At 72.9% G+C, this 113,127-nt stretch carries 103 protein-coding genes and 1 tRNA gene (2 of these 104 running past the window's edge); 49 read left to right on the top strand and 55 right to left on the bottom strand.

From position 1 onward, the window contains the following. The 4 genes from E4622_RS11065 to purD form a co-directional block, all read right to left on the bottom strand. Positions 1–1,119 carry the 5' portion of an HNH endonuclease signature motif containing protein gene (locus E4622_RS11065; RefSeq protein WP_134740238.1) on the bottom strand. Its footprint begins 108 nt before the window's first position, so the window shows 1,119 of its 1,227 coding nt (coding positions 1–1,119); it begins with the start codon at positions 1,117–1,119; its stop codon lies off the left edge, out of view. A gap of 382 nt (positions 1,120–1,501) precedes the next feature. Continuing rightward, positions 1,502–1,789, bottom strand: a complete 288-nt coding sequence (locus E4622_RS11070; protein WP_134740239.1) for a DUF1330 domain-containing protein — start codon at positions 1,787–1,789, stop codon at positions 1,502–1,504. Between the two features lie 2 nt (positions 1,790–1,791). Beyond that, positions 1,792–3,210, bottom strand: a complete 1,419-nt coding sequence (gene purB, locus E4622_RS11075) for an adenylosuccinate lyase (RefSeq protein ID WP_134740240.1) — start codon at positions 3,208–3,210, stop codon at positions 1,792–1,794. A gap of 1 nt (position 3,211) precedes the next feature. Further along, the gene (purD, locus tag E4622_RS11080; protein WP_134740241.1) at positions 3,212–4,447 is read right to left on the bottom strand and encodes a phosphoribosylamine--glycine ligase; all 1,236 of its coding nucleotides are present in this window, start codon (positions 4,445–4,447) and stop codon (positions 3,212–3,214) included. A gap of 69 nt (positions 4,448–4,516) precedes the next feature. Here purD and E4622_RS11085 point away from each other — a divergent pair, with 69 nt between their 5' ends. Both E4622_RS11085 and E4622_RS11090 read left to right on the top strand, forming a co-directional pair. Then, positions 4,517–6,712, top strand: coding sequence for a protein kinase (locus E4622_RS11085; protein WP_134740242.1), 2,196 nt, complete (start codon positions 4,517–4,519; stop codon positions 6,710–6,712). Beyond that, on the top strand, positions 6,709–8,718 hold the full coding sequence (locus E4622_RS11090) for a protein kinase (protein WP_134740243.1): 2,010 nt from the start codon (positions 6,709–6,711) through the stop codon (positions 8,716–8,718). Before E4622_RS11085 ends, E4622_RS11090 begins: the two co-directional genes overlap by 4 nt. A 7-nt stretch (positions 8,719–8,725) precedes the next feature. On the opposite strand, the gene E4622_RS11095 is transcribed toward E4622_RS11090, so the two are convergent. Continuing rightward, the gene (locus E4622_RS11095; protein WP_134740244.1) at positions 8,726–10,009 is read right to left on the bottom strand and encodes an adenylosuccinate synthase; all 1,284 of its coding nucleotides are present in this window, start codon (positions 10,007–10,009) and stop codon (positions 8,726–8,728) included. A 119-nt stretch (positions 10,010–10,128) separates the two neighbouring features. Here E4622_RS11095 and E4622_RS11100 point away from each other — a divergent pair, with 119 nt between their 5' ends. Together E4622_RS11100 and lysS are read left to right on the top strand one after the other, a co-directional pair. Continuing rightward, complete coding sequence (locus E4622_RS11100; RefSeq protein WP_245155983.1) at positions 10,129–11,046, top strand: YegS/Rv2252/BmrU family lipid kinase; 918 nt, start codon at positions 10,129–10,131, stop codon at positions 11,044–11,046. Between the two features lie 28 nt (positions 11,047–11,074). Next, the gene (gene lysS / locus E4622_RS11105) at positions 11,075–12,721 is read left to right on the top strand and encodes a lysine--tRNA ligase (RefSeq protein ID WP_134740245.1); all 1,647 of its coding nucleotides are present in this window, start codon (positions 11,075–11,077) and stop codon (positions 12,719–12,721) included. Positions 12,722–12,735: 14 nt separating this feature from the next. On the opposite strand, the gene E4622_RS11110 is transcribed toward lysS, so the two are convergent. Then, positions 12,736–13,146: a DUF3151 domain-containing protein gene (locus E4622_RS11110; RefSeq protein WP_134740246.1), complete on the bottom strand. Its 411-nt coding sequence runs from the start codon at positions 13,144–13,146 to the stop codon at positions 12,736–12,738. A 36-nt stretch (positions 13,147–13,182) separates the two neighbouring features. Between E4622_RS11110 and E4622_RS11115 the strand changes: the two genes are divergently transcribed. Further along, positions 13,183–14,694, top strand: coding sequence for a DHA2 family efflux MFS transporter permease subunit (locus E4622_RS11115; protein ID WP_245155984.1), 1,512 nt, complete (start codon positions 13,183–13,185; stop codon positions 14,692–14,694). On the opposite strand, the gene fbaA is transcribed toward E4622_RS11115, so the two are convergent. Further along, the gene (gene fbaA, locus E4622_RS11120) at positions 14,691–15,722 is read right to left on the bottom strand and encodes a class II fructose-bisphosphate aldolase (RefSeq protein ID WP_134740248.1); all 1,032 of its coding nucleotides are present in this window, start codon (positions 15,720–15,722) and stop codon (positions 14,691–14,693) included. The genes E4622_RS11115 and fbaA overlap by 4 nt on opposite strands. A gap of 57 nt (positions 15,723–15,779) precedes the next feature. On the opposite strand from fbaA, the gene E4622_RS11125 reads away from it, so the two are divergent. Continuing rightward, positions 15,780–16,256, top strand: coding sequence for a DUF2867 domain-containing protein (locus E4622_RS11125; RefSeq protein WP_134740249.1), 477 nt, complete (start codon positions 15,780–15,782; stop codon positions 16,254–16,256). Positions 16,257–16,302: 46 nt separating this feature from the next. Further along, on the top strand, positions 16,303–17,058 hold the full coding sequence (locus E4622_RS11130; RefSeq protein WP_134740250.1) for a septum formation family protein: 756 nt from the start codon (positions 16,303–16,305) through the stop codon (positions 17,056–17,058). 4 nt (positions 17,059–17,062) lie between these two features. On the opposite strand, the gene E4622_RS11135 is transcribed toward E4622_RS11130, so the two are convergent. Further along, entirely contained in the window at positions 17,063–17,701 is a 639-nt protein-coding gene (locus E4622_RS11135; protein ID WP_134740784.1) for a TrmH family RNA methyltransferase, read from the bottom strand. A gap of 94 nt (positions 17,702–17,795) precedes the next feature. On the opposite strand from E4622_RS11135, the gene E4622_RS11140 reads away from it, so the two are divergent. Beyond that, complete coding sequence (locus E4622_RS11140) at positions 17,796–18,515, top strand: VTT domain-containing protein (protein ID WP_245155985.1); 720 nt, start codon at positions 17,796–17,798, stop codon at positions 18,513–18,515. Here E4622_RS11140 and pyrE read toward each other — a convergent pair. Then, on the bottom strand, positions 18,512–19,048 hold the full coding sequence (gene pyrE, locus E4622_RS11145; RefSeq protein ID WP_134740251.1) for an orotate phosphoribosyltransferase: 537 nt from the start codon (positions 19,046–19,048) through the stop codon (positions 18,512–18,514). The genes E4622_RS11140 and pyrE overlap by 4 nt on opposite strands. A 38-nt stretch (positions 19,049–19,086) precedes the next feature. Between pyrE and E4622_RS11150 the strand changes: the two genes are divergently transcribed. Further along, positions 19,087–20,244, top strand: coding sequence for a pyridoxal phosphate-dependent aminotransferase (locus E4622_RS11150; protein WP_134740252.1), 1,158 nt, complete (start codon positions 19,087–19,089; stop codon positions 20,242–20,244). On the opposite strand, the gene E4622_RS11155 is transcribed toward E4622_RS11150, so the two are convergent. The 3 genes from E4622_RS11155 to clpB are packed head-to-tail and all read right to left on the bottom strand — an operon-like array spanning position 20,219 to position 24,450. Further along, positions 20,219–20,773, bottom strand: coding sequence for a hypothetical protein (locus tag E4622_RS11155; protein WP_134740253.1), 555 nt, complete (start codon positions 20,771–20,773; stop codon positions 20,219–20,221). The genes E4622_RS11150 and E4622_RS11155 overlap by 26 nt on opposite strands. Before the next feature lie 28 nt (positions 20,774–20,801). Continuing rightward, entirely contained in the window at positions 20,802–21,830 is a 1,029-nt protein-coding gene (locus tag E4622_RS11160; RefSeq protein ID WP_134740254.1) for a hypothetical protein, read from the bottom strand. A 25-nt stretch (positions 21,831–21,855) separates the two neighbouring features. Next, positions 21,856–24,450 (bottom strand): ATP-dependent chaperone ClpB, encoded by a 2,595-nt coding sequence (clpB, locus tag E4622_RS11165; RefSeq protein WP_134740255.1) that lies wholly within the window; start codon positions 24,448–24,450, stop codon positions 21,856–21,858. 116 nt (positions 24,451–24,566) lie between these two features. Here clpB and E4622_RS11170 point away from each other — a divergent pair, with 116 nt between their 5' ends. Both E4622_RS11170 and E4622_RS11175 read left to right on the top strand, forming a co-directional pair. Beyond that, positions 24,567–26,030: a hypothetical protein gene (locus tag E4622_RS11170; protein ID WP_134740256.1), complete on the top strand. Its 1,464-nt coding sequence runs from the start codon at positions 24,567–24,569 to the stop codon at positions 26,028–26,030. 16 nt (positions 26,031–26,046) lie between these two features. Beyond that, complete coding sequence (locus tag E4622_RS11175; RefSeq protein WP_134740257.1) at positions 26,047–26,463, top strand: BLUF domain-containing protein; 417 nt, start codon at positions 26,047–26,049, stop codon at positions 26,461–26,463. Between the two features lie 2 nt (positions 26,464–26,465). Here the strand turns inward: E4622_RS11175 and E4622_RS11180 are convergent, their stop codons facing one another. The 4 genes from E4622_RS11180 to dnaK are packed head-to-tail and all read right to left on the bottom strand — an operon-like array spanning position 26,466 to position 30,576. Continuing rightward, the gene (locus tag E4622_RS11180) at positions 26,466–26,900 is read right to left on the bottom strand and encodes a helix-turn-helix transcriptional regulator (protein WP_134740258.1); all 435 of its coding nucleotides are present in this window, start codon (positions 26,898–26,900) and stop codon (positions 26,466–26,468) included. Beyond that, entirely contained in the window at positions 26,900–28,087 is a 1,188-nt protein-coding gene (dnaJ, locus tag E4622_RS11185) for a molecular chaperone DnaJ (protein ID WP_134740259.1), read from the bottom strand. The genes E4622_RS11180 and dnaJ overlap by 1 nt, the downstream gene beginning before the upstream one ends. Before the next feature lie 15 nt (positions 28,088–28,102). After that, positions 28,103–28,705 carry a nucleotide exchange factor GrpE gene (grpE, locus tag E4622_RS11190; RefSeq protein WP_245155986.1) on the bottom strand — a complete coding sequence of 201 codons (603 nt, stop codon included), beginning with the start codon at positions 28,703–28,705 and terminating at the stop codon, positions 28,103–28,105. Then, on the bottom strand, positions 28,702–30,576 hold the full coding sequence (dnaK, locus tag E4622_RS11195) for a molecular chaperone DnaK (protein WP_134740260.1): 1,875 nt from the start codon (positions 30,574–30,576) through the stop codon (positions 28,702–28,704). The genes grpE and dnaK overlap by 4 nt, the downstream gene beginning before the upstream one ends. A gap of 163 nt (positions 30,577–30,739) precedes the next feature. Between dnaK and E4622_RS11200 the strand changes: the two genes are divergently transcribed. Beyond that, a complete protein-coding gene (locus E4622_RS11200) occupies positions 30,740–31,351 on the top strand; it encodes a GrpB family protein (protein ID WP_134740261.1) in 612 nt (203 codons plus the stop codon). Between the two features lie 65 nt (positions 31,352–31,416). After that, entirely contained in the window at positions 31,417–32,163 is a 747-nt protein-coding gene (locus E4622_RS11205) for an aminoglycoside phosphotransferase family protein (RefSeq protein WP_167736050.1), read from the top strand. A gap of 9 nt (positions 32,164–32,172) precedes the next feature. On the opposite strand, the gene E4622_RS11210 is transcribed toward E4622_RS11205, so the two are convergent. From E4622_RS11210 to E4622_RS11220, 3 genes are all read right to left on the bottom strand, one after another. Further along, positions 32,173–32,721: a DinB family protein gene (locus tag E4622_RS11210; RefSeq protein ID WP_134740263.1), complete on the bottom strand. Its 549-nt coding sequence runs from the start codon at positions 32,719–32,721 to the stop codon at positions 32,173–32,175. A gap of 29 nt (positions 32,722–32,750) precedes the next feature. Then, the gene (locus E4622_RS11215) at positions 32,751–34,124 is read right to left on the bottom strand and encodes an HNH endonuclease signature motif containing protein (RefSeq protein ID WP_134740264.1); all 1,374 of its coding nucleotides are present in this window, start codon (positions 34,122–34,124) and stop codon (positions 32,751–32,753) included. Positions 34,125–34,210: 86 nt separating this feature from the next. Continuing rightward, entirely contained in the window at positions 34,211–34,657 is a 447-nt protein-coding gene (locus E4622_RS11220) for an NUDIX domain-containing protein (protein ID WP_134740265.1), read from the bottom strand. Positions 34,658–34,704: 47 nt separating this feature from the next. On the opposite strand from E4622_RS11220, the gene E4622_RS11225 reads away from it, so the two are divergent. Then, on the top strand, positions 34,705–35,550 hold the full coding sequence (locus E4622_RS11225) for an aldo/keto reductase (RefSeq protein WP_134740266.1): 846 nt from the start codon (positions 34,705–34,707) through the stop codon (positions 35,548–35,550). Between the two features lie 10 nt (positions 35,551–35,560). Here E4622_RS11225 and E4622_RS11230 read toward each other — a convergent pair whose 3' ends face one another. Continuing rightward, positions 35,561–36,130: a hypothetical protein gene (locus E4622_RS11230; protein ID WP_134740267.1), complete on the bottom strand. Its 570-nt coding sequence runs from the start codon at positions 36,128–36,130 to the stop codon at positions 35,561–35,563. A gap of 13 nt (positions 36,131–36,143) precedes the next feature. Continuing rightward, complete coding sequence (locus tag E4622_RS11235; protein WP_134740268.1) at positions 36,144–36,653, bottom strand: MarR family transcriptional regulator; 510 nt, start codon at positions 36,651–36,653, stop codon at positions 36,144–36,146. 39 nt (positions 36,654–36,692) lie between these two features. On the opposite strand from E4622_RS11235, the gene E4622_RS11240 reads away from it, so the two are divergent. Next, the gene (locus tag E4622_RS11240) at positions 36,693–37,556 is read left to right on the top strand and encodes an EamA family transporter (protein WP_209021874.1); all 864 of its coding nucleotides are present in this window, start codon (positions 36,693–36,695) and stop codon (positions 37,554–37,556) included. Here E4622_RS11240 and E4622_RS11245 read toward each other — a convergent pair. Both E4622_RS11245 and E4622_RS11250 read right to left on the bottom strand, forming a co-directional pair. Next, positions 37,549–38,121, bottom strand: a complete 573-nt coding sequence (locus E4622_RS11245; protein ID WP_134740270.1) for a hypothetical protein — start codon at positions 38,119–38,121, stop codon at positions 37,549–37,551. The two genes, E4622_RS11240 and E4622_RS11245, sit on opposite strands and share 8 nt — an antisense overlap. Before the next feature lie 85 nt (positions 38,122–38,206). Further along, complete coding sequence (locus E4622_RS11250; protein WP_134740271.1) at positions 38,207–38,632, bottom strand: nuclear transport factor 2 family protein; 426 nt, start codon at positions 38,630–38,632, stop codon at positions 38,207–38,209. 46 nt (positions 38,633–38,678) lie between these two features. Between E4622_RS11250 and E4622_RS11255 the strand changes: the two genes are divergently transcribed. From E4622_RS11255 to E4622_RS11280, 6 genes are all read left to right on the top strand, one after another. Continuing rightward, complete coding sequence (locus E4622_RS11255) at positions 38,679–39,557, top strand: TIGR03619 family F420-dependent LLM class oxidoreductase (RefSeq protein ID WP_134740272.1); 879 nt, start codon at positions 38,679–38,681, stop codon at positions 39,555–39,557. Then, positions 39,554–40,717: a hypothetical protein gene (locus tag E4622_RS11260; RefSeq protein WP_134740273.1), complete on the top strand. Its 1,164-nt coding sequence runs from the start codon at positions 39,554–39,556 to the stop codon at positions 40,715–40,717. Before E4622_RS11255 ends, E4622_RS11260 begins: the two co-directional genes overlap by 4 nt. Next, complete coding sequence (locus tag E4622_RS11265; RefSeq protein ID WP_209021875.1) at positions 40,714–41,553, top strand: SDR family oxidoreductase; 840 nt, start codon at positions 40,714–40,716, stop codon at positions 41,551–41,553. The genes E4622_RS11260 and E4622_RS11265 overlap by 4 nt, the downstream gene beginning before the upstream one ends. A 1-nt stretch (position 41,554) precedes the next feature. Beyond that, entirely contained in the window at positions 41,555–42,712 is a 1,158-nt protein-coding gene (locus E4622_RS11270) for a sulfotransferase (RefSeq protein WP_134740274.1), read from the top strand. Next, the gene (locus E4622_RS11275; protein ID WP_134740275.1) at positions 42,709–43,788 is read left to right on the top strand and encodes a dihydrodipicolinate reductase; all 1,080 of its coding nucleotides are present in this window, start codon (positions 42,709–42,711) and stop codon (positions 43,786–43,788) included. Before E4622_RS11270 ends, E4622_RS11275 begins: the two co-directional genes overlap by 4 nt. 70 nt (positions 43,789–43,858) lie before the next feature. After that, the gene (locus E4622_RS11280) at positions 43,859–44,305 is read left to right on the top strand and encodes a hypothetical protein (RefSeq protein ID WP_134740276.1); all 447 of its coding nucleotides are present in this window, start codon (positions 43,859–43,861) and stop codon (positions 44,303–44,305) included. Here E4622_RS11280 and E4622_RS11285 read toward each other — a convergent pair. Continuing rightward, positions 44,245–45,228 carry an AraC family transcriptional regulator gene (locus E4622_RS11285; RefSeq protein WP_134740277.1) on the bottom strand — a complete coding sequence of 328 codons (984 nt, stop codon included), beginning with the start codon at positions 45,226–45,228 and terminating at the stop codon, positions 44,245–44,247. The genes E4622_RS11280 and E4622_RS11285 overlap by 61 nt on opposite strands. A gap of 80 nt (positions 45,229–45,308) precedes the next feature. On the opposite strand from E4622_RS11285, the gene E4622_RS11290 reads away from it, so the two are divergent. After that, positions 45,309–45,764, top strand: a complete 456-nt coding sequence (locus E4622_RS11290) for an anthrone oxygenase family protein (RefSeq protein ID WP_209021876.1) — start codon at positions 45,309–45,311, stop codon at positions 45,762–45,764. Here the strand turns inward: E4622_RS11290 and E4622_RS11295 are convergent. After that, a complete protein-coding gene (locus tag E4622_RS11295) occupies positions 45,761–46,234 on the bottom strand; it encodes an Rrf2 family transcriptional regulator (protein WP_134740278.1) in 474 nt (157 codons plus the stop codon). The two genes, E4622_RS11290 and E4622_RS11295, sit on opposite strands and share 4 nt — an antisense overlap. 99 nt (positions 46,235–46,333) lie before the next feature. Between E4622_RS11295 and E4622_RS11300 the strand changes: the two genes are divergently transcribed. After that, entirely contained in the window at positions 46,334–47,062 is a 729-nt protein-coding gene (locus E4622_RS11300) for an NAD(P)H-binding protein (protein ID WP_134740279.1), read from the top strand. On the opposite strand, the gene E4622_RS11305 is transcribed toward E4622_RS11300, so the two are convergent. Next, positions 47,043–49,499: a metallophosphoesterase gene (locus tag E4622_RS11305; RefSeq protein ID WP_209021877.1), complete on the bottom strand. Its 2,457-nt coding sequence runs from the start codon at positions 49,497–49,499 to the stop codon at positions 47,043–47,045. The genes E4622_RS11300 and E4622_RS11305 overlap by 20 nt on opposite strands. 174 nt (positions 49,500–49,673) lie before the next feature. Between E4622_RS11305 and E4622_RS11310 the strand changes: the two genes are divergently transcribed. Continuing rightward, positions 49,674–50,417: a response regulator transcription factor gene (locus E4622_RS11310; RefSeq protein ID WP_134740280.1), complete on the top strand. Its 744-nt coding sequence runs from the start codon at positions 49,674–49,676 to the stop codon at positions 50,415–50,417. Here E4622_RS11310 and E4622_RS11315 read toward each other — a convergent pair. Then, positions 50,330–51,196, bottom strand: a complete 867-nt coding sequence (locus E4622_RS11315; RefSeq protein ID WP_134740281.1) for a hypothetical protein — start codon at positions 51,194–51,196, stop codon at positions 50,330–50,332. The two genes, E4622_RS11310 and E4622_RS11315, sit on opposite strands and share 88 nt — an antisense overlap. Before the next feature lie 59 nt (positions 51,197–51,255). Between E4622_RS11315 and E4622_RS11320 the strand changes: the two genes are divergently transcribed. Continuing rightward, complete coding sequence (locus E4622_RS11320) at positions 51,256–52,635, top strand: M1 family metallopeptidase (protein ID WP_134740282.1); 1,380 nt, start codon at positions 51,256–51,258, stop codon at positions 52,633–52,635. Here E4622_RS11320 and E4622_RS11325 read toward each other — a convergent pair. The 6 genes from E4622_RS11325 to E4622_RS11345 all read right to left on the bottom strand — a co-directional run bounded on the left by E4622_RS11325 (position 52,629) and on the right by E4622_RS11345 (position 60,299). Beyond that, positions 52,629–55,568 (bottom strand): AAA family ATPase, encoded by a 2,940-nt coding sequence (locus E4622_RS11325; protein WP_167736051.1) that lies wholly within the window; start codon positions 55,566–55,568, stop codon positions 52,629–52,631. The two genes, E4622_RS11320 and E4622_RS11325, sit on opposite strands and share 7 nt — an antisense overlap. A 35-nt stretch (positions 55,569–55,603) precedes the next feature. Continuing rightward, on the bottom strand, positions 55,604–55,744 hold the full coding sequence (locus E4622_RS22770) for a hypothetical protein (protein WP_167736052.1): 141 nt from the start codon (positions 55,742–55,744) through the stop codon (positions 55,604–55,606). 82 nt (positions 55,745–55,826) lie between these two features. Continuing rightward, positions 55,827–56,564 carry a CDP-alcohol phosphatidyltransferase family protein gene (locus E4622_RS11330; protein ID WP_134740284.1) on the bottom strand — a complete coding sequence of 246 codons (738 nt, stop codon included), beginning with the start codon at positions 56,562–56,564 and terminating at the stop codon, positions 55,827–55,829. An 11-nt stretch (positions 56,565–56,575) separates the two neighbouring features. Beyond that, the gene (gene hutI / locus E4622_RS11335; protein ID WP_134740285.1) at positions 56,576–57,733 is read right to left on the bottom strand and encodes an imidazolonepropionase; all 1,158 of its coding nucleotides are present in this window, start codon (positions 57,731–57,733) and stop codon (positions 56,576–56,578) included. Next, positions 57,730–59,100 (bottom strand): formimidoylglutamate deiminase, encoded by a 1,371-nt coding sequence (locus E4622_RS11340; RefSeq protein ID WP_134740286.1) that lies wholly within the window; start codon positions 59,098–59,100, stop codon positions 57,730–57,732. Before E4622_RS11340 ends, hutI begins: the two co-directional genes overlap by 4 nt. Continuing rightward, complete coding sequence (locus E4622_RS11345) at positions 59,097–60,299, bottom strand: allantoate amidohydrolase (RefSeq protein WP_134740287.1); 1,203 nt, start codon at positions 60,297–60,299, stop codon at positions 59,097–59,099. Before E4622_RS11345 ends, E4622_RS11340 begins: the two co-directional genes overlap by 4 nt. A 22-nt stretch (positions 60,300–60,321) precedes the next feature. Between E4622_RS11345 and E4622_RS11350 the strand changes: the two genes are divergently transcribed. The 3 genes from E4622_RS11350 (at position 60,322) to E4622_RS11360 (ending at position 63,855) form a co-directional block, all read left to right on the top strand. Then, positions 60,322–60,930: a nitroreductase family protein gene (locus E4622_RS11350; RefSeq protein ID WP_134740288.1), complete on the top strand. Its 609-nt coding sequence runs from the start codon at positions 60,322–60,324 to the stop codon at positions 60,928–60,930. Positions 60,931–61,036: 106 nt separating this feature from the next. Next, on the top strand, positions 61,037–62,377 hold the full coding sequence (locus E4622_RS11355) for a M20 family peptidase (protein WP_134740289.1): 1,341 nt from the start codon (positions 61,037–61,039) through the stop codon (positions 62,375–62,377). After that, positions 62,374–63,855, top strand: a complete 1,482-nt coding sequence (locus E4622_RS11360; RefSeq protein WP_134740290.1) for an MFS transporter — start codon at positions 62,374–62,376, stop codon at positions 63,853–63,855. The genes E4622_RS11355 and E4622_RS11360 overlap by 4 nt, the downstream gene beginning before the upstream one ends. On the opposite strand, the gene E4622_RS11365 is transcribed toward E4622_RS11360, so the two are convergent. Further along, positions 63,812–64,558 (bottom strand): dienelactone hydrolase family protein, encoded by a 747-nt coding sequence (locus tag E4622_RS11365; protein WP_134740291.1) that lies wholly within the window; start codon positions 64,556–64,558, stop codon positions 63,812–63,814. The genes E4622_RS11360 and E4622_RS11365 overlap by 44 nt on opposite strands. 53 nt (positions 64,559–64,611) lie before the next feature. On the opposite strand from E4622_RS11365, the gene E4622_RS11370 reads away from it, so the two are divergent. The 6 genes from E4622_RS11370 to E4622_RS11395 all read left to right on the top strand — a co-directional run bounded on the left by E4622_RS11370 (position 64,612) and on the right by E4622_RS11395 (position 69,156). Further along, the gene (locus tag E4622_RS11370) at positions 64,612–65,151 is read left to right on the top strand and encodes a DUF1992 domain-containing protein (protein ID WP_134740292.1); all 540 of its coding nucleotides are present in this window, start codon (positions 64,612–64,614) and stop codon (positions 65,149–65,151) included. Between the two features lie 141 nt (positions 65,152–65,292). Further along, positions 65,293–66,396, top strand: a complete 1,104-nt coding sequence (locus tag E4622_RS11375) for a CoA ester lyase (RefSeq protein ID WP_209021880.1) — start codon at positions 65,293–65,295, stop codon at positions 66,394–66,396. Between the two features lies 1 nt (position 66,397). Further along, a complete protein-coding gene (locus E4622_RS11380; RefSeq protein WP_134740293.1) occupies positions 66,398–67,276 on the top strand; it encodes a CoA ester lyase in 879 nt (292 codons plus the stop codon). Between the two features lie 83 nt (positions 67,277–67,359). Further along, positions 67,360–67,554, top strand: coding sequence for a hypothetical protein (locus E4622_RS11385; protein WP_134740294.1), 195 nt, complete (start codon positions 67,360–67,362; stop codon positions 67,552–67,554). 130 nt (positions 67,555–67,684) lie between these two features. Then, positions 67,685–68,038, top strand: a complete 354-nt coding sequence (locus E4622_RS11390) for a PadR family transcriptional regulator (protein WP_209021881.1) — start codon at positions 67,685–67,687, stop codon at positions 68,036–68,038. Beyond that, a complete protein-coding gene (locus E4622_RS11395) occupies positions 68,035–69,156 on the top strand; it encodes a hypothetical protein (protein ID WP_134740296.1) in 1,122 nt (373 codons plus the stop codon). Before E4622_RS11390 ends, E4622_RS11395 begins: the two co-directional genes overlap by 4 nt. Position 69,157: 1 nt before the next feature. On the opposite strand, the gene E4622_RS11400 is transcribed toward E4622_RS11395, so the two are convergent. The 6 genes from E4622_RS11400 to E4622_RS11425 all read right to left on the bottom strand — a co-directional run bounded on the left by E4622_RS11400 (position 69,158) and on the right by E4622_RS11425 (position 75,025). Further along, a complete protein-coding gene (locus E4622_RS11400) occupies positions 69,158–70,171 on the bottom strand; it encodes a M48 family metallopeptidase (RefSeq protein WP_134740297.1) in 1,014 nt (337 codons plus the stop codon). 34 nt (positions 70,172–70,205) lie between these two features. Next, the gene (locus tag E4622_RS11405; protein WP_245155987.1) at positions 70,206–71,447 is read right to left on the bottom strand and encodes an allantoate amidohydrolase; all 1,242 of its coding nucleotides are present in this window, start codon (positions 71,445–71,447) and stop codon (positions 70,206–70,208) included. Positions 71,448–71,550: 103 nt separating this feature from the next. After that, the gene (locus tag E4622_RS11410; protein WP_134740298.1) at positions 71,551–72,486 is read right to left on the bottom strand and encodes an ABC transporter substrate-binding protein; all 936 of its coding nucleotides are present in this window, start codon (positions 72,484–72,486) and stop codon (positions 71,551–71,553) included. Between the two features lie 73 nt (positions 72,487–72,559). Then, on the bottom strand, positions 72,560–73,312 hold the full coding sequence (locus E4622_RS11415; RefSeq protein ID WP_134740299.1) for an ABC transporter permease: 753 nt from the start codon (positions 73,310–73,312) through the stop codon (positions 72,560–72,562). Further along, entirely contained in the window at positions 73,309–73,977 is a 669-nt protein-coding gene (locus E4622_RS11420; RefSeq protein WP_134740300.1) for an ABC transporter permease subunit, read from the bottom strand. Before E4622_RS11420 ends, E4622_RS11415 begins: the two co-directional genes overlap by 4 nt. 1 nt (position 73,978) lies before the next feature. Further along, complete coding sequence (locus tag E4622_RS11425; protein WP_134740301.1) at positions 73,979–75,025, bottom strand: ATP-binding cassette domain-containing protein; 1,047 nt, start codon at positions 75,023–75,025, stop codon at positions 73,979–73,981. Between the two features lie 102 nt (positions 75,026–75,127). Here E4622_RS11425 and E4622_RS11430 point away from each other — a divergent pair, with 102 nt between their 5' ends. Then, a complete protein-coding gene (locus tag E4622_RS11430) occupies positions 75,128–76,600 on the top strand; it encodes an aromatic amino acid lyase (RefSeq protein WP_134740302.1) in 1,473 nt (490 codons plus the stop codon). A gap of 6 nt (positions 76,601–76,606) precedes the next feature. Here the strand turns inward: E4622_RS11430 and E4622_RS11435 are convergent, their stop codons facing one another. Then, positions 76,607–77,152 (bottom strand): cysteine dioxygenase family protein, encoded by a 546-nt coding sequence (locus E4622_RS11435; RefSeq protein WP_134740303.1) that lies wholly within the window; start codon positions 77,150–77,152, stop codon positions 76,607–76,609. Further along, the gene (locus E4622_RS11440) at positions 77,149–78,111 is read right to left on the bottom strand and encodes an amidohydrolase family protein (RefSeq protein WP_245155988.1); all 963 of its coding nucleotides are present in this window, start codon (positions 78,109–78,111) and stop codon (positions 77,149–77,151) included. Before E4622_RS11440 ends, E4622_RS11435 begins: the two co-directional genes overlap by 4 nt. Before the next feature lie 81 nt (positions 78,112–78,192). Here E4622_RS11440 and E4622_RS11445 point away from each other — a divergent pair, with 81 nt between their 5' ends. Next, positions 78,193–79,206 (top strand): LacI family DNA-binding transcriptional regulator, encoded by a 1,014-nt coding sequence (locus E4622_RS11445; RefSeq protein ID WP_134740304.1) that lies wholly within the window; start codon positions 78,193–78,195, stop codon positions 79,204–79,206. Here E4622_RS11445 and E4622_RS11450 read toward each other — a convergent pair. Both E4622_RS11450 and E4622_RS11455 read right to left on the bottom strand, forming a co-directional pair. Then, positions 79,169–80,656, bottom strand: a complete 1,488-nt coding sequence (locus E4622_RS11450) for an aromatic amino acid lyase (RefSeq protein WP_245155989.1) — start codon at positions 80,654–80,656, stop codon at positions 79,169–79,171. The genes E4622_RS11445 and E4622_RS11450 overlap by 38 nt on opposite strands. Beyond that, positions 80,653–81,696, bottom strand: a complete 1,044-nt coding sequence (locus E4622_RS11455) for an ornithine cyclodeaminase family protein (RefSeq protein ID WP_209021882.1) — start codon at positions 81,694–81,696, stop codon at positions 80,653–80,655. The genes E4622_RS11450 and E4622_RS11455 overlap by 4 nt, the downstream gene beginning before the upstream one ends. Positions 81,697–81,779: 83 nt before the next feature. Here E4622_RS11455 and E4622_RS11460 point away from each other — a divergent pair, with 83 nt between their 5' ends. Beyond that, the gene (locus tag E4622_RS11460; RefSeq protein ID WP_209021883.1) at positions 81,780–82,673 is read left to right on the top strand and encodes a MurR/RpiR family transcriptional regulator; all 894 of its coding nucleotides are present in this window, start codon (positions 81,780–81,782) and stop codon (positions 82,671–82,673) included. Here the strand turns inward: E4622_RS11460 and hutU are convergent. Together hutU and hutH are read right to left on the bottom strand one after the other, a co-directional pair. Then, complete coding sequence (hutU, locus tag E4622_RS11465) at positions 82,664–84,349, bottom strand: urocanate hydratase (RefSeq protein ID WP_134740306.1); 1,686 nt, start codon at positions 84,347–84,349, stop codon at positions 82,664–82,666. The genes E4622_RS11460 and hutU overlap by 10 nt on opposite strands. Further along, positions 84,346–85,905, bottom strand: coding sequence for a histidine ammonia-lyase (gene hutH, locus E4622_RS11470; protein ID WP_134740307.1), 1,560 nt, complete (start codon positions 85,903–85,905; stop codon positions 84,346–84,348). The genes hutU and hutH overlap by 4 nt, the downstream gene beginning before the upstream one ends. 185 nt (positions 85,906–86,090) lie before the next feature. Here hutH and E4622_RS11475 point away from each other — a divergent pair, with 185 nt between their 5' ends. From E4622_RS11475 to E4622_RS11490, 5 genes are all read left to right on the top strand, one after another. Further along, on the top strand, positions 86,091–87,353 hold the full coding sequence (locus tag E4622_RS11475; RefSeq protein WP_134740308.1) for a choice-of-anchor P family protein: 1,263 nt from the start codon (positions 86,091–86,093) through the stop codon (positions 87,351–87,353). Between the two features lie 91 nt (positions 87,354–87,444). Continuing rightward, positions 87,445–88,251, top strand: a complete 807-nt coding sequence (locus E4622_RS11480; protein WP_134740309.1) for an IclR family transcriptional regulator — start codon at positions 87,445–87,447, stop codon at positions 88,249–88,251. A gap of 29 nt (positions 88,252–88,280) precedes the next feature. Beyond that, positions 88,281–90,824 (top strand): hypothetical protein, encoded by a 2,544-nt coding sequence (locus E4622_RS11485; protein ID WP_134740310.1) that lies wholly within the window; start codon positions 88,281–88,283, stop codon positions 90,822–90,824. A 118-nt stretch (positions 90,825–90,942) separates the two neighbouring features. Further along, a complete protein-coding gene (locus E4622_RS22775) occupies positions 90,943–93,000 on the top strand; it encodes a hypothetical protein (protein ID WP_167736053.1) in 2,058 nt (685 codons plus the stop codon). Between the two features lie 137 nt (positions 93,001–93,137). Further along, a complete protein-coding gene (locus tag E4622_RS11490; protein WP_134740311.1) occupies positions 93,138–96,683 on the top strand; it encodes a (Fe-S)-binding protein in 3,546 nt (1,181 codons plus the stop codon). A 163-nt stretch (positions 96,684–96,846) separates the two neighbouring features. Here E4622_RS11490 and E4622_RS11495 read toward each other — a convergent pair whose 3' ends face one another. Together E4622_RS11495 and E4622_RS11500 are read right to left on the bottom strand one after the other, a co-directional pair. Continuing rightward, positions 96,847–97,116 carry a hypothetical protein gene (locus tag E4622_RS11495; RefSeq protein WP_134740312.1) on the bottom strand — a complete coding sequence of 90 codons (270 nt, stop codon included), beginning with the start codon at positions 97,114–97,116 and terminating at the stop codon, positions 96,847–96,849. Positions 97,117–97,126: 10 nt separating this feature from the next. Further along, positions 97,127–98,848 (bottom strand): sodium:solute symporter family protein, encoded by a 1,722-nt coding sequence (locus tag E4622_RS11500; protein WP_209021932.1) that lies wholly within the window; start codon positions 98,846–98,848, stop codon positions 97,127–97,129. Between the two features lie 214 nt (positions 98,849–99,062). Here E4622_RS11500 and E4622_RS11505 point away from each other — a divergent pair, with 214 nt between their 5' ends. The 4 genes from E4622_RS11505 (at position 99,063) to E4622_RS11515 (ending at position 101,710) form a co-directional block, all read left to right on the top strand. After that, positions 99,063–99,605 carry a pilus assembly protein HicB gene (locus E4622_RS11505; protein WP_134740314.1) on the top strand — a complete coding sequence of 181 codons (543 nt, stop codon included), beginning with the start codon at positions 99,063–99,065 and terminating at the stop codon, positions 99,603–99,605. 73 nt (positions 99,606–99,678) lie between these two features. Further along, positions 99,679–100,503, top strand: a complete 825-nt coding sequence (locus E4622_RS11510; protein ID WP_134740315.1) for a DUF4097 family beta strand repeat-containing protein — start codon at positions 99,679–99,681, stop codon at positions 100,501–100,503. A gap of 82 nt (positions 100,504–100,585) precedes the next feature. Continuing rightward, on the top strand, positions 100,586–100,744 hold the full coding sequence (locus E4622_RS22780) for a hypothetical protein (protein ID WP_167736054.1): 159 nt from the start codon (positions 100,586–100,588) through the stop codon (positions 100,742–100,744). Positions 100,745–100,801: 57 nt separating this feature from the next. After that, positions 100,802–101,710 (top strand): DMT family transporter, encoded by a 909-nt coding sequence (locus E4622_RS11515; RefSeq protein ID WP_134740316.1) that lies wholly within the window; start codon positions 100,802–100,804, stop codon positions 101,708–101,710. Between the two features lie 10 nt (positions 101,711–101,720). Here E4622_RS11515 and E4622_RS11520 read toward each other — a convergent pair whose 3' ends face one another. Both E4622_RS11520 and dcd read right to left on the bottom strand, forming a co-directional pair. Further along, positions 101,721–102,671 (bottom strand): siderophore-interacting protein, encoded by a 951-nt coding sequence (locus E4622_RS11520; RefSeq protein ID WP_134740317.1) that lies wholly within the window; start codon positions 102,669–102,671, stop codon positions 101,721–101,723. A 62-nt stretch (positions 102,672–102,733) separates the two neighbouring features. Further along, positions 102,734–103,309 carry a dCTP deaminase gene (gene dcd / locus E4622_RS11525; RefSeq protein WP_134740318.1) on the bottom strand — a complete coding sequence of 192 codons (576 nt, stop codon included), beginning with the start codon at positions 103,307–103,309 and terminating at the stop codon, positions 102,734–102,736. Between the two features lie 44 nt (positions 103,310–103,353). Here dcd and E4622_RS11530 point away from each other — a divergent pair, with 44 nt between their 5' ends. The 3 genes from E4622_RS11530 (at position 103,354) to E4622_RS11540 (ending at position 107,065) form a co-directional block, all read left to right on the top strand. Beyond that, positions 103,354–106,122: a response regulator gene (locus E4622_RS11530; protein WP_134740319.1), complete on the top strand. Its 2,769-nt coding sequence runs from the start codon at positions 103,354–103,356 to the stop codon at positions 106,120–106,122. A gap of 29 nt (positions 106,123–106,151) precedes the next feature. After that, entirely contained in the window at positions 106,152–106,958 is an 807-nt protein-coding gene (locus E4622_RS11535) for an SGNH/GDSL hydrolase family protein (protein ID WP_134740320.1), read from the top strand. A gap of 31 nt (positions 106,959–106,989) precedes the next feature. Then, positions 106,990–107,065 (top strand) — tRNA-Gly (locus tag E4622_RS11540). Positions 107,066–107,170: 105 nt separating this feature from the next. On the opposite strand, the gene E4622_RS11545 is transcribed toward E4622_RS11540, so the two are convergent. The 5 genes in view from E4622_RS11545 to E4622_RS11565 are tightly spaced (at most 9 nt apart) and all read right to left on the bottom strand, a layout consistent with a single transcriptional unit that may run on beyond the window. Further along, positions 107,171–108,088, bottom strand: a complete 918-nt coding sequence (locus tag E4622_RS11545) for a hydroxymethylglutaryl-CoA lyase (RefSeq protein ID WP_134740321.1) — start codon at positions 108,086–108,088, stop codon at positions 107,171–107,173. After that, a complete protein-coding gene (locus tag E4622_RS11550) occupies positions 108,085–108,708 on the bottom strand; it encodes an isochorismatase family protein (protein WP_209021884.1) in 624 nt (207 codons plus the stop codon). The genes E4622_RS11545 and E4622_RS11550 overlap by 4 nt, the downstream gene beginning before the upstream one ends. A gap of 5 nt (positions 108,709–108,713) precedes the next feature. Then, the gene (locus tag E4622_RS11555; protein WP_134740322.1) at positions 108,714–110,585 is read right to left on the bottom strand and encodes a hydantoinase B/oxoprolinase family protein; all 1,872 of its coding nucleotides are present in this window, start codon (positions 110,583–110,585) and stop codon (positions 108,714–108,716) included. A gap of 1 nt (position 110,586) precedes the next feature. After that, entirely contained in the window at positions 110,587–112,683 is a 2,097-nt protein-coding gene (locus E4622_RS11560; RefSeq protein WP_134740323.1) for a hydantoinase/oxoprolinase family protein, read from the bottom strand. 9 nt (positions 112,684–112,692) lie between these two features. Continuing rightward, positions 112,693–113,127, bottom strand: partial view of a CoA transferase gene (locus E4622_RS11565; protein ID WP_134740324.1) — the 3' end only. Its footprint extends 765 nt past the window's final position; only the last 435 of its 1,200 coding nucleotides appear in the window; its start codon lies beyond the right edge, outside the window — the gene reads right to left on this strand; it ends in the stop codon at positions 112,693–112,695.

Below are 113,127 nucleotides of genomic sequence, written 5' to 3' on the forward strand. Positions count from 1 at the left end.
GACCGAGGTGCTGCCGCCCTGGGACCAGGGGTCGAGGTGGTGGGCGTGACACCACGCCGAGGGCCGATCACAGCCCAGGGCGATGCAGCCGCCGTCCCTGACGGCCATCGCGATCCTCTGGGCCTTCGTGTGGAACCGCATCCTGCGGCCCACGTCGAGGACCTGGGACTTCCCACCCAGGACGACGGGGATCACACCGGCCTCGCACGCCATCCGCCGGGCGAGTCCGGGGCTGATCGGGGTGCCGGTGTCGAGCTGCGCCGCCTTGAGGCCGCCCATGAGGGTCTCGAGGGTCATCGTGACCACGACGGTGGCGTCCATCCCACCCGCCTGCGGCAGCTTCTTCGCGGGGAAGCGGTCGATGTACTCGACGAACGCCAGCCCCATCCCGTGCGGGGTCGATCCCTCGCCGCCGGCCTTGGGTGCGGCCAACGCGTTGAGGGGCTTGCGGAGCTTGTCTGCCTGATGGGTCGGGATCGAGAACCGGCCATGGGTGGTGCCGTGGCCGTCGTCGTGCATCGTGAACCGCGCCTTCGCCTCGCCCTTGCGCTCCTGCGCCTCGAGCTGACGTGCCGTCTCCGCCTCCCCGACCTCGGGGGCCACGACCTCCAGCACGTGCACGCCCAGCACCCGCAGCCGCTTGGCATCGAAGTGAGCCGCCTCGTCGAGCAGGTGGTCCCGGGCCTGGTCTTTCACCGTCGTGCCGACGTCGTCGGGCAGCGCGTCGACGGCTTCGACGATGACCTTCGCCTGGTCGGCCAGGATGTCGCCGCGGGTGAGCGCTTCCTCGACGGGCGCGTGGGCTCCGAGGGCCTTGCCGAGCTTGGTGAGGGCGGCGGCGTCGCGTTGGGTCATGTGCGTGGTGTGGGCCAACCAGGCCGCCGAGGAGGTCGCGCCCTGGGCGGCTCCGACCTCGGTGCGGTCGGCGTGGGCGGCGGTCTTGAGGGTGAGTGCTGCCAGGCGGGCGTTGAGGCGGGTCTCCTCGACCAGCGCCTGCGCGGCCTCCTCCTTCGTCATCGACCACATCGCCTGGTCGGCGACCGCGTCGAGCTCGGCCTGCGCGCGCAGCACGGCGGCGAGCACGGGGTGGCTCGGCGGGTGGGTGGCGGGGCTGCTCATGGGTCCACTCAAGCAGCGACCACCGACAGTCGTAGGCCGGAAAGCCCGGTTATCCACAGGGTGTGGAGGGTAAGTGGCTTTCTTTCTCGGATTTTACTTTAGGCCCTGGGGGCGGGGTGGTTTCGAGGCTCGCTGCGCTTGCACCTCAACCACCGGGAGCCGGCAGCGGCGCGCCACCACCGCCTGCCTCGTCTCCGTAGCTGCCCACCACCGCGACCACCGCGGCGCTGCACGGGACCACCGATTCACGCGAGGAGGCGACCAAGGTGCGTGGGTCTCGACGTTCGCTCGTCGCTGGCGCTCCTCGCTGCTCGACCACCGGTGACGTTCGCTCGTCGCTGGCGCTCCTCACTGCTCGACCACCGGTGGGGTGGCGAGCCGGTCAGACGCCGGGGACGATCCTGAGGTCGCGGACGGCTCCGCCGTCGAGGGCGGCGAGGGCGGCCTGGTAGGCCGGGCTGTCGTGGGCGGCGCGGGCGGCGTCGACTGACTCGAAGGAGATGAGCACCGAGCGGGTGGCCTCGCCGGCCTCGTAGGTCTCCTCGGGCAGGCCGCGGGCCAGGAAGGTGCCGCCGGCACCCTCGATGGCCGGGCCGGCGAGCTGGGCGTAGGCGGCGAGCTTGGCCTCGTCGGTGATCTCGCGGTAGAGGCTGATCCAGTAGGCGGTCATGGCTACAGGATCGCGCCCGGGGTGTAGGCGGCGCCCACGGGGTAGCGCTCGGCGACCTCGGCCACGCGGCGTACGACGGACTGGGTCTGCCGCACGGCCGCCCCGGTGAAGGTGATCGGGTCGGCCACCAGCGAGGAGAGCTGCTCGGCGGTGAGCCCCAGCCGCGGGTCGGCGGCGAGCCGGGCGAAGACGTCGTTGTCCGCCTGGCCGCGGCGCATGTCGAGCGCCACGCCGACCGCCGCCTCCTTGATCGCCTCGTGCGCGGCTTCGCGGCCGACGCCGTTGCGCACGGCCGCCATCAGCACCTTGGTCGTCGCGAGGAACGGCAGATAGCGGTCGAGCTCGCGCTGGATGACCGCGGGGAACGCGCCGAACTCGTCGAGCACGGTGAGGAAGGTCTGGAACAGCCCGTCGGCGGCGAAGAACGCGTCCGGCAGCGCCACCCGTCGTACGACGGAGCAGGAGACGTCGCCCTCGTTCCACTGGTCCCCGGCGAGCTCGCCCACCATCGAGAGGTAGCCGCGCGTGACGACCGCGAGGCCGTTGACGCGCTCGCACGAGCGGGTGTTCATCTTGTGGGGCATCGCCGACGAGCCGACCTGGCCCTCCTTGAACCCCTCGGTGACCAGCTCGTTGCCGGCCATGAGCCGGATCGTGGTCGCAAGGTTGGAGGGGCCGGCGACCAGCTGCACGACCGCGGACAGCACGTCGAAGTCGAGCGAGCGGGGGTAGACCTGGCCGACCGAGGTCAGCATCCGGTCGAAGCCGAGGTGAGCGGCGACGCGCTGCTCCAGCTCGTCCAGGCGGGACTCGTCGCCGTCGAGCAGGTCGAGCATGTCCTGGGCGGTGCCCATCGGGCCCTTGATCCCGCGCAGCGGGTAGCGCCGCAGCAGGTCCTCGATGCGCTCGACCCCGATCAGCAGCTCGTCGGCCACAGTGGCGAAGCGCTTGCCCAGGGTGGTCGCCTGCGCCGCGACGTTGTGCGAGCGCCCGGCCATGACGGTCGTCTCGTGCTCCGCGGCCAGCCGCGCCAGGCGCACGAGCGCGGCGACGGCCCGGTCGCGCAGGAGCTCCAGGGACTGCTTGAGCTGGAGCTGCTCGACGTTCTCGGTCAGGTCGCGCGAGGTCATGCCCTTGTGGATGTGCTCGTGACCGGCGAGCGCGGAGAACTCCTCGATGCGCGCCTTCACGTCGTGGCGGGTGATGCGCTCGCGGGCGGCGATGGACCCCAGGTCGACCTGGTCGACGACCTCCTCGTAGGCCTCGACCACGCCGTCGGGGACGTCGATGCCGAGGTCGCGCTGCGCGCGCAGCACGGCGATCCAGAGCCGGCGCTCGAGCACGATCTTGTGCTCCGGCGACCAGATCGCGGCGAGGTCGGCGCCCGCGTAGCGGGTGGCCAGGACGTTGGGGACGGTCATGTCAGATCCCTGAGGCGATGTCGGTGCGGTGCTGGGCACCCGGGAAGTCGATGTCGGCGACCCCGGCGTACGCCGCGTCGCGGGCGGCGGCGGCCGAGTCGCCCGTGGCGATGACGGCCAGCACCCGGCCGCCGGCCGTCACCAGGTCGTCGCCGCGCAGGGCGGTGCCGGCGTGGATGACGTGGACGCCCTCGTGGGCCTCGGCGGCGTCGACACCGGTGATCACGTCGCCGGACGAGGACGACTCGGGGTAGCCCCGGCTGGCCATCACGACCGCCACGGCGCTGCCGGGCTTCCACGTCGGCGCCGGTACGTCGGCCAGGGTGCCGGTGGCGGCGCCGAGCAGGAGCGGGGACAGGGGGGCGTCGAGCAGCGCCAGCAGCGGCTGGGTCTCGGGGTCGCCGAAGCGGGCGTTGAACTCCACCACGCGCACCCCGCGCGAGGTCAGCGCCAGGCCGGCGTAGAGCAGCCCGGCGAACGGCGTGCCGCGCTTCGCCATCTCGTCGACGGTGGGCTTCAGGACGGTGGCGAGCACCTCGGCCACGAGGTCGGCCGGCACCCACGGGAGCGGCGTGTAGGCGCCCATGCCACCGGTGTTGGGGCCGGCGTCGCCGTCACCGATGCGCTTGAAGTCCTGCGCCGGGAGCAGCGGGTAGACCGTGGTGCCGTCGGTGATCGCGAACAGCGAGACCTCGGGACCGTCGAGGAACTCCTCGATCACCACCCGCTCGCACGACGTCGCGTGGGCGAGCGCCTCGTCGTGGTCGAGGGTGACGACCACGCCCTTGCCGGCGGCCAGCCCGTCGTCCTTCACGACGTACGGCGGTCCCAGCTCGGTGAGCGCGCGCTCGGCCTCGTCCTCGTCGGTGCACACGAAGGAGCGCGCCGTCGGCACGTGGGCGGCGGTCATGACCTCCTTGGCGAAGGCCTTGGAGCCCTCGAGCTGCGCGGCCGCGCCGGTCGGGCCGAACACCGCGATGCCGCGGGCCGTGACCGCGTCCGCGACCCCGGCGACCAGCGGCGCCTCGGGACCGACGACCACCAGGTCGACGCCGAGGCGCTCGGCCAGGTCGGCGACCTGCGCGCCGTCCATCGGGTCGACGTCGTGCAGCGTCGCGAGGGCGACCATGCCGGGGTTGCCCGGCGCGGCATGGACCTCGTCGACGCCGGGGTCGAGGGCGAGCGCGCGGACCAACGCGTGCTCGCGGCCGCCGGTACCGATCACGAGAGTCTTCACGGGCACTCAGCCTAGTGCCGACGGGACCAGGCATGATTGCCGCTGCCCCCCCTCGGGAAAGAAGCCTGCATGCCCCAGTTCCCCCGCGTCGGCGACGTCTTCGGTCGCTACCGCATCGACGCGCAGATCGGGCAGGGCGGCATGGGCGTCGTCTTCGCCGCGACCGACACCGCGTTCGACCGGCGCGTGGCGCTCAAGGTGGTCTCGGCGGCCCTCGGCGGGTCCGCAGAGTTCCTGGCGCGCTTCGAGCGCGAGGCCTCGCTGCTCGCGCGGCTCAACTCCCCCCACGTGATCGCGATCTTCGACTACGGCGAGCAGGACGGCTGCCCCTACCTCGCCACCCAGTACGTCGGCGGCGGCGACCTCGGCGCCCTGCTCGCCGCCCGCGGGCCGATGCCGCCCCAGCTGGCCTCCGCGGTGTGCGCCCAGGTGGCCGACGCGCTCGGCGACGCCCACCGCGCCGGGGTGGTCCACCGCGACGTGAAGCCCACCAACGTGCTGCTGCGCGACGCCGACACCTCCGACCTGCACGCGTACCTCTGCGACTTCGGCATCGCCCGGACCGACAGCGAGGGCCTCACCGCGCCCGGCTCGGTGTCCGGCACGTGGAGCTACCTCGCCCCCGAGTGCGGCGCCGGCGCTCCCGGCACGGTCTCCTCCGACCTCTACGCCCTGGGCTGCCTGTTCTGGGCCACCCTGACCGGCCAGCCGCCGTTCCGGGGCAGCGACGTGGAGATCGCCATCGCCCACCAGAGCGCGCCCCCGCCGCAGCTGGCCGGCGACGACGCCTTCACCCGTCACGCCAACGCGATCCTCGCCAACACCCTGGCCAAGGACCCGCGCGCCCGCTACGACACGGCCGACGCCCTGCGCGCCGACCTGCTCGCGGCGGCGAGCATCCCGTCGGCCGGCATCCGGCCCCTGTCCTCGCCCTCGATCGCGTCCTCGCCGTCAGCCCCGACCGCACTGCCCTCGGGCGGCCGGGTCTCGCTGGGCTCCCTGCCCCGCGCGACGTCCGCGGGCGGCGGACCCCGCCGGCGTCGTACGGCGCTCGTGGTCGCGCTCTCCTCCCTCGCGGTGATCGCCGTCGCCGGCGGGATCGTCGGCGTCGCCACGCTGGGCGACGACCCCGGGCCCGGTCCCGGCGGTGGGTCCAGCAGCGGGTCGACCACCACCTCGGAGCCGACCGGCAGCGACCCGACGCCCACCGAGCCCTCGCAGCCCGAGGTCGTCGGGCCGGTCACGGGCGACCAGGACGGCGACGGCCTCGGCGACGTGACGGCGCGATGGCGGCCGGACGGCAAGGAGTTCGACCGGGTCGCCGTGTGGACCTCCGACGGGACCGCCATGACCCTCGAGGACAAGGGCAAGGAGAAGACCTCCCGCAAGGTCAGCCGTCAGGAGGCGCTCGCCGACTACGACGGCGACGACCGTCTCGAGCAGGTCCTGGTCGACGTCCCCAACCCCCGCGGCGACCTCACCGTCCGGGGGACGCTGTCGGAGGGGGCGACGGTGAAGCAGACCCTCCCGCGACCACGGGGAGCGGACTACGTCACCGCCATGGTCGGCGACGCCGACGCGGACGGTCTCGACGACCTCCTGCTCCTCTCGTGGGGCCAGGGGAAGCCGATGAGCCTCTGGGTCGCGCGCTCCGACGGGACGACGTTCGCCAGGCCGGCGTTCGGCGTCGAGGTGCCCTACGGCTACGAGGACTCCTCGGCCGAGGTGGGCGACGTCGACGGCGACGGCCGCGCCGACCTGGCCGTCCTGACCACCCCGGAGGTGCCGGCCGGAGACCCCAGCAAGTCCACGGTCCGCACCTACCTGGGCCAGGCCGACGGCACCTTCGCCGCCCGCGGCCGGCCCCGGACGTTCCCCAGCGAGATCGGCCCCGACCTGCACGCCCTCGACATCGACGGCGACGAGGACACCGAGCTCCTGGTGAGCTTCAACCGGGACTCCTTCCTCGAGCTGGTCGTCCTGGACCACCGCGCCGGTGGCTTCGGCCCGCCCCGGCCGGCGGGCCTGTTCCCCCAGCCGCCGGCCTCCTACTTCGACAGCGAGGTGGCCGTGGGCGACTACGACGGCGACGGTCGCGACGACGTGGCCGCCGTCGGTCTCGCGCCGACCGGCAAGAAGACGGTCGTCCAGGTCGCGCTCTCCACCGGCAAGCGGTTCGGCGGCGCGACCAGCTGGGGCACGTGGGACGGCGTCACGCTGACCGACACCTACGGCCTGAGCGTGCTCGGCGGCACCTTCCCGTGAGCACCGGACGTCCGCCCACGATCGGGGAGACCGTCGGGCACTACCGCGTCGACAGCGTGCTCGGCGTGGGCGGCATGGGGATGGTCTTCTCCGCCACCGACACCCGCCTGCAGCGCCAGGTGGCGCTCAAGGTGATGCTCGGGCACGTCGGCACGTCCCCGGACTTCCAGCGGCGCTTCCAGCGCGAGGCGTCCGTGCTGGCCCGGCTCGACTCGCCGCACGTGGTGGCGATCTACGACCACGGCGAACAGGACGGCTGGCCGTTCATCGTCACGCAGTACGCCGCCGGGGGCGACCTCGGCGCGATGATCCGCAACAGCGGGCCGCTGCCGCCGCCGCTGGCCTTCCGGGTGTGCGCGCAGGTCGCCGACGCCCTCTCCGCGGCCCACGCGGTCGGCGTCGTGCACCGCGACGTCAAGCCGGCCAACGTGCTGCTGCGCGACGAGCGCACCGACCGCGTGCACGTCTACCTGTGCGACTTCGGCGTCGCCACGACCGAGGGGGCCGGGCTCACCCAGCCGGGCGCCGTCGCCGGCACGTGGAACTACCTGGCCCCCGAGCGCGCCGCCGGTCACCCGGGCACCCCGGCCAGCGACATCTACTCCGTGGGCTGCCTGCTCCACGAGTGCCTGACCGGCCGGCCGCCGTACACCGGCGCCGACGTGTCCGTCGCGATGGCCCACCTCCAGCAGCCGGTCCCGCAGCTGCCCGGCGACGACGACCTCACGACCCGGGTCAACCAGGTCCTGGCCGGCGCGCTGGCCAAGGACCCGGCCGAGCGCTACCAGTCCGCCCGCGCGCTGCGCGACGCCCTGCGCGAGCTCGGTGGCGGGCTGACCCCGTCCACGCCCACCTCACCGCCGCTCGTGCTCGGCCGGCGCCGGCGCCGGCGGCGCGTGCTGGTCGCCGGCGGTGTCGCGACGGTTCTCGTCCTCGGTGGCGTCGCCACCGGCGTCCTCCTCACGTCCGGCGGGGACGACCCCCGGCCCGACCCGGAGCCGACCCCGTCGACCGGCGAGCCCACCGTCGCACCCACGCCCGAGCCCCCCGAGCCGGCCGTCAGCGGCGACCTCGACCACGACGGGCTCGGCGACGTGGGGCTGATGTCGTTCGACGCCACGTGGCTGATGCACTCCGACGGCACCAAGCTCGGCAAGCCCCGCCGCATCCCGGGCGTCGTCTTCCCGGCCGTCACCGGGGACGTCGACGGCGACGGCCGGCTCGACGTGGTGACGCTGGACGGTCAGCCACCGTCGCTCAGCGCCACCGCCCGGCTCGCGGACGGGGCGACCCTCACCTCCTTGGTGCGCACCGCGGCGGTGGAGGACGTCCTGGCCGACACGATCCCGCTGCTCGCCGACGTCGACGGCGACGGCCGAGACGACCTCGGCGTCGTGACCGTCGGTGACGGTCGCCTCGTCGTCACCGTCGCCCGGAGCCGCGCGGACGGGACGTTCGCGAGCGGCCGACGATGGTTCCGGACCGCCGCGCCCGGCGACTCCTTCGACAGCGGCGAGATCGCCGTGGGCGACCTGACGGGCGACGGGCTCGCCGACCTCGTGCACGTCGCCGAGGACGACGACCGACCACGGCTGCGGGTGCTCGAGTCGACCGGCTCCGCCTTCGAGGACAAGGGCCAGGTGCCCGTGAGCCCCGACTTCCGCTACCAGTCCTGGCGCGCCGGGGACTTCGACGGGGACGGCACCGACGAGCTCGCCGTGGTCGAGTCCGGACCCCGGGTCAGCGTGCTGTCGTGGAACGGCCGCCGCTTCACCCCGGAGGTGTGGGTCGACCAGCTCCTCGACCGCGGCTACACCGTCGCCGGCGTCGGGGTGGGCGACGTCGACGGCGACGGCGACGACGACCTCCCGCTCCTCGTCTACGAGGAGGGGGTGATGGTGCTCGAGTCGTCCACCAACGCGTTCTCCCTCAGCGCCGCGCCACCGCGCAAGGTGCGCGAGAGCCTCATGGAGACGGGGCCGATCGGGCCGGTCCAGTACGACTGAGCGGCGCTCAGATCAGCTCGTGGACCACGATCGTCTGGTCGCGCTTCGGGCCGACGCCGATGACGGACACGCGGGACCCGGACATGCGCTCGACCGCCCTGACGTAGGCCTGCGCGTTGGCCGGCAGCTCCTCGAAGGTGCGGACGTGCGAGATGTCCTCCCACCAGCCGGGGAACTCCTCGTAGATCGGCACGGCGTGGTGGAAGTCGCTCTGGTTGACCGGCATCTCGTCGTGGCGCACGCCGTTGACGTCGTAGGCGACGCACACCGGCACCTTCTCCAGGCCGGTGAGCACGTCGAGCTTGGTGAGGACGAAGTCCGTGACGCCGTTGACGCGCGCGGCGTAGCGGGCGATGACCGCGTCGTACCACCCGCAGCGGCGCGGGCGACCCGTCGTCACGCCGAACTCCGCGCCGACCTTGCTCAGGTGCGCGCCGAAGTCGTCGAACAGCTCGGTCGGGAACGGTCCCTCGCCGACGCGGGTGGTGTAGGCCTTGACGATGCCCACGACCCGGTCGAGGCGGCTCGGCGGGATCCCCGAGCCGGTGCAGGCGCCGCCGGAGGTCGCCGAGCTCGAGGTCACGAACGGGTAGGTGCCGTGGTCGACGTCGAGCAGCGTCGCCTGGCCGCCCTCGAGCAGCACGGTCTCCCCGCGGTCGAGCGCCTGGTTGAGCAGCAGGCCGGTGTCGCAGACCATCGGCCGCAGCCGCTCGACGTACTCGAGCAGCTCCTCGACGATCGCGTCGACCTCGGGCGCGCGCCGGTTGTAGATCTTGGCCAGGATCTGGCCCTTGAGCTCGAGGGCGCCCTCGACCTTCTGGCGCAGGATGTTCTCGTCGAAGATGTCCTGGACCCGGATGCCGATGCGGTTCATCTTGTCGGCGTACGTCGGTCCGATGCCGCGCCCCGTCGTGCCCAGCCGGCGCGAGCCGAGGAAGCGCTCGGTCACCTTGTCCAGGCTGCGGTTGTAGCTGGCGATCACGTGCGCGTTGGCGCTGACCTTCAGCTTGCTGACGTCGACGCCGCGGGCGGTCAGCGCGTCGAGCTCCTCGAAGAGCACCTCGATGTCGACGACGACGCCGTTGCCGATGACCGGCGTGCAGTTGGGGCTCAGGATGCCGCTGGGCAGCAGGTGCAGGGCGTACTTCTCGTCGCCGATCACCACCGTGTGCCCGGCGTTGTTGCCGCCGTTGAACTTGACGACGTGGTCGACGCGGCTCCCGAGCAGGTCGGTGGCCTTGCCCTTGCCTTCGTCGCCCCACTGGGCACCGATGATGGCGATGGCAGGCATGTGCACTCCTCGTGGTGGAACGACAAAGCCCCGGGCAACAGCGACCGGGGCTCTTGCGACGTCACGCTACCAAAGCGCACGGGTGGGTGCTCAATCCTGTGGGCTAGGGTCCCTGTGCGATGGACCCTCTTCTGGTGATCACCAACAGCGACGCCGGCACCGCCGACGACGAGTCGCTGGCGGCTGCCCTCGGCGTGCTGCGCGAGCACACCTCCGTGGAGGTCCAGGCCACCTCCAACCCCGGCGAGCTCGACGGCGTCCTGCACCGCGCCGGCTCCCGTCGGATCGTGGTCGCCGGCGGCGACGGCAGCCTGCACGCCGTGGTCGCCGCGCTGCACCGCCGCCACGACCTCGACAAGGCCGTCCTCGGGCTGCTCCCCCTCGGCACCGGCAACGACTTCGCCCGGGGCGTCGGGATCCCGCTGGACATCGAGGAGGCGGCCAGGGTCCTGGTCACCGGCCAGGTGCGGCCCATGGACCTGATCGTCGACGAGGTCGGCCAGGTCGTCGTCAACAGCGTCCACGTCGGCGCCGGCGCCAACGCCAGCCGGCGCGGGCACCGCTGGAAGGGCCGGCTGCACGCCGTGGGCGTGGGCAAGGTCAACCTGGGCAAGCTCGGCTACCCGATCGGCGCCGCCCTCACGGCGTTCAGACCGCCGGTGCTGAGGCTGCACGTCGAGCTCGACGGCAAGGTCGTCAACGACCTCGACACGCGGGTCCTGATGGTCGCCCTCGGCAACGGCTCGTCGGTGGGCGGCGGCACCGAGCTCACGCCCGACGCCGACCCCGAGGACGGCCGCATCGACCTGATGGTCTCGCGCGCCACCGGCCCGCTCGCGCGCTTCGGCTTCGCCGCGCGGCTCGGCTTCGGCACCCACCAGCAGGCCGACGACGTCACGGCCCTGCGCGGCCGCGAGGTCTCCGTCAGCGGGGAGCGATTCTGGATCAGCGCCGACGGCGAGATCTCCGGACCCGAGCGCCACCGCACCTGGCACGTCGAGCCGGCCGCCTACTCCATGGTCCTGCCCGCCGACTGAGCCCGCCCGCCCGGTAGCGTTGCTGCCCGTGGCACGAAGCAAGGGACAGCAGGGCGGCGACCCCGTCGACTGGGTGACGCGCGCCGCCGACGACGCCATCCGGCACGCCGGCGAGGGCAACCTGGTCACGGTCTCCTCCGGCATCAGCCCGTCGGGACCGGTCCACCTGGGCAACCTGCGCGAGGTCCTGACCGTCCACTTCGTCGCCGACGAGATCGCGCGGCGCGGGGTGCCCGTGCGGCACCTGCACGTGTGGGACGACTACGACCGCTTCCGCAAGGTGCCCGCCGGCATCGACGCGTCCTACGCCGAGCACATCGCCCGTCCGCTGTCCGCCGTACCCGACCCGACCGGTGAGTTCCCCAGCTGGGCCGAGCGCTGGAAGGCGCCGCTGCTCTCCGCGCTGTCCGAGATGGGCGTCGAGCTGGAGCAGGTCAGCCAGACCGAGCGCTACACCTCGGGCCACTACCGCGACCAGGTGCTGCACGCCGTGTCGCGGCGCGACGACATCGAGGCCGTCATGGCCCGCTACCGCACCAAGGCGCCGGCCGCCGGTGAGGACGCCGCGCCCGCGGGCATCCCCTTCCCCTACAAGCCCTACTGCCGCCAGTGCGGGCGCGACACGACCACCGCCACGGCGTACGACGACGCGACGACGACGCTGTCCTACACCTGCTCGTCGTGCGGCTTCACCGGGTCCACCGACCTGTCCACGGACTTCGAGGGCAAGCTCGTGTGGAAGGTCGACTGGCCGATGCGCTGGGCGCTGGAGAAGGTCGACTTCGAGCCGGCCGGCGACGACCACGCCACCCCCGGCTCGTCGTTCACCGTCGGCAAGGAGCTGGTCGGGGAGATCTTCGGGGCCCCGATGCCGACGTACTTCGGCTACTCGTTCGTCGGCATCGCCGGCATGGCCAAGATGTCCTCCTCGCGCGGGGGCGTCCCGACCGCCGCCGACGCGCTGCGGATCCTCGAGGCGCCGATCCTGCGCTGGCTCTACGTCCGCCGCGCGCCGCGGCAGGTCTTCACCATCGACTTCGGTCCCGAGGTCGTGCGGCTCTACGACGAGTGGGACGCGCTCGGCCGCAAGGCCGCCGACCCGGCGCGCCGCGACGGCGCCGTGCTCGCCTACGAGCGGGCGTCGGCCACCGTGGCCGCCGGCACGCTGCCGACCTCGCCGGTCCCCGTGCCGTTCAAGCTGCTGTCCTCGGTCGCCGACGTGACCGCCGGCTCCGCCGAGCTGATCTCCTCGACCGTCGCCCGCGTGGGCCACCCCCACGAGTCGGTCTCCGACCTCGAGCCGCGGCTGTCGAAGGCGATGACCTGGACCCAGGAGTTCGTGCCGGAGGACGAGCGCACCACCGTGCGCGCCGCCCCCGACACCGAGCGGCTGGCGGCGTTGACCGAGGACGAGATGCTCTGGCTCGCCCAGCTCCTCGACCGGCTGCCCGACGCCTTCGACCTGGACGAGCTCACGACGCTGATCTACGGCGTCCCCAAGCTCGCCCGCGGCATGGGCGTCGACGACCCGCCCACCGACGAGGTCAAGGCGGACCAGAAGGACTTCTTCCGTCTGCTCTACCGGCTCCTGGTCGCCGCAGACCGCGGCCCCCGCCTCCCCACGCTCTTCGTGGCGCTCGGCCCCGAGCGCGTCCGCTCGCTCCTCGGCGCCTGACGGGGCCGGCCCTCCTACCCCAGGAGGGCGTCGTACGCCGCGGGGCTGGAGTCGCGGAGGAACTCCGAGCAGCGCTCCCACTCGTGGGTCTCGCCGATGGCGCGGGCCGAGAGGGCGAGGAGGGCCAGCGAGGTGAGGAAGCCGCGGTTGGGCTCGTGCTCCCACGGGACGGGGCCGTGGCCCTTCCAGCCGTTGCGGCGCAGGTTGTCCAGCGAGCGGTGGTAGCCGACGCGCGCGTAGGCGTAGACCGTCACGTCGTCGGCGCTCGCCTCGCGGGCCTCCCCGGCCAGGGCGGCCCAGGCGGCCGGCGAGTCCGGGTGGCGTCGTACGACGTCGGCGGGCGAGGAGGTCGCCAGCTCGGCGACCGCCGGGTCGACCGGGAGGTGGGTGGGAGGGGGGCCGGCCATCAGATCCATGTGACTCATGGAATGAGTGTCCCAGGCAGGGTGTTGACTCATGCCGTGACCCAGACCCAACCGCCGGCCGGCGCGGCACCCACGTCCCCGACCGAGGACACGGACCCGTGGCCCGCGCTGTTCGCGCTGTGCCTGGGGTTCTTCATGATCCTCGTCGACTCCACCATCGTCAGCGTCGCGACGCCGGCGATCATCGAGGACTTCGACGCCGAGGTCAACACGGTCGTGTGGGTCACCAGCGCCTACCTCCTCGCCTACGCCGTCCCGGTGCTGATCACCGGCCGCCTGGGTGACCGCTTCGGGCCCAAGCGGCTCTACCTCGCGGGCCTCGTGGTGTTCACGCTGGCCAGCCTGTGGTGCGGCCTCACCAGCAGCATCGACGGGCTGATCGTCGCCCGCGTGGTGCAGGGTCTCGGCGCCGCCATGATCACGCCGCAGACGATGGCGATCATCACCCGCATCTTCCCGCCGGCCCGCCGCGGCAAGGCGATGGCCCTGTGGGGTGCGACGGCCGGCGTGGCCACGCTGGTCGGGCCCATCCTGGGCGGCGTGCTCGTCGACTGGCTCGGCTGGGAGTGGATCTTCTTCATCAACATCCCCGTCGGCATCCTCGCGCTGGTGCTCGCCTGGCGGCTCGTGCCGACCCTGTCGACCAACACCCACCGCTTCGACTGGATCGGCGTGGCGCTCAGCGGCGCCGGCATGTTCCTGCTGGTGTTCGGCATCCAGGAGGGCGACCAGTACGACTGGGGCACCATCACCGGCCAGATCACCGTCTGGCGCATGATCATCCTGGGCCTCGTGGTCTTCGCGGGCTTCGTCGTGTGGCAGCGCGTCAACCGCCAGGAGCCGCTGGTGCCGCTCGGGCTCTTCCGCGACCGCAACTTCTCGCTCGCCAACATCGCCATCACCTCGATGGGCTTCGCGATCACCGGGCTCGCGATCCCCCTGATGCTCTACGCCCAGCTCGTGCGCGGCCTGAGCCCCACGCAGTCGGCGCTCCTGCTCGTGCCGATGGCGCTGATGACGATCGGCCTGGCCCGCTTCGTCGGCGGGCTGACCGACCGGGTCCACCCGCGCCTGATCACGAGCTTCGGCTTCACTGCGATCATCGCCTCGCTCGTGTGGCTCTCGGCCGTCATGACGCCGGGCTCGGCCACCTGGGAGATCCTGCTCCCGATGGCCCTCCTCGGCATCGGCAACGCCTGTGTCTGGGCGCCCAACTCCGCCACCGCCACCCGGAACCTGCCGATCCACCAGGCCGGAGCGGGCGCCGGGGTCTACAACGCCACGCGGCAGGTCGGCGCCGTCCTGGGCGCCGCCGGCATCGCGGTGCTCATCGACTCGCGTCTGTCCGCGGCGGGGCTGCCCACGAGCTTCACCCCGGAGGGCGGCGGCGGTCAGCTGCCGGCTGCGGTCCAGGGTCCGTTCGCGGACGCGATGGCCCAGGCCATGCTGCTGCCGCCGGCCGTGCTGGTGCTGGGGCTGCTCGCCTCACTGCTGTTCGAGCGGCCCCGCCACGACGGGTTCACCCGGCAGGTCCCGACGGCGGACTAGCCGATGGACTTGCCGGCCGAGCGGAGGTGCTCGCAGGCCTCGCCGACGCGCGCGGCCATCCCGGCCTCGCCGGCCTTGCCCCAGGCGCGGGGGTCGTAGACCTTCTTGTTGCCGACCTCGCCGTCGACCTTCAGCACGCCGTCGTAGTTGGCGAACATGTGGGCCGCGACCGGGCGGGTGAACGCGTACTGGGTGTCGGTGTCGACGTTCATCTTCACGACGCCGTAGTCGACGGCCGCGCCGATCTCCTCGGCGGTCGAGCCGGACCCGCCGTGGAAGACCAGGTCGAACGGCTTGCTGCCGTCGGCCAGGCCCAGCTTGGCGGCGACGGCCTCCTGCGCGGTCTTAAGGATCTCGGGACGCAGCTTGACGTTGCCCGGCTTGTAGACGCCGTGCACGTTGCCGAAGGTCAGCGCCGCCATGTAGCGACCCTGCTCGCCGGCGCCCAGCGCCTCGATGGTCGCGAGCGCGTCCTCGGGGGTCGTGTAGAGCTGGTCGTTGATTTCGTTGGCGACGCCGTCCTCCTCGCCACCGACGACGCCGATCTCGACCTCGAGGATGATGTGCGCCGCGGCGCAGCGGGCGAGCAGGTCGCGGGCGATCTCGAGGTTCTCGTCGAGAGGTACGGCGGAGCCGTCCCACATGTGCGACTGGAAGAGCGGGAGCTCGCCCCGGGCCACGCGCTCGGCGGAGATCTCCACCAGCGGCCGGACGAAGCCGTCGAGCTTGTCCTTGGGGCAGTGGTCGGTGTGCAGCGCGATCTGCACCGGGTAGTTCTTCGCGACCTCGGCGGCGTAGGCGGCGAAGGCCACGGAGCCGGTGACCATGTGCTTGACGCTGGGGCCGGAGAGGTACTCCGCGCCGCCGGTCGAGACCTGGATGATGCCGTCGGAGCCGGCGTCGGCGAAGCCCTTCAGCGCCGCGTTGAGCGTCTGCGACGACGACACGTTGATCGCCGGGAACGCGAACGCGTCGGCCTTGGCCGTGTCGAGCATCTGGGCGTACATCTCAGGAGTCGCGATAGGCATGTCCTCCACCCTAGTGGCTACCCACGGGTCCACCCAGGGCTCTCGTAGCCTCGAGCCATGCGCCGCCACCGCACCTTGACGACGACCTCTCGGGACTCCGCCCTCCCCGTCGACCCCGACCGGGCCTGGGCCGTCGTGGCGTCCGGCCGCCCCGGCCCTCGGTGGTACGTCGACGCCGCGCCGTTCGTCGTCCGCGGCGGCATCGACCGGCTCGTCGGCGGCGCCGGGCGCCGGTGGCCGCCTCCCGGCACGCCCCTGCTGGCGACCGGCGACCGCGCCGGGTTCTGGCGGGTCACCGAGGCCGACCACGAGCGCCGGCGACTGGTCCTCGTCGCCGACGTCCGGGCGCCGGGGACGGTCACCCTCACCACCGAGGTCACCGACGGCCGGCTGCGACAGACCGTCGCCCTCGAGCCGCACGGACTGCTCGGTGCGGTCTACCTGGTCGCCGACCTCGGCGCCCGCGAGACCGTCTCCGAGCTGGCCCACCGCCGGCTCCTCCGCGAGATCGGGCAAACGCCGACGCAGGCCTAAGAGGGCGGGTTAGGGTCGCGCAACTCGCCCCCTCGGAAGGAACCCCGTGCTCCGCTCTGCGCTCCGCTCGCTCCTCGTCACCGTGGCCGCCGCCGCGATCCTCGCCGGCCCCTCGTTGGCCGACGCCGCCCCCGCCCAGCGCGCCGGCGACCCCACCTTCCACCTGCAGCCCGTCGGCAGCTGCCACGCGCTGACGTACAAGCAGTACTTCGCCGCGTCTGCGCCGGCGACCGCCGTGCCCTGCACCGACCCTCACACGAGCCAGACGATCGCCACCGTCCGCCTCACCGGCAAGGTCGACTGGAAGGACTCCGGTGCGCTCTGGCCCAAGATCGCCAAGCGCTGCTACCCGGCCATGAAGTCGGCCTTGGGCACGAACCCCAAGACGCGGGCGATGTCGTCGTACGCGGCGGCGTGGTTCATCCCGAGCGCCGCGGAGCGCCGGCAGGGAGCGAAGTGGCTGCGCTGCGACCTCATCCTGCGGGGAGGCAAGCAGCTCCAGCCGCTGCCGACCGACGGCTCCCCGCTCCTGACGGCGCCGCTGTCCGACGCCGTCGCTCATTGCATCACCCACAGGTTCGCCGACACCGTCTGCACCAAGGCCCACGCCTACCGCGTCGCTGGAGTCGCACGGATCGCCGGCAAGAGGTACCCCGGCGACAAGCGGCTCGCGAAGATGGCCACACGCAAGTGCCCCGGCATCACCGGCACTGCTCGCAACTGGCGTTGGAGCTCTCCGTCGGCCGACACGTGGAAGTACGCCGACCGCATGCTCGTCTGCTACGACAAGACCCGCAGGTAGCGCCCTAGCCGCGCCAGGCGTCGACCCCGGAGAGGTCGGCGTACTGGCGCACCCAGGAGTGCATGGCAATCGCCGCGGCAGCGGAGGCGTTGATCGAGCGCGTGGAGCCGAACTGCGCGATCGAGAAGGTGCCGTCGCACGCCTCGCGCGCGCCCGCTGACAGCCCGGGTCCCTCCTGGCCGAAGAGGAAGCACACCCGCCGGGGCACGGTCATCGTCTCGAGGTGCTCGCTGCCGGGCAGGTTGTCGATGCCGAGCAGCCGCACGTCGCGCTCCGCGAGGTACGCCGCCAGGTCGGCGGCCGTCTCGTGGTGGCGCACGTGCTGGTAGCGGTCGGTGACCATCGCGCCGCGGCGGTTCCACCGGCGGTTGCCGACGATGTGCACCTCGGCGGCCAGGAAGGCGTTGGCGGAGCGCACGATGGTGCCGATGTTGAAGTCGTGCTGCCAGTTCTCGATCGCCACGTGGAAGTCGTGCCGGCGCTCGTCGAGGTCGGCGACGATCGCCTCCATGCTCCAGTAGCGGTAGCGGTCGACGACGTTGCGGCGGTCGCCCTCGGCCAGCAGCACGGGGTCGTAGTGCGCCTCGGTGGGCAGCGGCCCGGGCCACGGCCCGACCCCGACCTCGGCCGGACCGTGCGGCATCGGGTCGTACGGCGCCCGCCGGTCCTCGCTGTCCTCCGCCACGGCGGCGAGACTACCCAGCGGCACCGTAGGTGCCGACCGGTACCGTTTGTCCGTGACCGCGCTCCTGCTCGAGCTCCACCCGTTGCTCCTGGGCATGGACTGGATGGACCCTCAGTACCTCCTGGACAGGTTCGGCACGGAGTTCCTCTGGATCAGCCTCCTCATCATCTTCGTGGAGTGCGGCCTGTTCTTCCCGTTCCTGCCCGGTGACACACTGCTGCTCTCCTTGGGCGTCTTCATCGCCAACCCCAGCGACGGCATCGACGTCTTCCCCGGGAGTCCCGTGGTGGAGCTGCTGGTCACGCTGGTGCTGCTCGTCGCGGCGGCGATGCTCGGCAACGTCGCCGGCTACGAGATCGGACGTGCGATCGGCCCCCCGCTGTACCAGCGCGACGGCCGGATCCTCAAGAAGAAGTACTTCGACCAGACCCAGGCGTTCTTCGACAAGCACGGCAACAAGGCCCTTGTCATCGGCCGCTTCGTGCCGTTCGTCCGGACCTACATCACCGTGGTGGCGGGCGTGACCCACATGCAGCGCCACCGCTTCCTGAAGTGGAGCTTCGTCGGCGCACTGCTGTGGGTCCTGAGCATCACGCTGATCGGCTACGTGCTCGGCGCCAAGGTGCCGTGGCTCAAGGACAACATCGACTACGCGATCATGGCGATCATCGTCATCTCGGTGATCCCGGTGGTCTACGAGTGGTGGAAGCACCGCCGCCACGCCGACGACGTCGTGGAGGACGTCCCCGACGACGCCACCGCCGACAGCTAGGCCCGCGCGGCGTCCAGCGCCGCCTTGGTGAGCACCGCGCGCACCTCGAGACCGACGTCGGCGAGCGGGTTCTCCCCCTCGGGGCTGCGGTCGATCGCGCAGACGACGACCTCGACCACCGCGCCGGCCGCGCGCAGGGCGCGCGTCGCGTCGCGCACCGCACCGCCAGTGGTGATGACGTCCTCGACGAGCGTCACGCGCCGCCCGGCGACGTCCGGGCCCTCGGCCAGCTTGCAGGTGCCGTACTCCTTGGCCTGCTTGCGCACGAACAGCGCCGGCGTGCCCGTGAGGCTGCTGACGAGCGTGGCGATTGGCACTCCGCCCAGCTCAAGGCCGCCGAGCAGCTCGGTGCCCTCGGGCAGCAGCGGCACCATCTGCCGGGCCACCCGGGCCAGCAGCTCGGGCTGGGCCTCGAAGAGGTACTTGTCGAAGTACTCCGAGGACACCTGGCCGGAGCGCAGCGTGAACTCGCCGGTCAGGCGGCAGCAGGCGTCGACGTCGGCGGCCAGGCTGGGGTCGGGGGTCGTGGTCACGCCGACAGGCTAGCGGCCGGTCCCCGTACGCTCGGCACATGCTCGCGCACCGTCTCGACGGCATCCCGCCGACGATCTTCTCCCGCATGTCGGCGCTCGCCCTGAGCACCGACTCGGTCAACCTCGGGCAGGGCTTCCCCGACGTCGACGGCCCGCCCGAGGCGATCGCCCGGGCGGTCACCGCGCTGCGGGAGGGGGCCAACCAGTACGCCCCCGGGACCGGCGTGCCGGCGCTACGGCAGGCGATCGCGCGGCACCAGCAGCGCCACTACGGCCTCGAGCTGAACCCCGACACCGAGGTGGTCGTCACCACCGGGTGCACCGAGGCGGTGGCCGCGGCGCTGCTCGGGCTGGTCGACCCCGGCGACGAGATCGTCGTGCTCGAGCCCTACTACGACTCCTACGTCGCGATGATCCAGATGGCCGGCGGCGTACGGCGCCCGGTCACCCTGCGCGCCCCGGACTTCCGGCTCGACCTCGACGAGCTGCGCGCCGCGGTGACGCCGCGCACGCGGTTCGTGCTGCTCAACTCCCCGCACAACCCCACCGGCACGGTGCTCACCCGTGCCGAGCTGCAGGCGGTGGCCGACCTCGCCCTCGAGCACGACCTCGTCGTGATCACCGACGAGGTCTACGAGCACCTCGTCTTCGACGACCACGAGCACGTCCCGATCGCGACCCTGCCGGGCATGGCCGAGCGCACGCTGACGCTCTCGAGCGCGGGCAAGTCCTACTCCTTCACCGGCTGGAAGGTCGGCTGGGCCACCGGACCCGCCGCGCTGGTCGGCGCCGTGCTGGCCGCCAAGCAGTGGCTGACCTTCACCTCGGGCTCGCCGCTGCAGCCGGCGGTGGCGCTCGCGCTCGACGAGCTGCCCGACTTCCCGCGCGACCTCGCGGCCGACCTCCAGGTGCGCCGGGACCTGCTCTGCGACGGTCTGACCAGCGCCGGGCTCGACGTCCGCGTGCCCGAGGGCACCTACTTCGCCACCACCGACGTCAGCGCGCTGGGCTGGCCCGACGGGCTGTCGTTCTGCCTGGCGCTGCCCGAGCGGGCCGGCGTCGTCGGCATCCCCGCCCAGGTCTTCTACGACGACCGCGAGGAGGGACGCCACCTCGTGCGCTGGGCGTTCTGCAAGGAGCCCTCGGTGATCGCCGAGGGGACCCGCCGGCTCAGCGCCGCTGACCTCCGGCCCTGAACCACTCGTTGCCGCGGCCGACGTAGAGCAGCACGATGGCCGCGATGCACATGATCAGGTTGAGCACCGGCAGGACCGCCAGCGCGGTGAGGACGCACAGCGGGATGGCGACGGCGGCCGAGATCGTCAGCACGATCCGGGCCCAGTTGGCGCCGCGCACCACGAAGAAGGCGAGCACGATCGCCACGAGCGACCACACGATGCCGATGCCCGCGAAGATGATCGTGAACGTGCTGATCTCGTCGCGCGTCCAGCCGGACGCGCTGTCCTCGAAGCCCTCGTAGTACTCGTCCATCCCGGCCATCACGGCGACCAGCAGGAAGGCGAGCGACAGCAGGGCGATCGCGCTGCCCACCCACGTCAGCACGGCCGCGGCCGTGACGGTGCCGGGGCGACGGCCGGCGTCGGGCGGGACCGGCGCGTAGGCCGGGTTGTAGGCGCCCGGCTGGGGCGAGCCGTAGGGGTTCGGGGTCGGCTGGCCGTACGGCGGGGGCGGCGGCGTACCGAAGGGGTTGTTCGGGTCGGTCATGGGGCGAACTCTGGCACGCGGGAGCGGCTCAGGAGAACCAGGCCCGCACCTCGGGGCGGAGCAGCAGCGAGATCGTCACCAGGCACACGGCGAGCGGCACCACGAGGACGATGTTGAGCACGGCCCCGACGAGGGCGACGGCTCCCGCGATCGCCGCCGAGACGACCAGCGCGGTGCGGCCCCAGCGCACGCGCCGGAACGCCTGGACGGCGAAGAGCATCGCCGCCGCGCCCCAGACCGCGACGACGGCGGTGAGGACGAACGTCGCGGTGCGGATCTCCGCCTGGGAGAGCCCCTGCGAGCGCAGGTCGGGGTTCTGCTTGTAGAGCTCGTCGAAGACCAGGTCCGGGGCGGCGGCGAGCACGAGGGCGCTCATGCCCAGCAGGAAGATCGCGAGCGAGCAGAAGACCCAGGTGAGGACGCAGGCCCACAGGACCTGCGCCGGGCGGGCGGACGCCGCGACCGGGGCGACCCGTCCCGTCGGCGTGATCGCGGAGGTCCAGGCCGCCGACGGCGCCGCACCGAAACCGGTCACCGGACGCGGCTCGGTGGGCGGCGGGGGCGGGGGCGGCGCCTGGAACACCGACGGGCCGGCGGCCTGCGCCGGGCGCTCCCGCTCCACCGGCGGCGGCATCTTGCCGTCGAACCAGTCGCGCGCCGGCTGGAACCACAGGGTCACCGCGGCCGCGGCCACGACCGCCGAGAGGAAGCCACCGGCGACCATCCCGCAGACGAACAGGGGGCCCGCCACCACGGCCAGGCCGAGCCGGGCGCTGCGCGAGCGCTGGAGCACGTGGTAGCCGAGGATCGCGGCCGCCGTGGCGCAGGCCCCGGCCACCATCGCGAGCACGCGCAGGATCGCCGTCACGCCGTCCAGGTCGAGGCCCAGCCCGTCACCCGGAGGCTCGGAGAGGAACGTCCGGATCGACTCCTGCGTCTCCAGCGACCCCAGGCCGGCCACCCGCTCGAACACCAGGGCGAGGATCAGGGCCGAGCCACCCATGATCATCCAGGCGGCCAGGGTCACCTGACGGGGGCGGGGAGGCGCGTCGCTCATGCGCCCCATTCCACCAGTCCCGTGCTCATGCGGCGACGGCGAGGGTCAGCGCCCCGTCGGCGCCGAGGTCCACCGACACCCGGTCCCCGTCGGTCACCTCGCCGCCGATGAGCATCCGCGCGAGGGGGTCGCCGATGGCGGTCTGGATGAGCCGGCGCAGCGGCCGGGCACCGTACGCCGGGTCGTAGCCGGTCTCGGCGAGCCAGTGACGCGCCTGCTCGGTGACGTCGATCGTGATGCGGCGCACGGCCAGCCGCTGCTCCAGCAGCTCCAGCTGGAGCTCGACGATCCGGCCCAGCTCCTCGCGGGTCAGCGCGTCGAACTGGACGATGTCGTCCAGGCGGTTGAGGAACTCCGGCTTGAAGCTCGAGCGCACCACGGCCAGCACCGACTCGCGCTTCTTCTCCGGGTCCAGCAGGGGGTCGACCAGGAAGTGCGAGCCGAGGTTGCTGGTCAGGACCAGGATCGTGTTGCGGAAGTCGACCGTGCGGCCCTGGCCGTCGGTGAGCCGGCCGTCGTCGAGCACCTGCAGCAGGATGTCGAAGACCTCCGGGTGCGCCTTCTCGACCTCGTCGAGCAGCACCACCGAGTAGGGGCGGCGCCGCACGGCCTCGGTGAGCTGGCCGCCCTCGTCGTAGCCGACGTAGCCCGGAGGCGCCCCGACGAGCCGCGAGACCGAGTGCTTCTCGGAGTACTCGCTCATGTCGATGCGCACGATCGCGCGCTCGTCGTCGAAGAGGAAGTCGGCCAGCGCCTTGGCCAGCTCGGTCTTGCCGGTGCCCGTCGGGCCGAGGAACAGGAACGAGCCGGTGGGGCGGTTCGGGTCGGCGATGCCCGCGCGCGAGCGGCGTACCGCGTCGCTCACGGCGCGCACGGCCTCGTGCTGGCCGATCAGGCGCTCGCCGACGACGGCCTCCATCTCGAGCAGCTTGGCGGTCTCGCCCTGCAGCATCCGGCCCGTCGGGATGCCCGTCCAGGCCTCCACGACCTCGGCGACCTGCTCGGCGCCGACCTCCTCGCCGACCAGCGGCTCGAGGTCGGTCCGCTCGACCGCCTCGACCTCGCGGATCTGCTGCTCGAGGGCCGGGATCCGGCCGTAGAGGATCTCGCTGGCCTTCTCGAACTCGCCCTCGCGCTGGAGCCGCTCGCTCTCGATGCGCAGCTGGTCGAGCTGGCGGCGCAGCTCCCCCTCGCCCTCGAGCGTGGCCTTCTCCTGCTCCCAGCGGGCCTCGAGCCCGCGCAGCTCCTCCTCGCGGTCCGCGAGGTCGGCGCGCAGCCGCTCCAGGCGGTCGGCGGAGGCTGCGTCACTCTCGCGCTGCAGGGCGAACTCCTCCATGCGCAGCCGCTCGACCTGGCGGCGCAGCTGGTCGATCTCCTCCGGGGAGGACTCGATCTCCATGCGCAGCCGCGAGGAGGCCTCGTCGACCAGGTCGATGGCCTTGTCGGGCAGCTGGCGGCCGGGGATGTAGCGGTCGCTGAGCGTGGCCGCCGCGACGAGGGCCGCGTCGGTGATGCGGACGCCGTGGTGGGCCTCGTACTTCTCCTGGATGCCGCGCAGGATCTGGATGGTGTCCTCGACGCTCGGCTCGCCGACGAAGACCTGCTGGAAGCGGCGCTCCAGCGCGGGGTCCTTCTCGATGCGCTCGCGGTACTCGTCGAGGGTGGTCGCGCCGATCATGTGCAGCTCGCCGCGGGCCAGCATCGGCTTGAGCATGTTGCCCGCGTCCATGGCGGAGTCGCCGCCGGCGCCCGCACCGACGACGGTGTGCAGCTCGTCGATGAACGTGATGACCTGGCCGCCGGCGTCCTTGATCTCCTCCAGGACGGCCTTGAGCCGCTCCTCGAACTCGCCGCGGTACTTGGCGCCCGCCACCATCGCGGCCAGGTCCAGGCTGAGGACCCGGCGCCCCTTGAGGGAGTCGGGCACGTCGCCGGCGACGACGCGCTGGGCCAGGCCCTCGACGACGGCGGTCTTGCCGACGCCGGGCTCGCCGATCAGGACGGGGTTGTTCTTGGTGCGGCGCGAGAGCACCTGCACCACGCGCCGGATCTCCGCGTCGCGGCCGATGACGGGGTCGAGGCGACCCTCCTGCGCGGCGGCCGTGAGGTCGACGGAGTACTTCTCCAGCGCCTCGTACGTCGACTCGGCGTCCTGGCTGGTGACCCGGCGGTTGCCGCGGACGGCCGTGAGGCCCTCCCGCAGTCCGGCCTCGGTCAGCCCGGCGTCCTTGAGCACCTGCTGGGCGGGGCTCTCGGTGCCGGCGATGGCGATGAGGAGGTGCTCGGTGGCGACGTACTCGTCCTTCATGGACGACGCCAGGTCGAGCGCGCCCGCGAGCACCCGGGTCAGGGCCGGCGAGGCGGCGGGCTGCTGGACCGTCGCTCCGCTCGCCTTCGGCAGCGCCTCGAGCACGGCGCCCGCCCGCGCGGTGAGGGCGGCGGCGTCCACCCCGGCCTTGGTCACGAGGTTGCGGGCGATGCCGTCCTCCTGGCGGAGCAGGGCGACGAGCACGTGGATGGGCTCGGTGGCGGTGTTGCCGGCCGTGGTGGCCGAGAGCTGGGCGGCCTCGATGGCCTCCCGGCTACGGGTGGTGAACTTCTCGGCGCCGAACTGGCTCATGGTGCTCCTCCTGCGACGGTGCTGATACGTGATGCTGACATAACGTGGGGAAAGTTGAGTCTGTTCCACTCAAGTCTAGGAAGTTTTGTCCACGGCGCGAGGGGAATACCACTTCCATGTCCTTCCGGTCAGAGCTCCAGTCCAAGATCAAGCCGATCGTCGACGCCGCCATCGTCGCCGAGATGAGCTACTACGGGTTCGACGGCAGTCTCGAGGACGGGTTCACCGGCTACTCGCGCGCGACCGAGGCCAACCCGCTCTCCGAGGAGGTCACGGTCGCGCCGCCGGGGGCCGCCAACGAGGGCGAGGCCACCGACTGGAACGGGCAGGTCTACACCTACGGCCACAACTTCTTCGCGATGACCTTCCGCCCCAAGGAGGACGTCTACGACAAGTGGCGCGAGATGATCCCCTCCCTGTTCGAGCCGTGGCTCGAGATCCCGGAAGCCGACGACCTGGAGCCCAAGGTGCAGGCGGTGCGCGAGGCCGCGCAGAAGCTGGGTCTCAGCGTCAGCACCGAGGGCGAGGGCACCGACATGCAGCTGATCTCGGGCAACACGAAGCTGTCCGGCGACCTGGACTACCTGTCGTCGAAGATCGGCAACTACGACGGCGAGACGATCCGGGCCTTCCACCGCACCTACGTGTCGCGGATGCCCACCGTGATCAGCGGGCAGTGGTCCGCGGCCTGCATCCTGGGCGTCGGGCTGGCCGCGGAGCAGGCCGTCTGGCGCCGGACCGGCAAGGACGTGCTGGAGCTCGCCGACCGCATGAAGGAGGCGATGGAGGACGCCCGCGGCGGGGGCGGCGGCGACGTGGGCACCTGGATCAAGGTCCTGGGGGCCTTCGCGTCCGCCGCGACGATCTTCGTCAGCGGGCCGGCGGCGCCGCTCGTGGGTGGCATCGCCACCGGGCTGGGCATCCTGGGCTCGTTCGTGCCCGAGGGCGAGCAGGCCGACCACCACGAGGGCATCGGCGCCGACTGGCCCGACGGGGTCTACGACAACTGCGTCAAGGTGCTCGACAAGGTGAAGTCCGACATCGAGACCGAGGAGCTCGCCGCTCGGGACTGCCTGTCCGACGCCCGGTTCGAGGTCCTGGGCAAGGGGGGCGACTTCGACCTCAGCAACCCCGCGGGGCTGCTGGGCGAGACCGACGTCGGGGACCTCACGACGGCGGACGACACGATCGTCGAGCTCGACGTGCTCGACGAGATCGGGGGCACCGTCATGCCGGCCATCGCCGCCGAGCTGACCTCGGCCGTCGGCCTGCTGGACGCGGCGTCCGGCGAGGGCCCGTGGATGCGGCCCTCCGACATCGGGCTGAGCGCCCAGGGTCACTACTGGGAGTGGTCGCAGCTCTACGACCTCCTCACCAAGATCATCGCCGACACGGCCTGGGAGCTCGTCGAGGGCGGGGAGCACCTCCAGGTCGCGGCCGGCATCATCGGGGAGAGCGACGAGCAGGCGCGCAAGGACCTCGCCACGATCCAGGGCGAGCTCGAGGCTCACGCCGCCGAGACCGCCGGTGGCAGCCCGGTGTCGCAGAGCAGCGCCGCCGCGGGCACACCGCTTCGCTGACGAGGACCGGAGACCGATGCTCTCGATCACCTATGTCAGCACCGCCGACCGGCTGCTGACCAAGCCCGAGCTGCTGAGCATGCTCGCCGCCATCCGACCCCGCAACGAGGCCCTGGGGCTCAGCGGCATGCTGCTCTACCGCGGCGGCAACATCATCCAGACGATCGAGGGCCCCGACGAGGTCGTCGACGCGACGTACGCCAAGATCGAGAAGGACGCCCGCCACAAGGGCGTGCTCCTCCTGCTGCGGGACCCGGTCGAGGAGCGACTGTTCCCCGACTGGTCCATGGGCTTCCACGAGGTGAGCGCGGGCGACCTCGCCGAGGTCGACGGCTACACGGAGTTCCTGCGTCGACCGGCCACCGCCTCGCTGGGCGACCGGGCCGCGCCGGCGTACCGGCTGCTCGAGCTCTTCCGCGAGAACATGCGCTGACGTCAGCGGCCGCGGCGCCAGACGACGACCGACTGGCCGGTCGAGGTCTGGCGCAGCACCGGCAGCTTGTTGGCGGGCGCCTGGTCGAGCGACCGGCCCGTGAGGGCCTGCCGCAGGGCCTCACGGGTCGCGTCGAGCTCGGCCTGGAGCTCCTCGTTGCGCGCGGAGAGCGCCGCCAGCCGGTTGTCGAGCTCGAGGATCCGGCGCACGCCCTCGATGCCGATGCCCGAGGACGTCAGGTCGGCGATCTCGCGCAGCCGCTCGATGTCGCGCGCGGAGTAGCGCCGACCGCCCCCGACCGTGCGTCCGGGGGTGATCAGGCCGAGGCGCTCGTAGGTGCGCAGGGTCTGCGGGTGCAGCCCGGTGAGCTCGGCCGCCACGCTGATGACGAAGACGGCGGCGTCCGGGCCGGGAGCCGCGAACGGCGGCCCGGACATCACGCGCCCGCCTCGAACAGGTTGGCGCGCAGCGGCTTGCTCGCGGTGGCCTCGCGGTAGGCCTCCACGGCCGCCCGCGCCGCCTGGTCGAGCACCGCGGGAACCTGGACCTCCACCGTGGCGAGCAGGTCGCCGAAGGTGCCGTCGGCGCGGCGGACACCCTTGCCGCGCACCCGGAAGGTGCGCCCGTTGGGCGTGCCGGCCGGGACCTTCAGCGTGACCGGGGCCCCGCCGAGCGTGGGCACCTTGATCTCGGCGCCCAGCGCGGCCTCGTCGAAGGAGACCGGGACGGTGAGGGTGAGGTTGTCGCCCTTGCGGGCGAAGACCCGGTGCGGGGAGACCTTGACGACCACGAACAGGTCGCCCGCGGGCCCGCCGTTCTCGCCCGCGGCACCCTTGCCGCGCACCCGGATGCGCTGGCCGTCCTTGACCCCGGCCGGGATGCGCGCCTGGATGCTGCGCGCGGACGTCCCGCGCCCGCTGCCGTGGCAGGTGGCGCAGGCCTCGTCGTAGACGAGCTGGCGACCGCCGCAGTGGGGGCACGTCTCGTTCATCGAGAACGCGCCGCCCGTGGAGACGGTGACGTAGCCGGCGCCGTCGCACTGCGGGCAGATGTGCGGCTTCGTGCCGGGCTTGCCGCCGGTGCCGGAGCAGGCCGGGCACGGCGCGTCGGAGGCGAGGCGCAGCGACACCGTCACGCCGTCCATGGCGTCGGTGAAGCTGATGGTCGCCGTCGTCTCGACGTCCGCACCCTTGCTGGGACGGCGGACCTGCTGACCCCCGCCTCGGCGGCCGCTGCCGCCGAAGAGGTCGCCGAACATGTCTCCGAACCCGCCGCCGCCGCTGCCGGCTCGGTCGCGCAGCAGGTCGTCGAGGTTGAAGCCCCCGCCGCCCGCTCCGCCACCGCCGCCGAAGCCGCCACGTGCGCCCGAGCCGTAGAGCCTGCGCATCTCGTCGTACTTCGGGCGCTTGTCGGCGTCGCCCACGACGTCGTAGGCCTCGGCGACGGCCTTGAACTTCTCGTGCTTCGCGGTGTCGCCGGGGTTGGAGTCGGGGTGGTTGGCGCGCGCGAGCTTGCGGTAGGCCTTCTTGATCTCGTCGGCGGACGCGTCCTTCGCGACGCCGAGGACCTGGTAGAAGTCCTTCTGCGCCCAGTCGGCGCGGAACCCCTCCTTGCTGTCACTCATCGCACACCTCCTTCCCTACTCCTCGGTCTCGGTCGTGCTCGCCGGGTCGACGACGAGCACCTGCGCCGCGCGGACCACGCGGTCGCCGATCTTGTAGCCGGCCTTGGCGATCACCTTGCACGTCGTCACGGTGACGTCGGGGTCCTCGCCGATGTGGGAGAGGGCCTCGTGGACCGTCGGGTCGAACGCGTCGCCCACCGCGCCGAAGCGGGTCAGGCCGAGGCCCGACACGATCCGCTCCAGCTGCTCGGCGACGGCCTTGAAGCCGCCGTCGAGCTCGTCGTGCTCGCGGGCCCGGTCGATGGTGTCGAGCACCTCGGTGATCGGGGCCAGCACGGCGTAGGTGGCGTTCTCCCGCAGCAGGTCGCGGTCGCGCTCGACGCGGCGCTTGTAGTTGAGGAACTCGGCCTGCAGCCGCTGCAGGTCGGCGGTCCGCTCGGCGAGCGCCATCTGCGTCACCACGAGCTCGTCCTGCGCGATGACCTCGCCCTCGGCCGGGGCCGAGGAGGCAGCCTGGGTCGGCTCCTCCTCGACCTCGGTCTCGTTGGCCATCTCCGAGGCGGCGTCGCCGAAGGACTCCACCGGCTCCTCGTCGGGGCTCACGTGGGGGTCGGTCACTTGGACTCGCCCTCGGTGGCCTCGTCCGAGCCGGCAGCCGGCTCCTCGTCCACGATCTCGGCGTCGACGACGTCGTCGTCGCCCTCGCCCGTCGACCCGTCGGACCCACCGGCGGCGGCCTGCTCGGCCTCCGCGGCGGCGTACATGGCCGCGCCCATCTTCTGGCTGGACTCACCGAGCTTGGAGACCCCGGCCGTCAGCGTCTCGGGGGACGCCTCGGCGTCCTCGAGGGACGCCTTCAGCGCGTCGACGTCGGCCTGGACCTCGGTCTTGACGTCCTCGGGGAGCTTCTCGGCGTTGTCGGCGAGGAACTTCTCGGTCGTGTAGACGAGCTGGTCGGCCTGGTTGCGGACCTCGACGGTCTCGCGACGCTTGGCGTCCTCCTCGGCGTACTGCTCGGCCTCCTTGACCATGCGGTCGATCTCGTCCTTCGACAGCGCGGAGCCGCCGGAGATCGTCATCGACTGCTCCTTGCCGGACGCGGTGTCCTTGGCGTGGACCTGCACGATGCCGTTGGCGTCGATGTCGAAGGTGACCTCGATCTTGGGGATGCCGCGCGGGGCCGGCGGGAGCCCGGTGAGCTCGAAGTTGCCGAGGGGCTGGTTCTGCGCCCACATCTGGCGCTCGCCCTGGGCGACCTTGATCTCGACCGACGGCTGGTTGTCGTCGGCGGTCGTGAAGATCTCCGAGCGCTTGGTCGGGATCGTGGTGTTGCGCTCGATGAGCGTCGTCATCACGCCGCCCTTGGTCTCGATGCCCAGCGACAGCGGGGTGACGTCGAGCAGCAGGACGTCCTTGACCTCGCCCTTGAGCACGCCGGCCTGGAGCGCGGCGCCGACGGCGACGACCTCGTCGGGGTTGACGCCCTTGTTGGGCTGCTTGCCGCCGAGGAGCTCGGTGACGAGCTCGGTCACGGCCGGCATGCGGGTGGAGCCGCCGACGAGCACGACGTGGTCGATCTTGTCGATCGCGACGCCACCGTCCTTGAGGACGTTCTGGAACGGCGCCTTGGTGCGGTCGAGCAGGTCGGAGGTGAGCTTCTGGAACTCGCTGCGGGTCAGCCGCTCCTCGAAGTGCAGCGGGCCGGACTCGCCGTGGGTGATGTAGGGCAGGTGGACCGTGGTCTCGCTCGAGGACGACAGCTCGATCTTGGCCTTCTCTGCGGCCTCCTGGAGGCGCTGCTTGGCGATCTTGTCGGCCGCGAGGTCGACGCCGTTGTTGTCCTTGAACTTCTTGACCATCCACTCGACGACGCGGTTGTCCCAGTCGTCGCCACCGAGGTGGTTGTCGCCGGAGGTCGCCTTGACCTCGACGACGCCCTCGCCGATCTCGAGCAGCGACACGTCGAACGTGCCACCACCGAGGTCGAAGACCAGGATCGTCTGATCGTCGCCCTTGTCGAGGCCGTAGGCCAGGGCGGCTGCGGTGGGCTCGTTGACGATGCGGCTGACGTTGAGGCCCGCGATCTCGCCGGCCTCCTTCGTCGCCTGACGCTGCGCGTCGGAGAAGTACGCCGGGACGGTGATGACCGCGTCGGTCACCGTCTCGCCGAGGTAGGCCTCCGCGTCGCGCTTGAGCTTCTGCAGCACGAAGGCGCTGATCTGCTGCGGGGTGAAGTCCTTGTCGTCGATCTTCTGCTTCCAGTCGGTGCCCATGTGGCGCTTGACGGAGCGGATGGTGCGGTCCACGTTGGTGACCGCCTGACGCTTGGCGACCTCGCCGACCAGCACCTCGCCGGACTTCGCGAACGCGACGACCGAGGGAGTGGTGCGGGCACCTTCGGCGTTGGCGATGACGGTGGGCTCGCCACCTTCGAGGACCGCGACGACGCTGTTCGTCGTACCGAGGTCGATGCCGACAGCACGTGCCATGAGTTGTTACCTCCATGATGTGGCCCGGTGGGGCCTGGGTTGAAGACTGTGGGTCTCAGTCTGGCAGGGAACTTGAGTCGACTCAACTCAACTTCCGTCTACGGGTGTCAACGGGCGTCGAGGGGTGCTTGTTCCCGGTGCGGCGAGATGTTTCGCTGGCGGGGTGCCGACCGCCGCGGAGATCGTCCGCCACCACCACGACTCAGCACCCCCGGGCGCCGACCCGTGGGTGCCGCCGCACCGTCAGACGCCGTACGAGATCGAGGTGGCGGACCACGACACCGCCTGGCCGGCGTCGTTCGCCGAGGTGGACGCGCTGGTCCGCGGTGCGCTCGGAGCCCGCGTGCTCGAGCTGCACCACGTCGGCTCGACCTCCGTTCCGGGGCTCCCGGCCAAGCCGGTCATCGACGTCGACCTCGTCGTCGCCGAGCCCGCCGACGAGGCTGCCTACCTGCCGGCGCTGGTGGCGGCGGGCTTCGTGCACACGATCCGCGAGCCGTGGTGGCACGAGCACCGCCTGCTCGTCCTCGCCGCACCCAGGGCCTACCTCCACGTCTTCGGCCCCGACTGTCCCGAGGTCGTGCGGCACCTCATGTTCCGCGACTGGCTGGTCGCCCACCCCGAGGACCGCGACCGCTACGCCGCCGCCAAGCGCGAGGCCGCCGTCGCCACCAACGCGGTCGGCGGGCACGGCATGGACTACAACCGCCACAAGTCAGCGGTCGTGCGCGAGATCTACGAGCGGATGTTCCGCGCGCACGGGCTCATCACGTGAGCGCCGCGTTCCCGACGACCGATGAAGCGGTGGCGGCGTCCGTCGCCGTCGCGAGAGCCGTCGGCTTGCACGTAGGGGATCCCGAGGTCATCGCCGAGGGCTACAGCGTGCGCGTACGTCTGCACCCGCACCCCGTCGTCAGCCGGGTGGTCACGGCGGGACAGGACCTGCGGCCCCGCCCGCGTCCTTGGCTGGAGCGCGAGGTTGCCGTGGGCCGGTTCCTCGCGTCGCGGCACGCCCACGTGGTGGCTCCGTGGATCGACCCCGGTCCCCACACGGTCGACGGGATCGACGTGTCGCTCTGGGAGTGGGTCGAGCACACCCCCTCGACCGTCTCGGGGTCCGACTTCGGAGTGATGCTGGGCGGCCTCCACGCGATCCTGGCCACGTACGAGGCACCCCTGCCGACCCTGGTCGGCCCCCTCACCGACATCGCCACCGCCCTCGAGCGCTTCGATGACCCCGTGCTGCACCGAGCGGCCGCCGAGCTCGTCCCCCTGGCTCTGACCTGGCCCCTCCGCCCGCTCCACGGCGATGCCCACACGGGCAACGTGCTGGTCACACCCGCCGGCCCCCGGTGGACGGACTTCGAGGACGTGTGTGTCGGCCCGGTCGAGTGGGACCTCGCCTCGCTGACACTGGCCGACGACGCGATCAACGCCTACCCCGGCACGCTCGACCAGGGACGACTGGAGGACTGTCGCGACCTGCGTCGCCTGCAGATCCTGTCCGGTCTCCTGGTCGGGGGCTTCACGGAGCCGGCCCTTCGCGACTCGCTCGTAGCGAAGCTGCAGCGACGCTGGCGCGGCTGACGGCTCCCGTCAGGACGTATAGGGGTGCGACCCGCCGGGCGGGTCCTCGCCGACGCGCCCGTCCACGGACTCGCGGATCAGGTCGGCGTGGCCGGTGTGGCGTGCGTACTCCTCGACCATGTCGACCAGCAGCCGCCGCAGGCTGACCTCGGTGCCGCTGGGCATCCGGAAGAGGTGGCCGGGCCCACCCTCGGCCAGCGCCTCGGTGACCGCGTCGCGCGAGCGGGCGAGGGCGCCCTCCCAGAGCTGCCGCAGGTCCTCGGGGTCGTCATCGGTGGCCGACGTCCGCTCCCAGCCCTCCTCGTCGTCCGGGTCGACGTCACGCCACGGCGGCGGCAGCGGCCGTCCGGCGAGCACGTGGGTGAAGTTGAGGTCCTCCATGCGGGCGAGGTGCTTCAGCAGTCCGCCGAGGCTGACCGTCGACGACCCGACCGTCGCGCGCAGCCCGGCGTGGTCGAGGTCGGCGCACTTCCAGGCGAACGTGGCGCGCTGGCGCTCGAGGGATCCGACGAGCGTGTCCGCCTCGGAACCGTTCAACGGGGGCTCGGGGTAGGTCATGACCGCACCGTAGACCGGCGCGCCGACGCTCAGCCGGTGTCGGCGAGGTGAGGGAGGGCTGCGAGGTCGGTGAGGTCACGGGTGCCGATGCGGTCGGTCAGGAAGAGCTGGCCGTGGGGGTCGCGCCACAGGTAGACGCCGGGTCCGGCGGGTCGGTAGGTCCAGCCGGCGTGGGTCTTGAGGCGGTGGTGATGTCGGCACAGGGGCGCGAGGTTGCACTCGCAGGTGGGGCCACCCTCGGCGTGGGCGACGACGTGGTCGAGGTCGCAGACCCGGGCACGGCGGGTGCAGTGAGGGAAGACGCAGGTCCGGTCGCGCAGGCGCACCGTCTCGGCGATGAGGGTGGACGGGGCGTAGGTCGAGGTCCCGTCGTGGCGTCCGCACGGGGTGTCGGGGTGGTCGTTGAGGTCGATCACGGGCCGCACGGTGACGAACCGGTCGGTGCGTGAGCACCACGACCGGAAGGTCTCCTCGAGCCAGGTGCGTCCGGTCTCGTCGACGCCCGTGGGGTCGCACCCGGCCAGGCTCTGGTCGGTGAGGTGGACGTAGGCCACGACCTCCTTGGTGGGCGCGGGCGGCTCCTCGCCGTTGATGAGGGCGAGAGCACGGGCGGGGTCGGCGAGGATCCCGATCGCGACCGATCGCCGCACGTCGAGGGAGTCGGTGGACCCGTCGCGCTTGAGCGCCGCGGCGACCAGGGAGAGGCCGCGGTCGAAGTCCTTGAGGTCGGCCCAGTCGGCGCGCAGGGTCATGTCGGCGACGCCGGTGTGGTTGAGGGACTCCTCGTGCAGGGTCGCGTGGCGGGCGTCGAGGGCCTCGAGCTGGTCGAGCTCGCGCTGCTCGGGGTAGAGCAGGGTCATCGCCCGGTCCAGGACGTGGTCGAGCGTGACCGTGCCGACCTGGTCGGCGACCGGCGCGACCTCCTGGTCGACGTAGGTGGTGACGTCCTGAGGCTTGCCGAGGACGGCCTGCGCGACGCGGCGGGCCCGCCAGACCGGGACCTCGCCGGCCAGGACGCGGCGGTAGATGCGTGGGAGGCGGTGGGTCAGCACCAGGGCGTCGCGCAGGAAGGCACGACCGGCCGCGGTCGACATCGCGTTGGCCGCGGCGAACGCGGCCGGCGCGTCCCACCGGACGGCGGGGACCCCGAACCACTCGTGCTCCTCGACCGGCGCCTCGTCGGACGGGCTGCCGTCGTCGAACGCCGTCGCGCGCGGCGCGTGCCAGGTGTCGTCGCCGGGCGTCTCGGGGTGGGCGTGGGCCCACGCCACGGCCAGGCGGAGCAGCTCGACCTCGGCGTCACTGGCGCGGCCGCGCGCGTCACGCACCCGCGCCAGGAGCTGCGAGGGGGTCGCGTCCTCGACCGGCGTGTCACCGGACCGGTCGGGCTGCGAGATGGACATGGTCCATACTAACCGAACACATGTTCGATCGTCAAGAGGTGACAGCGGACCAGAGGAGAGGTTTCGAGGCCCGCTCCGCTCGCACCTCAACCACCGGGACGGGCGCGCCAGAGGTCGAGGGCGATGTCGACCAGACCGACGCGGGGCAGGTCGGCCACCTCGGCCAGGGGGAACCAGCGCGCCTCGTCGGTGGTGCCGTCGACCTCGCGGGTGAGCTCGCCGCCGACCACGCGCGCCTCGTAGACGACGCGGACCGCCTTCATCGGGCGGGTGGTGTCGAGGTGGCGCCGCTCGGGCGGGATGACGTAGGAGTCGACGCCGAGGAGCCGGACCAGCTCGACGTCGTAGCCGGTCTCCTCGAGGAGCTCGCGCACCGCGCCGTCGGCGGCCTGCTCGTGGAGGTCGACACCGCCGCCGGGCATCGTCCACTGCGGCTGCGCCGCCTCGTTCCAGAGCGCGAGCAGCACCCGGTCCTGGTCGTCCACCACGACGGCGTACGCCGCCAGCCGGGTGTCGTAGTCGATGAACTCCATCGGACCATCATGGAATACCGCGCCGCCGCGACGGGTAACTACTCCCTATGACCGTCCCCACCATCACCCTGAACGACCAGACCACCATCCCCCAGCTGGGCTTCGGCGTCTTCCAGGTGCCGCCCGAGGAGACCGCGGAGACGGTGCAGACCGCGCTGAAGGTCGGCTACCGCCACCTGGACACGGCGCAGATGTACGGCAACGAGGAGGGCGTCGGGCAGGGCATCGCCGCCTCGGGCATCGCCCGCGAGGAGCTCTACGTCACGACGAAGCTCAACAACAACAACCACCGCCCCGACGACGTCCGGCGCAGCTTCGACGAGTCCTTCGAGCGCCTCGGCCTCGAGTACGTCGACCTGTTCCTCATCCACTGGCCGCTGCCGACGCGCTACGACGGCGACTTCGTCTCGACGTGGAAGGCGATGATCGAGCTGAAGGAGGACGGGCGGCTGCGCTCGGTGGGCGTGTCCAACTTCCACGACGAGCACCTCGCCCAGATCATCGACGCGACCGGCGTGCTGCCGGTCGTCAACCAGATCGAGGCCCACCCCTACCTCGCCAACGACGAGGTGCGCGCCGCCTCCCACGAGCGCGGCATCACGGTCGAGGCCTGGTCGCCGATCGCCCAGGGCAAGGTGATGGACGACGACGTCATCCAGGGCATCGCCGAGCGCTACGGCAAGACGCCGTCGCAGGTCACGCTGCGCTGGCACATCGAGCGCGGCGACGTGGTCTTCCCCAAGTCGATGCGCGAGGAGCGCATGCGCGAGAACTTCGAGATCTTCGACTTCCAGCTCTCCCCCGACGAGGTCGAGGCCATCCGCCGTCTCGACCAGGGCGAGGAGGGCCGGATCGGCCCCAACCCCGAGCGCATGGACTGGATCCCCAGCTGACCCAGCAGGCTCAGGCGCGGCCGGTCAGTCGGTCGGCCAGCGCCTGGGCCGAGGCCTCGGTGAGCCCACCGACGACCTGCAGTCGCCCGTCGGTGAGCTGCTCCTGGACCGTCGGCGCCGCGACCACCTGACCGTCGAGCACGACGGCGACCTGACGTCCGGGCGGGCCGTCGGTCAGGTCGGCCAGCGCGGCCGACGCCTCGGCGTCCAGCACCACCTCGACCGAGGGGCCGGCGCCGGCGTCGGGGCTCGCGACGGCCGACTCGACGCCGCCGACGACCCCGGCCGGCTCGAGGCTGTACTTCGTGCCGGCCGCGTCGCACGCCGCCGTCGGCTCCTGCGGGGACGCGACCTTCGGCGGCGCCGCGCAGTCGAGCTCGCGGAACTGCTGCAGCACCAAGGAGTCCGGGGCCGCCTCGCGGCTGGTCGCGACGACCATCCTCAGCTCGGCGGCGACCTCGGACGGCGTCGGCTCGCGCTCCGGATCCGGTGCGGGCGAGGCCTCCTCGTCGCCACACCCGGCGAGCCCCGCGACCAGGACCCCGGCCACGAGCACGGCGGACAGGCGGCGGGCGCTCATGCCGGCGATCGTCTCACGCGTCGAGCGCGCGACCCCACGCCTCCAGCAGCCGCGCGAGCTCGCGGCGGTCCGGCTCGTCGAGTAGGCCGACCAGGCGACGTTCGTTGGCCATGTGGCGCTCGAAGGTCTCGTCGACGAGCTCCCGGCCCCGGTCGGTCAGGCGCACCCGCCGGCCGCGGCCGTCGTCCTCACGGGTCTGGCGCAGCACCAGTCCGGCCCCCTGCAGCCGGTCGAGGCGCTTGGTCACCGCACCGGAGGTGACCATCGTGGTCCGGGCGATCTGCCCCGGCGTCAGCTCGTACGGCGCACCGGCGCGGCGCAGCGCGGCCAGGACGTCGAAGTCGCCGTCGGAGAGGCCCGCGGCGGCGAAGACCGGGCGGAGCTCCTCGTCGAGGCGGACCGCGAGCCGGTGCAGCCGCCCGATGACCCCCTGCGGGGACACGTCGACCTCGGGTCGCTCGACGGCCCACTGGGCCATGATCCGCCCGACGTGGTCGGGCTCCTCCCGTGGTTCGGACGCCATGCCTGGAATATATCTTACCGGGAAGATATTATGTCTTCCATGGAAACTACTTCCTGGCGCACCGTCCTCGTCGTCAGCGTCGCGCCTCTCGCCTGGGGGACGACCTACCTGGTCACCGAGCGGCTGCTGCCGCCGGACCGGCCCCTGTTCGCCGCGGCCGTGCGGGCGCTGCCGGCCGGGCTGCTGCTGCTCGGGGTGCGCCGCCGGCTCCCCCACGGCGAGTGGTGGTGGAAGGCGGTGCTGCTGGGCCTGTGCAACATCGGCCTGTTCTTCCCGCTGCTCTTCCTCGCCGCCTACGAGCTGCCCGGCGGGCTGGCCTCGACGCTGCAGGCGACGTCGCCGCTGGCCGTGATGGCGTTGGCCTGGGTGCTGCTCCGGGAGCGGCCCGGCCGCCGCCGCGTGCTGGCCGCGCTGGTCGGGCTCGTCGGCGTGGCGCTGCTGGTACTCCGCTCCCCCGGCTCGGTGTCGACGCTGGGGCTGGTCGGGGCCTTCGGCTCGGTGGCGGTCTCGGCGCTGGGGTTCGTGATGGTCAAGCGCTGGCCCGCCCCCGTCGACCTGCTCACCCTCGTCTCGTGGCAGCTGGTCGTCGGCGGCCTGGCCCTGGTGCCCGTCGCCCTGCTCGTCGAGGGCGCCCCGCCCCCGGTCGACCTCTCCGCCGCGGGCGGCTTCCTCTGGCTCGGCGGCGTCGGCACCGTCCTGGCCTACGTGTGCTGGTTCCACGGGCTCGCGCGGATGCCGGCCGGAGCCGTGTCGCTCGTCGGCCTGCTCAACCCCGTCGTCGGCACGGCGCTCGGCGTGGCGGTCGCCGGCGAGCTCTTCGGCTGGCCGCAGGCCCTCGGCATGGCCCTGGTCCTCGGCGGCGTCGTGGCCGGGCAGCAGCGCCCTCGGGCACCGCTCAGCTGATGGTCACGCGGATCTCGTTGGACGCCTCGCCGCTGTCGGTGTCGACCACGCGGAAGCGGTTCTTGCCCTGCTGGCTGGTCTGGATGTAGGTCGTGAACGTCTCGTTGCTCACCGAGGCCGTCACCGGGAAGATCCCCCACGCGCCACCCTCCCACTGCTGCACCTGCAGGATCGCGCCCTCGCCGCCGGGGTAGGTGCCCCGGAGGTAGATGCGGTCCATGGAGCCGACCTCGGAGGAGTCGGACGTCAGCGAGATCTTGTCCTCGGGCTCCTGGGAGGCGGTCGAGGACGGCCCCCCCGAGGTGTCGCCCGGGTCGGGGGCCAGCGTGATCTTGGGCCCGGTGTCCTTCTCGGTGGGCGAGGGGGTGGGCAGGTACATCGTCTCGCCGCTGCCGGGGGTGCCGCCGTCGCTGGCGGTGTCGCCGCCACTCAGGTTGAGCACCCGCGCGGCGAACAGAGCGCCACCGCCGAGCACCAGACCGATGGCCAGCGCCACGCCCACGAGCGCGAGGACTCCCGAGACAACGGGGTGCCCCTCACGGTCGGGGCGGTCTTCGTCGGCCACGGCGGTCTCCCTGGATGGTGGTGCGCTGGCCCCATTGTCGGGGACGCGACCAAGGGGACCAAACGCGCAGGTCGGCCGCTCGGTCTCAGAGGCCGCGCTTCCAGACGACCTGCTCGTGCAGCCGCTCGCTGCGCCAGCCGTCCGCCGTGCGCACGAGCGTGTGGTGGTAGATGCCGCCGAACTCCACGATCTTCTCCCCGCCGGCCCCGTCGTCCATCGGCATCGGGTTGTGGAAGTACGCCGAGCACGTGGCGGCGTCGCCGTCGACCTGGATGTCCAGCTGGCCCAGCGTGTGCATCCGCTTGGGGAAGAACGCCGGCAGCATCTCGGCCAGCCACGGCTTGACCTCGGCGTACGCCGCCGCGATCCCGCCGGACTCGGTGTAGTCGATCTGCGCGCCGGGGGCGAACACCTTGTCGAGCAGGTCCCACTCGCCGGTGTCGATCGCGCGGGTGTAGCGCACGAGCACGTCGTTGATCTCGGCCCGGTCGCTCAGCATCTGGAGGTCCACGGTCGAACTCTGGCACAAAACTGGAACACGTTCTACTCTGTCGCCCATGCGATTCACCTACGCGGAGGCCATGACCCAGGCGACGTTCTACGCGCCGCTGGCCCAGGCCGCGGAGGCGGCCGGCTACACCAGCATGACCGTGGCCGACAGCCTGATCTACCCCAAGGAGTCGGACTCCAAGTACCCCTATACCGACACCGGCGACCGCGCCTTCCTCGACGGCAAGGAGTTCATCGAGACGATGGTGCTCTGCGCGCACCTCTTCGCGGTGACCACGACGCTGCGGCTGACGCCGTTCGTCCTCAAGCTGCCGGTGCGTCCGCCGGTCCTCGTCGCCAAGCAGGCCTCGTCGCTGGCCTTCCTCTCCGACAACCGGCTCGGCCTGGGCGTCGGCATCTCGCCGTGGCCCGAGGACTTCGCCAACCTCGGCGTCGACTGGGCCAAGCGCGGCAAGCGCATGGACGAGTGCATGGACATCCTGCGCGGCCTGACGACCGGCGAGTTCTTCGGCTACGACGGCGAGTTCTACCAGGTCGACGAGCTCAAGCAGTGCCCCGGCGCGAGCGAGAAGATCCCGCTGCTCGTCGGCGGCCACGTCGACAACGCGCTGCGCCGCGCGGTCCTCAAGGGCGACGGCTGGATGCACGCCGGCGGCGACGGCGAGGAGCTCGACCGGCTGCTGACCCTCCTCGCGGAGATCCGCCGCGAGGAGGGCGACACCCGCGACGACTTCGAGGTGCACGTCATCTCCTACGACGCCTACGACCTCGACGGCATCAAGCGCCTGGAGGACAAGGGCGTCACCGACTGCATCGTCGGCTTCCGCGTGCCCTACATCATGGGTCCGGACACCGAGCCGCTGCAGGACAAGATCGACCACCTGAACAAGTACGCCGAGAACATCATCCACCGGGCCGCCGGATGAGCGAGTCCCTCGACCTGACGGCGCCGCTGCGCGACGCGATCGCCGAGGCGGAGGAGCTCGTCGCCAACGCGCCGTTCATCCGCACCGAGCAGGACCGGCTCGAGGGCTACGACTACCTGTCGGGCCGGATCCGGATGGCCATGCAGATGGCGTTCGACTACGACCTCGAGCGGCCGCTCTTCGTCAACCCGACGCACCAGTTCTCGCGCCAGGGGCTGGACAACCCCGACGCCGTCTACTTCAACGCCTTCCTCCGCGAGGGGGTCGAGTACGTCGTGCGCGGGCGGCGCGGCACCAGCGCCGACCTGTCCTTCCAGGTCATGGGCGGCGCCTACACCGCCGACTCCGCGGCGACGTCGCTGCTGGCCTTCGACGACCGCGAGCTCGACCTCGCCGACGACGGCACGTTCGAGTTCACCTACGTCGCCGAGCCCGGCGCCAAGACCATGATCGTGCGTGAGGTCTTCAACGACTGGGACACCGAGGAGCGCGGCCTGCTCACGATCGAGCGGCCCGACACCCTCGGGCAGCCCTCCCGCCCGCTCACCCAGGACCTGCTCCGCAAGAAGTACGAGGTCGCGGCGCGCAGCCTGGTCGGCAGCATCCAGACGTGGTTCGCCTTCCCCCAGTTCTTCCAGTACAAGGAGCCGGTCAACACCCTCACGGCTCCGCAGTCGACCCCCGGCGGGCTCGCCTCGCAGCGCTCCTCGATCGGCCACTACGAGCTGGCCGAGGACGAGGCCCTGGTGGTGAGCGTCCCGGAGTGCACCGACTGCAGCTACCAGGGCATCCAGGTCGGGTCCGACTGGTACGCCTCCACCGACTACGAGACCCACCAGACCTCGCTCACCAAGGCCCAGGCGGTCACGGACCCCGACGGCGTCATGCGCTTCGTCGTCTCCGAGCGCTCCCCCGCCGGCGAGGGCCGCGCCATCGCCAACTGGCTCGAGACCACCGGCCACCGGACCGGCTCGATGATGCTGCGCTGGCAGCGCCTCGAGCGCGACCTCACCCAGGACGCCGACGGACCGACGGTCGAGCGCGTCAAGCTCGCCGACGTACCCGACCTGCTCCCGCACTTCACCCCCCTCACCACCGAGGAGTACGCCGAGCGCATCGCCGCGCGACAGCGCTCCGTAGCCCGAAGGATGATCAGTTGAGCGAGCTTGGACTGGCCGAGGCCCACGACACCTCGATCGAGGAGCGCTACGCCCCCGTGCCGCTGCTGCAGGGCAAGGTCATCGTGATCTCCGGGATCGGGCCCGGGCTGGGGCGGTCGCTGGCCGAGGAGGCCGCCAAGATGGGCGCGGACCTCGTGATCGCCAGCCGCACCGAGTCCCGGCTGCTCGCCCTGCAGGCCGAGCTCGAGGGCCACGGCGGCAAGGTCGTCAGCGTGGTGACCGACGTGACCGACGAGGACTCGCGGGTCAACCTGCGCGACCGGACGCTCGAGGCGTTCGGGCGCGTCGACTGCGTCATCAACAACGCGTTCACGATCCCGCCGATGGACCCGATCACCCAGATCTCGCCGCGCAAGCTCGCCAAGGTCAACGAGACCAACGTGTTCGCCCCGCTGCGGCTCTCGGCGCTGTTCGCCGACGCGCTCGCCGAGAGCAGGGGCTCGCTGATCATGCTCAACTCCTGCGTCTCGTTCAGCTCGCAGCCGGAGTACGCCGGCTACAAGCTCTCCAAGGGCGCGCTCGAGCACCTCGCCTCGTCGCTCGCGACCGAGCTCGGCCCGCGCGGCATCCGCGTCAACAGCGTCGCGCCGTCCTACATCTACGAGGACGTCAACCGCGGCTACTTCGACTTCCTGGCGGCCGTCGAGGAGAAGACCCACGAGGAGGTCTACGCCGAGAAGGCCGCCCCGACCGACCTCAAGCGGCTGGCGTCGTCGGAGGAGGTCGCCCGCGCGACGCTCTTCCTCGCCAGCGACCTGGCCTCCGCGGTCACGGGCCAGATGCTCACCGTCGACTGCGGAGAGTTCCACAGCTGACATGAGCGACAACATCATGGTGCGCGAGCGTCCCGACGTCGGCTCCTACGACGACATCGTCGCGGCCGCCGTGCGCACGACCGGGCTGTCCGACTTCGGCGGCACGGCTCACGAGGAGGGGCTGCGGGTCCTCACCGAGGACCTGTCCTCACCCGAGGCCGGGCTGACGCCGCGCGGCAACTACTTCCAGCGCTCGGAGGTGAAGTCGGCGCTGGTCGGGGTGCTGCTCACGCAGGCCCAGCTGGCGGCGCACCCGGAGCACCGCGACGTGCCCATCGAGCGGCCGATCTTCCTGATGGGCCTGCCCCGCACCGGCACCACCGCGCTGCACCGCTACCTTCACGCGGACCCGACCGCGCAGGGGCTCGAGATGTGGCTGACGCAGTATCCCCAGCCCCGGCCGCCGCGTGACACCTGGGAGTCCGACCCGATCTTCACCGCCATGCAGCAGGCGTTCTCCGCCCACCACGTCGAGTCGCCGGAGTTCATGGGGATCCACTACATGGACGCGACCACCGTCGAGGAGTGCTGGCGGCTGCTGCGCCAGACCGGCAAGTCCAACTCCTACGAGTCGCTGGCCCACGTGCCGCGCTACACCGAGTGGCTGGCCGGCCAGGACTGGACCGACGCCTACGCGCGCCACAAGGAGAACCTCCAGCTCGTCGGGCTCAACGACACCGACAAGCGCTGGGTGCTCAAGAACCCCTCGCACATGACCGCCCTCGACGCACTGATGACGGTCTACCCGGACGCGCTCGTCGTCTACACGCACCGCGACCCGGTCGTCTGCATCGCCTCCTCCTGCTCGCTGTCGGCCGAGACCACGCTCGGCCACTCCACGACATACGTCGGCGACGTGGTCGGCCGCACCCAGCTGGACCTGTGGTCGCGGGCCTACCACGCCTTCCACGACGCGCGGCCGGCCTACGACCAGGCGCAGTTCGCCGACGTCGCCTTCTCCGACCTCGTCTCCGACCCGCTCGGCACGGTGCGCGGCGTCTACGAGCAGTTCGGGCTGGACTGGACGCCCGAGGCGGAGCGGGCCGTGACCGAGATCGACCGGGAGTCGAGGTCGGGCTCCGCCAAGCCGTCCCACTCCTACGACCTGGCCGACTACGGCCTCACCGAGACCGACGTACGAGGAGCCTTCGACCGATGAGGCACGAGAAGAAGCGCGTCGTGGTCTGGGGCACCGGCGTCGTCGGCTCGATGGTGATCGCCGAGATCGTGCGGAGCCCCGTCTTCGAGCTGGTGGGCGTCGGCGTCAGCAACCCCGCCAAGGTCGGCCGCGACGTCGGGGAGATCTGCGGGCTCGAGCCCGTCGGCGTCGTCGCGACCGACTCCGTCGAGGAGCTCGTCGCGCTGCGGCCCGACGCGCTCGTGCACTACGGGCCGACCGCGCAGTACGCCGACGACAACATCCGGGTGATGGGCGCGTTCCTCCGCGCCGGCATCGACGTGTGCTCCACCGCGATGACGCCGTGGGTGTGGCCGGGCATGACCCAGACGCCGGCGGCCTGGGTCGACCCGATCACGGCCGCCTGCGTGGAGGGCGGCGCCTCGATCTTCACCACCGGCATCGACCCCGGCTTCGCCAACGACCTGTTCCCGCTGACCCTCATGGGGCTGTGCGGCGAGGTGCAGTCGGTGCGCGCCTCCGAGCTGCTCGACTACACCGACTACGAGGGCGACTACGAGGACGAGATGGGCATCGGCCGGCCGCCGGAGTTCACCCCCCTGCTGGAGATCCCCGAGCTGCTGATCATGGCGTGGGGCGCGACGGTGCCGATGATCGCGCACGCCGCGGGCATCGAGCTCGACGACATCACCACGACCTGGGAGAAGTGGGCGACGCCCACCGACCGTCCCACCGCCAAGGGCGTGATCGCGGCCGGCAACGTCGCCGCGATCCGCTTCACGATCAACGGCGTCCTCGCCGGGCGCGAGGTCATCTCGCTCGAGCACGTCAACCGGATCGGGCTCGACGCCGCCCCCGAGTGGCCGGCCGGCTCGCAGGACGACGTCTACCGCGTCGACATCACCGGATCACCCTCGATCAGCCAGGAGACGTCCTTCCGGTTCACCGACGGGTCGGGCCGCTCGCCCGCGGTCGCCGGCTGCCTGGCCACCGGGCTGCGCGCCCTGAACGCCGTACCGGCCGTCAACGACCTGCCGGCCGGCTGGGTCACCGCGCTGGACCTGCCACTGGTGCCCGGGGTCGGCACGATCCGGTGATCCACGCTCCCCTCCACAGGCGGGAGGGGCCCGGGTTTCACGGGGGTGCCGCGGCGAGCAGCCTCCGGGCATGTCGAACCCCGTCACCGACCTCGAGATCGCGCTGCCGCCCACCTGGCGCCGACGCCGGGACCCGGACCACGGCGTGCTGGTCGCCGCGCGCGCCGCGGCGCTGCCCGCGAGCGGCGTACGCCCCGAGCTGACCCTGACCTGCGTGAGCGTCGAGCAGCCGCTGGAGGAGTGGCGGGCGGAGGCGATGCGCGAGCTGGCGGCGCGGCTCGACGACTTCGACCTGGAGGACGAGGACGTCTACGACCTCTTCGGGCACGACGTCGCCTACCGGCGCTTCGCCTACCGTCTCGGCGCCGCCGACCTGCTCTGCGACCAGTGGGCCTGGCGCACCGGCTCGGTCGGCGTGACGCTGACCTGCTCGGTGGCGCGCGAGGACTACTGGGACTACTGCGACGTGTTCGAGGCGATCGCCGAGACCGTGGACGTCTCCCCGCTCGCGGCCTGAGCGCGGTGCTCGCGCGGGCTGACGCCGCGCTCCCGCTTGAACGCCGTGCTCAGCGCGAACGGCGTCGCGTAGCCGACCTCCCTCGCCACCGAGCCCACCGTGGCGTCGGGCTGGAGCAGCAGGTCGGCGGCCAGCGTGAGCCGCCAGTCGGTCAGGAACGCCATCGGCGGCTCGCCGACCAGCTCGGTGAACCTGCGCGCGAACGCCGCCCGCGAGGCGCCCACCCGCTCGGCCAGGCCGCCGACGGTCCACGGGTGCTCGGGGTGGTGCTGCAGCAGCCGCAGGGCCGGGCCCACGACCGGGTCGGCGTGACCGGCGTACCAGCGCGGCGGGTCGGCCTCGGGGCGGGCGAACCACGCCCGCACCACGCTGATCACGAGCAGGTCGAGGAGCCGGTCGAGCACCGCCTCCTGACCGGGCCGGTCGTGGCCCATCTCCTCGCCCAGCAGCGCGACCAGCGGCAGCCCGAGCTCGGACTCCGGCAGCACCAGCACCGGCGGGAGGGCGCGCAGCAGCCGGCGGCTGACCGCCGACTCGACCAGGTGGGCGCCGGTGAGCAGCACGGTGCTGCCGGCGGGGCTGTTGCCCCAGCTGCGCAGGCCCTGGTGCATCTCCTCGGCCAGCATCCGCCCGTCGGGGGCCCGACAGACCTGGCCCGGCAGGATGACCGCCTGCGGTGGGGTGTCGAGGTCATCGGCGATGGTGGCGTGACCGGGGCCGCGCAGCAGGGCGATGTCGCCGGGTCCGAGCAGCGTGGCCGGGCCTCCGTCCGGCGCCAGCCACATCCGGCCCCGCACGACGGCCGTGACCGAGAGCGGCGCCTCGTCCTCGAGGCGCACCGCCCACGGCGGCTCCATCAGGCAGCGCAGCAGGAAGGCGTTGCGCGCCCGCGGCCCGTCCAGCAGGCCGGTGAGGACGTCCATGACGCCACCGTAGACGCTCAGGTATGGATCGGGCGCTCTCGGCGATGGACCGTCTGCGGCGCGGGCGCTGGGATGGAGCCATGATCGACGTCCTCGAGCCGCTGCGCGGCCCCCTCCTGCTCGGCGCCACCCTCACGGCCGGCCTCCAGGCCGGCACTTACTACACCTGGGCGTCCGGCGTGATGCCGGGACTGGCCCGGGTCGACGACCAGACCTTCGTCCACGCGGTGCAGGAGATGAACGTCGCCATCGTCAACCCGGTCTTCATGGCGAGCTTCCTCGGCGCCCCGGTGCTCGCGGTCGCGGCCGCGCTGGCCGTCGACGCGCCGGTGCGGCCCTGGGCGCTGGCCGCCGCCGGCCTGGCACTGGCGACCTTCGTCATCACGGTGGCCGGCAACGTGCCGCTCAACGACGCCCTGGCCGAGACCGGCGTGCGCGCGGACTTCGAGACGGCGTGGGTGCGGCTCAACGCGCTGCGGGCGGTCACCTCCACCGCGTCGCTCGCCTGCCTGGCCTGGGCGGCCTGGAGGTCCTAGCCCGCCAGCCAGTCGCGCAGCGCGGGGAACGTCCCGGCCCCCACGTCGGCGGTGACGCTCTCGGCCAGGTCGGCGACGGTCACGTCCTTCAGCGAGGCGCGCCAGGCCTGCTCGGCCGCATGCATCACGCGGGCCACCCCGCAGGGTCGGGTGCAGGCCTCGGGTCCGGCGGGCAGCGGGCCGTTCTGCCGGATCTCGGTGCAGCGGAACGCCGGCTCGCTTCCGTCGACCGCCAGCACGATGTCCAGCACCGTGACCCGATCGGCCGGCCGCGTGAGCACGTAGCCGCCCACCCGCCCCTCGGTGGAGCTGACCAGCCCGGCGCGCGACAGGGCCTGCAGGTGCTTGGCGAGGTAGGTCCGCGAGATGCCGTGGAACTCCGCCAGCCGCGGCGCCGGCACCGGTCCGTCGGCCTGGCTGAGCACCACGCAGCAGTGGATCGCCCACTCCACGCCGGCCGACATCTTCATGCCTCCCACCCTACGCGAATACGTGGATGACAACTGTCCGCGTTCGTGATCTAATCGCGGATACAACTTATCCGCGTTAATGAACCCCAGGAGAATCGCATGAAGATCGCCGTCGCCGGTGCCACCGGCCGCATCGGGTCCCAGCTGACCGCCCTCGCCCGCCAGGAGGGCCATGAGGTCGTGGAGGTCGCCCGGGAGACCGGGTTCGACCTGCTCGCCCCCGGCCCCGAGCTCGAGGCCGCCCTCGCGGGCGCCGACGCCGTCGTCGACGTCACCGCCTGCCCGCTCGACCAGGCGGCGACGTTCTTCCCGGCCGTGGCCCGCAACGTCGGCACCGCGGCCACCGCCGCCGGCGTCGGCCGCACCGTGGTGCTCTCGATCGTCGGCGTCGACCGCAGCCCCGACTACGACTACTACGTCGCCAAGCTCACCCAGGAGCGGGTCTACCGCGAGACCGCCCCGGGCGTCGTGGTCCTGCGGGCCACCCAGTTCCTCGACTTCGCCGCGCAGATGCTCGAGTGGAACACCCAGGACGGCGTCGCCCACATCATCGACGTGCCGACCCAGCCGGTCGCGACCGCCGAGATCGTCCGGCTCCTCCTGGACGTCGCGACCGGCGCCGTGCCGGCCGACGTCGAGCTGGCCGGCCCGCAGCGGGAGAGCCTGGTCGACCAGGTGCGCCGCCTCGTCGCCCACCGCGGCGCCGACACCGTCGTCGAGCCCGAGGCGGCGCCCGCCAGCCTGACCAACGGCGCCATGCTGCCGGGACCGGACGCCCTCCTGCGCGGCCCGAGCTTCGAGATGTGGCTCAGCGCCGAGGGAGCCTGAACGTCACGGTGCCGACCGACCGCCCGACCGAGCTGGAGCCCGGGTAGACGACCCGGAGGGTCTGCTGCCCCTGACCGAGCTTGCGGCGCGGGACGCTCACGACGGCCCGGCCGCGGCGCAGCCGGGCGCGTCGTACGAGGTCCCCGTTCTGGCGGCGGATCTCGACCCGTCCGGAGGCGGGGCCGTCCCCCGACTGCACGCGGACCGCGATCCGGACCTGCGTGCGCAGGAGCTTGAGCACGCTGGCGGTGACCACGGTGCGCGCCGGAGGGGCGGGCGCCGGGGCGTCGGGGTCGGGCACGGTGACCGCGAGCGTCATCGAGGTCGCGAGGTGGGTGCGGGTCCGGTCGAACACCAGGCCCAGCGAGTGGCCGCCGACGTCCAGCACGCCGGCCGGCAGCGTCGTCGCGAACGTGCCGCCCGTGACCGTGGCGCGCGCCAGCTCCTGGCCTCCGTCGCTGATGACCACCGTGCCGGTCGCAGGCGTGTCCGAGCGGACGGTGCCGGCGACGCGCACGCCGTCGGTGCCGGTCATGGTCGCCGACGCGGTCATGACCGTGGCACCGCGGCCGACCGTGAACTCGTCGATCACCCACGGCGCGGTGTCCGGTTGCTTGACGTCGTAGACCCAGCTGGTGACGGTGCGGGTCTCGGTGTCGAGCGCGGTGAAGACGCACAGGTCGTTGCTCTGGACGAACGGGAGCGGCAGCCCGTCGGGGTTGGTGAACGGCTTGACCGACGGCAGGATCGGCTCGAGGCCGCCGGGGTTGCCGAGCGCGAGGTAGTTGTCGGCGTTCCACGGCGCCGGCGGGAGCGGCCGCACCCGGTTGGACAGTCCGTCGAAGGCGCCGTAGGTGTTGCCGGTGTTGGAGGTCTCCAGCCAGTTGGTGCCGCTCTCCGAGCGGTAGCGGTTCCACAGGTGGCTGTGCCCGTTGAGCACCAGGTCGGTGCCGGCCTCCTCGAGCAGCGGCTGCAGGTCGTGCAGCAGCATGTTGTCGCTGGGGTGGTACTCGTAGCGCACCGAGGTGAGCGCACCCAGGGCGTCGCGGGTCTCGATCCGGTCGGGCTCGGCGAAGACCGGCATGATGTTGTCGCCGAGGCCCTGGGGACCCTCGTGCAGCACCACGACCGTGATCTTGGCGCGCCGGAACTCCTCGCTCGCCAGCTCCTGCTCCAGCCACCGGTACTGCTCGCTGCCGGAGGCGAGCGACTCGAACACGAACTCGCCGTAGCCCTGGGCCATCGGGTCGGCCAGCGTCGCTGCCGACTCCTGGTAGCGGCTGGTCGCGGTGCGGTCGGCCGGCAGCGTGTTGGCGGTGGCGCTGCGCCAGATCCGGGTGGAGAACAGGCTGATCAGCCGGACGTCGCCGACCGTCGTGGCGTAGTACCTCTTCCCGCCGGGCGAGTCCTCCGGGAGGGAGAAGATCTCCTCGTAGGTGGTCGTGCTCCAGGAGTTGTCCTCCAGCCACTGCTCCTTGACCGCCGGGTCGCCGGTGGGGTTCACCGTCGCCACGACCTCGCGGTAGCGCCGCTCCGCGACCTCGCGAGGCACCGGGTTGTTGAGGTTGAGAGCCGTCGTCCCGTCGACGCGGCCCTGGACCTCGTGGTTGCCGATCGCCGGGTAGAGCACGGCCGACTGGAGGATCTCGCCGCCGACGTAGGAGCGGCCCCCCGTCGACACCCGGCCGCCGCGGCCCTGGAGCGCGGGGAAGAAGCCGCTGCCGCGGGTGTCGTCGAACCACTCCGAGGCCCGGTCGGGGACGTTGACGAGGTCGCCGGCGAGGAAGACCGCGTCGATGGTGCCGATCGTCGCCTTGGCCAGCTGGAGGTTGGCGGGGGTGTTGACCATCGCCTGGTGGTCGCTGGTGAGCAGGATCTTGGTGCGCGCTCCCGGCTTCGGCGCCGGGGCCAGCTCGAAGGTGCCCGAGGCACCGAAGGCGCCGGCGTCCGCGCTCACGATCCGGTACGGCGTGCGGCCGCCCAGTCCGGTCGCCACGGCCTCGTGCCGGTGCACCTCGCGGGGCGTCATCGTGGTCGGCTTGACGGGCACGTTGGACGCGGCGTCCTCGACGACGCGCGACAGCCGGAAGGAGGCGGCCGGGAAGACCCGCACACCGGGCGTCGGGGTTCCGGCCGCGGCGGCCAGCAGCTGCGCGTCCGTGAGGGCACCCACGGCCTCGCCCACCACCAGCGCGTGGCCGGAGCCGGCGTACTCGGTCATCCACACCACCGAGACCCCGTCGGCCGTCGGCGCCTGGAGGAAGGGGTCGGTGAGCAGGTCGAGCGTCCCCGCCCGGGCGGCCGACAGGGCGCGGCCCGTGCGGGCCGACGCCGACGAGACCAGGGCCGGGCTCAGCGCGATCGCCGAGGCGGCGACCGCACCGGCTCCCACGACGGCGCGGCGGGACAGGGAGCGGTCGAACGAGACCAGGGACACGGTGGTGGGTCCTTCGGACGGAGGCGGGGGGTGCCACCAGCGAACCCGTCGCGAGCCCTCAGGAGAACCGACAAAAGCGCAGAGATGGGCGGGCCGACGAGTGTTGGGCTCGCGGTCACCTGAGCGCCACCAGGAGTCCACGCGCGATGCCTTGCCGACGCGATCGTGGTCGGCATGGAGCCCTCCCGCCCGCGCCGCGTCTCCCTGGTCGACGACGCCACCGCCGTGCGTGCGGCGGCCGCCGCCCTCCTCCCGGAGGGCGCGGTCGTCTCGGCGCACGGCTGCGTGGAGGACCTGCTCGACGCCGCCCCGGCGGTGCCGTTCGTGCTGCTCGAGGTGCACCTGCGCAACCACCGCCAGCCGACCGCGCTGCACGGCGTCGCGGCGGTCGCGGCGCTCACCGCCGCGGGCTACGACGTGTGCCTCTACACGCGCGAGGAGCGGCCGTTCGTGCTCGCCTCGTGCCTGGCGGCCGGAGCACGCGGGGTGGTGTCGAAGTCCCTGCCGCTGCCAGAGCTCCCCGAGGCGCTGGCCGCCCTCGCCGACGGGCGGCTCGTGGCGCCCGCGCCCGTCCTTGAGATCCTCGGGACCCTGCGCGAGCGTGACCACCTGACCCTGCTGACCGACCGGCAGCGCCATGTCCTCGGAGGCCGGGCGCGTGGACTCACCTACGCCCAGCTCGCCCGCGCCCTCTTCGTGTCGTCGTCCACGCTCCGCGGCCACTGGCGCCAGATCGTCGAGGCCGTGGGGCCACATCTCCCCGACGCCTCACCGGGCGACATCGAGCACGCCCTGGGGCTGCGGCCCGGCGACCTCCTCGACGACCAGGGTCAGCGGACGGGCTGGACCAGGTCGCGGAAGCGCGCCAGCGCCGCCGGCGTGCCGAGCTCGGCGCGCGCCTCCGGCTCCGCGAGGTAGAACCGGCAGAGGGCCACCACCGCGTCGGGGTCGCTGGCGATCTTCTCGGCGTCGAGGGTCGGGTCCTGGGTGCCGGCCATGGCCCCCAGCGCGTTGACGCCCTGCACGGCGCCAGGCGCCACCTCGAAGGACAGCCAGTTGTGGATGGGGTCCTCGGGAGAGGGGATCAGGTCCAGCGCGCTCCGCTGCCGGGTCCAGTGCGGCCAGACGCCGCGCAGCGCCTCCCAGCCGAACGACATCGGCTCGGCCTGGGTGCGCAGGACGACCTGGGTCGGGGTCAGCAGGATCCCCTTCGACGGCGCGAGCCGGCTGCGCACGCCGCCGTAGGCCCCGACGAGCAGGAGCAGGCCGAGCAGCAGGACGAACACCGAGATGACCAGCCCGAACACACGGTCGCCACCGCCGTCCTCGAGGACCGCCTCCAGCGCCATGACCGGCGCCAGCACGAGCAACAGGCCGAAGACCACGAGCGCCAGGATCGTGAGCACCCGCACCGCGTGGATCGGCAGCAGGGTGCCGCGGCCCTCCGGACCGTCGTACGTCGTGGGCGGCAGGCGGCGCCGCGAGTTGCTGAACGGGATCGCGGCGACGGCCACGGCGAAGACCGCCAGCAGCACCGCGGCCAGGGCCTTGCCCTGCACCAGGGCGCGCAGAGCGGCGAGCGCGAGGACGACCGCCACCAGGATCGCCCCGACCAGCAGGAGGTAGCGGCGCCGCGGCCGCAGGTGCCACCCCGCGCCGGAGTCGCGGAAGGTCAGCGGGGTGGGGGCGTCGGTCACGGACCCGTCCTACCCCAGGACGACGGCCTCTACACGGGCGGCCGGTCTAGGCTCGGTGGGTGCCCTCACTCCTGCGCGGGCGGTTGCTGCCGCTGCTGGCCGTCGTCCCGCTCGTCCTCGCGCTGGCCCCGGCCTTCGCCGCGCCTCCTCCGGGCGGTCCGGACACGCTCTTCCCGCGGCTGGGCGACCGGAGCTACGACGCGGTGCACTACGACGTGCGGCTGCGCTACGACCCGACGACCAACCGGCTGAGGGCTCGCACCCGGCTCGACGCGAGCGCCCCGACCCGGCTGACGTCGTTCCGGCTCGACCTGGTGGGCATGCGGGTCACCTCGGTGCGGGTCGGGGGCTCCCGGGCCCGGTGGCGTCGCAGCGGCCAGCACCTGGTCGTCACGCCGCGCCGGCCCGTCCAGGGCCGCTTCTCCGTGGCCGTGGCCTACCGCGGGGTCCCGCGCACCTACCGCGACCCCGACGGCTCCCGCGAGGGCTGGGTCCGCACCCCCGACGGCGCCGTCGCCCTGGGCGAGCCGGTCGGCACCATGACCTGGATCCCCTCCGACAACACCCCCGGCGACAAGGCGACCTACCGCTACCGGGTCACGGTGCCGCGGGGCACGACGGCGGTCGCCAACGGCGACCTCCAGGGCCGCCGCAACCACGGTCGGAGCACCACCTGGACCTGGCGGGCGCGCGACCCGATGGCGACGTACCTCGCGACGGTGGCGATCGGCCGGTTCACGGCCCACCACTCCCAGGTCACCTCGGTCACCGGTCGCCGGATCCCGGTGTGGACCTTCGCCGACCGCAAGCGGGACGTGCCGCGCTCGATCCGCCGCGCGCTGCCGCGGGTGCTGAGGTTCGAGGAGCGTCTCTTCGGGCCCTACCCGTTCACCTCGACCGGCCTGCTCGTCGACGACGCCGACGTGGGCTACGCGCTCGAGACCCAGACCCGGCCGTTCTTCCCCTACTCCGTCGACGAGGTCACGCTCGTGCACGAGATGGCGCACCAGTGGTACGGCGACTCCGTCACGGTCGGCGACTGGCACGACCTGTGGCTGGCCGAGGGCTTCGCGACCTACGCGGAGTGGCTGTGGGAAGCACGCAAGGGCGGCACCACCCCCGCCCAGCAGTTCGACTCGCTCTACGCCCGGCCCGCCTCGGCGAGGCTGTGGAGCCCCGCGCCCACCGAGTTCACCGACTCCCGGGACCTCTTCGGCGACCCGGTCTACCTCCGCGGCGCGATGACCCTGCAGGCGCTGCGCGAGCGGATCGGCGACGCCGACTTCTTCGCGGTCCTCAAGGCGTGGGCGCGCACCTACCGCCACGGCACCGCCACCACCGCCGACCTCGTCGCCGTCGCCGAGGAGGTCTCCGGCCAGCAGCTCGACCAGCTGTTCGCCGACTGGCTCGAGCTCGACGGCAGGCCGACCGGCTACTGACCCAGCAGCCCGCGCCGGCGGGCGATGGCGGCCGCCTCGGTGCGGCCGGAGGCGCCCAGCTTGGCCAGGATGTGGGAGACGTGGACCGAAACGGTCTTGGTCGAGATGAAGAGCTGCTTGGCGACCTCGCCGTTGCTGCGACCGTCGGCGACCAGCGCCAGGATCTCCCGCTCGCGGGCGGTCAGCGCGTCGGGGGCCGCGCCGGACCGCGCGGCGACGCCGCCGCTCGCGCGCAGCTCGTCGAGCAGCGGCTGGGCCCCCAGCCGGCGGGCCGCCGCGCGGGCAAGGTCTCCCACCTCGCGCGCCTCGGCCACCTCGCCCGTGGCTCGCAGGATCCCGGCCAGCGCGACGCGGACGGCGGCGAGCTCGTAGACGTGTGCGAAGTCGTCGAAGAGGATGACGGCCTCGCGCCAGGTCTCGACGAGCACGTCCTGGCCGGGGGCGTCGTCCCCGCCGATGAGCCAGCGGGCACGCAGCGTCTCGGCGTCCAGGCGCTTGACCCAGGCCCGGCCCTCGGGACCCCAGTGGCCCGAGGGGTCGGTGTAGCGGTCGAGCACGTGGTGGCCGTCGGCGCAGAGCCGGTCGACGACCGCGGAGTGGTCGCTGCGCTCGGCGCCGCTCATGCGGGGCAGCGAGGCGGAGATCGCCGCGATCGCGACCGCGGCCAGGCGGATGCGGGCGCTGAACCACGGGTGCCAGATGCCGCTCAGTACCGACACGGCGTCGGCGTAGACCGCCAGGGCGGCGGCCGGGTCGTCGCGGCGTGACGCGGCGACCATCTCCAGCTCGGCGGCGTGGATGGCGATGGAGCCCTCGCGCGCCCAGAACTTGCGCAGCGCCTTGACCGCGCGCTCGACGTCGGCGCCGCGCGCCTGCTCGACGTGGAGGCGCAGCGGCAGCAGCAGCGCTCGGGGGATCGGCGGCGGTGGGGGGTCGAGCACCTCGATCAGCCGGACGACCTCGTCCCACTCGCCGCGATAGAAGTGGACCATGCCCAGCTGCCAGCGGGACTCGAAGCCGTAGGGCGCCCACGGGATGCCGGCCGCCTCGGCGCGCGCGATGGCGCTGCTGAACCACGCGACGGCCTGGTCGAACTCGCCCCAGTCCTCGTAGGAGCGCCCGAGGAAGAAGCGCCCGCGCAGCTCCGCGTGGATCGCACCGGCGCGCTCGGCCCGCACCACCGCCTCGTCGAGGGCGGCCCGCAGGCCCTCCTTGGGGCCGGCCTTCTTCAGCCCGCTCAGGGTGGTGATGGCGTCGGAGGCGAGCTCGTTGAGGTCGAGCCGCTCGGCCAGGGCCAGCGCGTCCATGCCGAAGGTCTGCGCCTCGTCGTAGCGTCCCCAGGACGCCAGGATGCGGGCGTGAGTGGCCAGTGCGCGTGCCCGCAGCGGGCTCTCCCCCTCCGGCGCCAGTGCCAGAGCCCGGGCCGAGAGGTCGGCGGGGTCCTCGGTGCTCTCGGTGAGGTGGAGGGCGTGGGCCTGGGCGATGAGCATCCGCGAGCGCCAGACGTCGGAGGCGTCGGCCGGCAGCCGGTCGAGCTGCTCCTGGATGACGGCGACCGCGCGCTCGGGGTCGCCGCTCGCGGTCAGGGCGTCGGCCGCGGCGACGACGAGCTTGGAGAGGTCGACGTCGGCGCCCGCGCAGCGCTCGGGGTCGGCGAGCAGCTCGAGCGCCTGCTGGTAGTGGTAGGCCGCCTCGTCGGGGCCACCGACGGCCGAGGCCTCGTCGCCGGCGCGGATGCTGGCGCTCAGCGCGGTGTCCAGGTCGTTGGCGAGGCGGGCGTGGCGGGCGAGCTCCGCGGCGGTGCCGCGCGCCCTGCCCTCGCTGAGCGCCACGGCGTACTGGCGGTGCAGGCGCACGCGCTCGCCGGGCAGCAGGTCGTCGTAGACGGCCTCGCCCAGGAGGGCGTGGCGGAAGGAGTAGTGGTCGCCGTCGGCGACGAGGACGTTCATCTCGACGGCCTTGCGCAGGCCCTCGTCAAGGGCGGCGGGCGCCAGGCCGGAGGCCGCCTCGAGCATCTCGTGGGCGACCTTGCGACCGCTGGCGCTGGCCGCGCGGACGACCTGGCGCGCCGTGTCGTCGAGGCGGTCGAGGCGCACGAGCAGGACGTCGGCGAGGTCGGCGGGCACCCAGCTGCCGGGCATGGAGGCCGCGCTCGTCAGCTCCTCCACGAAGAAGGCGTTGCCCTCGGCGCGGGCCACGATGTCGCCCAGCTCGGTCTCGGTCAGCCCGGCCGGGACCAGCTCGCCGACCAGGGCCCGCACGGCGTCGTCGGCCAGCGGCGCCAGCGCCATGCGGTCGACCCCGCGCAGGCGGGACCACTCCGCGACCTGGCGGCGCAGCGGGTGGCGGCGGTGGAGGTCGTCGGAGCGGTAGGAGGCGACGATCGCCACCGGGCCGTCGAACTCGCGCGAGAAGAGGAAGCCGAGCATGTCGCGGGTGGACTGGTCGGCCCAGTGGGCGTCCTCGATGACCAGCAGGACCGGGCACTTCTCCGCGACGGCCTCGAGCAGGGCGTGCACGGCACCGAACAGGTCGGAGCGGTCGAGCGACTGGGCGTCGTCGTCGGAGGGGGCGGACAGGACGCGACGGCCCGGCTGGAGACGCGCCAGCGCCGGGTGGACGGCGCCGACCGAGTCGACGACGTCGGGCAGGTCGACGGCGAGCCGGCCCAGCACCTCGGAGAACGGCAGGTAGGGCAGCGCGCTGTCGCCGAAGTCGAGACAGTGGCCGGCCACGACCTGCCAGCCCTCCGCGAGCGCCAGGTCGCGCAGCTCCAGGAGCAGGCGGGTCTTGCCGACCCCGGCGTCGCCCGAGAGCAGGACGGTCCCGCCGCGGGGCCGCGTGCCGTCCGCGGTCGGCCGGACGCCGAGCGACGAGGCGATCTCCGTCAGCTCGGCGTCCCGACCGACCAGGGTCGTGATCGCGTGCGCCATGGGCTCCATGATGTCGGTTGCCGCCGACATCGGTGTCAGTTGCCGAACTCGGTCCTCTCGGCAGGGCGACGGACGAACGGCAGGCGCGCCCGACCGTTGCGGTTGCGGACCGCGCTCTGGCGGATCCGGTCGCTGCGGTAGCTGGCCTCGCTCTTGATGTAGATGCTGCTGCTCATGGGAGCTCCTCAGGTCTCGTTGTCCCCCTGAGGTTCGTCGTCTGAGGTAGGCCGCCGCATCGGGCAGGTGCCTTAGATCGGGCTAGGCCGTGCCCGCGCCCACCTCAGGGGCCGGCGCGGACTCGGCGCGCAGGGTGAGCCACAGGCTCAGCACGACGTAGTAGACGAGGTAGGCCACCGAGCCCGCCACCACGAGGCTGTTCGGGTCGGGCAGCTGGGCGACGACCACGGCGTACGCCGCGAACCAGAGCGCCGTGAGGACGAACGTGAGCTGCCACAGGGCCTCGGTGCGCGAGGGGTAGACGTAGCGGATCGGCACGAAGACCAGCACGGTGCACACGAGCAGGACCGCGGCGGTCACGCCGGTGCCGAGGCTGGTGGCGACGACGTAGAAGGCGACGATGTTCCAGTAGCTGGGGAAGCCGAGGAAGAAGTGGTCGCCGGCCACGACCGCCTTGGCGTCGGTGCGGCAGAACTGCACGCACGAGGCCAGCAGGGGCACCACCGCGCACACGCCGCCGAAGAGCCCGTCGGGGAGGTAGCCGTTGGCCCACAGCAGCGCCATCGGCGCCAGCACGTAGGTCATGTAGTCGACGATGTTGTCGAGCAGCGCGCCGTCGAAGCCGGGCACGAGCTCCTTGACCCGGAAGCGCCGCGCGAGGATCCCGTCGGTCCCGTCGACGACCATCGCGGCGAGGAACAGCCACAGCACCGTCTCGACGTCGCCGCGGTAGGAGTAGTGCACCATCAGCAGCGCCAGCACCGATCCGCTCGCCGTGTAGGCGTGGACCGCGAGGGCGGCCAGTCGGGCGCCGGACATGGTTCGTCTCCTCAGGAGAAGGGGGTGAGCGGTCGGCCACCCATCCAGACGCTGCTGACCAGCGGGACACCAGGACGATAGGCCAGGTGGACGTGGCTCGGAGCATCGAGAACGACCAGGTCCGCCCGGCGCCCCGGCTCCAGGACGCCGACGTCGTCGCGGTCGAGCGCGGCCGCGCCGGTCGCGGTCGCGGCGCGCACGGCCTCCGTGGGAGTCATCCCCATCTCGCGCACCGCCAGCGCGACGCAGAACGGCAGCGAGCTGGTGAAGCTGGAGCCGGGGTTGCAGTCGGAGGCGATCGCGACCCGCACGCCGGCGTCGAGCAGGCGCCGCGCGTCGGGGTAGGGCTGGCGGGTGGAGAACTCCACGCCGGGCAGCAGGGTGGCGATCGTGCCGGAGTCGCGCAGCGCGTCGACGTCGGCGTCGTCGAGGTAGGTGCAGTGGTCGACCGCGACCAGCCCGAGCTCCGCGGCGAGCCGCACCCCGGGGCCCGGCCCCAGCTGGTTGGCGTGCAACCGCCCGCGCAGGCCGTGGGCACGCCCGGCCTCCAGCACCGCGCGCGCCTGGTCGACGTCGAAGGCACCGGTCTCGCAGAACGCGTCGACCCACCGCGCGTACGGCGCCGCCGCGTCGAGCATCGGACCGGTGACGAGCTCGACGTACGCCGCGGGGTCGCCCTCGGGCACGACGTGCGCGCCGAGGAACGTCGTCTCGTCGGTGAACTGCGCCGCCACGGCCAGGCTGCGCGCCTCGTCGCGGACGGTGAGCCCGTAGCCGGACTTGATCTCGAGGGTGGTCGTGCCCTGGCGGCGCATCTCCTGCACCAGGCGGCCCACGTGGGCCGTGAGCTGCTCGTCGGTGGCCGCCCGGGTGGCAGCGACGGTGGTGCGGATGCCGCCGGCGGCGTAGGCCTCGCCGGCCATCCGGGCCGTGAACTCCGCGGAGCGGTCGCCCGCGAAGACCAGGTGGCTGTGGCTGTCCACGAAGCCGGGGATGACCGCACGACCGCCGAGGTCGACGCGCTCGTCGGCGTCCGGCGCCTCGGCCTCGGGGCCGACCCAGGCGACCGTGGACCCCTCCATCACGAGCGCGGCCCGCTCCAGGACGTCGGGCCCGTCGGTGGCGAAGGTGGTCAGCTCGGCGATGCCGGTCAGCAGGGTGCTGCTCATGCCCAGGTCCTCTCGATGGCGTCGGCGAGGTCGCGGCCGACCCGCTCGCGGTCGTCGCTGCGGAAGGTCACGCGGCCGTCGGCCACGACGTGGACGACGTCGGCGGCCGTCGCGGCGAAGACCGCCGTGTGGGCGTCGGCGCCGGTGCCGGCGGTGCGGGGGGTGCCGGTGTCGAGGGTGACCAGGTCGGCGCGCTGCCCGACGGCGATGTGGCCCGCGTCGGGGAAGCCGAGGCTGGCGTGGCCGGTGGTGGTCGCCGCCGTGAGGAGCTCCCCGGCCGTCCAGTGGCCCCGGGTGCGCGCGGTCAGCCGCTCGTCCATCTCGACGGCGCGCATCTCCTCGAAGAGGTCGATGACCGCGTGGCTGTCGGAGCCCAGCGTCAGCGGGCTGCCCGCGTCGTGGAGCCGGCGGCTGAGGCCGACGCCGTCGCCGAGGTCGCGCTCGGTGGTCGGGCAGAAGCACGCGTGGGTGCCGCCGGCGCCGAGCAGGGCCAGGTCGGCGTCGGTCAGGTGGGTGGCGTGGACGGCGGTGGTGAGCGGGCCGAGGATGCCGTGGTCGGCGAGCAGCCGCGTGGGCGTCACGCCGTACGCCGCCAGGCAGGCGTCGTTCTCGGCCGTCTGCTCTGAGAGGTGCACGTGCAGCGGTCGTCCGGAGCTGGCCTCGACCACCGTGGCCAGCTGGTCGTCGGGCACGGCGCGCACCGAGTGGATCGCGGCACCGACGACCGTGGCGTCATCGGGTCGCAGGAGGGACACGCGCTCGGCCCACCGCCGGGCGTCACCGTCGGAGTAGCGCGTCTGCGCGCCCTGCGGGGGCTCGCCGAACCCGCTGCTGAGGTAGCAGGTGTCGAGCAGCGCGATCCGCACGCCGGCCTCGCGGGCCGCCTCGACCAGGGCCAGGCCCATCGCGTTGGGGTCGTCGTAGGGCGTCCCGTCGGGCTGGTGGTGCAGGTAGTGGAACTCCCCCACGCTGGTGATCCCGGCCGCCGCCATCTCGCCGTACGTCGCCCGCGCGAGCGCGAAGTAGCCGTCCGGGTCGAGCCGCCCCGCCACGGCGTACATCTGCTCGCGCCAGGTCCAGAACGTGCCCCGCTCCCGCTGGGTCCGGCCCCTCAGCGCGCGGTGGAACGCGTGGCTGTGGCAGTTGGCCAGGCCCGGGAGGGTGAGGCCGGGGAGCCGGTGAGTTTCACCGGGTACCCGGTGAAACTCGCGCTTCCCGCATGAAGCTTCGTACGGGAAGCGTGAGTTTCGTACCGCCGGTGTGACGGAAGTGAACCGCCCGCCCTCGATCGTCACCAGCACGTCGTCGGCGACCGCGCCGTCGACCCAGGCCCGCTCGAGCAGGTACGCCGTGGGGTCGGTGCTCATCGCGCCAGCCGCTCGAGGGTGTCGGCCAGCGCGCTGACGCCGACGAGGCAGTCGGGCATCCGCGCCGACTCCGCGGGTGAGTGGGAGACGCCGGTCGGGTTGCGCACGAAGAGCATCGCGGAGGCGATGCCGGCCTGCGACAGGACGCCCGCGTCGTGGCCGGCCTGCGTGGGGACGACCGGCCAGTCGCCGCCCTCGTGGTCGGCGGCGATCCTCGCGGCGAGGCCCGCGTCGAAGACGACCGACGACGACACCGACTCCGCCGTCACCTCCAGCGACGTGCCGTCGCGGCCGGCGCGGTCGGCCCCCTGGCGCGACACGGTCTCGACCAGCGCCGCCAGGGCTTCGTCGCTCTCGCCACGCGCGTCCAGCCAGGCGGTGACCTGCGACGGGACGGCGTTCGTGCCGTTGGGGGTGACCTCGACGCGCCCGAAGGTCGCGCGCGCGCCGGCCAGCCGGGCCTGCTTGTGGGCGGCGAGGGCGGTCATCGCGTAGGTCAGCATGGGGTCGGCGCGGTCCTCCATCCGCGTGGTGCCGGCGTGGTTGGCCTCGCCTGCGAAGTCGAAGCGGTAGCGACCGTGCGGCCAGATCCCGCTCGCCGCTCCCACGGCAGCGCCGCGGTCGACCAGGTCACGCCCCTGCTCGACGTGGAGCTCGACGAACGTCGCCACGTCGGTCAGCGACAGGATCGAGCCGTCCAGGCCGACCGCCTCCAGCGCGTCGGGCAGGGCGACGCCGTCGCGGTCCCGGAGCTCGCGGGCGTCGGCCCAGGACAGGGCTCCGGTCGCCAGCCGCGACCCCAGGCAGGCCAGCCCGAAGCGCGAGCCCTCCTCCTCGGCGAACACCGAGACCCCGATCCGCCGGCCGGGCACGAACCCGCGCGAGCGCAGGAGGTCCACGGCCGCCAGCGCGGAGACCACGCCGAGCGGACCGTCGTAGGCGCCGCCGTCGAGCACCGAGTCGAGGTGCGAGCCGGTGAGGACGTCTCCCCCCTCGACCGACGGAGCGTCCCACCAGGCGACGACGTTGCCGAGGCCGTCGGCCTCGACCGTGAGGTCCCGCGCGGTGGCCTGCTCGACGAACCACGCGCGCAGCTCGGTCTCCGCGGCGAGGTAGGGCTGGCGGAAGTAGCCGCCGGAGGCCGCCGACCGCCCGACCGGCGCCAGGTCCGCCCACATCCGCTCGAAGTCGTCAGCCATCGTGGCTCCCATACTGGTGCACATGGACTTCCAGGACGTCGTACGGCGCCGCCGCATGGTCCGTCGCTACGCCGACCGGCCCGTCGACCCGGCGATCGTCGACCGCGCGCTGGAGAACGCCACCCACGCGCCGAGCGCCGGCTTCAGCCAGGGCTGGGCGTTCGTGCGGCTGGACACCCCCGAGGACGTGCGACGGTTCTGGGTCGCTTCGTCCGACCGCGTGGACGACCCCGACGACTGGCTGGCGGGGCTGATGACCGCGCCGGTGGTGATCGTGCCGTGCTCCAGCAAGGCGGCCTACCTCGACCGCTACGCGGAGCCCGACAAGGGCTGGACCGACCGCGACGAGGGGCGCTGGTCGATGCCGTTCTGGCACATGGACGCGGCCATGGCCTCGCTGCTGATCCTGCAGACCGCGACGGACGCGGGCCTGGGCGCCTGCTTCTTCGGGATCTTCGCGCCCCACGAGGCTCGGGTGCGCGCCGAGCTCGGCATCCCGGACGACTTCGACCCGGTCGGCGTGGTCACGATCGGCCACCGGCTCCCCGACACCGGCAACGCCGGCTCGCCCGCGCGGCGGGCCCGCAGACCGTGGACCGACGTCGTCCATCGCGGTCGCTGGGGGCACTGACCCAGCGAAGCGTCCCGTCCTGGACGGGTCAACGGCGGCGACCTGCCCGCCATCTCGGATCCGAGACTCCGGACGGGAGGGCACCTCGACCAGTACGGTGCCTCCCATGTCCGTGAGGGAGGGTGAGCCCGAGCCGCCGCGCGCCGTGGCCAAGCTGCAGGCGCTCGTCCGGATCCCCACCGTCAGCGACCGCGACCCCGACCGGGTCGACGTGCAGGCCTTCGACGACTTCGTGGCCGAGCTGGCCCGGCAGTTCCCGGTGCTCCACGAGAGCCTGGAGCTGACCCGCGTGGACAGCCACGGGCTGCTCTTCCACTGGCCCGGCGCGAGCGCCGCGCGACCTGTGGTGCTGATGGCCCACCTCGACGTCGTGCCGGTCGAGGGCGCCTGGCAGCACCCGGCCTTCGGCGGCGACGTCGTCGACGGCCACATCTGGGGCCGCGGCACCCTGGACGACAAGGGCTCCCTGGTCGCCATCTGCGAGGCCGTCGAGACCCTGCTGGAGCACGGCTTCACGCCCGCCCAGGACGTGTGGCTGTCGTTCGGCTGCAACGAGGAGGTCTCGGGCGCCTCCGCCGTCCTGGCCGTCGAGGAGCTCACGCGCCGCGGCGTACGACCGTGGTTCGTCCTCGACGAGGGTGGCGCCGTCGCGAGCGAGGCGTTCCCGGGGGTGAGGGCGCCGATCGGCGTCATCGGCCTCACCGAGAAGGGCGTCACGAGCCTGGAGCTGCGCGTGGAGGGCCGCGGCGGTCACGCGAGCACCCCGACCCCGATGGGTCCCACGGCGCGCATCGCCCGGGCGATCGTGCGCCTCGACCGCGCCCCGATGGCGCCGCGCACGCCCTCGCCCACGATCGAGCTGTTCCGGCGGATGGCGCCGCACGGCCCGCTCCCGCTGCGTCCGGTCTTCGCGAACGCCGCGCGGCTCAAGCCGCTGCTCACCCGCGCGCTCCTGGCGGCCGGTCCCGAGACGAGCGCGATGACCCGGACGACGTTCGCGGTGACGACGCTGTCGGGATCGCCGGCGCTCAACGTCATCGCCGCCACCGCACGGGCCGGGGTCAACATCCGGATCATGGTCGGTGACACCGTGGCCGACGTCCTCGAGCACGTGCGCACGGTCGTCGGCGACGACCAGGTGGAGCTCGACGTCGTCGAGCGCAACGAGCCGAGCCCGGTCTCGCCCATGGACGAGGCCTTCGAGCTGCTCGAGGCCACGATCGGCGAGGTCTTCCCGGACGCCGTCGCGGCGCCGTACGTGATGATGGCCGCCACCGACTCCCGGTTCTTCACCACGATCTGCGAGCGCGTCTACCGCTTCGCGCCGTTCCGCATGACCAAGGCCCAGCGGCAGGCCATCCACAGCTACGACGAGCACCTCGGCGTCGACGCGTTCGTCGACGGCGTCCGGTGGTACCAGCGCCTGATCGAGAGGATCCCCGCATGAGCAGTCCCCGGGTGACGTCGCGCGGCGGCCAGGCGGTGAAGGGGCTCGGCCTGATCGTGGGCTTCCTGGTCGCGGTCGAGATCGCGAGCGGGGTGCTGCAGGGCTACTACACGCCGATCTTCCCGCAGATCGCCGACCACCTCGACATCAGCGAGGGCGACGTCAACTGGTTCGAGGCGGCCCAGCTGATCGTCAGCGCCCTGTGCGTACCGCTGCTCTGCCGTCTGGGCGACCTCGTCGGCCACCAGCGGGTGCTGCTGCTGTCCACGGCCGTCACCGCTCTGGGCTCCTGGCTGCTGGCGTTCGCGCCGTCGTTCGAGACGTTCCTGATCGGCTGGGCGCTCCAGGGCGCGTACGTCGTCTGGCTGCCGCTCGAGGTGTCGATCATCCACCGGCGCACGCGCGACACGGGCCGGCAGGAGCTGCTGACCCGGCGGGGCGCGGCGGTCCTGGTCGGCGCGCTCGAGCTGGCCGTCATCGTCGGCGCGCTCAGCAGCGGGATCCTCGTGGACTCCCTCGACATGAACCTGATCCTGGCCATCCCGGCGCTGGTCGTCACCGCGGTGTTCTTCGTGATCCTGGTCGGCATCGAGAACGCGCCGGGCGAGGCGACCGGCGGCGTCGACTGGGGCGGCCTCGGGCTGATCACGGTCGCCCTCGGGCTCGTGATGGCCGGGCTCGTGGTGCTGCGCCTCGAGGGTGCCGGCAGCCCCGTCGCGTGGCTGCTCGTCGTGGCCGGCCTCGCCGCGCTCGTGCCGTTCTGGCGCTACGAGACGCGCCAGGCCGAGCCGATGGTCGACGTCCGCCTGCTCGCCAGCGCCCGGCAGTGGCCGATCCAGGCGACGGCGTTCCTCTTCGGCATCCCGGTGCTGGGCGGGCAGATCCCGCTGTCCACCTTCGCCCAGGCCGACCCCGCCGAGCGCGGCTACGGGCTCGGCGCCGAGTCGGCGTTCGTGTCGACCCTGATCGGCGTCTACGTCATCACGCTCGCGATCGGCGCGTTCACGCTCCCGCTGACGTCCCGGTGGCTCGGCGTGCGGCGCGCGCTGATGGTGTCGTGCCTGCTGGTGGCGCTGGGCTACGCCCTGTGGATCCCCTTCCACGACAGCACCGGGCAGGCGCTGCTCAACATGGGGATCGCCGGCCTCGGGTCGGGCGCGCTCGTCGCCGCCCTGCCGGCCGCCGCCGCGGCCGCAGCCCCTCCGGACCGCACCGGCTTCGCGACCGGCATGACCAACGCGACCAAGACGGTCGGCGGCGCGATCGCGTCCTCGATCTTCGCGATCGCCCTGGCCAGCAAGGGGATCGAGGGCGTCACGGAGGCGGAGGCGCCGCTGTCCGGCTACCTCACCGTGTGGGCGGTCTGCTCCGCGGCGGCGCTCCTCGCGGCGGTGTCGCTGCTGGCGGCGCCGAAGCACGCGTTCTCCGACCGCGTCACGTCGGAAGGACCCGAGCCAGCAACGCCTGCAGCTCGCTGAAGTGCCGCTCGGTGGCGGCCTCGTCGTACGCCGAGGTGTCGGACATCGTGTAGCCGTGGGGCGCCCCGGGGTAGACCTCGTTGCTCGCGGTCAGACCGTGCGCGCCCAGCGCCTCCCCCAGGGCGGCGACGGCTTCCGGCGGCATGGAGGGGTCCTGGTCGGCGTGCCCGAAGACGAACTCGGCGCGCGCGGACGCCAGCCCCGCGTGCGGGCTGTCCTGCTCGTCGGTGACGAGGCCGCCGCCGTGGAAGCCCGCGCACGCCGCGACCAGGGCGGGGTGGGAGGTGGCGGCGCGCACCGCGAGCCGGGCGCCCATGCAGTAGCCCACGGTGCCGATCGAGCCCTCGGCCACGCCGCCCAGACCGCGGAGGTGCTCGACGAAGGCCGCGATGTCGGGCACCGACAGGTCCGGGGTGAGCCCGTGCACGCGGGGCATGGCGCCGGCGAAGAACTCCTCCCGCGCGCCGGGCTCGCGAAGGTCGACCCTCGGCGCGATCTCGGCCACGGTGCCGTCGCGGTAGAAGACGTTCGGTGCCAGCACGACGTAGCCCCACCCGGCGATGCGGTCGCACATCTCCTGGATCCGTGGGCGCAGGCCGATCGCGTCCATGAAGAGCAGCACGCCCGGTCCCGAGCCCGACTCAGGGCGGGCGAGGCAGGCTTCGGCGGCGCCGTCGTCGGCGGGCAGCTCGATGAGGTCCATGCCGCCCACGCTAGCCAGCCGCCGCATATCCTGGGGGCCTGGGAGTGATGACGATGACCGACCACGACAAGCAGCGGGACGACCGCACCGGCAGGAGCGCCGCCGCCGCGCGCATGGCCCACCAGCACACGTGGGTGGACCAGCAGATCCGGATCGCGATGGAGAAGGGCGAGTTCGACGACCTGCCCGGCGCCGGCAAGCCGATCAAGGACCTCGGCGCCAGCCACGACCCCGACTGGTGGCTGAGGAAGCTCGTCGAGCGGGAGCGCATCGCGGTCCTCCCCCCGTCGCTGCAGCTGCGCAAGGACGACGCCGAGCTCGACGACCGGCTCGACGAGCTCTTCTCCGAGGCGGAGGTACGGCGCGAGGTCGAGGACTTCAACGCGCGGGTGATGCGCGCCCGCTACTCCCCCCAGGACGGTCAGCCGCCCCTGGTCACGATGCCGCGCGACGTCGACGAGACGGTCGCGGCCTGGCACCGGCGGCGCGAGGAGCGGCGCGCGGCCCGAGCGGCTGCGGCGGCTGCTGCTGGGCCGTCCGACGAGGCGGGCCGGTCGGGCCGGCGCCGCTGGTGGCGTCGCTCCCGTCCCTGACGCCCCACTGCCCGCCTGAAACTCACGCTTCCGGGCCGAAGCTTCGCACCGGAAGCGTGAGTTTCACCGGGTACCCGGTGAAACTCCCGCACGTTAGATCGGTCATACCCGCCCGGCGGGCCCGCTGGTACTTTCCCGGCCATGACCGCGTTGCGCAGCGCCAAGGACTTCTTCCGCCCGCTGGCCGTCGGGGCGCCCACCCCGCTGACCGAGATCCCGGCGCGGCCCAGCCGCGCGATCCACTTCTTCGACCCGAGCAACGAGAAGATGGCCGCCAAGGTCCCGGCGATGGTCGGCACCGTCGACGTGCTGCTCGGCAACCTCGAGGACGCGGTCAAGGCCGACAACAAGCTCGCCGCGCGCGAGGGGCTGGTCCGTATCGCGCAGGACACCCCCGACCTGGGCGGGCCCGACGCGACGACCCAGCTGTGGACCCGCATCAACAGCCTCGACAGCCCCTGGGCGCTGGACGACCTGACCACGCTGGTGCCGGCCATCGGCGACCGGCTCGACGTGGTCATGGTGCCCAAGGTGCAGGGCGCCGAGGACATCCACTACGTCGACCGGCTGCTCGCGCAGCTCGAGGCCAAGGCCGGGCTGGACCGCCCGATCCTCGTCCACGCGATCCTCGAGACCGCCCGCGGCATGGCCAACGTCGAGGAGATCTGCGGCGCCTCGCCGCGCATGCAGGGCCTCTCGCTCGGTCCGGCCGACCTTGCCGCCGACCGCCGGATGAAGACCACCCGCGTCGGCGGCGGCCACCCCGGCTACCTCGTCCGCGAGGACCCGCCCCGCGTCGACGGCGTGGCCAACCTCGAGGCCCGCCGGGCGACGTACCAGCAGGACCTGTGGCACTACACGATCGCGCGCATGGTCGACGCCTGCGCGATGCACGGGATCTACCCCTACTACGGGCCGTTCGGCGACATCTCCGACGTGACGGCGTGCGAGGACCAGTTCCGCAACGCCTTCCTGCTCGGCTGCGTCGGCACCTGGAGCCTGCACCCCAAGCAGATCGCCATCGCCCACCGGGTCTTCAGCCCCAGCGTCGAGGACGTCGCCCACGCGCGCCGGGTCGCGGCCGCCATGGGCGACGGCACCGGCGCGGTCATGATCGACGGCAAGATGGAGGACGACGCCTCGCTCAAGCAGTGCCTGGTGATGGTCCGTCTCGCCGAGCAGCTGGCCGCGATCGACCCCGAGCTCAAGGCGCAGTACGACGCCATCCCCACCCCGGAGGCCTGACATGACCGACCCCACCTTCCGGCCGCGGCGCTCGGTCCTCTACATGCCGGGCTCCAACGCCAAGGCGCTCGAGAAGGCCAAGACCCTGCCGGTCGACGGGCTGATCCTCGACCTGGAGGACTCCGTCTCCCCCGACGCCAAGGCCCAGGCGCGCGAGGCGGTCTGCGCCGCGGCCTCGAGCGGCGCCTACGGGCGGCGCGAGCTCACCATCCGCGTCAACGCCGCCGACACCGAGTGGCACGCCGACGACCTGGCCGCCGCGTGCGCCGCCGGCCCGGACGCGATCGTCGTCCCCAAGGTCGACAGTGCCGAGGCGGTCCGCACCCTCGTCGACACCCTGGAGCGGCACGGCGCACCGGAGCGCACCGCGCTCTGGGCCATGGTCGAGACCCCGCGGGCGATGCTCCACGCCGAGGAGATCGCCGGCGCCTCCGAGCGGCTGACCGTGCTGGTCATGGGCACCAACGACCTGGCCAAGGAGCTGTACGCCGAGCACGTCCCGGGCCGGCACCCGCTGCTGACCGGGCTCTCGCTGGCGCTGCTCGCCGCGCGCGCCACGGGCACGGCGATCCTGGACGGCGTCTACAACGACGTCAAGGACACCGAGGGCTTCCTGGCCGAGTGCCAGCAGGGACGCGAGATGGGCTTCGACGGCAAGACCGTCATCCACCCCGGTCAGGTCGAGGGCGCCAACGCGGCGTTCGCGCCCTCCGAGCAGGCCGTGGCGGACGCCCGCGGCATGCTCGAGGCGTGGGAGGGCGGTCAGGGCAGCGGCGTCGTGACCTACCGCGGCCGGATGGTCGAGAACCTGCACGTGGAGACGGCCCGACGCACGCTCGCGATCCACGAGACCATCGCGGCGTTACATGCTGACGGGTAAAATCTGTCCGTAATCCGAAGTTTCTTGCCCATACCCTTGCTCTGACCGGACAAAACCACCCGCGCGGGTGGTTCGGCCGCAGCATGCGCACCGCCATGCTCGGAGAGACACATCTTGAGAGGATGGTTTTTCCCATGGTTGTACTCGGTCTGATTCTGCTCATCATCGGCCTGGTGGCCTCGATTCCGGTCCTCACCACGATCGGCGCGATCCTCCTGGTCGTCGGCCTGATCCTGAACCTGGTCCCGATCGGCGGTTCGCGTCGACGGGTCTTCTGACCCAGCTCCACCGAAGGACCCCCGGCCTACGCGGCCCGGGGGTCCTTCTGCATTTCCAGAAGGGCGCCGACGACGCGCCCGGCTCGTTCGTTGCGCGCGGTACTGCGCGACGCGCAGTAGTGTGCCGTGCATGGACACCACGCAGCTCCTCAAGGGAGTGCTCGACCTGGCCGTGCTCGCGGTCGTGGAGGACGACGACGGCTACGGCTATGACGTGCTCCGGCGGCTGCGCGCCGGTGGGCTGACCGAGGTCGGCGACGCCTCGGTCTACGGCACGCTGCGCCGCCTCTACGCCGCCGGCGCCCTCACCTCCTACGTCGTGCCCTCGGACGAGGGCCCGCACCGCAAGTACTACGGGATCACGCCCGTCGGACGGACCCAGCTGGAGCAGCAGACCAAGGACTGGGCGACGTTCTCCGACACCGTCACCGCCCTCCTCGACCACCGCACGCTCGACCACCACCCGCAGGGAGCAGCCTCGTGAACGACACCCGCACCCCCACCCGGCCCGAGGTCGAGGCCTTCGTCGCCGACGTGCGCGCCCGCCTGGCCGACCTCAGCGACGACGAGCGCGAGGAGCTGCTCGGCGGCCTCGAGGCCGACCTGTCCGACCAGGTCGCCGACGGCGCCGACGTGCTGGACGACGTGTTGGGCGACCCCGCGGCGTACGCCGCCGAGCTGCGCGCCGCCGCCGGGCTGCCGGAGCGCTCCCGGACCCGCCGACGGCTGTCGCTGCCCGGGCGGCCGACGCCCGCCAGCCTCACCGACGACCTGGACCGGCTTCGCGCGCGGTTCTTCGAGCTCGTCGAGAGCCGGCCCTGGAGCAGCCAGGCCTGGGGCGTGGTCGAGCCGCTGCGACCGGCCTGGTGGGTGCTGCGCGCCTGGATCGCGGTGACCTTCGTCGACCAGATGGTCGGGGAGTGGGAGTACGTCACCTTCGTCCCGACGCTCGGCGCCCCTCTCCTGGGTGAGCTCGTCCTCGCGGTCGCCATCGTCGTCAGCGCCCTCATCGGCCTCGGGCGACTCTGGCCGGGCTCAGGCCCGGACCGCCCGCTCCTGTTCCGGGTCGCCCTGATCGCGGCCAACATCGCGGCGGTGCTCATCCCGCTCGGCTTCACGCAGGCGGGCGCGTACGGCAGCGGCAACGACAACTACGACAGCGCGATGGCCTACAACGACGGCTACCGCGCCGGCAGCTTCCAGCCCGGGCTGCGCGTGGACAGCGACAAGGTGCGCAGCCTGTTCGTCTACGACGCCCAGGGGGACCCCGTGGAGGGGGCCCAGATCTTCCGCGGCAACGGTGACCCGCTCGCCATCGACCCCGATCAGGCGGCTATCGGGCGTCGCGAGAACCGGAAGGTCGGCTGCGGCTGGTTCAACGGGACGACCCAGCTCTTCAACGTCTTCCCCCTGGCGCAGCGCGAGCAGCGTCGCGGCACCTGCCTCGACGAGCCGGGCCCCGGCGACGGGCAGATCACCGAGCCGCAGCCGCCGTTCGCGGTCGTGCCGCCGGTGACCTCACCGGTGCCGCCGCCGGTCCTCTCACCGGTGGCGCCGACGCCCACGCCCACGCCGACGAAGCCGGTCCGGCCGCGGCGGTAGCTCAGTCGGTGTCGCGGCGCAGCCTCTCGTCGAGCCAGAGCTTGACGCTGCCCGCGACACCGGCGAGGTCGTGCACCATCTTGCCGAGGGCGTCCTGGGTCTGCTGGAAGGTGTCGGCGTAGCTGGCGGCGGCCGCCTTGGCGGCGTCGCTCACCTTGGCGTCGCCGTCGGTGCTGCGGCGCGGGTAGTCGCCGGCGAGGAAGCGGGTGTACTCACCGGAGTCCACCCAACGCCGCAGCTCGGTCGCGCGGACGACGGCGAACGGGTGGGTGCGGTTCTCGATGAGCAGCAGCTTGAGGACCGAGTCGCGCAGGTCGGTGGCGTCGAGGTACTCCTGGCCCTGCGCGAAGAACGACGTGATGTCGAGCTCGTCGAGGTGGCCACCGCTGGCCAGCTGCATGTGCACGCGGAACGCCGTCGCCGGGTCCTGGGTGGCCAGCAGGCCGGCGCGGTCGGCGGACAGCTCGGCCTTGCGTGACCACTCGTAGAGCGCCGCGACGATCGCGCGGACGCCGAGCGCCCCCAGGGGCAGGCTGTTGAGCACACCGGTCAGCTGGAGCAGGCGCTGCAGCAGCGTCTGGTAGACCGCGTGGCCGCTGACGGCGTGGCCGAGCTCGTGGGCGATGACGTAGCGCAGCTCGTCCTCGTCCAGCAGGTCGACGAGGCCGGAGTTGAGCACGATGAACGGCTGGCTCATGCCGACGGTCATCGCGTTGAGCATCGGGTTGGCCACGACGTACAGCTCGGGCACGTCGGCGACGTCGAGCACCCGCGCCACGTCGAGCAGCTGGCGGTGCAGCACCGGGAACTGGCGCTCGTCGACCCGCACGGCCGAACCCAGGAACACCAGCCGGAACGCGCGCTCGTTGAACATGCCCGACACCGCCTTGAGCACGGTGTCGAAGCCCTTGAGGCGCCGCAGCGCGACCAGGGCGCCCTGGTCGGCGGGGTGCTCCCACGCGCGCGAGCTGATGTCGGTCAGGGTCGCCCGCGAGCGGGCCGGCTGCTGGGTCACGCGCCCACTCTGACACGCGGCCGGGCGCCGGACGTCACTCTCCGGTCAGCAGGTCCTCGAGCGCCGAGGCGAGGGCGTGCACACCGGTGACGCAGTCGGCCTCCTCGGCGTGCTCGGCGGGGCTGTGGCTGACGCCGGTGGGGTTGCGCACGAAGACCATCGCGGTGGGGACGTACGCCGCCAGCACGCCCGCGTCGTGACCGGCCCCGGTCCCGAGCACCGGCACCGCGCCGATCGGGGCGAGGCCGGCGACCGCGCCGGCCAGCCGGTCGCGCAGGGCGGCGTCGAAGGACACCAGGCCCGACCAGGACTCCTCGGACACCTCGACCGACACGCCGCGGCGACCGGCCGCGTCGCGCGAGAGCCGCTCGACGCGCTCCACGAGGGCGCGCACGGTGGCCTCCTCGGGCGCACGGGCGTCGATCCAGGCGTCGACGGTGACCGGGATGGCGTTGGTGCCGTTGGGACCGACCAGGACCCGACCGACGGTCAGCACCGCGCCCAGCTCGGCGGCGGCCTCCCGGCCGCCCAGCACCAGGTCGGCGAACGGCAGCATCGGGTCGTGCCGGTCGGCGATCAGGGTCGTGCCGGCGTGGTTGCCCTCGCCCTCGAAGCGGTGGTGCCAGCGGCCGTGCGGCCAGATCGAGCTGGCGACGCCCACCGGCGCGTCGAGGTCGACCAGGCCTCGGCCCTGCTCGACGTGCAGCTCGACGAACACCCCGATCCGCCGCAGCGCCTCCTCGTCCCGACCGGCGTGGGCGGGGTCCACCCCGGCCGCGGACAGCGCCTCGGCGAGCGTCACCCCGGCGTCGTCGCGCAGCGCGAGCGCCCGGTCCCGCCCGATGGCACCGGAGAGCAGCCGGGAGCCCATGCAGGCGACGCCGAACCGGGCGCCCTCCTCGTCGGCGAAGGCGACCACCGCGAACGGCCGCTCCGGCACAACCCCCTGGGCGCGCAGCCGGTCCACGGCCAGCAGCGCGCTGACGACGCCGAGCGGGCCGTCGTAGGCACCGCCGCCGGGCACGCTGTCCAGGTGGCTGCCGGTGACCACGGCGTCGTCCCCGGGCGCACCCCACCACGCCCAGAGGTTGCCGTTGCGGTCCACCTCGACGTCCAGGCCGCGCGCCCGGGCGGCACCGACGAACCACTCGCGCAGCGTCGCGTCCTCGCGGGTCCAGGCGAAGCGGGCGTAGCCGCCGGTGCGCCGGTCGCGGCCGACGGGGGCGAGCTCGTCCCAGAGGGTGCGGAAGTCAGAGGTGGTGGGGTCCAGGGGCACGGCGGAGCCAGCCTTCCGAGGCGCGAGGTGGGGGTGCGAGGGCAGCGTGGAGCGCGGCAGGGCCGACGCATCGCGCGCCGGCCCTGCCGTGTGGAGCGACCGGTCAGACCAGGTCGTTGGCCTCGAGGAACTCCTTGGCCACGGTGACCGGGTCCTGCTTGTCGACCTGCACCTTGGCGAGCGCCTCGGTGAGGTTGTCGGTGGTCAGCGCCTCCGACAGCGCGTTGAGCGCGTCGGTCACCTCGGGCGTCACGACGTCCGACTGGATCAGCGGGACGATGTTCTGCGAGGTGTAGAGGTTCTTCGGGTCGTCGAGCACGACCCAGTCGTTGGTCGAGATCGCGGAGTCGGTCGAGAAGACGTTGGCGACGTCGATCGTGCCGTCCTTCAGCGCGGCGACGGTGAGCGGGCCACCCGCGTCGAGCGGCTTGAACTCCTTGAACTCGACGTCGTAGAGCTCCTTGAGGCCGAGCAGGCCCTGGAAGCGCTCGCGCCACTCGGGGCCGGCTCCGACGACGAGCTTGTCGGCGACGGGCTGCAGGTCCTCGATCGTCGACAGGCTGTACTCGTCGGCGGTCTCCTTCGTGACCGTGAGCGTGTCCTTGTCCTCGGCGGCGGACTGCGGGAGGGTCTCGCTGCCCTCGGGCAGCACCTTCTGCAGCTCGGCGTAGACGTCCTCCGGCGCGGTGGTGCCCTCCGGCACCCCGTCCGGCGCCAGGTAGGACAGCAGGGCGCCGTTGTACTCCGGCAGCAGGTCGATGTCGCCGGACTCGAACGCCTTCATGTAGATCTCGCGGGCGCCGATGTTGGGCTTGGTCTCCACCTTGGCGCCGGCCGCCTCGAGCGTCTGGGCGTACATCTGCATGAGGAGCTCGTTCTCGGGGAAGTTCGCGGAGCCCACCACGATGGTGCCCTTGTCACCGCCGCCCGAGGAGAAGGGGTCGTCGCTGGCGGAGTCGTCGTCCGAGCCGCACGCGGAGAGCGTGAGCGCGGCCACGGCGGCCAGGCTGAGGAGTGCGGTAGTGCGCGTGCGCTTCATGGTTCGCCTTTCGGTCAAGCATTGCTGGGTCGATGAGGTGTCGCTGGTCGTGCGGGGGGTCTCGGGTGGGGCGTCAGGAGGTCGCGGGCGAGACCTCCTCGACGGTGCGAACGGCGGTCGCGGCGGCGCTCGCGTCCCGCCGTCCCCGGCGGCCCTTGCTGGCGCGGCCGTCCACGCCGGGCGAGACCACCAGGCGCTGGACCAGGCCGAGCAGCAGGTCGATGATCACGGCCAGCGCGGCCACCAGCACGGAGCCCGCCACCACCCGCGGGTAGTCCGTGAGGGCGAGGCCGTCGAACAGGTAGCGACCGAGGCCGCCCAGACCGACGTAGGCCGCGATGGTAGCGGTCGAGATCACCTGCAGCACCGCGTTGCGCACCCCGCCGAAGATGATCGGCAGCGCGGTGGGCAGCTCGACGCCGGTGATGATCTGCCACTCCCGCATGCCCACCCCGCGGGCGGCGTCCACGGTGACGTCCGAGACCGAGCGGATGCCGGCGTACGTCGTGGTCAGGATCGGCGGGATCGCCAGGATCACCAGCGCCACCACGACGGGCATCAGACCCGTGCCGACCAGCACGAGCACCAGCATGAGGACACCCAGGGTGGGGAGGGCCCGCCCCGCGTTGCCGACGTTGATGGCGAAGAACGAGCCGCGGTCGGTGTGGCCGATCAGCAGCCCGATGGGGAAGGCGATGACGAAGGCGATCACCAGCGCGAGCGCGGAGTAGTGCAGGTGCTCCAGGATCCGGTGCGGAAAGCTGTCGTAGTTGCTCCACGTCCAGTACTCCCCGTTGAGCAGGAAGTCGAAGGTGTCGGCGTTCATCGGCTGCTCCCTGCTCGGGTCCAGGGGGTCACGAGCCGCTGGAAGAGCACGATGATCGTGTCGGCCAGGAGCGCCAGCGCGACGCACAGCACCAGGCCGATGGCGATCGGCGGTCCGTAGAAGCCGAGCTGGAAGCCCCGGGTGAAGAGCTGGCCGAGCCCGCCGATCCCGATCAGGGCGGCCACCGAGACCATGCTGATGTTGGCGACCGTCGCGACCCGGAGGCCGGACAGGATGACCGGCAGCGCGAGCGGGAGGTCGACGGTGAACCACCGCCGGGCCGGCCGGTAGCCCATGGCGGTCGCGGCCTGGACGATCTGGTCGTCGATCGACTCCAGGCCGTCCACGACCGTGCGCACGAGCAGCGCGAGGCTGTAGAGGGACAGCGCGACGACGACGTTGAGCGGGTCGAGGATGCTGGTGTGCAGGATGCCCGGCAGCAGGAGCAGCAGCGCCAGCGACGGGATGGTGTAGATGATGCTGCTCAGCGTCAGGACCGGGTGCCGGATCCAGCCGAAGCGCGACACGGCCCAGCCGATCGGCAGCGACAGCACGAAGGCGATGCCCACGGGCAGCAGCGCGAGCCAGATGTGGTCGAGCAGGGACTGGACGACGGCTTCGTGGTTGACCCGGAGGTACTCGCGCACGTCCTCGAAGAAGTTCATGTCAGGACTCCGTCGACCCCAGCCGGCCGAGCTGGCGCCGGCGGACGTACGCCGCCACCGTGCTCTGCCGCACCAGCCCGTCTGCTCGCCCCTCGGCGTCCACGCGCACCGCCGCGCCGGCCGGCGAGAGCAGCGTCAGGTCGGTGACCACGCGCAGGCTGTCGCCGGCGTGGTAGCTGCCCTCGGTCGGCAGCAGGCCGCCGACGCCGGCCCAGCCCAGCGGGCGGCCGGCGTCGTCGAGCGAGAGCCGCAGGCCCTCCACCTCGGTCGTCACCGGCTCGACGTCGAGGTCAGCCGAGCCCGCGAACGAGAGCCCGCGGTAGCCGCGGTCGCGACCGACGAAGCCGGCGACGAAGTCGTCGACCGGGTTGGCGAGGAGCTCCTCCGGCGCGGAGAGCTGGGCCAGTCGGCCGCCCTCGGCGAAGACGGCGACGTGGTCGCCGAGCTTGATCGCCTCGTCGATGTCGTGGGTGACCATCACGATGGTCTTGCCGAGCTCGCCCTGCAGCCGCAGGAACTCCTGCTGGAGGCCCTCGCGGACCACCGGGTCGACCGCCGAGAAGGGCTCGTCCATCAGCATCACCGGCGGGTCCGCAGCGAGCGCCCGGGCGACCCCGACGCGCTGCTGCTGACCGCCGGAGAGCTGCACGGGGTAGCGGTCGGCCATGCCGGCCGTCAGCCCGACCCGCTCGAGCAGCGTGTAGGCCGCGGCCCGCGCCTGCTTGCGCGACATGCCCTCCAGCACCGGGACCGTGGCGACGTTGTCGACGACGGTGCGGTGCGGGAAGAGGCCGGCGTGCTGGATGACGTAGCCGATCGAGCGCCGCAGCAGCGCGGGGTCCTGGCCGGTGATGTCCTCGCCGTCGATGCGGATCGACCCCGACGTGGGGTCGATCATCCGGTTGATCATCCGCAGCGAGGTGGTCTTGCCGCAGCCGGACGGGCCCACCAGGACGGTGATCGCGCCGGTGGGGATGGTCATCGAGAGGTTGCCGACCGCGACGGTGCCGTCGGGGTACCTCTTCGTGACGTCGTCGAACTCGATCACCGGGTGTCCTCCTGCTCGGGAACTGCTCACGGTGCCACGTCAAAGGGTCCTATGTGAATCAATTCATTCAACTTTAACATTCCACTGAATAGAGTGCTGCTCATGACGTCCACCCCGCAGACCTCCCGGCACGTGGCTGCGCCGGGGCTGGCCCCGGCCCACGTGGCGGCGTACGCGCTGGACCCGGCCGCCTCGGGGGTCGAGGTGGCCCTGGCGTCCTACGCCGGCGACGCGCTGGCGGCGGTGCGGCGGGGCCGCGACCACCTGGACGCGGCGCGCGGGGCGGGAAGCGTCTACGGCCTCACCACCGGGGTCGGGGCCCTGCGCCACGTCGCGGTCGAGGGCGAGAGCGACGAGGACGGCGAGCACGGCCACGCGCTGCGCCTCTGGCGCAGCCACGCGGGCGGGTTCGGCCCGGAGCTCGACGACGCGGTGGCGCGCGGCACCATGCTCGTGCGCCTCCACCAGCTGCTGCGTGGCGGCTCGGGGGCCGACCCGGCCCTGGTCCAGGCCCTGGCGGACGCGCTGGCCGCGGGCGCCGTCCCGCGCCTGCACCTCTACGGCGGGGTGGGCACCGCCGACCTCACGGCCCTGGCCGAGCTCGGGCTGACGCTGGCCGGCGAGCTGCCGTGGCGCAGCGGGTCGAGCGCGTCCGCGCCGGTCGGCGCCGGCGACGCACTGCCGTTCATCAGCAGCAACGCCCTGACCGCGACCGTCGGCTCGCTCGCCGTGACCTCGCTCGCGGCGCTGGCCCGGGCCGGTGAGCGGGTCGCCGCCCTGTCGCACCTCGCCCTGCGCGGCTCGCTGCAGGCCTACGACGCCCGCGTGCACGCGGCCAAGGACGACCCGCACACCGCCGCGGTCGCCGAGCGCCTGTCCGACCTCCTCGCCGGAGCGCCCCGGGAGTCGGCGCGGCTGCAGGACCCGTTCGGGCTGCGCGCCGTGCCCCAGGTGCACGGCGCCTGGGAGGAGTCCCTCGTCGCCGTCGAGCGGGCGCTCGCCGCGGAGATCGGCGCGGCGGCGGAGAACCCGCTCGCCGTCGACGGCACCGCCCTGCACCACGGCCAGTTCGTGACCCAGCGGCTCGCCGCCGGGCTGGACGCCCTGCGCTCCGCGGCCGTGCCGGCCTCGACCCTCTCGACCGCCCGGCTCGCGGCGCTCCTCGACCCCGCCCTGACCGGCCTCCCGGCGTTCCTCGCCGACGGCCCCGCGGGCAGCTCGGGCCTCATGATCGTCGAGTACGTCGCCGCCGACCTGCTCGCCCGCGTGCGGGCGAGCGCCGCGCCGGTCACGGGCGGGCGCACCGTGGTGTCGCTGGGTCTCGAGGAGCACGCCAGCCACTCGACCCAGGCTGCGTGGGCGGCCCTCGACCTGGTCGACCTGCTGCGCGACCTGCTGGCCTGCGAGCTGGTCGCCGCCGTGCGCGCGCTGCGCCTGGACCCCGACCGGGTCGTGGACTCCCCCGCGGGCGAGCTCTTCTCGCGCGCCGACGCCGCCCTGCCCGACGTCCGCCGAGACCACGTCGTCGGACCGGAGCTCGAGGCCGCCGCCGAGCTGCTGCGCGCCGGCCTCTAGCTCGGCTCAGTCCCCGACGAGGGGGCGCAGCTCGTCGGCGTAGGACACCGAGTAGCGACGCATGACCCCCGACGAGCTGATGGAGTACTGGCCCATCCGCCACAGCGGCGGCGAGTAGGCGTGGATCGAGACCGACCCGTCGACGGCGCCGGCCATCCGGTGGATGTGGTCGGGGCCGAAGGCGAAGGCCCGGCCCGCCTCGACCGTGCGCGTCTGGGGTTCGCCACCGAGGCGGGGACGGTTCTCCACGACGGCGCCGCGGGTGACCGCGACGGCGCCCGAGGACGTGTCGTGGTCGTGCCAGCCGGTGTCGTCGACGGTGTTCCAGCACAGCAGCCACACGTCGATGTCGGCGTCGCGGTAGAGCGAGACGAAGTGGCGCCCGCCGGTGTCGTGACGGACGTGCTGCTGCCAGCGCTCGGGGTCGGCGGCGAGCTCCTGCACCCAGGCCAGCAGCTCCTGGGCGTCGAGCACCCGGCCGGGCACGGCGGGCAGGTGGTCGGGGCCCAGCACGCTGGCGGCGGCGGGGGGCTGCTCGGGGGCGAGGGTCATCGCGGGGCTCCGTTCATGAGGTGGGCCGGGTTGGTGACGAACAGGGCCTGGCTGAAGGCGTCGCCGAGGCCGGGGTCGGTGGGGAGGGCGTAGGGACGGTCGGAGCCGTGCACGATCGGGTCGATGCCGACGACGCGGATCATCGCGTCGACGGCGCGCATCCCGTAGGACGACGTTTCGTAGTGGACGAGGTGGTCGACCTCGCCCAGGCCGCCGCCGCGCTGGGCGAGCCGCTCGTGGTGGAGCGGCGCCAGCCCCGCGAGCGCGACGAAGGCGATCCGCAGCCGCGGCAGCAGCGGCCGGCCGGCGACGTGCCAGGCGAACCACGCGGCCGTGAGCTGGGCGGTGTACGACGTGAGCGCGGGCCACCAGCCGGGGACGCCGTCCGGGGCCGACGCCGGCCCGGGGTGCACCAGCACCGGTAGGCCGGCCGCCTCGACCACGGCCAGCACCGGCGCCAACCGCTCCACGGCGGCGGGGTCGGCGAGGGCGGTCGCGGGCAGCTGCAGGCCGCGGACCCGGGGATGCGTCAGGAGCGTGGCGAGCCCGGCGAGGTCGGGCTCGACGACGTTGACCGCCGCCCAGAGCGCGTAGCCGTCCACGTCGCCGCGGTCCAGCTCGTCGGCCAGACCGTGCCACGCGTCCAGCAGCGGGGCGGCCTCGTCGGGCGGCATGCTCTCGATCCCGAGCGGGCTCGACAGCGACAGCAGGGTGAGGTCCACGCCGTCGGCGACGTCGGTGGCCCGCCGGGCGGCGAGGTCGTGGTCGGCCGGGTCGACGGCGTACGTCGGCTCACCGTCGAGGTGCAGGTCCCAGCCCACGAGCCGGGGTCCGCGGGTGCGGCGGCGGAGCTCGTCGACGAAGGCCTCGGGCCAGAGGTGCTGGTGGGCGTCGGTGACGGCACCGACCGCCATACGGGTCCCGCCGCCGGCGCTCTCCGGGGAAGTGAAGCGCTTCATATTACCCACTAAACCACTCGACTTAAGGAAGTGCAAGCCCGACGCGCCGTGGCCGTCGGCGGCGCGACCTATGCTCACGGGGTGCCGAAACGCCCCACGCTGCAGGACGTCGCGGACGCGGTCGGCCTCGCGCCGGCCACCGTGTCCTACGCGCTACGGGGCGAGCGCGGCTCCGCCGACACCCTGGCGCGCGTGCAGGCGGCGGCCACCGCCCTCGGCTACCAGATCAACCCGATCGCCGCGGCGCTCGCCAGCGGGCGCTCCCGCACGGTCGCGGTCCTGTGCGGCTCGACGCGCGACCTCTGGCAGCAGTCGCTGACCGCCGACCTCGCGCGGGCGCTGCTCGCCGAGGGCCGGCACGCGCTGGTCGCCGACGCCGACGGCCACCCCGAGCGCGAGGAGGCCCTGCTCGCCAAGCTCCGCGACCAGCGCCCCGACGGGCTCCTGGTCGCCCCCCTGGACCCGTTCGCCGCGCAGTGGGAGGAGCTGGCGCGACAGCTCCCGGTGGTCGCCATCGGCGACCGGCTCGCCGAGGCGCCCTCGGCCGGGGCCGTGGTCTTCGACAACGCGCGGGGCTTCGCCCAGGTCTTCGACCACCTCGCCGAGCTCGGTCACCGCCGCATCGCCGTGGTGCTCCCCGAGCGCCCCAGCACCCCCGACCGGCCGGCCGAGCGGCTCGTGGCCCGCGAGGCGCGGCGCTGCGGCATGTCGGTCGACCTCGTGCGCACCGCGCCGGCGACCGCCGACGCCGACACCATGACCGACCACCTGGCCACCGCCCTGGGCGGGCGGGACCGGCCGACGGCGGCGTTCTGCCTCACCGACTCGTTCGCGTTCGCGGTGCTGCGGGCCGCCCGGCGGCTCGGCCTCGAGGTCCCCGGAGACCTGTCGGTGGTGGGGTTCGAGGACGTCGAGTTCGCCGACCTCGCCGGCCCGGGCCTCACCACCGTCGACTGGGGTCGCGGCGCCGTCGTCGACGCCGCCGTCGGTCAGCTCCTGGCGGCCGTCGACGACGACGAGCCGCTGCGGACCGTCACCATCTCCCCGCGCCTGGTCGTCAGGGGGACGACGGGTCCAGCGCCCAGCCGCTCCTGAGGAGCGCCCGCAGCCGCTCGACGTCCTCGCCCCAGGGACGGTCCTCGGTCCCCGGCGGCAGCACGTCGGCCACCTGCTCGACCAGCGCGGGCAGGCCGCCCCGGGCCGCCGCCATCCGCTCCGGCGCCAGGAGCCGGGCCTGGTGCAGGGCGAGCAGCTCGCAGGCCAGCACCTGCTCCGCGGCGTCGAGGGCCAGGCGCAGCCGCTCCGCGGCCTCGAGGGCGAAGGTCTGCACGTCCTCCTGGCCTTGGGACGTCTCCGCCGAGGACACGAACGTCGCCGGCCAGCCGGACACCTCGTGCACGACCGCGACCGCGCGCTTGTGCACCGGCGTCAGCCCGGCCTGCGGGCCCGGGTCGGCGCTGAGCTGGGCCGGCAGCCCGCTCGTCCCGGGGTCGAGCATCCGGTGCAGGCGGGCGGCCCCCACGGTCGCCGCGTGCACGACCGCCGTACGCGCCGAGTCGAGGCCCGCGGCCTGGTCGAGGCCGTGGAAGCCCGCCGTCCCGACGAAGCGCTCCCCCTCGTGGGTCGTCAGGTAGGCCGGCGAGTCGCCGACCCCCTGCAGCGCCCGGTCGGCGACCTGGTCGAGCCGGGCCCCCTCGCGGAGCAGGTGCGCGAGCACGGGCCCGGCGACCCGGAACGACACCGGCGCCTGGAGGTGGCGCGGGGCGGCGAGCGGACCGACGTACGCCGCCAGCCGGGTGAGCACCTCGGCCTGCTCGTCGTCGCCGCGGGCGACGGCGGGCAGGTAGGGGTCGCGCGTCACGCCCATCAGGACGATCCCGGCTGCGGCGACCGCCGTGGACTGCGACACCAGCCGCCGCACGTCGGCGGCCAGCAGCACCGCCAGCGCGGTCGCGGTCGGCACGCCGGCGAGGAGGGCGATGCCCTCCTTGGGGCCGAGCCGCGGCGGCGACAGCGGGTCGACGACGGGACCCGCCGGGACCGCGCTGCCGTCGGCGGCCAGGACCCGGCCGACTCCGGCCAGGTGGCCCCAGGCGTGGGCCATCGGGAGGATCTCCCCCGCGGCGCCGGAGCCGGTGCGCGGGACGGCCGGCAGGACGTCGTGCTCGAGCAGGGTGCCCAGCCACGCGCAGAGCTCGGGGGAGACCGCCGCGTCCCCGGACAGGAACGTGCGCAGCCGCACGGCGAGCAGTGCTCTGGTCTCGGTGCGGGAGAGCCAGGGCGGGCCGCCCACCGCCCGGGCCAGCATCAGCCGCCGGGAGTGGTCGGCCTGCGCCTCGACGCTGAGGCGCGTGTCGCTCAGCGCGCCCATGCCGGTCGTCACGCCGTAGACGTCCGGGCCGTCGCCCAGCGCGGCGAGCGCGGCGCGACGCCGCGCCGCCAGCCGCTCGAGCAGGTCCGCGGACAGCTCGACCCGTGCGCCCTGGGCGACGGCCAGCACGGCCGCGCGGTCCAGGTCGTCCGGCCGGTCGACCAGGACGGTCACCGGAACCGCACCATCGTCCCGAGGTCCGCGGCCTCGGCGCGCTCGAGGATGAGCTGGCCGACGGCCACGTCGAGGATGGACAGGCCGCGGTGCCAGAAGAGGATCCGCTCGTCGTCGTCCTCGCGTCCGGGCCGGCCTCCCGTGACGACCTCCCCCAGCTCCGCGTGCAGCGTCTCGCGGGTCAGCGCCCCTGAGCGCAGGTGCGGGCGGAGCGCCCCGAAGCTGCCCGCCTGCGCCTCGCGCCAGTCGTCGACGACCACCTTGTCGACGACGTCGAGCAGGTCGGGGTCGAGCGCGCTGATCGTGCCGTAGGGCACGAGCAGCGAGCCCGGGGCCAGGAGGTCACCGGTGATGAGGGAGGCCGGCTCGCGCAGCCGGGTCGCCTCCACGGCGATGTCGGCCCCGTCGATGGTCTCGGCGGCGGACTCGGTGACGACGACGGGCGTCGAGAGCTCCGAGCGCAGCTGCTCGGCGAACGCCTCCCGGGACTCCGGGCGCCGGCTGGTCACCCGGATCTCGTCGAGGTCGAACATCGCGTCGAGCATCACGATGTTGGAGTGTGCGGTCCCGCGCGCACCGATGTGCCCGAGCACCTTGGCGTCGGGCCGCGCGAGGTGGCGGGCACCGACCGCGGTCATCGCGCCGGTGCGGGCCTCGGTGATCAGCGTCGCGTCGAGGATCGCCCGCGGCACGCCGGTCCAGGGGTCGTAGAGCGTGAGCAGCGCCAGCTCGCTCGGCAGGCCCACCTCGTAGTTGCTCACGAAGTCGCCGACGACCTTGATGCCGCTGACGCCGTGGTCGCCGAGCGTGGAGACGTGCCCGCGCAGCACGTTGAAGTGCCCGCGGCCGTCGTTGTCGGGCTCGAGGTGCGTGCGCGGCTCGAACACCGTCTCGCCCCTGCCGTGCGCGGCGACCACGTCGGTCGCGGCGGCCACGATGTCGGCGGGCGTCAGGCCCAGCGCGTCGATGTCGGGACCGGAGACGAAGCGCAGCCAGAGGCCGTCGTCGTGCGGACGGGCGGGGGGCGGGGTGGTGGTCACGGAAGCCTCGGGTTCGGTCGGGGACGGGACAGGGGAGGATGGGCACGGAGCGGCAGCCGCCGCGAGGGCGCGAGGGAGGACCAGTGACGCAGCACGCCGGCGACACGGGCGGCCTGGACCCGGTCCGCAGCGCCACCGCGGCCCGCCAGTGGCTCGTCGAGCGCTGTCAGAGCCACCGGCTGTCGCCGACCCAGCGCCGCGTGGCGCAGTCGTTCATGGACACCATGCCCGATGCGGCGTTCCTGTCGACATCCGAGGCCGCGCTCCGGGCCGGGGTCAGCCAGCCGACGGTGACGAGGTTCGCCTCCACGCTGGGGTTCGCGACGTACGCCGACTTCCGCGCCGCGCTGCGCACCGTGATCCTCGGCAGCGCGCCCGGCGCCCCCGACGGCGCCGCGCCCGACACGAGCGACCCCGTCACCGAGGCCGCGGCCGACCTCGCGGCCCTGCGCGGCACGCTCGGCTCGCCGGCCATGGCCGCTGCCGTCGCCACGCTCGCGCAGGCCCGGATCCTGGGCGTCCTCGGCATCCGCGCCTCGACCGGCGTGGCGACGTACATCGGCTACTTCGCGCGCCGCATCGTCGACGACGTCCGGCTCGTCACCGAGGCGGACACGGCGATCGACTCCCTCACCCAGATGCACCACGCCGGCGGCGCCGCGGTGGTCGTGGTGGCGATGCCGCGCTACCCGGCCTCGACCGTCCGGGCCCTGCGTCACGCCCGCGACCTCGGCATCCCCACCGTGCTGCTGGTGGACACACCGTTCGTCGACTTCGCCCACGACGCCGACCACGTGCTCGTCAGCCCTGTGGGCACCGGCATGGTCTTTGACTCCCACGCCGCGCCGGTCGTGCTCGGGATGGCCCTGCTCGACGGCATCGCGGGCGCCCATCCCCGGCGCACGCAGGACCGGCTCGAGGCCCACGAGGGCCTGGTCGACACGTGGCTCTACCAGCCGAGCACGGATCAGGACTGACCCTCCTGGTCACGATCGGCTGAGATCGGGATGCGCACGCCGCGCTCGGCCGCGACCTCGACCGCGCGGTCGTAGCCGGCGTCGACGTGGCGGATGACGCCCATGCCGGGGTCGTTGGTGAGGACGCGCTCGATCTTCTCGGCGGCCAGCGCGGTGCCGTCGGCGACGCAGACCTGCCCGGCGTGCAGGGACCGGCCGATGCCGACGCCGCCGCCGTGGTGGAAGGACACCCAGCTGGCGCCCGAGGCGGTGTTGACCAGGGCGTTGAGGATCGCCCAGTCCGCGATCGCGTCGGAGCCGTCGAGCATCGCCTCGGTCTCGCGGTAGGGCGAGGCGACCGAGCCGCAGTCGAGGTGGTCGCGGCCGATCACGACCGGCGCCTTGAGCTCGCCGGAGGCGACCATCTCGTTGAACTTGAGGCCCGCGAGGTGGCGCTCGCCGTAGCCCAGCCAGCAGATCCGCGCCGGAAGGCCCTGGAAGGACACGCGCTCCCCGGCCATGGTGATCCACTTGCGCAGCCGCTCGTTGTCGGGGAACAGCTCGAGGATCGCCTTGTCGGTGGCGGCGATGTCGGCGGGGTCGCCGGAGAGCGCGGCCCAGCGGAAGGGGCCCTTGCCCTCGCAGAAGAGCGGGCGGATGTAGGCCGGCACGAAGCCGGGGAACTCGAAGGCCCGGTCGTAGCCGCCCTTGCGCGCCTCGTCGCGGATCGAGTTGCCGTAGTCGAACACCTCGGCTCCGCGGTCCTGGAACTCCACCATCGCCCGCACGTGCGTGGCCATGGACTCCTGCGCCCGCTTGGTGAAGCCCACCGGGTCGGCCTCGCGCTCGGTGACCCAGTCGTCGTACGACGTGCCGGCCGGCAGGTAGTAGAGCGGGTCGTGGGCCGAGGTCTGGTCGGTGACGATGTCGATCGGCGCCCCCGACTCCAGGAGCTCGGGCAGCATCACGGCGGCGTTGCCGAGCACGCCGATGGACAGCGGCTTCCGCTCGTCGCGGGCGGCGACCGCCATGGCGACCGCCTCGTCCAGCGAGTCGGCCCGCACGTCGAGGTAGCGGTGCTCGATGCGCCGCTCGATGCGGTCGGGGTCGCACTCGATGCAGATGACGACGCCGTCGTTCATGGTCACGGCCAGCGGCTGCGCGCCGCCCATGCCGCCGAGCCCGGCCGTCAGGGTGATCGTGCCGGCGAGCGTCCCGCCGAAGCGCTTGTCGGCCACCGCGGCGAACGTCTCGAACGTTCCTTGGAGGATGCCCTGGGTGCCGATGTAGATCCAGGAGCCGGCCGTCATCTGGCCGTACATCGTCAGCCCGAGGTCCTCGAGCCGGCGGAACTCCTCCCAGTTGGCCCAGTCGCCCACGAGGTTGGAGTTGGCGATGAGCACGCGCGGCGCCCAGGTGTGGGTGCGCATGACGCCGACCGGCTTGCCCGACTGTACGAGCATGGTCTCGTCGTCCTCGAGGTCGCGCAGGGTCCGCACCAGCGCGTCGTAGGCCTCCCAGCTGCGGGCGGCCTTGCCGGTGCCGCCGTAGACCACGAGGTCCTCGGGCCGCTCGGCGTTGTCGGGGTCGAGGTTGTTCATGAGCATCCGCAGCGGCGCCTCGGTCTGCCACGACTTCGCGGTCAGCTCGTGGCCGCGCGCGGCGCGGATGGGGAGGCGGGGGTTGGGCACGGTCATGCGAGCTCTCCGATCACTTCGTGGACGGCGTTCAGGACGGCGCCGGAGCCGACGAGCGACACCGCCGCCTCGATCTCCGGGGACAGGTGCCGGTCGGGGCCGGGGCCCTGGACCCCGCCCTCCCGCAGCACCCGTACGACGGCAGCGGTGGCGGGCGCGGGCTCGAGCGGGGCGCGCAGCTCGAGGGCCCGCGCCGCGGTCATGACCTCGATGGCGACCACGCGGGTCAGCCCGTCGACGGAGTGGCGCAGCTTGCGGGCGGCCGACCACCCCATCGAGACGTGGTCCTCCTGCATGGCGCTGGAGGGGATGGAGTCCACCGACGCCGGGACGGCCAGCCGCTTCAGCTCGGAGACCACCGCGGCCTGGGTGTACTGCGCGATCATCAGGCCGCTGTCCACGCCCGGGTCGTGGGCGAGGAAGGGCGGCAGTCCGTGGCTGCGGGACCTGTCGAGGAACCGGTCGGTGCGCCGCTCGCTCATGCTGGCCACGTCGGCGGCGACGATCGCGAGGAAGTCGAGGACGTAGCCGACCGGCGCGCCGTGGAAGTTGCCGTTGGACTCCACCCGCCCCTCGCCGTCGGTCAGCACGACCGGGTTGTCGACGGCGCTGGCCAGCTCGCGGCCCGCCACGACCGCTGCGTGCTCGACGGTGTCGCGGGCGGCGCCGTGGACCTGGGGCGCGCAGCGCAGGGAGTAGGCGTCCTGGACGCGGTTGCAGTCCGGGCCGCGGTGGGAGGCGACCACGCCCGACCCGGCGAGCAGCCGGGTGAGGTTGGCGGCCGACAGCGCCTGGCCGGGGTGCGGGCGGATCGCCTGCAGCTCGGGGGCGAACACCCGGTCGGTGCCGAGCTGGGCCTCGACCGACATGGCGGCCGCGACGTCCGCCGTACGCAGGAGGCGCCGCAGGTCCGCGATCGCCATCGCGAGCATGCCGAGCATCCCGTCGGTGCCGTTGATGAGCGCGAGGCCCTCCTTGGCGACCAGCTCGACCGGCGTCAGCCCGGCCGCGGCGAGGGCGTCGGCCGCCGGCATCAGTACGCCGCTCGCGTCGCGGACGGTCCCCTCGCCCATGAGCGCGAGGGCGCAGTGCGCCAGCGGGGCGAGGTCACCCGAGCAGCCCAGCGAGCCGTACTCGTGCACGACCGGCGTGATCCCGTGGTCGAGCAGGTCCGCGAGCAGCCGGGCGGTACCGACCCGCACCCCGGTGTGCCCGGTCGCGAGCGTCGAGAGGCGCAGCAGCATCAGGGCGCGGACGACCTCGCGCTCGACCTCCGGGCCGGAGCCGGCCGCGTGCGAGCGGACCAGCGAGCGCTGCAGCTGCGCGCGCAGCTCGGTGGGGATGTGCCGCGTGGCGAGCGCGCCGAAGCCGGTCGAGATCCCGTAGGCCGGCGTGGGCGCCGACGCCAGCCGGTCCACGACGTCCCGGGCGCGGGCCAGCGCGGCGACCGCCGCGTCGCCGAGCACCACCCGGGCGCCGTCGCGCGCCACGGCCACGACGTCCTCGAGCGAGAGCGGGCCGACATCGACCAGGACGGGAGCGGGGGCGGCGGTCATGCCCTCATCCAACGTCCACGGCCCGCCACGGCGACAGGTCCGGAGCCCGTCGTCCGTCTCGGATCCGAGACGTACAGCGTAAGAATTTCTTGAATAAGTTCAGTGCACAGGGGGTAACTGACGTCACACCTGCTCGTTGATCCCCCGTACGTCGGGCGCCTGCCCCATCCCCCCAAGGAGTCCCCATGAAGCGATCTCTGCGCATCCCCTCCGCGCTCCTCAGTGTCGGGCTGGTCGCCGCGCTGACCGCGTCCATGCCGAGCACGGCGGCCGCCCCGGCCCCCGCCGCGAAGAAGGTCGTCAAGACCTCGTTCGCCCTCGGCGCCTCCGGCTTCGGCAGCGTCGCGCGCGGCGGCGACATGCCCGTCAGCTCGGGCGAGGCCACCGCCTACATGTCCATCGGGTGCACCAACCGCGCCGGCGTCAACCGCACCAACTACGTCGCCGAGTCGACCCTGCCCGGCATCGGGAACGTGACCGGGATCCGCACCCGCGTCTGGACCTCCAAGAGCGGCAAGGTCGTCTCGTCGTACTCCACGCAGCGCATCGCCGAGGTCGTCATCGCCCAGGGTGCGCTCGGCCGGCTGACCCTCGAGGGCGTCAAGTCGGAGTCCCGCGCCTTCCACGACGGCTCGCGCTTCCGCACCGAGGCGAGCTCCAGCGTCCTCAAGGCCGTCTACAAGCCGGTCGCCGGTCCCGCTCGCGAGGTCCGGGTCCCGTCCGCCGGTCGGCCGCTCACGATCCCGGGCCTGGCCACGATCCGCCTGGGCGTCAGCCAGTCCAAGCGCATGAGCAACGGCGTGCGCGTCACCACCGACGGCATCGACATCCGGGTGGTGCCCACGCGCACCCGCACCCAGGTCGCCTTCTCCGCGGCCAAGATCATGAGCGGCGCGCGCCACGGCACGTTCAAGGGGTACTCCGCCGGCGTCCGGGGCTCGGCGCTGGCCAACAACGTCAAGGTGGGCCGCACGCCGTACCTGCCGATGCCCTGCACCGGCACCAAGGGCAAGGTGGCCACCCGCGAGACCGCGGGCGCCAACCTCCCGGGCGCGGGGACCGTCAACGGGCTGCGCACCCAGCAGATGGCCAGGCAGACCCGGCACGGCGCGCGCATGTGGGAGCAGGGCGCGGTCGGCCGCGTCCGCCTCGGCAACGGCCAGGTGGTCCTGCGCGGGGTCGTCGCTCGCGCCACCGTCAGCCGCAACGCCAAGGGCCGCCTCACCCGCAGCGCGACCGGCACCATCGGCGCCCTGGTGGTCAACGGCGAGACCCAGCAGATCCCGTCGTCCGGCGTCATCGAGGTCCCGGGCGTCCTGCGGATCCAGGAGAGGGTCGTGCAGCGCCTGAGCGCCGGCGTCATGGTCATCGGCGCCCGGATCACCCTGCTCGACGGCACCGGGGCCGTGATCGACCTCGGCATCGCGCACGCCCAGATCCGCCGCTGACCCCCGCTCGACCGCGACACCCGACCCGACCCCGCCCGGCCTGCCGGGCGGGGTCGGGCACGCTCGGGGCACCTCGGGCACACTCAGGGCCATGCCCCAGGTGCCCGCAGCGACCCGCACCCTCCGGGTCCTGCGCTACCTCGCCAGCCAGCCCGACCCGGTCCCGCTCGAGCACATCAGCCGGGCCTGCGACCTCCCGCGCAGCACGGCGTACCACCTGCTCGCCGCCATGGTCGCCGAGGGCTTCGTGGTGCACCTCGCCGAGGACCGCAGCTACGGCCTCGGGGTCGCCGCCTTCGAGGTGGGCAGCGGGTACTCCCGCCAGGCGCCCCTGCAGCGCATCGCCCGGCACCAGCTCGCGGCGCTGGTCGACCGCACCGGCGAGTCCGCCCACCTCGCCGTCCTCCACGGCCGTGACGTCCTCTACGTCGTCGAGGAGCGCTCCCCGGGCCGACCGCCGCTCGTGACCGACATCGGGGTGCGGCTCCCGGCCCACCTCACCGCCAGCGGACGGGCGCTGCTGGCGGCGCTGCCCCCGGCCCAGGTCCGCGCGCTCTACCCCGACCCCGAGGCCTTCGTGGACCGCACCGGCCGCGGCCCCCGGCGCCCGCCGGCGCTGCGGGCCGTCCTTGCCTCCGTACGCCGCGACGGCCACGCCGCGGAGGACGGCGAGGTGACGCTCGGCTTCGCCAGCGTGGCCGCCGCGGTGCTCGACCACAACCAGCACCCGGTCGCCGCCGTCGCCGTGACCTTCGAGAGCACCGCCGAGGGCACCGCCCCGACCGGGCTCACCGACGAGGTCCGGCGCACCGCCTCCGCGCTCTCGCGGCGCATCGGAGGCCGTGACGCCGCGCCGACTCGCACGTTGGTCCCTCGACAGGACCCCCAGCGTGGGTGATCCTGTCGCCAGTCGACCCAGGAGACCCCATGCGCCGCACCGAGCACCGATCCCGCCGCCACCTCGTCTGGGCGACCGTGGCCTCCGGGGCGCTGCTCGTCGGCGCACTGCAGTCGGTGCCGTCATTCGGCCAGCGGGAGGGCTCGCTGCTCGAGGAGTACGACGCCAGCAAGGTCGCGGCGCTGGAGTCGCTGCCCCACGTCGACCCACCCGGCACGCCGCCGCACGACCACCACGACCCCGCCACCAAGAACGCCGTCTCGCGGGCCGGTGAGGTCGGCGTCGACGCCCAGGACCCGACCACCGCCGCGCAGCGCCGGGCCGGCGCCGCCTACGCCGCGAGCCAGCGGAGGCTCCCCGACCCCCGACTCACCCGCGTGTCGCTGACGGGCCGGCGCACGGCGCTCCCCCGCACCCGCTACGCGATGGCCGGGGGCTGCTACGCGCTGAGCGCGGCGGGCCGCTACGTCGTCCGGACCCCGTCGGGCCTGGCGGTGAGCCGGGTCCGGGCCCCGAAGGCCGCGCCGTTCTACTTCAAGGCCACCGACCTGGGCAGCTACCTCCTCTACGGCGCCCGGCGCGACTTCCTCTCGGGGGCGGGTCTCGCGGGCACGCCCAGCCCCGACGCCGACTGGACGGTGCGCAGGACGGGACGGGGATTCACGTTCTCCCTGCGCGGCGGGCGCAGCCTGCGCGCGGCCGGCGGACGCCTGGCCCTGGGCGCCACGCCGACCCGGTTCGGGCTGGAGCTGGTGCGCGGCTGCACCGCCTACCCCGAGTCGGGCGTCGACGTCACCGGCCGCCCGCACGGCGGGGCCACCCCGATCCAGGAGGTGCGCGGCTACGTCGACGCCCACACCCACGGCATGGCCTTCGAGTTCCTCGGCGGCGAGGCCCACTGCGGCAAGCCCTGGGACCGCTACGGCGCGCCCTACGCGCTGGTCGACTGCGCGGACCACCGCGCCACGGGCGGCAACGGCTCGGTCCTGGAGACGTTCCTCTCCGGCCAGCCCAGCCACGACCCCGTCGGCTGGCCGACCTTCAAGGACTGGCCCGCGCCGGACTCCCTGACCCACGAGGGCACCTACTACCGCTGGATGGAGCGGTCCTGGCGCGGCGGGCAGCGGTTGTTCGTCAACCTGCTGGTGGAGAACAACAAGCTGTGCGAGATCTACCCGCTCAAGCGCAACTCCTGCGACGACATGGACTCCATCCGCCTGCAGGCCAAGCAGATGTACAAGTTCCAGGACTACATCGACGCCCAGTACGGCGGTCCGGGCAAGGGCTTCTACCGGATCGTCAAGAACCCCTTCCAGGCCCGCAAGGTGATCAACTCCGGCCGGATGGCGGTCGTCATGGGCATCGAGACGAGCATCCCGTTCGGCTGCACGTTCAAGCGGGTCCTCGGCAAGGACGTGCCGGCCTGCAGCGCCGCCGAGATCGACCGCCAGCTCGACGAGGTGCACCGGATGGGCGTGCGCCAGATGGAGCTGGTCAACAAGTTCGACAACGCGCTGGCCGGCGTCGCGGGCGATGCCGGGACGACCGGCGTGGTCATCAACTCCGCCAACTTCCTGGAGACCGGCAGCTTCTGGGACATGAAGCACTGCGAGCCCGCGGACGGCGAGACCTCCGACCGCGCCCAGCTCGCGGCCCCCCAGATCGACGACCAGCAGCAGGACGCGCTGTTCGGCGCGATCGGCCAGCTGTTCGGCGGCGCCCTGCCCGCCGTACCTCTCTACGGGCCGCCGGCCCACTGCAACGCGCGCGGCCTGACCACCCTTGGCGAGAAGACGATCACCGGGCTCGCGAAGCGCCGGATGATCTTCGATCCCGACCACCTCAGCGTGAAGGCCCGGCGCTCGGCGGTCGACCAGATCGACCGGATGAACTACCCCGGCATCATCTCCAGCCACTCGTGGTCGACGCCGGACACCTACCCGCGGATCTACAAGCTGGGCGGCTTCATCACTCCCTACGCCGGCGACTCGACCGGCTTCGTCGGCAAGTGGCGCCGGCACCTGGGCTGGGCGGACAAGCGCTACTACTTCGGCTTCGGGTTCGGCGCGGACATCAACGGGCTCGGCGCCCAGGGCGACCCCCGCGGGGCCGGCGTCGCCAACAAGGTGCGCTACCCGTTCCGCGGCCTGGGCGGCGTCACCGTGAAGCGGCAGACCGCCGGCAAGCGGGTCTACGACATCAACAAGGACGGCGTCGCCCAGTACGGCCTCTACCCCGACTGGATCGAGGACCTGCGCAAGGTCGCCGGCAAGCAGGGCGGTGCCATCGTCGACGACATGTCGCGCGGCGCGGAGGCCTACCTGCAGATGTGGGAGCGCACCGAGGGCGTCAAGCCCGACTCCTGCCGCAACCCCGGGCTGCGCAAGCCGGTCGCCAAGGTGAAGCGGCTCGTGCGCCGCGGGATGTCCACGACGGCCGTCATGCGCGCCGTGGGCCAGCCCTACCAGCGGCTCGGGAGCACCTACCGCTTCTGCGCGAAGAGCTCGACCCAGCGCAAGGTGGTCATGAAGGTGACGTTCACCCGCGCCGGGCGGGTCCAGCGCCTGCGCTGAGGTCCCGCGACGCACGCGAGCCGCGCGGTGGCGCGGCGACGGGATCCGTCGTTCGCCTGCGGAAGGGCTAGGAGGGTGCTTGCATCGGTCCCTCCTGCCCCCGTCCCGAGGTTGACCCGTGCCCCTGCGCTCCCCCCGCCCCCGTCCCGCCCTGGCTCTCGCCGTCGTGGCGATCGCGGCGACCCTGCCCGCCCTCGCCCCGCCCACCGCGACCGCCGACCCGGCGACGCCCGTGGCTCCGGCGTTCGCCGTGTCGGAGTGGAGTCGCAGCGACTCCAGCCGGCTCCCCGACCTGGCCTACTCGCAGATCGAGCTCTCCTCCAACGCGACCTACGGCATCGGCACCGACGGCCGTCTCTACTGGGCGGCCGACTACTACACGGGCACCACGCACGCCACGCCGTCGTTCGCGGAGAGGATCGTGGACGTCGCGGTCGGGCAGTCGTTCGGTCTCGCGCTCGACGACACCGGTCACGTGCACGTCTGGGGATCCGGGCTCGCCCTGGACGAGGAGGACGCCGCCACGACCTACCGTGACGTCACGGCGTACCAGTCGCAGGCCATCGGCGTCACGACCGACGGCGAGCTGCGCCTCTGGGGCACCGACTCCAACCTGAACGAGCTGGACTTCGACCCCGACCAGCTCGCCGGACGCGAGTTCGTCTCCGCCGACACGTCGTACGGCGGCTCGGTCGCCCTGACCGACGACGGCAAGACGGTCTCCGCGGGCGGCTTCCTCACCGCGTCGTACAGCAACGCCTTCCCCGCGGACCGCGCCGACGAGACCGTCGTCGAGGTCGACCTCGGCAGCCAGAACGCGATCGCCCTGACCGACGAGGGCGAGGTGATCGCCTGGGGCGCCGGCTACGAGGGTCAGCTCGACGTGCCCGCCTCCCTCGCCGAGGAGACCGTCGTGGCGGTGTCGACCGGATTCTGGTGGTCCGCGGCCGTGACCGCGGACGGCGAGGTCGTCACCTGGGGCGAGAAGGAGTACACGGAGCTGCCGCCGCTCCGGCCGGACGCCCGGGTCGTCGGCGTCGAGCTCGATCGCTACCGGTCCGCGCTCACCTACGCCCGGATCGGCGCGCTCGAGGCACCGACGCTGTCCGACGACGACCCGGTGGTCGGCACGCCCGTCACCGTCGAGGGCGGCGTGTGGTCGGTGGAGCCCGACTCGGTGAGCTACGCGTGGGAGGCCGACGGGCAGCCGCGCCCGGAGACGAGCGGAACCTTCACCCCGACCGCCGGCGACCTCGACGCGCTGCTGTCCGTCACGATCACCGCCCACAAGGAGGGCTACCTCGACGGGGTCGTGCGGGTGGACGCCGACGGCTACGTCGCGCCCGGGAAGTTCGAGACCGCGCCGGCCGTCACGGTGGGCGGCGTCCCGCGCGTCGGCGAGTGGCTCGTCGGCACCCTGGAGGCGGACGCCTCCCCCCTGCCCGACTCCTACGACTACCAGTGGCTGCGCCAGTCGGAGGGTGAGGGCGGCCCCCGCCTGGACGCCATCGAGGGAGCCGACGGACTGGTCTACGAGCCCACGCCCGCGGACGTCGGGCACGTCCTGACCCTGAGGGTCACCGCCGAGCGCGACGGCTTCGTCCCGGCCTCGGGGACCGGCTCGGCCGCCGCCCCCGTCAGCCTCGGCACGATGACCGGAGGCGTCGTCACCGTGACCGGCACGCCCCGCGTGGGTCGCTCGCTCGCCGTCACGACGCAGGCCACCGAGCCGGCCGCCGAGAGCACGTCGTACGCGTGGCGGCGCAACGGCGTCGCGATCCCGGGCGCCACCAGGTCGACGTACGTGCCGCTCGCGCGCGACCTCGGCGCCCTCCTCACCGTCGTCGTCACGACGACGACGACCGGCTACGAGCCCGCCTCCGCGACCTCGACCGGGGTCAAGGTCGGGCTCCCGGCGGCGAAGCTGGCCATCAGCGCGCCCGCCAAGGCCGTGCGCGGCAAGCGGGTGACCGTGACCCTGAGCAGGCTCGCCCCCGGCGAGGCCTGGACGCTGCGCCTGGGCGGCAAGGTCGTCGCCCGCGGCAAGGCCACCGCGCGCGGCACGTCCGTCGTACGACCGAAGGTGCCGAAGGCCGTCGGCCGCAAGGTCCTCGCGCTCACCGGGTCGTACGCCGACCGCTCGGCGACCCGGCCGCTCAAGGTGGTCGCACGCTGACACGACGCGAGGTAGAAGTTACCGCCGGGTAGGATCCCCTCACCCGGATGTGGCACTGACGGGGCGGGCCGGGACCTCTAGGCTCGCCTCGTCTGTCGCCTCTCGACCGGCAACCGTTCGACGAGGAGTCCTCGCGCATGCAGATCGTCGCCATCGTTGTCTCGCTGGCCATCGCCGCCGTCGGCATCACCCTGTTCGTCAGGGCGATCCGCGCCATCCTCGCCACGCTCAGGATCGGCCAGCCGGCGTCGCGCACGGACAACCCGCTGAGCCGCACGCTCGTGATGCTCAAGGAGACGCTCGGCCACACCCGGATGCTCCAGTGGACGGTCGTCGGCATCGCCCACTGGTTCGTCTTCGTGGGCTTCGGGCTGCTGTTCTTCACGCTGCTGACGGCGTTCGGCCAGCTCTTCGACCCGGAGTTCGCGCTGCCGCTGGTCGGGACGTTCTTCCTCTACGAGTGGGTCACCGAGCTCTTCACGGTCGTCATGATCGTCGCGATCATCGGCTTCATCATCTACCGCTCGCGGCGGCCCAAGGAGCGCACCCGCGGGGTCAAGGGTCGCTTCTGGGGCTCCACCATGTGGCAGGGCTACTTCGTCGAGTCCGTCATCCTGGGCGTCGGCCTGTGCATCGTCACGCTGCGCGGCCTCGAGTACGCCCTGCTCTCGCACGGCGCGGACACCGACCACGCCTCGGCCCTGCACTTCCCCTTCACGTTCTGGCTGGGCGAGGCGTTCTCCGGACTCTCCGTCGGCACGCTCGAGAACCTCGTCTACCTCGTCGCCATGCTCAAGATCGTCATCTCCTTCGCGTGGATGATCACGATCTCGCTCAACCTCACGATGGGCGTCGCCTGGCACCGGTTCTCGGTGTTCTTCAACATCTGGTTCAAGCGCGAGTCGTCCGGGCGCACGGCGCTCGGCGCCATGAAGCCGCTCACCTCCGACGGCAAGGCGATCACCCTCGACGACATCGACGACCTCGACGAGGACTCCAAGCTCGGCGTCGGCGCCATCGAGGACTTCAGCTGGAAGGGCATCCTCGACTTCTCGACCTGCACCGAGTGCGGCCGCTGCCAGTCGCAGTGCCCTGCGTGGAACACCGAGAAGCCGCTGTCGCCCAAGCTGCTCATCACCGCGCTGCGCGACCACGCGTTCGCGAAGGCGCCGTACCTCCAGGCCGAGGGCGACGAGGCCCGGGCCGCGCTCCTCGAGGGCAACGACACCCTGACCCGGGAGGTCGAGCGCCCGCTGGTCGGCGACACCGGCGACGACTGGTTCTACATGCCCGACAGCGGTGCCGCGGTCATCGACCCCGAGGTGCTGTGGAACTGCACGTCCTGCGGCGCCTGCGTCCAGCAGTGCCCCGTCGACATCGAGCACGTCGACCACATCATGGACATGCGCCGCCACGCGGTGCTGGTCGAGTCGAACTTCCCCGCTGAGCTCAACGGCCTGTTCAAGGGCCTCGAGAACAAGGGCAACCCCTGGAACATGTCGCCCAACGCGCGCATGGACTGGGCCAAGGGCCTCGACTTCGAGGTGAAGGTCGTCGGCGAGTCGATCGAGTCGCTGGACGAGGTCGACTGGCTCTTCTGGGTCGGCTGCGCCGGCGCCTACGAGGACCGCGCCAAGAAGACCACCCGCGCGGTGGCCGAGCTGCTCGAGATCGCCGGGGTCAGCTTCGGCGTGCTCGGCAACGGCGAGACCTGCTCGGGCGACCCCGCGCGCCGCGCCGGCAACGAGTTCGTCTTCCAGGGCCTGGCCCAGCAGAACGTCGAGACGCTCAAGGAGGCCAAGGCCAAGACCGTCGTCTCGACCTGCGCCCACTGCTTCAACACGCTCAAGAACGAGTACTCCGACTTCGGCATCGAGCTCGAGGTCGTGCACCACACCCAGCTGCTCAACCGCCTCGTGCGGGAGGGCAAGCTGACGCCGGTCAACGACGGCGCCGGCGCGCACAAGCGCTCGATCACCTACCACGACCCCTGCTACATCGGCCGCCACAACGGCGTCTACTCCCCGCCGCGCGAGCTGCTCCAGATCCTCCCCGGCGCCGAGTTCGTCGAGATGGAGCGCAACTCCGAGCGCTCGTTCTGCTGCGGCGCCGGCGGCGCGCGCATGTGGATGGAGGAGAACACCGGCGAGCGCATCAACGTCAACCGCACCAACGAGGCCGTCGGCACCGGCGCGGACCAGATCGCGGTCGGCTGCCCGTTCTGCCGCGTCATGCTCTCCGACGGCCTGACCGCCGCCCAGGCCAAGGGCGAGGCCCGCGAGGAGGTCGAGGTCCTCGACGTCGCCCAGATGCTCCTCGCCTCCGTCAAGGGCGAGCAAGCCACCAAGCTCGCCCCCGGCGCGGGTGCCGCCGGCGCCGCGGCGACCGTGAAGGACGCCGACAAGGACGAGGCCACCAAGGCCGAGCCCGAGGCCGGCGACGACACGATCACCGAGGACACGGTCGTCGCCACCGAGGACGCCGGCCCCCTGGCCAAGGCCTCCGGTGGGTCGTCGCTGTTCGACGACGAGGAGGCGAAGTCGCCGGACGACGTGGAGTCCACGCCCGACGAGGCGCCTGCTGGCAAGGCGTCGGGCGGGTCGCTGTTCGACGACCCGGCGCCGAAGGACGAGACCGAGGCGCCGGCTGAGAAGCCCGCCGAGAAGACGGGCGGCTCGCTGTTCGACCTGGGCGGCGACGACGAGCCCGAGGCGACGTCCGCACCGCGGCCCGAGGCCGAGGCCCCGGCGGAGACGAAGCCCGAGCCCACCACGGACCTCGCGTCCGGCGGCGGCTCGCTGTTCGACCTCGGCGGCGACGCCGAGGAGCCGCAGGCGGAGGCCGCGCCGGAGGCGGAGGTCGAGCCGGAGGTCGAGCCGAAGACCGAGGAGCCGCAGGCGGAGGCCGCACCGCAGGTGCAGCTCGGCTCCGGAGGCGGCTCGCTGTTCGACATCGCCTCCCCCGAGCCCGTCGCCGCCCCCGCGGCGAAGCAGGCCGAGCCGGAGCCCGCCACGGACCCGGAGCCGGCAGCGACGCCCGAGGCCGCGCAGCCGACGGCCGAGATCCCCGAGTCGGGGTCGCTGTTCGACATCGCGGCGCCCGAGCCGGCCCCCGTGCAGGCGAAGGCGGCGCCCGAGCCGGCCGCCGAGCCCGAGCCTGAGCCCGAAGCGAAGGCCGAGCGCGAGCCGAAGGCCGAGCCGGCCGCGAAGGCAGCCCCCGCCGCAGCCGCACCTGCCGCGGAGATCCCGGAGTCGGGGTCGCTGTTCGACATCGAGGCCCCCGCCCCGTCGGCGCCCGCGCCCCAGGCCGAGGCCCCCGCCGAGCCCGAGCTCGAGCCGCAGGCGGAGGCGGAGGCGGACGAGCCCGAGCCGCAGGTTGAGGAGCCGAAGGCCGATGAGCCGAAGCCGGAGGAGCCGGAGGAGAGCACCTCCCCCGGCGCCGCCCTGAGCGCCGCCGCGACCTCGCTCGCCAGCGACGACGAGCCGACCCCGGAGCCCGAGCCGGCCGAGGCCGAGCCCGAAGCGGCCGAGCCCGAAGCGGCTGAGCCCGAGCCCGCCGAGGCCGAGCCCGAGGCGGCCGAGCCCGAGCCCGAGGAGAAGCCGAAGCCAGCGAGCTCCGGTGAGGCGCACCAGCCCAAGACCGACGTCGACATCAGCGACTCCGGGTCCCTCTTCGACCTGTGAATCGCTGACCGACCCAGCCTCAGCCTCAGCCCCGCCCCCGGCCGCACGAGGGGGGCCCGAGCGCGCGGATGGGTCGTGTGCCGGAGACCGCGCCCACGCGCCGCCTCCGGCACACGACCCGACCCGCGCGCTCCGGCCCGCGCGGGAGCTACGCGTCCTGCTCCTAGGCGGCGGAGTCCTTCGAGTCCACGTGCTCGGGGACGACGACGGGACGGATCCGCGCCCAGGCGATGAACACCACGCCGAAGGCGAGCATGACCAGCCCCGCCCACAGGTTGGCGTTGGGGCCGCCGGTCTTCTCGGTCTCGGGGTCGCCGAAGAGACCCATGAGCGTGAGGATCACGCCGTAGGCCCCGATCAGGCCGCCGATGATGTTGCGGATGTCGAAGGCGCCGGCCTGGTGCTTGCGCTCGGGGGTGTGGGTGGGAGACATGCGGTGCTCCTCAGAAGACGAAGTTCAGGACGATGACGATGGCGAGCGCGACACCGGCGAGCGGCATCGTACGGCGGTACCACGGGAACGTCGCCTCGTTGGCGTCGACCAGGTCCTCCCGCGGGGTCTCGGAGTAGACCAGGCCGCGCAGCTCCTCCGGCGGCTTCGGCTTGGTCATGAGCGAGACGACGACGCTCACCACGATGTCGACGACGAACGCCGCACCGGCGGCCACGAAGGACGCACCCTGCCCGCTCAGCGAGATCCAGCCCTGGCTGAGGCTGCCGAGGACGTCGGTGGAGATGATCGCCACGACGATGGCCGCCAGGGTGCCGCTCACGAGGCCCGTCCAGCCGGCCGTGGCGGTCATCCGCTTCCAGAACATGCCGAGGATGAAGGTGGCGAAGAGCGGGGCGTTGAAGAACCCGAACAGCGTCTGGAGGTAGTCCATGATGTTCGAGAAGTTCGACGCCAGCTGCGCGGTGCCGATGGCGACGACCGTGGCGCCCACCGTGGCGAGCCGCCCGATCTTGAGGTAGTAGGAGTCGTCGCGGTCCTTGACGAAGTACCGCTCCCACAGGTCGTAGCTGAAGACCGTGTTGAACGCCGAGATGTTGGCCGCCATGCCGGCCATGAACGCCGCGAGCAGGCCGGCGATCGCCACGCCGAGCAGGCCGTTGGGCAGCAGGTCGCGCATCAGCAGGATCAGCGAGTCGTTGTACTGGACCGTGCCGCCGGCACCGCCCGAGACGGTCTCCCCCGCCTTGGTCTTGGCGATCTCGGTGACCAGGACCGCCGCGATCATGCCGGGCAGGATCGTGATGAACGGGACCAGGATCTTGGGGAAGGCACCGATGATCGGGGTCTTGCGGGCCGAGGAGATGGAGTCGGTGGCCATCGCGCGCTGGACCTCGACGAAGTTCGTCGTCCAGTAGCCGAACGAGAGCACGAAGCCGAGACCGAAGACGATGCCGATGACCGAGAGGAAGTCGGAGTTGAAGCCGGTGAGCGCCGTGCCGGGCCAGGAGTTGAGCTGGTCGGCCGCCGGCGGGGCGCCGCCCGTGCCGGCGTTCTCGGTGATCCTGTCCTTCAGCCCGTCCCAGCCGCCGACCTGGTGCAGGCCGAGCAGCGTGAGCGGGAGCAGCGCCGCCACGATGACGAAGAACTGCAGCACCTCGTTGTAGATCGCCGCCGAGAGGCCGCCGAGCGTGATGTAGGACAGCACGATCGCCGCCGCGACGAGCAGCGCCACGAGGAGGTTCCAGCCGAGCAGCGCCCGGATGATCGTGCCCAGCAGGAAGAGGTTGATGCCGGCGATCAGGAGCTGCGCGACGGCGAACGAGATCGAGTTGACCAGGTGGGCGCCGGTGCCGAAGCGGCGGAACATGAACTCGGGGACCGAGCGCACCTTGGAGCCGTAGTAGAACGGCATCATCACGACGCCGAGGAACAGCATCGCCGGGATGGCGCCGATCCAGAAGTAGTGGACGGCGGGCAGCCCGAACTGGGCGCCGTTGGCCGACATGCCCATGATCTCGACCGCGCCGAGGTTGGCCGAGATGAACGCCAGGCCGGTGACCCAGGCCGGCAGCGAGCGGCCCGACAGGAAGAAGTCGACCGAGTCCGAGATCTGGCGCCGCGCCACGACGCCGATCCCGAGGACCACGCCGAAGTACAGCAGGATGATCAGGTAGTCGACCCAGCTGGCCGAGATGATGGTGTCGCTCGCCATGGCGACGGGGACGGACAGGGAGCTCGCCATCGAGCGGCCTCTTCTCTACCGATCCAGTGGGGCGGCCCGTACGTGGACCACGAGTCCGTTTCCCCGCGGACGGCTGCCTGAAACACGGTTGTCACCTCCGGTCTCGGCCGGCGATGTCATCGCGACACCATTCTGATGTCACTGATGCTTGACATGACGTCACTGTGGCGTCAGAGTGGTGCCTATGGACATCACGCCGTACGTCGACAGCCTGCGCCGGGACCTCCTCGCCGCGGCCGAGGGCGCGGGGCCGGAGGCCCGGGAGGTCGCCGAGCGCCTCGGCTTCGCGCTCGACCCCGCCGCCCGCCTCGCCCTGATGGAGGCGATCTCCCAGGCGGCCTCGGAGATCACCGCCGAGATGCCGGCCGGCGGCGTCGACGTACGCCTCAACGGCCGAGAGCTCGACTTCGTCGTCGACGCGCCCGCCCTCGTGCCGCCGGCCCCGCCGGGGCCCCCCGCCCCGCCGGCGCCCACCGGCGAGACGGAGGAGGACGGCGGCGTCGCCCGGATCACCCTCCGTCTCCCCGAGGCGGTCAAGACCCGCGCGGAGGACGCCGCGGCGCAGGCCGGGCAGTCGCTCAACACCTGGCTCGTCAACGTCGTCCGCTCGGCCACCCACCACGGCTCCATCAACGTGGACATCGACCTGTCCAGCATCCCGTTCCTCGGGAGGGACCACTTCGGCGGCGGCACCAAGCCCGGTCGCCGCATGACCGGCTGGATCTAGCAGACCCCACCCACCCACCCGGGACCGGCGACAGGCCGGTCCCGCGGACGAACACACCCGAAAGAGGACCGCCATGACCGTGCACCACTTCGAGACGCTGCACCCCGTGCGCCTGTACGTCGAGCTCGGCAAGGGCTCGGTGCGGGTGAGCGCCACCGACACCACCGAGTCCCACGTCGAGGTCTCCGGCCGCGACGCCGCCGACGTGCTCGTCGAGCAGGCCGGTGACCAGCTCACGGTCGTCGCACCCCGCCAGCGCGGCGGCTTCCTCAGCGGCGACTCGGCGCTGCACGTCGTGGTCACCGTGCCCACGCACAGCGACGTGGCCGTCAAGAGCGGCAGCGCCGACATCGACTGCCGCGGCACGTTCGGGGCCGGGCAGGTCAAGAGCGGCTCGGGCGACGTCATCCTCGAGGCGTTCGGGCGCCCCGCGACGATCGAGACCGGCTCGGGCGACATCCGCATCGAGCGGGCCGAGTCCGAGCTGCGCGTCAAGAGCGGCTCCGGCGACGTCCACGTGGAGCACACCGCCTCGGCCGTGGCCGTCTCCACGGGTTCCGGCGACGTCCAGGTCGGCACCAACAACGGCCCCGCCGTCGTCAAGACCGGCTCCGGCGACCTCAAGGTCGTCGAGGCCACCCACGACGTCTCGCTGTCCACCGGCAGCGGCGACCTGCACATCACCACCGCGAGCCGCGGCCGCTTCACGATCAAGGGCGCCTCGGGCGACGTCCGGATCGGCATCCCCGCCGGGGTGCCGGTCTGGACCGACATCTCGACCATCACCGGGCGCATCCACTCCACCCTCCAGGGCGCCGGACAGCCCGAGGAGGGCGCCGACCACGTCGAGGTCCGCGCCAAGACCGTCAGCGGCGACGTCGTCCTCACCGAGGTCTGAGCCTCCCGCCACCGTGCACCCACCGTCACGACCCCGCCCACCACCACCACCACCGCCACCACCACCGAAACGGAGCACCACCATGAGCGCCTTCGACCCCCTGATGCTGACCCTGGCCCGCCACCAGATCGACGAGCGCGTGGCGCGGGCCGCGCGCCCCGTGCGCGAGGCACGACCCACGCGCCGCCACGAGCGCACCGCCCGCCGGCTGCGCGCGCTCGCGGACCGCCTCGACTCCTGACGCCCGCTTCCTGAAACGCAGGTGCCGACCGGCACCGCGCTCTGCCACCATCGACCCGTGACCCCGGCCCGTCTGGGCCTGCTCCAGGTCTCGCTCGCCGGCATCCTCTGGGGCACCGGAGGCCTCGCCGTCCAGGTCGTCCGCGACGCGACGCCGATGTCCGTCCTGGTCATCAGCGCGTGGCGGATGCTCGTCGCCGCGGTCGTCCTCGGTCTCGCGGTCCTGCTGCTGCGCCGTCTCGGCGCGGTGGCCGACCTGCTGCGCGAGCAGCCCCGCCGCGCGGTGCTGGTGGGGGCCAGCACGGCGGCCTACCAGGCGCTCTACTTCGGCGCGGTCGTCCAGGTCGGCGTCTCGGTCGCGACCGTGGTCAGCCTGGGTCTCGCGCCGGTCCTGCTGACGGTGGGCGAGTCCGTGCGCGCCCGGCGGCGGCCGACGCCCACGAGGCTGCTGGTCCTGGCCGCCGCCGTGGGCGGGCTGCTGCTCGTGAGCGTCGGCGCGGGCGGCGGCGCCGGTCCGCACCCGGTGCTCGGCGTGCTGGCGGCGGTCGGGTCGGGGTCGGCCTACGCGCTGACCACGGTCCTGGGCCGCCCGCTCGCGCAGACCTGCGGACCGCTGGCGCTGACCACGACGACCACGACGGTCGGCGCCGTCGTGCTGCTGCCGCTGGCCCTCGTGAGCGGGCTGTCCGGCAGCCCGGTCGTGACCGCCGACGCGGTGGCCGTGGCCACGCTGGCCTACCTCGGCCTGGTCACCATGGCCCTCGCCTACGCCCTGCTGTACGCCGGCCTGCGCACCACGTCGGGCAGCACAGCCGTCATCGCCACCCTGCTCGAGCCCGCGACCGCCGCGGTGGTCGCGGCCGTCTTCCTCGACGAGCGGATCGGCGTGGCCGGGATGGCCGGGACGGCCCTGATCCTGGCCGCCGTGGCGGGGCTCGGCGAGGAGCCCGCGGTCCCTCCGGGCTAGCGGTCCCGGCTCAGGACTTCATCGCGACGCCGAGGCGCCAGTAGCCCATGAAGGCCACCTGCCGCCGGTCGACCTCGAGGTCCTTGACCAGAGCCCGGCGCAGCCCGGTGACGAGCCGGGACTCCCCCGCGATCCAGGCGTAGAGGCCGTCCAGGTCGTGGCCGACCACGGTGACGGCCTCGTCGATGTCCTCGCCGGAGGAGGAGTAGGTCGGGGTCTCCCACAGGTCGGGGTCGACCTCGTCGACCTCGGGCAGGTCGAGAGGCGCGCCGAGGTGGTCGAGCACCGCCTGCGTCACGGCGACGCCGCGCTCGGCGCCGTCGCGCGGCAGCCAGGTGACGGTGACGCCCACGGGATGGCGGACGGTCTGGACGTCGGCGCTCAGCGGCACCTCGAGGTACGCCGCCCCGCGCGCGTCGACGGGCAGGTCGGCCAGGATGCTCGCGATCGCCGGTACGGCGGTCTCGTCACCGGCGAGCAGCAGCCGGTCCGCCGCGCCGGGCACGAACTCGATGCCGCCGAAGGGCACCCCGCGGCGCGGCGCCATCACCACCAGCCGGTCGCCGACACTGACCTGCTCGGCCCAGGCCGCGCCGGGTCCGAGCGGCCCGTCGCCGACGTGGAGCACGATGTCCACGACCAGGCGGGTGTCCGCGCCGGACCCGCGCACGTCGCGCACCGTGTAGGTGCGCATGTGACCGCGCTCCTCGGCCGGTCGCTCGAACCACGCCGCCATCGCGGCCTCGTCGACGCCGGCCACGTGCGGCACCCCGTCGGTCCCGGGGAAGACGAGCTTGATGCGCTGGTCGTAGAGCGGGCCGTCGACCCCGAACTCCGCCAGCGCGGGCGAGCCGAGCTCCACCCGGACGAAGCTCGGCGAGAGCCGGTCGACCAGGACCACCTCGACCTGCTCGAGCAGGAGCGGCAGGTCGTTGGAGGTGGCGGAAGAGGTGACGGTCATCGGCGAGTCCTCGGTGAGGTTGTCCTAAGTTAGGACGACCTTACCTGCGGTCCGGCCGACGGTCAGATCGGGGTGCGGTGGAAGTTCTGGAACGACCGCGACGGCGTGGGCCCGCGCTGACCCTGGTAGCGCGAGCCGTACTTCTCCGAGCCGTAGGGGTGCTGCGAGGGCGAGGTGAGCCGGAAGAAGCAGAACTGGCCGATCTTCATCCCCGGGTAGAGCTTGATCGGCAGGGTCGCGACGTTGGCCAGCTCGAGGGTGACGTGGCCGGAGAAGCCGGGGTCCACGAAGCCGGCGGTCGCGTGGGTCAGCAGGCCCAGGCGGCCCAGGGAGGACTTGCCCTCCACCCGCGCGGCGACGTCGTCGGGCAGCGAGACCACCTCGTAGGTGGAGCCGAGCACGAACTCACCGGGGTGCAGGATGAACGGCTCGTCGCCCTCGGGCTCGACCTCGCGGGTCAGGTCCGACTGGTCGGCTGCCGGGTCGATGTGGGGGTAGCGGTGGTTCTCGAAGACCCGGAAGAACCGGTCGAGCCGCACGTCGATGGACGACGGCTGCAACATCGCCGGGTCCCAGGGGTCCATGGCGACGCGGCCGGCGTCGATCTCGGCCAGGATGTCGCGGTCGCTCAGCAGCACGGCACGACCTTAGTGCCTGACCTGGCCCGCGAACGGGCGGTCTCGTGGGACCCTGGACCGTGCAGCTCTCCCGTCAGGTCGGTCGCGTCAGCCGGACCGCCACCGCGGCCGTGGCCGGTGCGGTCCTGACGAACATCGTGCTGCTGGGCTACCTCGGGCTGCACGCCGACCCCGTCACGGCCCGCGCCTCCGACGCCGGGCGCGAGATCCGCCTGGCCCACCTGGCGATGCTCGACCAGGAGACCGGCCTGCGCGCCTACCTCATCACGGGCAACGACCGCGACCTGGAGCCGTACGAGGCGGGCGTCGAGGACCTCCGCGAGCACCTCGCCGAGGCCCGTGAGTACCTCGCCGACGAGCCGGGGATGCTCGCGCTCCTGGACACCCAGGAGCAGGCCATCGAGCGGTGGTCGCAGCGGTGGGCCGAGGAGGCGGTGCGCGACGGGCGGGAGATCGCCGCCAACGACCGCGGCGCCGAGAAGCGCATCTTCGTGGACACCGGCCGGGTGCTGTTCGACACCTACCGCGCCGCGCAGGAGGACACCGAGAGCGCCGCCAACGACCTGCGCGCCGACGCCGAGGCGCTGCAGCAGCAGGCCGTCCTGGTGGCGTTCGTGGTGCAGGTGCTCGTGCTCGTCGTGGGCCTGCTGGTCGTGCGCCGGCGCGCCCGCGCCCTCAGCGCGTCGGTCGTCGAGCCCGTCGACGGGCTGCTGAACACCATCGGCCACCTGCGCGACGGCGACCTGAGCTCGCGCAGCACCCCGGAGGGACCGGCCGAGCTCAAGGCGATCGGCCGCGGCCTGGACGAGATGGCCGAGGCGCTGGAGACCGAGCGCGCCACCACCCGCCGCCGCTCCGAGGAGCTGATCGAGGCCCGGCGCGAGGCCGACGAGGCCAACGCCGCCAAGTCGGCGTTCCTCGCCACCATGAGCCACGAGATCCGCACCCCGATGAACGCCGTGATCGGCATGTCCGGGCTGCTGCTCGACACGCCCCTGAGCGACGAGCAGCGCGAGTTCGCGGAGACCGTACGCCGCAGCGGGGACTCGCTGCTCACGATCATCAACGACGTGCTGGACTTCTCGAAGATCGAGTCGGGCGAGCTCGAGCTGGAGAAGCACGACTTCGTGCTGCGCGACTGCGTCGAGAGCGCCCTGGACCTGCTGGCCGCCCAGGCCTCCGCACAGGGCCTCGACCTGGTCTGCCAGATCGACCCCGACGTGCCCCCGGTCGTCGAGGGCGACGTCACCCGCGTGCGACAGATCCTGGTCAACCTGCTCGGCAACGCCGTGAAGTTCACCCAGCGCGGCGAGGTGCTGCTGACGGTCAGCACCGTGGGGGACGAGCCGGACGACAAGGGTCGCCGGACCCTCTCCCTCGCGGTGAGCGACACCGGTGTCGGCATCCCCGCCGAGCGCATGGACCGGCTCTTCCGCTCCTTCAGCCAGGTCGACAGCAGCACCACCCGCACCCACGGCGGCACCGGCCTCGGCCTGGCGATCAGCCTGCGGCTCGCGGAGGCGATGGGCGGCCGCCTGGACGTCACCAGCACCCTGGGCAGCGGCTCGACGTTCACCCTCGTGGTGCCGCTGCGACCGGGCCTGGAGGTGGAGGACCGGGTGCGGGTCGCCCCGGCCGAGCTGCCCGGCAAGCGGGCCCTGGTCGTCGACGACAACGCCACCAACCGCCGCATCCTGCGCGCGCAGCTCGAGGCCTGGGGCATGACCGTCGACGACCACGGCCACCCCGGCTCCGCGCTCGCCCACGCCGGCCAGGCCGCGACGCCCTACGACGTCGCGCTCCTCGACATGAACATGCCCGGCCTCGACGGCGCCCGGCTGGCCGCCGCGCTGCGCCGGCTGGACGGCTGGGAGGCGGTCCCGGTCATCCTGCTCACCTCGCTGGGCGAGCGGGTCGCGGTGCCGCAGGTGCCCGACGCCGTCCACCTGACCAAGCCGGTCAAGGCCGCCGCGCTGCGCACCACCGTCGCGCGCGTGCTCGGCTCCACCGAGAGCGAGGCCGACGGCACGCCGTCCCTCGACCACGTCGGCCGCCTGCGCCTGCTGCTCGCCGAGGACAACCCCGTCAACCAGCGGGTCGCGGTGCTGATCCTCGAGCGCCTGGGCCAGCGCCCGGTCGTGGTCGGCAACGGCCAGGAGGCGCTGGAGGCCGTGCGCAGCGCGCCCTACGACCTGGTCCTGATGGACGTGCAGATGCCGGTGATGGACGGCCTCGAGGCGACCCGGCGGATCCGCGCCGAGCTGCCGGCGGCCCGCCAGCCGCGCATCGTGGCCATGACGGCCAACGCGCTCAACGACGACCGCGACGCCAGCCTCGAGGCCGGCATGGACGACCACCTCGCCAAGCCCGTGCGGGCCGAGGACCTGGTCGCGGTGCTGGCCCGGGTCCGTCGCCGCTTCCCCGAGCCCGAGCCGGAGCCCCCGCCGTTGGAGCCGGAGCCCTCGTCCTCGACCGGACCGGCGGTCGACCCGGCCGCCCTCGACACCCTCACCGAGCACCTCGGCGCCGGCGCCGACGACTTCCGGGAGTCGCTGGTGCACGCCTGGCGCCGCGAGTCGCGTCACCAGATCGAGCTGCTCGACGTCGCCGCGACCGGCGACGACCGCGACGGGGTGGGCGCCATCCTGCACAGCCTGCGCTCCTCCAGCGCGGCCCTCGGCGCGGTCGCGCTGGCCGCGGTGTGCCAGTCGATCGAGACGACGCTGCGCGCCGGTGACCCCCTCGACCTGGTCGCGGCCGCCTCGTGCGTCCACCACGAGGTCGACCGCGCCGACGAGGCCTTCGGCGCCTGAGCACCCACCCGCCGGGCAGGATGGGCACCATGTCATCGGCGCCCTTCCACCGCTACGTCGCCCTCGGCGACTCCTTCACCGAGGGCTACGGCGACCCCGACCCGGACCGCCCCAACGGGCTGCGCGGCTGGGCCGACCGGGTCGCCGAGGTCCTGGGCGCCCAGCAGGAGGTCCGGGGCGAGGACTTCGGCTACGCCAACCTCGCGATCCGCGGCCGCAAGATGGACGCGGTCCTCGCCGAGCAGCTCGCCCCGGCGCTCGCGCTGGAGCCCGACCTCGTGACCGTCTACGCCGGCGCCAACGACATCCTGCGCCCCAAGGTCGACCTGGACTCGCTGGTCGCGCGCTACGACGCCGCGCTCTCCGACCTGGCGGCCACCGGGGCCCGGCTGCTGGTCTTCACGGCCTTCGACCCGGGCGGCTCGGCGACGTACAAGATGCTGCGCGGGCGCTTCGCCCTCTACAACGAGCTGGTGCGCGAGAGCGCCGACCGGCACGGCGCGGACGTCGTGGACTTCTGGCGGCTGCGCGAGTACCGCGACTGGCGGCTGTGGGACGACGACCGCATGCACATGGGCCCGGCCGGCCACCAGCGCATGGCCATGGAGGTCCTCGACGTCCTCGGCGTCGAGCACGACCTGCAGCCGCTGACGCTGCGCGAGCTGGCGCTGCTGGGCCGCCGCGAGCAGCTGCGCGAGCACGCCGCGTGGGTGCGCACCTCCGCCGCGCCGTGGGTGCACCGCCGGCTCACCGGCCGCTCCTCGGGCGACACCGTCGAGCCGCGCCACCCCACGCTCGGCCGGGTGGTCTCACCGCAGCGGCAGCCCTCGATATAGGCTGACCCGCGATCCGGTCCTCCGGGTCAGTGCGGACGTAGCTCAGTTGGTAGAGCGCGACCTTCCCAAGGTCGATGTCGCGAGTTCGAGTCTCGTCGTCCGCTCCACGCGCTCGTAGGTTGAGGAAGGCGCGCCAGCGCCTGTCTCGAAACCCAGCGAGACGAACGGCGACCGTCCTCACCGAGGGTTTCGAGACAGGACTTCGTCCTTCCTCAACCCCCGAGGGTCGGGAAGTCGCCGGCGCGCAGCAGCGCACCGGGGAGCCGCTTGCCGAGCCGGTCCTCGAGCCAGGTGACGGTGTCGACGGTCGTGGCGAGGTCGAGGCCGGTCTCGATGCCGCTGCGGGCGAAGAGGTAGACGAGGTCCTCGGTGGCGACGTTGCCGGTGGCGTTCGGGGCGAACGGGCAGCCGCCCGCGCCGCCGATGCTGGCGTCGAGGGTGGTGACGCCGGCTGCGACGGCCGCCACGGCGTTGGCCACGCCCGTGTGGCGGGTGTCGTGCAGGTGCACCCGCAGCGGCAGGTCCGGGCCGGCGACCTCGCGGACCAGGGCGAAGCGCTGGGTGAGGTCGCCGGGCACCGCGACCCCGATCGTGTCGGCCAGGGCGAGCTCGTCGGGGCCGGTGTCGACCACGCGGCTGACGACCTCGCGCAGCCGCGCGAGCGACACCTCGCCCTCGAAGGGGCAGCCGAACGACGCCGCGACGGTCACGGTCGCGAAGACGCCGGCCGCCCGCGCCTGGGACACCAGCGAGCCGGCGGTGACACAGGCCTCGGCGGTGCTCATCCCCTGGTTGCGTCGGCAGAAGGTGTCCGAGACGACCACCACCACGTCGATCTCGTCGACGCCGCCGGCCAGCGCTCGGTCGAGCCCGCGCTGGTTCATCACCAGGCCGGCGTAGCGCACACCGTCGGGACGGGGCAGCGCCGCCATGAGCTCGTCGGCGTCGGCCATCTGCGGGACCTTCGAGGGGTTGACGAAGCTGGTGACCTCGATGCGCCGGGCGCCGGCGCGCACGGCGCGCTCGACGAGCTCGAGCTTGTCGGCGGTCGAGAGCACCGTCGCCTCGTTCTGCAGGCCGTCGCGGGGCGCCATCTCCACGATCTCGACGCGGGCGGGCGTGGGGCTCATCGCTGCTCCTGCAGGTAGGCGAGCGCGGCGGGCTCGTCGACGACCTCGGCGTACTTGGCCGCGAGGTCGAACAGGTTGGCCTCGTGCGGGCCGGGATCGCGGTCGCCGACGGCGTCGGCCACGACCAGCGGGACGAAGCCGTGCTGGATCGCGTCGACCGCGCTGGCGCGCACGCACCCGCTGGTGCTGACGCCGACGATCACCACCGTGTCGACCCCCATCGACTGCAGGGTCGACGCCAGCGTGGTCCCGAAGAACGCCGACGCGTACTGCTTCACCACGACCAGCTCGTCGGCGCGCGGGGCGACCGGCTCCATCAGCTCCCCCATCGGCCCGTCGCCGACGAGGCTCGCCAGCGCCGGCACCTTGCGGAAGAACACGCCGCCGTCGACGCCCCCGGGGCCGAACGTGACCCGCGTGTGGATCACCGGCACCCCGGCAGCCCGCGCCGCCTCGACGACACGAGCCGCGGAGTGCAGGCAGGCGTCGTCGGGCAGGCACAGCGGGCTGTCGGCGTCGAAGTAGGCGCGCATCAGGTCGATGGCGAGCACCACCGGCCTGGTGCCCGGCTGGAGCGCGGCGCCGAACGCCGCGCCCAGCCGGGGATCGGGGTCGGACACGGGCGTCACCTGACGATCGGGGGCCGGGGAGCGGGCAGCCCGGTCTCCTCCAGGGCCCTCTCCAGGATGGTCTCCAGCGAGGGTCCCATGTCGAACGTCGGCAGCGGGGAGGGCCGGCCGCGGCCCAGCTCCTCGCGCAGCGCCGTCGTCGCGCCGTCGTCGACCACGCCGGCCTCGTCGCAGACCACGCCGTAGCGGCGCGACCCCTCGGCGCTGACCAGGCCGCGGCGTACCTCCAGCGAGACCAGCTCGGGGTCGCGGGCCAGCGGGTCGCCCCAGCCGCCGCCGCCCCAGGTGACGAAGTGGAGCAGGTCACCGGGCAGCACGGGCACGTCGTGCACCTTGCTGCCGAGCACCTCCGAGGTCCCGTCGGCGCGGTCCAGCCACTTGCGGCTGCGCGCGCCCGGCTCGCCGCCGTTGACGCCCCACGGGTAGGTCAGCCAGCGGTCGTCGTGGATCGCGATGGTGCCGGCCTCGAGGAAGCGGTAGGCGACCTCGACGGCGTTGCCGCCGCGGTGCAGGCCGGCGCCGCCGGTGTCGGTCACGGTCTCCCAGCGCTCGATGCGCAGCGGGTAGTAGGACTCGAGGTACTCGCAGGGGATGTTGACGAACGACGGCCACAGCGAGTGGCCGTCGGGGCCGTCGCCGATCGGGCGGCCCGGGATGCCGCCGAAGCCGATCGAGTAGAGCTGGAACCACTCGCCCTTGCGCTCGCCCTCGCCGTAGTTGCCGGAGTACATGAAGTGCGGCGAGGAGGAGAAGCCGGCCGCGTTGAGCAGGTCCGGGTTGGTCTGGCCGAGCAGGCCGCCGAACAGGTCGAAGACCCGACCGATGCCGTGGTTGCGGGCGTTGAGCGCGGCGGGGTACTTCGGCTTCCAGAAGGAGTCGTCGGGGATCTCGACGTCGACCAGCGGGTAGAAGCCGTCGTTCCAGACGATCTGCGGGTCGGCGACGGTGATCATGTAGATGCCGAAGAACATCCGGACGAGGTTCTCGTTGATGTAGTAGTTGATCGGCCCCTGCGCCTGCGGGCTGCTGCCGGTGAAGTCCAGCAGCACCTTGTCGCCGGTGCGGGTCAGGCTCAGCTTGAGCTCGTAGGGCCCGTAGCCGAGGCCGTCGTCGCAGATGTAGTCGGCGAACTCCAGCGTCTTGCCCTCCTCGAACACCATCGCGAGCAGCACCTTCATCGCGCGGTAGTTGCGCTCGAGCAGCGCGTCCAGGGCGGAGTTGTAGGTGTCGACGCCGAAGCGGGCGCACAACTCCTGCACGCGGCGGGCGGCGGTGCGGCAGGCCGCGACGATGCCGTTGAGGTCGGCGCGGTTCCAGTCGGGCTTGCGGACCTGGTTGAGGATGATCCGCAGCGCGTCGTCGTCGAGCACGCCGGCCTTGTAGAGGCGGAACGGCGGGATGACCACGCCCTCCTCGAAGATCGTGCGCGCGTCGGTCGGCATCGACGCGGGGCTCTTGCCGCCCACGTCGGACATGTGCCCGAACATCGCCGACCAGCCGACGATGCGGCCCTCGAAGAAGATCGGGATGACCACGAGCCAGTCGTTGGCGTGGCTGATCGCGGCGCCGCACGAGTAGGGGTCGGAGGTCAGCAGGACGTCGCCCTCCTCGATCGTCCCGTCGAAGTTGTCGAGGAAGTCGGGGATGGACAGCCCGAACTGGCCGACCATCATCTTGCCCTCGTGGTTGGCGATCAGCGGGAACTCGTCGTGCTGCTCGCGGATGCCCGGCGACAGCGCGGTGCGGAACAGCACCTCGTCCATCTCGTAGCGGGCGTTGCGCAGGGCGTTCTCGACGAGGTCGAGGGTGACCACGTCGACGTCCACCGAGCGCATCGGCTCGGTGTTGGTCTCGATGAGCCGAGCCATGTCAGTTCTCCTTGCCGTCGGCGGAACCGGGGGTGGACGTGTCGGTGGGGCGGATGAGCAGGCTGCCGCTCGGGTGGACCGTGGCCGCGTGCCCGGGCAGCACGAGCGTGGTGGAGTCCATCTCGGTGACGATCGCGGGACCGGCGACGACGTCGCCGGCGCGCAGCCGGGCCCGGTCGTAGATGCCGGCCTCGACCTCGGCGCCCTCGACCCACACCGCGCTGCGCTCGACCAGCGCCGCGGCGGGGTCGCCGTCGCCGTCCTCCAGCACGGGCGCCGCCACCTCGGGCCGGGGCCCGTTGGCGGTGGCGCGCACGGTGACGAGCTCGTGCTCGTTGTCGAGGACGAAGGAGAAGAGCCGCTCGTGCTCGACGTCGAACGCCGCCCGCAGGGCGGCGATGCCGGCGCCGTTGCCGTCGAAGGAGTCGATGTCGACGGTCACCGGGATCTCGAAGCCCTGGCCGTGGTAGCGCAGGTCGGCGGAGTAGACGAGGCGCTGGTCGGCCTCGGCCACGCCCTCCTTGGCGAGCGTCTCGCGCGAGGTGGCGCCCAGCTCCTGGAGGATCTCCAGGAGGCTGTCGTCGCTCAGCTCGTCGAAGCGGCGCACGAGCGTGCGCACCGACTCGTCGCGCAGGTTGGTGGTCGCGTCGCCGTAGGCGCACAGCACGCCGGGCGACGGCGGGATGATCACCGGCCACGCGCCCGTGAGCCTCCCGAGGGCGTTGGCGTGCAGGGGTCCGGCGCCGCCGAAGGCCACCAGCGCGAAGTCGCGCGGGTCGAAGCCCTGCTGGACCGAGACCAGCCGCAGCGCGCCGAACATGTTCTCGTTGACGATGTCGATCATCCCCGCGGCCGCGGCCTCGACCGAGCCGAGGGCCGTGGCGTCGGCGATGGACGTGACCGCCGCACGGGCCGCCTCGCGGTCCAGCGTGATCTCGCCGCCCGCGAGGTCGGTGGGGAGGTAGCCGAGCACCACGTTGGCGTCGGTCACCGTCGGCTCGGTGCCGCCGGCGGCGTACGCCGCGGGGCCGGGGGACGCGCCCGCCGACTGCGGACCGACGCGCAGCGCCTGCGTCAGCTCCGGCACGTGGGCGATCGAGCCGCCGCCGGCCCCGACCGTGCGGACGTCGACGGAGGTGGCGCGGACCTTGAGGTCCCCCACCGTCGTCTCGCGGCCGACCCGCGGGGTGAGGTCCTGCACCAGCGCGACGTCGGTGGACGTGCCACCCATGTCGAAGGTGAGAAAGTCCTTGAAGCCGGCCTGCTCGGCGACCCAGGTCGCGCCGGTGACGCCGCCGGCCGGGCCGGAGAGCAGCAGGTTGACCGGGTTGTCGGAGGCGACACCGGCGGAGACGAGACCGCCGTCGCTGCGCAAGATGCAGAGCTTGCCGTCGACGCCGGCGTCGACGAGCTGGGACTCCAGGTTGGCGACGTACTTCCTCACCTGCGGCTGGACCGCGGCGTTGGCGACGGTGGTGATCGTGCGCTCGTACTCCCGCAGCTCGGGCAGCACGGACGACGACAGCGACACCGCGATGCCGGGCAGCAGCTCGGCGGCGATCTCGCCGACGCGGCGCTCGTGGTCGGGGTTGGCGTAGGAGTTGATGAGGCTGATGCTGAGCGCCTCGATGCCCTGGGTGGCGAGCACACCGAGCTTGCGGCGTACGTCGTCCTCGTCGAGCTCGGTCACGACCGAGCCGTCGGCGCCGATGCGGCCGACCACCTCGACGGTGTCCTCGAGCGCGGCGAGCGGCTCGGGCTTGGGCCAGATGATCCAGCCGGCCAGGCCACCGGGCACGAAGGAGCGGGCGATCTGGAGGACCTGGCGGAAGCCGTCGGTGGTCACCAGGCCCACGCGGGCGCCCTTGCCCTCGAGGATCGCGTTGGTGGCCACCGTCGTGCCGTGGAACACCTCCGAGATCTCCGACATGCTCACGCCGGCGGCGGCGCACGCGCGCTCGATGCCGCGGAGCACCCCGACGGACTGGTCCTCGGGGGTGGAGGAGGTCTTGGCGCGGTGGGTCTCGCCGGTCTCCTCGTCGATCAGGAGGATGTCGGTGAACGTGCCACCCACATCGACGCCGAGTCGGTAGGTCATGGTGCCTCCTCAGATCACGCCGGCCGAGCGCAACGACGACAGCATGTCGTCGTCGAGACCCAGCAGGCCGCGGTAGATGTGGTCGTTGTGCTCGCCGAGCTCGGGTCCGACGTGGCGGACCCGACCGGGGCTCTCCGAGAGCTTGGGGGCGACGTTGTGCATGGCGAACTCGCCCAGGTCGGGGTGCGCGAGGCGCACGATGGCCTCGCGGGCGGCGAAGTGGGCGTCCTCGAACATGTCCTTGGCGCGGAAGATCCGGCCGGCGGGCACGCCCTGCGCGTGCAGCTTCTCCAGCAGGTCGTCGGCGCCGATCGTCGAGCTCCACTCAGCGATGACGCCGTCGAGCTGCTCCATCCACTGGCCGCGGGCGCTGTGAGTCGCGTAGCGCTCGTCCTCGGCCAGCTCGGGCTGCTCCATGGCGGCCACCAGACGCTTGAAGACGGT

The organism is Nocardioides sp. 503, from assembly GCF_004522095.1.
Lineage (GTDB): Bacteria > Actinomycetota > Actinomycetes > Propionibacteriales > Nocardioidaceae > Nocardioides.

Coding starts and splice junctions, on each gene's coding strand:
- E4622_RS11220 (WP_134740265.1), bottom strand. CDS start 34,657: ATGGAGTTCATCGACTACGACACCCGGCTGGCGGCGTACGCCGTCGTG.
- E4622_RS11225 (WP_134740266.1), top strand. CDS start 34,705: ATGACCGTCCCCACCATCACCCTGAACGACCAGACCACCATCCCCCAG.
- E4622_RS11310 (WP_134740280.1), top strand. CDS start 49,674: ATGGAGCCCTCCCGCCCGCGCCGCGTCTCCCTGGTCGACGACGCCACC.
- E4622_RS11295 (WP_134740278.1), bottom strand. CDS start 46,234: ATGAAGATGTCGGCCGGCGTGGAGTGGGCGATCCACTGCTGCGTGGTG.
- E4622_RS11560 (WP_134740323.1), bottom strand. CDS start 112,683: ATGACCTACCGACTCGGCGTCGATGTGGGTGGCACGTTCACCGACATC.
- E4622_RS11475 (WP_134740308.1), top strand. CDS start 86,091: ATGAAGCGATCTCTGCGCATCCCCTCCGCGCTCCTCAGTGTCGGGCTG.
- E4622_RS11380 (WP_134740293.1), top strand. CDS start 66,398: ATGACCGACCCCACCTTCCGGCCGCGGCGCTCGGTCCTCTACATGCCG.
- E4622_RS11435 (WP_134740303.1), bottom strand. CDS start 77,152: ATGACCCTCGCCCCCGAGCAGCCCCCCGCCGCCGCCAGCGTGCTGGGC.
- clpB (WP_134740255.1), bottom strand. CDS start 24,450: ATGAGCCAGTTCGGCGCCGAGAAGTTCACCACCCGTAGCCGGGAGGCC.
- E4622_RS11240 (WP_209021874.1), top strand. CDS start 36,693: ATGGAAACTACTTCCTGGCGCACCGTCCTCGTCGTCAGCGTCGCGCCT.
- dnaJ (WP_134740259.1), bottom strand. CDS start 28,087: ATGAGTGACAGCAAGGAGGGGTTCCGCGCCGACTGGGCGCAGAAGGAC.
- E4622_RS11260 (WP_134740273.1), top strand. CDS start 39,554: ATGAGCGAGTCCCTCGACCTGACGGCGCCGCTGCGCGACGCGATCGCC.
- E4622_RS11300 (WP_134740279.1), top strand. CDS start 46,334: ATGAAGATCGCCGTCGCCGGTGCCACCGGCCGCATCGGGTCCCAGCTG.
- E4622_RS11070 (WP_134740239.1), bottom strand. CDS start 1,789: ATGACCGCCTACTGGATCAGCCTCTACCGCGAGATCACCGACGAGGCC.
- E4622_RS11440 (WP_245155988.1), bottom strand. CDS start 78,111: ATGAAGCGCTTCACTTCCCCGGAGAGCGCCGGCGGCGGGACCCGTATG.
- E4622_RS11215 (WP_134740264.1), bottom strand. CDS start 34,124: ATGTCCATCTCGCAGCCCGACCGGTCCGGTGACACGCCGGTCGAGGAC.
- E4622_RS11160 (WP_134740254.1), bottom strand. CDS start 21,830: ATGAGCGACGCGCCTCCCCGCCCCCGTCAGGTGACCCTGGCCGCCTGG.
- E4622_RS11510 (WP_134740315.1), top strand. CDS start 99,679: ATGACCGTGCACCACTTCGAGACGCTGCACCCCGTGCGCCTGTACGTC.
- E4622_RS11350 (WP_134740288.1), top strand. CDS start 60,322: ATGGACTTCCAGGACGTCGTACGGCGCCGCCGCATGGTCCGTCGCTAC.
- E4622_RS11275 (WP_134740275.1), top strand. CDS start 42,709: ATGAGGCACGAGAAGAAGCGCGTCGTGGTCTGGGGCACCGGCGTCGTC.
- E4622_RS11210 (WP_134740263.1), bottom strand. CDS start 32,721: ATGACCTACCCCGAGCCCCCGTTGAACGGTTCCGAGGCGGACACGCTC.
- E4622_RS11340 (WP_134740286.1), bottom strand. CDS start 59,100: ATGAGCACCGACCCCACGGCGTACCTGCTCGAGCGGGCCTGGGTCGAC.
- E4622_RS11535 (WP_134740320.1), top strand. CDS start 106,152: ATGTCATCGGCGCCCTTCCACCGCTACGTCGCCCTCGGCGACTCCTTC.
- E4622_RS11270 (WP_134740274.1), top strand. CDS start 41,555: ATGAGCGACAACATCATGGTGCGCGAGCGTCCCGACGTCGGCTCCTAC.
- E4622_RS11490 (WP_134740311.1), top strand. CDS start 93,138: ATGCAGATCGTCGCCATCGTTGTCTCGCTGGCCATCGCCGCCGTCGGC.
- E4622_RS11230 (WP_134740267.1), bottom strand. CDS start 36,130: ATGAGCGCCCGCCGCCTGTCCGCCGTGCTCGTGGCCGGGGTCCTGGTC.
- E4622_RS11500 (WP_209021932.1), bottom strand. CDS start 98,848: ATGGCGAGCGACACCATCATCTCGGCCAGCTGGGTCGACTACCTGATC.
- E4622_RS11095 (WP_134740244.1), bottom strand. CDS start 10,009: ATGCCTGCCATCGCCATCATCGGTGCCCAGTGGGGCGACGAAGGCAAG.
- hutI (WP_134740285.1), bottom strand. CDS start 57,733: ATGAGCAGCACCCTGCTGACCGGCATCGCCGAGCTGACCACCTTCGCC.
- E4622_RS11355 (WP_134740289.1), top strand. CDS start 61,037: ATGTCCGTGAGGGAGGGTGAGCCCGAGCCGCCGCGCGCCGTGGCCAAG.
- E4622_RS11255 (WP_134740272.1), top strand. CDS start 38,679: ATGCGATTCACCTACGCGGAGGCCATGACCCAGGCGACGTTCTACGCG.
- hutH (WP_134740307.1), bottom strand. CDS start 85,905: ATGACCGCCGCCCCCGCTCCCGTCCTGGTCGATGTCGGCCCGCTCTCG.
- E4622_RS11135 (WP_134740784.1), bottom strand. CDS start 17,701: ATGCCGCACGGTCCGGCCGAGGTCGGGGTCGGGCCGTGGCCCGGGCCG.
- E4622_RS22780 (WP_167736054.1), top strand. CDS start 100,586: ATGAGCGCCTTCGACCCCCTGATGCTGACCCTGGCCCGCCACCAGATC.
- E4622_RS11100 (WP_245155983.1), top strand. CDS start 10,129: ATGGACCCTCTTCTGGTGATCACCAACAGCGACGCCGGCACCGCCGAC.
- E4622_RS11420 (WP_134740300.1), bottom strand. CDS start 73,977: ATGAACTTCTTCGAGGACGTGCGCGAGTACCTCCGGGTCAACCACGAA.
- E4622_RS11325 (WP_167736051.1), bottom strand. CDS start 55,568: ATGGCGCACGCGATCACGACCCTGGTCGGTCGGGACGCCGAGCTGACG.
- E4622_RS11235 (WP_134740268.1), bottom strand. CDS start 36,653: ATGGCGTCCGAACCACGGGAGGAGCCCGACCACGTCGGGCGGATCATG.
- E4622_RS11495 (WP_134740312.1), bottom strand. CDS start 97,116: ATGTCTCCCACCCACACCCCCGAGCGCAAGCACCAGGCCGGCGCCTTC.
- E4622_RS11280 (WP_134740276.1), top strand. CDS start 43,859: ATGTCGAACCCCGTCACCGACCTCGAGATCGCGCTGCCGCCCACCTGG.
- E4622_RS11150 (WP_134740252.1), top strand. CDS start 19,087: ATGCTCGCGCACCGTCTCGACGGCATCCCGCCGACGATCTTCTCCCGC.
- E4622_RS22770 (WP_167736052.1), bottom strand. CDS start 55,744: ATGAGCAGCAGCATCTACATCAAGAGCGAGGCCAGCTACCGCAGCGAC.
- E4622_RS11385 (WP_134740294.1), top strand. CDS start 67,360: ATGCGCACCGCCATGCTCGGAGAGACACATCTTGAGAGGATGGTTTTT.
- E4622_RS11330 (WP_134740284.1), bottom strand. CDS start 56,564: ATGTCCGGCGCCCGACTGGCCGCCCTCGCGGTCCACGCCTACACGGCG.
- dnaK (WP_134740260.1), bottom strand. CDS start 30,576: ATGGCACGTGCTGTCGGCATCGACCTCGGTACGACGAACAGCGTCGTC.
- E4622_RS11170 (WP_134740256.1), top strand. CDS start 24,567: ATGTCCTTCCGGTCAGAGCTCCAGTCCAAGATCAAGCCGATCGTCGAC.
- E4622_RS11375 (WP_209021880.1), top strand. CDS start 65,293: ATGACCGCGTTGCGCAGCGCCAAGGACTTCTTCCGCCCGCTGGCCGTC.
- E4622_RS11520 (WP_134740317.1), bottom strand. CDS start 102,671: ATGACCGTCACCTCTTCCGCCACCTCCAACGACCTGCCGCTCCTGCTC.
- E4622_RS11545 (WP_134740321.1), bottom strand. CDS start 108,088: ATGAGCCCCACGCCCGCCCGCGTCGAGATCGTGGAGATGGCGCCCCGC.
- E4622_RS11555 (WP_134740322.1), bottom strand. CDS start 110,585: ATGGCTCGGCTCATCGAGACCAACACCGAGCCGATGCGCTCGGTGGAC.
- fbaA (WP_134740248.1), bottom strand. CDS start 15,722: ATGCCTATCGCGACTCCTGAGATGTACGCCCAGATGCTCGACACGGCC.
- E4622_RS11085 (WP_134740242.1), top strand. CDS start 4,517: ATGCCCCAGTTCCCCCGCGTCGGCGACGTCTTCGGTCGCTACCGCATC.
- E4622_RS11485 (WP_134740310.1), top strand. CDS start 88,281: ATGCGCCGCACCGAGCACCGATCCCGCCGCCACCTCGTCTGGGCGACC.
- E4622_RS11285 (WP_134740277.1), bottom strand. CDS start 45,228: ATGGACGTCCTCACCGGCCTGCTGGACGGGCCGCGGGCGCGCAACGCC.
- E4622_RS11390 (WP_209021881.1), top strand. CDS start 67,685: ATGGACACCACGCAGCTCCTCAAGGGAGTGCTCGACCTGGCCGTGCTC.
- E4622_RS11370 (WP_134740292.1), top strand. CDS start 64,612: ATGACCGACCACGACAAGCAGCGGGACGACCGCACCGGCAGGAGCGCC.
- E4622_RS11345 (WP_134740287.1), bottom strand. CDS start 60,299: ATGGCTGACGACTTCGAGCGGATGTGGGCGGACCTGGCGCCGGTCGGG.
- E4622_RS11505 (WP_134740314.1), top strand. CDS start 99,063: ATGGACATCACGCCGTACGTCGACAGCCTGCGCCGGGACCTCCTCGCC.
- E4622_RS11410 (WP_134740298.1), bottom strand. CDS start 72,486: ATGAAGCGCACGCGCACTACCGCACTCCTCAGCCTGGCCGCCGTGGCC.
- E4622_RS11290 (WP_209021876.1), top strand. CDS start 45,309: ATGATCGACGTCCTCGAGCCGCTGCGCGGCCCCCTCCTGCTCGGCGCC.
- E4622_RS11360 (WP_134740290.1), top strand. CDS start 62,374: ATGAGCAGTCCCCGGGTGACGTCGCGCGGCGGCCAGGCGGTGAAGGGG.
- E4622_RS11430 (WP_134740302.1), top strand. CDS start 75,128: ATGACGTCCACCCCGCAGACCTCCCGGCACGTGGCTGCGCCGGGGCTG.
- E4622_RS11155 (WP_134740253.1), bottom strand. CDS start 20,773: ATGACCGACCCGAACAACCCCTTCGGTACGCCGCCGCCCCCGCCGTAC.
- E4622_RS11480 (WP_134740309.1), top strand. CDS start 87,445: ATGCCCCAGGTGCCCGCAGCGACCCGCACCCTCCGGGTCCTGCGCTAC.
- E4622_RS11125 (WP_134740249.1), top strand. CDS start 15,780: ATGCGCCGCCACCGCACCTTGACGACGACCTCTCGGGACTCCGCCCTC.
- E4622_RS11415 (WP_134740299.1), bottom strand. CDS start 73,312: ATGAACGCCGACACCTTCGACTTCCTGCTCAACGGGGAGTACTGGACG.
- purB (WP_134740240.1), bottom strand. CDS start 3,210: ATGACCGTCCCCAACGTCCTGGCCACCCGCTACGCGGGCGCCGACCTC.
- hutU (WP_134740306.1), bottom strand. CDS start 84,349: ATGACCGTGCCCAACCCCCGCCTCCCCATCCGCGCCGCGCGCGGCCAC.
- E4622_RS11175 (WP_134740257.1), top strand. CDS start 26,047: ATGCTCTCGATCACCTATGTCAGCACCGCCGACCGGCTGCTGACCAAG.
- E4622_RS11110 (WP_134740246.1), bottom strand. CDS start 13,146: ATGAGTCACATGGATCTGATGGCCGGCCCCCCTCCCACCCACCTCCCG.
- E4622_RS11365 (WP_134740291.1), bottom strand. CDS start 64,558: ATGGACCTCATCGAGCTGCCCGCCGACGACGGCGCCGCCGAAGCCTGC.
- E4622_RS11180 (WP_134740258.1), bottom strand. CDS start 26,900: ATGTCCGGGCCGCCGTTCGCGGCTCCCGGCCCGGACGCCGCCGTCTTC.